A 115,343-nucleotide genomic window follows, 5' to 3' on the forward strand; every position below is an offset into this window, starting at 1 on the left:
ACTCTCGCATGAGATTTCGTTAAAAAGAGGGAAAAATAGTTATCAATTTGAGTTATCTGACACGGAAGTGATGGAACAACCATTAATACCTGTAGAAGATGGCTGGGCACAATTATATTTTGATCATTTTACACATGAGCTTGTTGGTGTTCGTTATATGGATGATGAAACATTATTACGCCAAAGACCGTATCAGCTTGTTTATTCAGGTGAATTACTACCTGAACAACCATTGACTCCAGATAAAATGAAACAAATAGAGAATGGGAATATGCAACAAATTTTCGATTTAACCAATATTATTCGAAGTCGCCATAAGTTACCGCTGTTAGCTTGGGATCAACAAACAGCAGATGTGGCTATAGGGCATAGTAAAGATATGAAGGATAATAATTACTTTTCACACGATTCACCTACACTAGGTACGTTAGGAGATCGTTTACAGCGCGGAAAAGTAGGGTTTCAACTTGCTGGTGAGAATATAGCGGCGCAACATAGTGATGGAATTGCGGCAGTGCAAGGTTGGTTAAATAGTGAAGGGCATAGAAAGAATGTATTAAATGAACAATTTACAGGATTAGGTGTTGGGGTATACGATAAGTTTTATACACAAAACTTTATTCGAAAATAAAGTGGAATTTTAAGTTGTGTAGGGGACACCTCACGTTAAAGTACTTCGTATTCACTGAATTGTAGGTGGAAATCTTACCGTATGCAAATAGCAGGATAAAAAGGTGCATGAATCGTCTAAAAATAGGCGAACCATGTGCCTTTTTTTTCTTACTATATAGTAGATATACATGAAGAGGTGAGGATTATGCCAACAACAAAAGGACCGTTACATCCATCGGTTCAACAGTTTAAAGAGTTTGTAAACCATCACCCTAAAATGGTTCATGAGGTTAGAAGTGGTCACAAAACTTGGCAACAGTTTTATGAAGAATGGTACTTACTTGGTGAAGAAGATCCGATATGGGCAACTTTTAGACCGGATGGAGCGCCAGCTTTTTCTTCGGTAAAAGAAAATAAACAAGAAAAAGATAATCGAACTGAAGAGGAAAAAACTGCTGATGTGATGGGACAAATGCTCTCTTTCTTTAAAAAGCTAGATGTGGAGCAGATGCAACACCATTTAGCTAATGTGACGAGTGCTATTGGTAGTGTGCAACAAGTTTTTCAACAATTTCAAGGGAAGCCCGCGCGGCAAGAAGAAAGTACTTCCGAAAATAATCCATTTTTCTTTCAGAAGGATTAGGGGGAAAGCGGATGAGAGCAGAAATTATAGAGTTTATAAAGGCGGATGAGGATTTATCTCGCTATATTAGGGAGCAACCGTACTGGTATAGAAAATTAACGCGAAACCCCGAAGAAAAAGAGGCATTTGAGTTAGCGGCTATGCAACATTTCAAAAAAACGATACCAGATAAAGTTGAGAAATTTCAAAATCAATTGGCAGTAGCCTCCATTATGATTGATATGTTTCAGTATATGAAGCAGCAAAATACAACATAATTGGAAGGGAAAACTATGTCCGTCATGCAGAACTTTTGATACAATAGAAGCGGATTATTTAAAAAGGAGTTGCAGCATGAGCATGACGGAAATTTGTTTAGTACGACATGGACAAACTGATTGGAATTTTCAAGAGATTATTCAGGGACGTGAAGATATTCCACTTAATGAAGTGGGAAAGAAGCAAGCAAGTCAAAGTGCAGCTGCTTTGCAAGCGGAAGCATGGGATATAATTATAAGTAGCCCATTAATTAGAGCGCACGAAACAGCTAAGGAAATTGCAGGGGCTACAGGATTGCAATCGATTTTATTGGATGATCGATTTGTTGAACGTAATTTTGGTGAAGCTTCTGGGAAGCCGGTTGCGACTGTTAGGGAGCTAATTGCAGAAGGTAAAGTAGAAGGTATGGAACAAGATGAAGAGATTGTAACTCGTTGCTTTGCTGCTGTAAAAGATGTTGCAGAAACTCATTCTGGCAAACGTATTATCATTGTAGCTCATTCACATGCGATAAAAGCAATTCTACATGCAATTGCACCCGAAGATATTTCGTTTAAGACACCGTTAAAAAATGCATGTATTAGTTATGTGAAAGAAAATAGTGGGAAATGGGATGTTCTGAAATATAATATTGCGGAACATATTAATGTATAAGTATGTGCTGGAATTATATAGAAAATAGTTAGAGTGATATCTTTCTGTTTAGTGAGGCACTTCAATTAGTAGTTCTATTCTAAATGTGGTATGATGAATACTCGGAGGTGTCTCTCATGATTGTAGCGACGCTGGAAAGCGTATTGATATTAGATAAGGCAGAGCAGCTTGCAAAAGCGATCATCTGTTCAGATATAGCAGAAGATTATCGTAAGTGTTATAAAGAATTGCATGAAGATATGGAAGTTCAGACGTTAATTCAGCAATTTACAGCGATGAAAGAACGATATGAAGAAGTGCAACGTTTCGGTAAATACCATCCTGATTATACTTTCGTTTCGACGAAAATGAGGGAGTTAAAGCGTTCTATAGACTTACACGATAAGATTGCAGCTTTTAAACGAGTAGAAACAGCTTTGCAAAAGTTGTTAGATGAAGTTAGTGTAGCAATCGGTTCGGAGGTGTCTTCTTCCATCAAAGTTCCAACAGGAAATCCATTTTTTGATGCTGGTGGCTGTGGTGGCGGTTGTGGTACTGGCGGAGGTTGTGGCTGTAAAACGGGGTAAATCACCCCGTTTTTTAGAAGGTAGAAGAAAACGTATACAGAGTTTGTCCTGTAATGTCATAAATTTCTGATTGGTTTTCATAAAATATAAAATATATGTTTTTAAAAGGAGAAGATGGAGAAGATTATGTTCGGGCAACGACAAAGTATGATTGTTTATTTACATTCATTGAAACATGCCAAGATTTTAAGGAAATATGGTAACATACATTACATATCAAAACGCTTAAAATACGCAGTAGTATATTGTGATATGGAGCAAATTGAGCATATGATGCAAAAGTTGAATAAACTTCCTTTTGTGAAAAAGATAGAACCGTCGTACCGCCCGTATTTAAAAACGGAATTTGAAAATTCACGTCCTGATCGGGCAAAAGAATACGATTATAGCTAATAAAAAAATCCCCTGCTAATTTTAGTGGGGGATTTTTTTATTTGAAATAAAGTGTTATTTCATTGGAGGAATGAAATTATTCATTCGTAAAATACCAATTAAATGATTGAAGAACAGTTCTTTTTCTGGGAAAGTTGTGGATGGTTTTACCGTAAAGGTAGTTACTTTTTTTCCCAGTTGTTCTGCTGTTTCTTCAAATAAAATGACGCGTTTACTTTTTTTATTTTCAAGTACAGGAATGCCTTCACGACATATGTATAATGGTTGGAAATCACCAGTAGTAGTTGGTTTTAATATTACAACAAGTGAGCACACTTTTTTTTCATTTTTAATCGTTTCAAATTGTAACATATGTGTTATACGTTCTTGATTTGATTTGGCAATTTCAAGTAATTCATATAAATCAGAGTAGCCTTCTCCGAGTTCTATAAAGCGTTGAATCATATTTTTTCCTCCTCTTTCTTTTACTTACTGTACCATCTCACTTTTTAAATGAAAAGTAGACAAAGAAAAAAAACCCTGCAAAGCAGGGCCCTTCTTATACTAGCTTGTACTAGTAAGAAGGCAAAGGGAGAGGAGAAACCGGAGGAAGAACTTATGGGGAAACGTAAGTCTTCTCCGCGGTTGGCAACAACATCGAAGGTGATGTTGTTATAATTATTTATGTCCAATCTAAATGAAGATATACATCATGAAATTAAATTTTATGTTTGGCTTTTTATTTTTCTTTTTTTTATTTTATGATAGGATAAAAAAGGTAAAGTGAAATGAATAGTTCGTGTTAGCGAATAGTGAGATGAATACATAAAAATGCTGAGTGGTTATTTTAAGCTAAGTTCTTCTAGTGTTCGTTGAAAGATGAATGGAATCGTATAGTTTGGTAGCGGTTACCGAATGGAGAAAGGCTTTCTATAATTGCTCGATAGATTGAAATAAAGGTAGTGACAACAGATGAGAGTAGTTTCAGGAAAATGTAAAGGGCATCCACTTAAAGCGGTGCCAGGTAATACAACACGTCCAACGACAGATAAAGTAAAAGAATCAATTTTTAATATGATAGGCCCTTATTTTGATGGCGGTACCGCCCTTGATTTATTTGGCGGTAGTGGTGGTCTTGGAATTGAGGCTATAAGTAGAGGAATTGATAAAGCGATCTTTGTTGATCGAGATAATAAAGCAATAAAGGTAATACATCAAAATTTAGAAAGTTGTCGCATACAGGAACAAGCTGAAGTATATCGAAATGATGCAGAACGTGCGGTAAAGGCTCTTATAAAACGTGAAATATCATTCGATCTTATATTAATTGATCCTCCATATAAAGATCAAAAAATTGTATCTTTAATTAGTGTGATGGATCAACATGGATTGTTACATAGAGATGGGTTAATTATGTCAGAGCATGGTAATGATGTGGTTTTACCTGAGTCTATAGGGAGACTTGTGAAAGTAAGAGCTGAAAATTATGGGATTACAGCAATATCGATTTATAAGTATGAAGGTGAGGGGACGGAATGACTAGTATAGCTATTTCTTCGGGAAGTTTTGATCCAATTACCCTTGGGCATCTGGATATTATTAAAAGGGGAGCAAAAGTATTTGATGAGGTATACGTAGTAGTTTTAAACAACTCGTCAAAAAAACCGTTCTTTTCAGTTGAAGAGCGTTTAGATTTAATTCGAGAAGCAACAAAGGATATTCCGAATGTAAAGGTAGATTCACATAGTGGACTATTAGTGGAGTATGCGAAAATGCGTAATGCAAACGCGATTTTACGTGGGCTACGAGCGGTTTCTGATTTTGAATATGAAATGCAAATTACTTCTATGAATCGAAAATTAGATGAAAATATTGAAACCTTTTTTATTATGACAAACAATCAATATTCATTTTTAAGCTCGAGCATTGTGAAAGAAGTTGCGAGATATGGCGGAAGTGTAGTAGATCTTGTACCTCCTGTTGTAGAACGTGCTTTAAAAGAAAAGTTTCAAACCCCGTTAAAGTGAACGGGGTTTTTCTTTGTTGCTACGAAAAAATAATAAGATAACATATACATATAAACAAAATAATGTAAATATCGGTCCATAGTGCATAAAAGATGTCCAAATTTCATGCAATATAGAAGAATGATTTGGTAAAAATACGGGAATATCTTTTTGCATAGGTGAAAAAGAGGTTACTTTTTCATAAAATGGTTTCCAAAATATAAAAGTGAAAATAGGAGCAAGAATACTTTGAATAATTCGCGCGAAAAAATAGGGCTTAAATCGGATGTCTGTTTCAGCTAATATGCTAGCAACTTGTGCCTGAATAGAAAGGCCGCTAAATGCTAAAATAAAGCTAGTTACCATAGCTTGCTGCAAGAGGGGTGTTTCATTTACTTGACTAATCATTTGGCTTCCGAGTGTCATTTCAAAAATACCTGATAATATCGGAATGCTAAATTCTGTAGTTAGTTGGAAGAATGATAAAATATGTTGCATAATAAAAGAAAGTGATGCTGTAATATGAAATACAGTAATCATTTTATTTAAAACAGAGAATAAAATAATAAATCCACCAATCATAAGTAAAGTTTGAATAGAAGAAACGATAGCGTCCCCGAGTAATTTTCCTATTGGTCTTTTTTCTTGCATGCGTGTCTCGTGTAGGATTGAAAAAGGGTTTTGAAAAGGACGTTTTTTAGTAGTATGTTTATCATTCGTGGAAATGTTGTTGCCGTAAAAACGCATTAATAACCCGACGGCAAAGTTACTTAAATAATGTGCAGCAGCTAATACGATTCCTAATTTCGGATTATTGAAAAAACCGATAGAAACAGCTCCGAAAATAAAGAGTGGATTAGATGAGTTTGTAAAAGATACGAGGCGCTCTGCTTCGATTTGTGTTAGCTGATTACTTTTACGCAGTCTAGCGCTTAATTTGGCGCCAGCAGGGAATCCTGAAGCCATTCCCATTGCCCAAACAAATCCGCCTATCCCTGGAACGCGAAAAAGTGGTCGCATGAGTGGTTCTAATATAACACCTATAAATTTTACAACACCAATACTAATTAGAAGTTCCGCAATGATGAAAAACGGTAAAAGTGAAGGGAATACAACTTCCCACCATATATTTAACCCTCGAATGGAAGCTTGCAAAGCAGCTTGGGGGTGGAGTACAAGAGAAAAGGTTAAAAACAATGTTGATATGGTAAGGAAAGCCGTTTTCCATTTTTCATACATGTAAGTAAATCCCCCTTTGTCCCAAAAAACGTTCATTTCAGTATACGTGGATACGTGGTGAATTTAGACCATAAGTATGAAAAAAGGAATGAAAAAAAATAAAGGGTGAGAAAAATGAAAGAACCGAAAATTGGTTTAGCTCTTGGGTCTGGGGGCGCAAAAGGATTTGCTCATATTGGTGTAATAAAAGTTTTAAGGGAAAATGGTATACCGATTCATATGATTGCAGGAAGTAGTATGGGGGCTTTAGTAGGTACATTTTATGCAGCTAGCTCAAACGTTGAAAGGCTGTATAAACTGGCAAATGTTTTTAAGAGGAAATATTATTTAGATTTTACGGTTCCGAAAATGGGATTTATTGCTGGAAAACGTGTTAAAGATATGATTAAAATGTTTACATATAATAAAAATTTAGAAGAGTTAGATATCCCAACAGCTGTTGTGGCTACTGACATCTTGAAGGGGGAAAAAGTAGTTTTTACAAGTGGTCCTGTTGCAGAGGCGGTGAGAGCTAGCATATCTGTACCTGGAGTGTTTGTACCAGAAAAAATAGATGGACGATTATTGGTGGATGGCGGAGTGATTGATCGTATTCCAGTATCGGTTGTGAAAGAGTTAGGTGCCGATATTGTTATTGCTGTTGATGTATCCCCAATTAAAGTGAATGGAGAGGTTACGTCTATTTATGATGTAATTATGCAGAGTATTGAAATTATGCAACATGAGCTTGTGATGAATCGGCAAATTGCATCGGATTTAATGATGCGACCAGCTGTAGAACAATTTAGTTCACGTGCTTTTACAAATATTGAAGACATTATTCGAGTTGGAGAAGTAGAAGCTGAAAAACATGTTGCAAATATTTTTTTATTAATTGAGCAATGGAAGGAGAAACATAATGTTTAAGCGTTTTCGGTTTATATATGCAATTTTAATAGGGGTTATATTGGCGATGTTACTTGTTTATGTGCGGTTACCATATTATGTAACAAAACCAGGAATGGCGGCCAAATTAGAGCCTTACGTTCAAGTTGAGGGTGGAACGAAAGAATCTGGTGATTTTATGCTTGTTACGGTTTCAATGGGACCAGCAAATGTGGTGAATTTAATAGCGGCACAGTTTAATAAATATACACATATTTCGAAAGCGGAAGAAATATTGCAAAAAGGTGAAAGTGATGAAGAATATCAATTTCGCCAAAATTATGCGATGAAAGATTCGCAAAATGCAGCAATCTATAATGCTTATAAACGTGCAAATCGTACGGTTTCTTTTGAGAATAAAGGTGTATTGGTTGCTGGTGTAGCGAAAGGGATGCCGTCAGAAGGAAAGCTTAAACTTGGAGATGTCATCGTAGCTGTCGACGGAAAAACATTTGAAAAGACGGAGCAATTTATTGAATATATGACAGGGAAAAAAGAAGGAGATACAGTAAATATTGAGTACAAGAGGAATGGAAAACAGTTAAAAGAAGATCTAAATGCAAAGACCATTCCAAATGGAAATGGACGCGTTGGTATAGGGGTTTCTATCGTTACGGAAAGAGAATTAGTGGTAGATCCGAAAGTGCAAATTGATTCTCATGAAATAGGCGGACCATCGGCGGGTCTAATGTTTACATTAGAAATATATAATCAACTTGTGGAAGATGATTTAACAAGAGGGCATGAAATAGCTGGAACAGGGACGATTAATGAAAAGGGAGAAATTGGCCCGATTGGTGGTATTCAGCAAAAAGTGGTCGCTGCAAGTGATGCTGGTGCTGAAGTGTTCTTTGCGCCAAATGAAAAAGGTGCGGAGAAATCAAATTATAAAGATGCACTTGAGGCTGCGAAAGATATTAAAACAAAAATGAAAGTTGTGCCAGTTGATACGCTGGATGATGCATTACTGTATTTGGAAAAAATGAGCGAGAAAAAATAAACCTCTCTGAAAAAGAGAGGTTTTTTTATAGAAATTTTGCAGTTGATTCATCATAACGAATTGGATGGTGTGTTGCATCTTGTTTTAGTAGTTGTGTTCGTAATGGTTCTTGCATGATGGAGAAATATACAGAATTGGCTTTTCGCTCTATATGTAAAGTGGGATGGTCAAATGTTTTTGTATGGGTAAGGATGGGCAGTTCTATTTTTTTCTTGTTTTTTGAAAGGTAAGTTTGTCCTTTTTGTGACATGCCTAGTAGACGAATGTACGGTGCATGCTGCTCTATATTTGCGCTATGTATTTCTTCTTTTGTTGTATTTGTTAAAATGTGTGTACAAGCTCTTTGTAATCTAGTCCACGTATAACGCTTCGTTTTTAATGCTTCCATGAATGAATGGAAGGAGGAACTGGTTTGTATTTTTGATAAAATACGATGCTCTAAACCTTCTTCTATTTCATATATATGTCGTAAGTCTTCTGGAGACATCGTCATGAGTTTGTATTTAAAAAATGAAAAGTATTGTTCCCAATTATGTAAAATCCCGTAGTTTTGTTTGTAACTTGCTAAAAGAGAAGCAGTCGCTTTTGGGATAAAAGGTTCAATTTCTGCAAAAGAACTATTTTCGCTAAAAAGTTGCTTGCGAATACTAGTTGCGCTTGCAATATGTTGATCGCTAAATGTTTCATCATGATAATGAGATGCGAATCTTTTTATCGTTTGTGCTTGCATAGAACTATTTTGTAAGAAAATTGATTTCATGTATTGGAATCCTAATATGTTATTCGGTTGTGACATGTCTATGTTTTTTTCGGATGGTAAAATGTGTAGGAAGGCGTCAGATGTAGCTTTTGCGTAACTGTTACCCGCATTCATAAATTGCTTTACAAGACGATTAAAAGTCTCTTCTTCATTTTTTTGCACAGAGATGGTGTTATGAAAATTTTCGATTTGTCCATCTTCACTACCGAAACAAATTTCAGAAACGTGTAGGGCGTTTAAAATGGAAATAGCACCATTTGCAAAGGTTTCAGCCTTTTGTGTTGAAAAGGCGTATGGAAGCTCTACAACAAGGTCTACACCGCATGATAAGGCCATTTTGGTACGATACCATTTGGATAGGAGCGCTGGCTCACCACGCTGTAAAAAAGGGCCACTCATAACAGCGATTGTAATATCAGCGTGTGTTAACTTTTTTGTTTGTTGCACATGATAATCATGACCGTTATGAAAAGGGTTATATTCAACAACAATACCACTGGCTTTTATGGTAATCTCTCCTTTCGATGTAGCATCTTTTTGAAAAACGTGATACTCTATATATTATTTACTATGATGACTTCATTATAGTGTAAAGAAAAAACATTGACAAATATAAAATGGCTAGCTATAATTTTGTTTGTTGCCTTGAGGTGATATGATATGAAATGGTCCATCCATCAATTGAATAAATTGAGAAATAAAGGATTGACATTGGATGAGATGGTAGATGTAAGTGAGCTACAAGAGGTCGAGAAAGATATTCGTGAAATTAATCCTGTTCATGTAACAGGAAGAGTTGATTTTGGCTCCGGTAAGTTTACGTTCCATCTACATATAACTGGAAGCATGGTTTTACCATGTTCTCGCTCTTTAGTAGATGTGACATTACCATTTGACATTAAAACAACTGAGGTGTTCCAAACTTCACAAGAAGAATTTGAAACTGAAGCTGAAATTCATTGTTTAGAAGGAGAAGTACTTGACTTACTGCCCGTAATCAAGGAAAATATACTTTTGGAGATTCCAATGCAAATTTTCAGTGATGATGTTTCTGGTGGAGCACCGATGCAAGGTCAAGACTGGCAAGTGATTTCGGAAGAAAACAAAGAAAAGACTGTTGATCCAAGATTAGCAGGACTTGCAAAGTTTTTTGACAAATAATCGGAAGACTGGTTTAGGCCTTCATATGAAAATAACTATTTCTTTTAAGGAGGTGGGAAGAATGGCTGTACCTTTTAGAAGAACTTCTAAAACAGTAAAAAGAAAGCGTCGTACGCATTTCAAATTATCAGTACCTGGTATGGTAGAGTGCCCAAGCTGTGGTGAAGCGAAATTAGCTCACCGTGTATGTAAAGCATGCGGTACTTACAAAGGTAAAGAAGTAATCAGCAAGTAATTGCGGGAAATAAACGTAGAAGATATCTTCTACGTTTATTTTTTTTGTCTTATTCTTCATTTGTTGTATTCTATCTTTTCTAGTAACTGCATATGTTTAATAAAAAATGCATAGGGAGGACTAGAGAAATGGCGACAACAAGACAAGATGCTTGGACTGATGATGAAGATTTGCTTCTGGCAGAAGTAGTACTCCGGCATATTCAAGAAGGTGGAACGCAATTATCTGCCTTTAAAGAAGTGGGAAGACATTTATCTCGTACACCAGCAGCATGTGGCTTTAGATGGAATTCTTACGTTAGAAAGCAATACAAAGAACGTATCGAAGAAGCAAAGCAACTACGTAAAGTAGAAAATTATGAAGTAAAAGAGACGAAGGTATTAGAGCCCACGTCAATTACGTTGAATGATGTTATTGATTTCTTGCAAAATTATAAAGATGAAAACTCCTTAATGGTGTTGCAACAGCAAATTGAATCGTTACAAACAGAGAGAGAGAGTCTTTTGGAGCAATTATCAGTATATGAGGAAGAATATAGAACTTTGCTTGATTATATCGATCAAAAAAGAAGTGTAATGGTAGCAGAGAGAAATAGTGCTCGTTCGAATGGGAAATTAGAAAAGTTAAAGAAATAAAAAAACAGCTGCTATGTAGCTGTTTTTTTATTTCTTATGCAGACTCTTCGTTTGTAACCGCATTCAAATTTGTTTCTGGGTTCCAAACATAAAAATCACCATCAGGTACTGATACAGGCTGGAAATTTAATTTATCCCAAAAACCAGCTGAATGGATACGTGCGATCGTTTTAATTGGGAACTGTAGCCCCTTCGCATAATTTACAAGCATTTCTCCGAATCCTTGTTTTTGGAAAGTTGGTAACACTTCAAGTTTATAGAGTTCTAGGTAAGTACCTGTAATTTCGAAGGGTTCCCCACCGTTCCTTTTCATATATAGACTCATACGTGCAATTAGTGATCCACCATAATAAATACCGTAAAATGGAGATTCGCTATCGTTTTCAATAATATTTGCCTGTAATTCTTCTAACATGGATAGTTCTTGAGCTCCGCAACCTTTAAATTTTTTAAATTCGTCTAATGTTTTATAATTGATGAGCAAGCGCTCAACTTTCGGGAATCCCATAACATCACATCCTTTTCTTATCTTGTTGAATGCAGAAAAGTAAAAATATTTATAATAATATTATAACTCATTTTTTTATTTTTATGAAGATTATAGTATATTTCTTTTATTATTTTTTTGAGGATTTGCTAAACTAAGAGTAGGAGCATATTAATAGGTAGTATATACATATTGAAAGAAGAGGTTGCATTTGTTTGTCAAAGAGCAATGAAATTGTAAGCTGTATTCATGTAATTGAGGAAGATGAAGTGAAACTGTAATCGGTGGGGTTTGTTCACCTGTAGTTAATTATGATTCCGCACCAATCAGGTTTTTGCGGGATGAAAAGGGGGAGGGAAAGGGACTTATGTATTGTGTTCATATGAGTTCCTTGTATGAAAATGAAAATCGGAGTTGTAGGACCCGGAGCTATCGGTCTGTTGTATGCATTTTATTTACAAAAAAGTAGGCAAGATGTTACGTTGTTCACAAGGACAGCTAAACAGGCTGAGGAATTGAATGTAACGGGTGTAACTTGTATGAGGAAGGGAAAACGCGAAACGGAATTCCCGCCTGTTTTACCAATAGAAAGTATGCTAGACCAGAAGCTAGACTATATATTTATTGCTGTTAAGCAATATCATATAACTGACATACTGCCTTTTGTGCGAGGGGAATCCTCATTAATCTTTTTGCAAAATGGAATGTCGCACCTTCATGTTATGCAGAAAATCGGGAATGAAAATATTGCAGTTGGGATTGTAGAGCATGGTGCGAAAAAAGAAGAAAGACATACCGTTTATCATACGGGGATAGGTGTAACAAAGTTTGGAATCGTGCACGGCCAGTCTATACATTTTGAAAAAATATTAAATTGCTTTCCTTTTCCTCATTTTCCGATTCAAATAGAAGATGATTGGAAGGATGTCATGCACAAAAAATTAGTAGTTAATGTATGTATCAATCCATTGACAGCATTATTACAAGTCCAGAACGGAGAGTTGATTACGAATCCGTTTTTTTATCGATTGATGGAGCAAGTATTTCAGGAAGTCGTTTTTCTTGTTAAAGAAGAAAAAGAAATGGTGTGGGAAATGGTACGTCGTGTATGTGAAAGAACGTCTCATAATACATCATCTATGCTGGCAGATGTGAGGGCAAGTAGACAAACGGAAATCGGTGCGATTGTTGGATATGTGATAGAAGAAGCTAAGAAACAGCAACGATCCGTTCCGACACTTCAATTTTTGTTCGATGCAATAAAAGGATTAGAAGTAAAAGAATAAGTGTAATTCTTTGCTTTTACGTGCAACATTGACTACAATGTGGATTGGTGAGAGAACAGGATACGAAAGGAAGAATTATATGGAGATAAAAGAAATCTCTGTTCCGCAACAAGGTGTTGTAGCGGACTATATGAACGGTAAACAAGAGATACAGTCGTGTTTTGACTATATGTTAACAGAAGATGCTTTTAAACAGCGTGTACATGATTTGCGTGAGAGGGAGTTTTTCCGCCAAGATTTAGTAGCGCATTTATTAGAATATAATACAAAATTACAAGCGGGAGAAGCTACGATTCAAAATGTAAAAGCGCTTGGAGATGAAAATACATATGTCGTTATAGCTGGACAACAAGCTGGGTTATTAACTGGACCACTTTATACAATTCATAAAATCATTTCAGTTTTACAGCTTGCGAGGGAAAAGGAAGAAAGTTTAGGTGTTAAAGTTGTTCCTGTTTTCTGGATTGCTGGTGAAGACCATGATATGGATGAAATTAATCATACTTTTGTAACGAAGAATAAAAAAATAAAAAAGACTATTTTTCATGATCGTAATCCGAAAAAGGCGAGTGCTTCAGAGTCTGAGCTTTCTTTGGAAGACTGTAGAAAGTGGATTGAAGAAATTTTCAAAACATACCCTGAAACGAATTTTACAAAGGATGTACTGCAATTTATTGATGATTCTTTGGGGAAATCGAATACGTATGTAGATTTCTTTGGCCGTCTTATTATGAAAATGTTCGTGAATTCTGGTTTAATTCTTGTTGATTCGCATCATCCTGAATTAAGAAAATTAGAAGTGCCGTTTTTCAAACGAATTATAGGTAAGTATAAAGAAGTGCAAGAGGGGCTTCATAACCAACAGGAAGTAATTAAAGAATTAGGATATAAACCGATTATTGAAACAAAGTATAATGCAGTACATATTTTCATGGAAATTGACAATGAGCGAGTATTACTTGAAGACGATCAAGGGAAGTTTGTTGGGAAGGATGGAGCGTATTCCTTTTCGTATGAGGAATTGATTGAAGAGATGGAGAGAAGCCCGGAACGCTTTAGTAATAATGTTGTAACACGCCCTCTTATGCAAGAGTATGTATTTCCTACGCTCGCGTTTATTGGAGGGCCAGGAGAATTAGCTTATTGGAGTGAATTACAACAAGTCTTCCATACTATCGGTTTCCGAATGCCACCTGTCGTTCCGCGTATTACAATCACGTATATAGAGAGGGATATAGCGACAGATTTACACGATTTGCAATTGCGAGACAGTGATCCGTTTTTAAATAACGTAGATACGCTGCGTGAAAACTGGTTATCTAATCAAATAGAGGAACCGATAGATGATCGATTTGTAGAGGCGAAAAAAGAAATAATTGATATCCATACGTCATTACAACAGTTTGTGAAGAAAATAGATCCTGGATTAAGTACGTTTGCAGGGAAAAATGAATTCAAAATTAATGAACAAATTGAACTGTTGGAAAGAATGTTGAAAAGAAATGTTGAGAAAAAACATGAAGTGCAGCTAAATAAATTCCGTCGCATACAATTTGCGCTTCGTCCATTAGGGGCGCCGCAAGAGCGTGTGTGGAATGTGTGTTACTATTTAAACCAGTTCGGTTTGGATTTCGTTGATCGTGTAATGGAAAATCCGTTTTCTTGGGACGGAAAACATCATGTTATAAAACTATAGAATCTTGCTCTTAGGAGCAGGATTTTATTTTTGTTCCGTTGAATTTACTGTGAAGTGAAATTTTTCTGAATTATTAATTTAAAAACAGTAGATATCGTAATTATGCAGGATACTTAAATATATGACAAAATAGCACAAAATGTAAACGTATTATCATCTTTTTCGACAGTTTTTTATTTAAATTCCCGCAAAAGATGATAAAATTTAGTATATAATAAAAGAAAATAGCGATTTGTATAGTATGCTGCCTTTGTAGGCAAGTTAAATGAGTCGTTCTTTCATAGTATTTCGTTCTCTAATCGTGAAATGTGCGTTTAGGGGAGGAGATGCATTCAACATAATTAATTGGAAAAAGAGTAGGTGCAACAATGTTTAAACACGTAACAGTGCTTTTAAAGGAAACAGTAGACGGCTTAGATATAAAGCCAGGTGGTACATATGTAGATTGTACACTGGGGGGAGGAGGACATAGTTCTTATTTATTATCCCAATTAACTGAAGGCGGAAAGTTAATCGCATTTGATCAAGATGAGATAGCGATTCAAAATGCGAAAGAAAAGTTCTCTTCATACGGTGAACAGTTCATAACAGTAAAAAGTAATTTCCGTTATTTATCTGAAAAACTACAGGAATTAGGTATAACAGAAGTAGACGGCATTTTATTTGATTTAGGTGTTTCATCCCCGCAATTAGATACACCAGAGCGTGGCTTTAGTTATCATCATGATGCACCGTTAGATATGCGAATGGATCAAGATGCCCCCTTAACAGCATATGATGTTGTAAATAGCTGGTCATATGAGCAACTTGTAAGGATTTTCTTCCAGTATGGTGAAGAGAAATTTTCAAAACAAATAGCTAGGAAAATTGAAGCGTATCGTGAGAATAAAGCTATTGAAACGACAGCAGAATTAGTAGAACTAATTAAAGAGGGTATTCCAGCTCCTGCTCGTAGAACGGGTGGACATCCTGCGAAGCGAGTGTTCCAAGCAATCCGTATTGCCGTAAATGATGAATTGAAAGTATTTGAAGAAGCGTTGGAATCTGCAATTGAGATGGTCAAGCCAGGCGGAAGAGTTAGTGTTATAACATTCCATTCTTTAGAAGATCGTATTTGTAAAACGACGTTTAAGCGAAATAGTACAACGCCACAATTGCCGCCAGGATTACCAATTATTCCTGATGAATTTAAGCCGAAATTAAAGCTTATTACAAGAAAACCGATTTTACCTTCTGATATAGAGTTAGAAGAAAATAATCGAGCGCGTTCTGCGAAATTGAGAATCGCTGAAAAACGATAAAAAGGGGAGAGAGGTATGAGTAACTTAGCTGTAAAGTACAAACAACAAGCGCAAGAAGAGGTACAGATTCAAACGCCCCCACAGCAGATGGTTCAGCCAAAAGCTAAAGCGAAGATTACAAGAATCGAAAAACTGTTGTATGTAGCATTTATTGGCTTTTTATTGTATGCCTGTGTAGCGTTTATTGGAAATAAAGCAGGCCTTTATCAAGTTAATGTAGAAGCAGCGACGATAGAACAAAAAATTGTACAGCAACAAAAAGAAAATCAAGAGTTACAGGCTGAAGTAGAGAAGTTGAGTCGCTATGAACGAATCGCTGAAGTGGCAAAAAAACACGGGCTAGAAATTAATGCGAATAATGTGAAGGGCCTCAAATAAGGCAATAGGTGTGAAGGGAAAATGAAGAGAAATATGACTAAATTTCATACCAATAAGGGAGCAGGGTATTTTATGATTTTATTCCTCCTGCTCTTTTTGCTATTATTAGGCCGATTTTTTTACATACAAGCAACAGGAACAGTGCATAATCAGGATTTAGATAAACTCGCTCAGCAAAAACATAGTAAAAAAGGAGTTCTCGAAGCAAATCGAGGAACGATTTATGACCAAAATGGTCATGTGTTAGCGCAAGACGCAAACTCGTATAAACTTGTAGCGGAATTAAAAGGTGCGAATCAGGTTGAGAATAAAGAGGATACGGCAAAAAAAATTGCGGGAGTACTCGGAAAAGACGAAAAGAAGATTTTAGCCACGTTAAATAAAGAAGGTAGAAGTCAAGTCGAATTTGGAACGCTAGGTAAAGATTTGACGAAAGAACAGAAGGAACAAATAGAAGCATTAAAATTGCCAGGCATATCTTTTATTACTGAAAATGCAAGAGTGTATCCGAACGGTGATTTTGCATCTTACGTTATAGGTCATGCTAAACCGAATGAAGAGGGGATTTCGGTAGGGCAATTTGGTTTAGAAAAAAGTTTGGATAAGTATTTAAGTGCTTCTAACGGAAAAGTAGCTTATACAGGTGATCGTAAAGGTGTGTCTCTTGACGGCGGGAAAGTGAACGTAGAGGCACCTAAAAACGGAGATAACGCGTATTTAACGATAGATCAACGCATTCAAAGTTATTTAGAAGACGCAATGAAAGAAGCGAGTAAACATTATGAACCAGAAAGTTTAATAGGGATTGTTGCGGATCCAAAAACAGGGAAAATATTAGCAACGTCTAGTAAACCTAGTTATGATCCAAATGATCGTCAAATTAAATATTTCTTCAATGACGCAATTGCAAATGCATTTGAACCTGGATCAACAATGAAAATTTTCACGTTAGCAGCAGCCATTAATGAAGGTGTGTATAAGGGACAAGATTATTATCAGTCTGGTACATATCAAGTTGGAAACCGAAAAATAAAAGATCATAACGGCGGCGCTGGATGGGGATCTATCACATTTGATGAAGGGGTAGAGCGCTCTTCAAACGTAGCGTTTGCGATTTTAGGGGATCAAAAACTTGGTCCAGAACGTTTCCGAAAGTATATTCATAGCTTTGGATTAGATGAAAAAACGAAGATTGATTTACCTGGTGAAGGTTCAAATACAATTATATTCGATCAGCAAATACAGCAAGTAACAACAGCATTTGGACAAGGTTCTACTGTAACACCAATTCAGCTTGTGCAAGCTGCAACTGCTATTGCAAATGATGGAAAAATGATGAAACCTTATACAGTTGATAAAATTGTAAATCCAATAACAGGGGAAGTAAAATTAGAACATAAGCCAGAAGAAGTGGGAAAACCTGTTACAAAAGAAACAGCAGCGCAAGTAAGACAGTTATTAGAACGTGTTGTTACATCGCCGAAAGGAACAGGAACTGCTTATAAAGTCGATGGTTATTCAGTTGGTGGTAAAACAGGAACAGCACAAATTCCGGATGGAAAAGGTGGCTATATGACAGGAAGAGAGAATTATATATTCTCGTTCTTAGGTATGGCACCTATGGATGATCCGCAGCTTGTTGTTTATGTAGCTGTTAAACAACCAAAATTGAAAGATGATGAGAGTGGTGCACAACCTTTAGCTGATATTTTTAAATATGTAACGAAGAATAGTTTAGAGTATTTAAAGATTAAGCCTAATGAAGTGAAAGATCCGAAGAAATATGTGAAAGAGCAGCAAACTGCTGTTCCAGATGTAGCCGGAAAAACGATGGAAGAAGCGAAAAAAGCTATTGATAAAGCAAAACTTCGTCCAATCGTATTAGGTGAAGGGAAAGTGCAGCAGCAAGTGCCGAAAGCGACTGAGCAAACATTGAAGGGTGACCGAGTCTTCTTAGTAGGAGATAAACCTACAATGCCAAATATACAAGGCTGGGCACTGCGTGATGTTATGAATTTAGCAAAAACATTAAAGCTTAATCTAAAACCTACTGGTACCGGATACGTAACTGAACAAAGTGTGGCAGAAGGAACATTGTTGCAACCTGGTACAGAGTTAGGTGTAACACTTGTACCGCCACTTGAACCACAACAAGAAGCAGAAAAACCGTAATGGTAAAAGAGAAGAAGTTCTAATTAAATAAGTACAAGCATATATTGGAACAAGCTAGGCGTAAGGGAGGCTTGTTCCAATATGCGTGTATCAAATGTAACGGTTAGAAAACGACTTATTTTTATACTCATATCAGGTATACTTATTTTCACTATCATCGATATTCGTCTTGGATATGTGCAATTTTTTCTTGGAAATATGTTAACGGATCGTGCGAAGGATTCATGGAGTCGTAATATTACTTTTGAACCTGAACGTGGGAAAATTTTAGACCGAAATGGTGTGGAACTTGCTACGAATAAAAGTGCCCCAACTGTCTTTGTTGTACCGAGGCAAATTGAAAAACCAGCAGAGACTGCAGAGAAGTTAGCTGCAGTATTAGGTGTGGAAAAAGATGAGATTTATAAGAGAATTACAAAAAAAGAATCAATTGTAAGGTTAGATAAAGGCGGAAGGAAAATATCACATGATAAAGCGAAAGAGGTACGAGGATTAAGTTTGAAAGGTGTTTATATCGCAGAGGACTCTATCCGGTACTATCCATTTGGCAACTTTTTATCACACGTATTAGGGTTTGCAGGTAGTGATAACCAAGGTCTTATGGGACTAGAAAAATATTATGATAAAGAGCTAAATGGTGATGACGGTCATGTGCGTTTTTTTGCAGATGCAAAAGGACAAAGGATGCCTAATGTTGGTGATGATTTCAAAAAACCAGAAGCTGGCTTGAATTTAGGCTTAACAATTGATGCACGTATTAATAGAATTATGGAAAGAGAAATGAATATTGCAGAGTCGACATATAATCCAGATGGTATGATTGCGATTGCAATGAATCCGAAAAATGGTGAAATTTTAGGTATGTCGAGTCGACCGAGCTTTGATCCAGCAGATTTTCAAAGTGTTTCTCCAGAAGTGTATAATAGAAATTTACCAGTATGGAGTACGTATGAGCCTGGTTCAACATTTAAGATCATTACGTTAGCAGCAGCCTTGAATGAAAATTTAGTAGACTTAGAGAAAGATACGTTTTATGATGATGGAGCAGCTGAAGTGGGTGGAGCTAGATTGAAATGCTGGAAAGCAGGAGGTCATGGTAGCCAAACGTTTTTAGAAGTAGTTCAAAACTCATGTAACCCAGGATTTATTGAACTTGGTGACCGTCTTGGTAAAGACCGATTGTTTAAATATATTCGTAATTTCGGCTTTGGACAGAAAACCGGAATTGATTTGCAAGGTGAAGGTAGTGGGATTTTATTTAATTTAGATAAAGTCGGTCCAGTCGAGCAAGCAACAACTTCATTCGGTCAGGGTGTTTCTGTTACGCCAATCCAACAAGTAGCGGCAGTAGCAGCGGCTGTAAATGGTGGAACATTGTATCAACCATATATAGCTAAGGAATTTATTGACCCGAAGAACAATCAAGTTGTAAGTAAAAAGACACCTGTGGAAAAAAGAAAAGTTATTTCCAAGGAAACTTCAGAAAAAGTTCGGTATGCACTAGAGAATGTTGTAGCAAAGGGATCTGGTAAAGGTGCTTTCATTGATGGGTATCGTGTAGGTGGAAAAACAGGTACGGCTCAAAAGGTGAAAGATGGTAAATATTTAGAGAATAATTATATAGTATCTTTTATCGGCTTTGCTCCAGCAGACGATCCGGAAATTGTTGTCTATGTTGCGGTTGATAATCCGAAAGGTGTAACTCAATTTGGTGGAGTGGTAGCAGCGCCAATTGTTGGGAACATTCTTCGTGATGCACTTCCTGCTATGGGCGTGAAACCGAGAACAGAACAAGTTGAGAGAGAATATAAATGGGGCGATATACCAACTGTGGAAGTTCCGAATTTAATTGGTATGAAAAAGAAAGATTTACAGACGCAACTCGTCGATTTGAAGCTTGATATAAGCGGAGACGGAGAGAAAGTTATTAAACAATCCCCAGAAGCAGGAGCTAAAGTGAAAGAGGGCTCAAAAATTAGAATTTACTTCGGGAATTAAAGGTAACCTAGTACGTTTTATGGTACAATTGGTGGAAGTGAGTTCTTTATAGAAGAGTTACTTAATTTGAGACCATAAGAGTTTCAATTATAAATAAGTCTATTTATTAGACACAGTAGCACTTACCTCCTATTTTACATATTTAGGAGGTAACGTGTTGCTTATTAAAAAAGAGATAAATACACAATGTAGAGAGGGTTTAGTGAAATGAAGTTGCATACACTTGTATCATGTTTGCATGATTTTCCAGTTGTTCCAAAAGAAAATCCAGAAATCACATCTATAGAAGCTGATTCACGTAAAGTGAAAGAGGGAAGCTTATTTGTATGTATGAAAGGATATACGGTTGATAGCCATGATTTTGCTAAGCAAGCAGCGGCACAAGGAGCGGCTGCTATTGTTGCGGAAAGACCAATTGATGTTGACGTTCCAGTTGTACTTGTGAAAAACACTTTTCGTTCGTTAGCGGTTTTAGCTGATTATTTTTATGGTCAACCAACACACAAGTTACATTTAATCGGAATTACAGGTACAAATGGAAAGACAACAACATCGCATATTATGGATGAGATTATGCGCGCACATGGTCATAAAACGGGGCTAATTGGAACGATTAATATGAAAATCGGTGATGAAACATTTGAGGTGAAAAATACAACACCAGATGCACTAACACTTCAACAGACATTTTTAAAAATGGTTGAGCACGGTGTAGATAGTACAGTAATGGAAGTTTCGTCACATGCTTTAGATCTTGGTCGTGTACACGGATGTGATTACGATGTAGCAGTGTTTACAAATTTAACACAAGATCATTTAGACTATCATAAAACGATGGAAGAATATAAACATGCAAAAGGGTTGCTATTTGCACAACTGGGCAATAGTTATAATCATGATCGTGAAAAGTACGCGGTACTGAATAACGATGATGCTGTAACTCCGGAATATATGAGAAGTACTGCGGCGACTGTTGTAACGTATGGAATTGATACAACTAGTGATATTATGGCCAAAGATATTGTTATGACGAGTGGTGGAACTACATTTACGCTTGTAACACCGTATGAAAGTGTAAATGTTACGATGAAATTGATTGGGAAATTTAATGTATATAACGTACTAGCAGCAACAGCGGCAGGACTTGTTTCTGGTGTAAGTTTAGAAACGGTTATTGATGTAATAAAGCAACTAGCTGGAGTTCCAGGACGTTTTGAAGTAGTTGATGGTGGACAAAATTATACAGTTATTGTTGATTACGCACATACACCAGATAGCTTAGAGAATGTATTAAAAACAGCAAAACAGTTTGCAAAAGGCGATGTATATTGTATCGTCGGTTGTGGCGGAGATAGAGATCGAACAAAGAGACCAATCATGGCAAGTGTTGCAACAAAATATGCAACTCACGCAATTTACACTTCAGATAACCCAAGAAGTGAAGAGCCAAGGGCTATTTTAGATGATATGGTGCAGGGTGCAAATGGGAATAATTATGAAGTAATTATTGATAGAAAAGAAGCGATATGCTATGCAATTGCTAACGCGAAAGCTGAAGATATCATCATTATTGCTGGTAAGGGTCATGAAACGTATCAAATTATTGGTAAAGACGTTCATCATTTTGACGATCGTGAAGTCGCTAAAGAAGCAATTAAAGAGCGTTTAAACAACGAAGAGTAACAACGTGAGAGGAGGACTACATGTGCTTGAGCAAGGTTTATTAGTAACGGCTGGGGTAGCATTCTTAATTTCGGTTGCCCTTTCGCCATTGTTTATTCCATTTTTAAGGAAATTAAAGTTCGGACAGAGTATTCGTGATGAGGGACCAAAGTCACATCAAAAAAAATCAGGGACACCGACAATGGGTGGTATTGTCATATATGTATCTATGATGGTAACTTCACTTATTATGGCAATTAAATTTAATTATTTAGGTGCAGAGGTTTCGTTATTATTATTAGTGACATTTGGCTACGGATTAATTGGATTTTTAGATGACTACATAAAGGTAGTTAAGAAGAGAAATCTTGGTTTAACATCAAAACAAAAATTAGTAGGTCAGCTTGTTATTGCTATTGCGTTCTTTTTAATTGGAAAAGGGCAAGCGTTCCACACATACATCATGATTCCGGGAACAGATGTTAAGTTCGAACTAGGTTGGGCGTATTTTGTACTTGTATTATTTATGCTTATTGGTGGATCAAATGCAGTTAACTTAACTGACGGTTTAGATGGTTTATTATCAGGAACAGCTGCTATTGCATTTGGGGCGTTTAGTATTATTGCAGTCGCACAAGAGCAATTTGGAGTAGCGATATTCTGTATGGCAGTTGTAGGAGCTGTACTTGGATTTTTAGTATTCAATGCAAATCCAGCGAAAGTGTTTATGGGAGATACAGGTTCTTTAGCTTTAGGTGGAGCAATTGCAGCTGTAGCGATTTTATTAAAACAAGAATTACTACTTGTAATCATTGGTGGAGTATTCGTAATGGAAACTTTATCTGTTATTATTCAGGTCATTTCTTTTAAAACAACAGGAAAACGTGTCTTTAAAATGAGTCCATTACACCATCATTATGAATTATGTGGTTGGTCAGAGTGGCGTGTTGTTGTGACGTTTTGGTCTGTAGGATTTTTATTAGCTGTGTTAGGAATTTATATCGGGGTGTGGATGTAATTGAAAACTGTAACTGAATTTCAAAATAAAAATATTCTTGTATTAGGCATTGCAAAAAGTGGTTATGCAGCAGCTACGCTGTTACAAAAATTAGGGGCAAATGTTATTGTCAATGACGGAAAGCCTTTAGCGGATAATGTACTTGCTGCAGAATTACAAGCAAAAGGAATGGACGTTGTATGCGGTGGTCATCCTTTAGAATTGTTAGAGAGAAGTATTTCTCTTGTGGTAAAAAATCCAGGAATCCCGTATTCTAATCCAATATTAGTAGCTGCGAAAGAAAAGCAAATTCCGATTGTTACGGAAGTTGAATTAGCATATCGTATTTCAGAAGCTCCATTTGTTGGGATTACGGGGTCTAACGGTAAAACGACGACGACAATGCTTACATTTGAAATGCTAAAAGAAGGACAAAAGCATCCTGTAATTGCTGGGAACATTGGAACTGTAGCGTGTGAAGTAGCACAGGATGCAAAAGAAAATGAAGTTGTAGTTACAGAACTTTCATCTTTCCAATTGATGGGGGTAGAATTGTTCCAACCTAAAATTGCTGCGTTTTTAAATTTATTTGAGGCCCACTTAGATTATCACGGGACGAAGAAGGAATATGGTTTAGCAAAAGCAAATATTTTTAAAAACCAAACAGAAAATGATTATAGTGTAATAAATGCAGACGATGCAGATGTGATGGCTTTATCTGCTTATAGTAAAGGGCAAAAAGTACTATTCTCGACAACGAAAGAAATTGAAGATGGTGCGTGTATAAAAGAGAATGCTCTTTGTTTTAAAGGTGAAAGAGTTGTTGAAGTAGGCGATATCGTTTTACCTGGTCAACATAATTTAGAAAATATTTTAGCAGCGATGAGTATCGCAAAATTATTGGGTGTTTCTAATGAAGCGATTACGGTGGTGTTAAAACGTTTTACAGGTGTAAAACATCGTTTAGAATATGTAACAACTATTAACAATCGTAAGGTTTATAATGACTCAAAAGCAACGAATATGTTAGCGACTGAGAAAGCTTTATCTGCGTTTACACAACCGATTGTGTTATTAGCAGGTGGGCTTGATCGTGGAAATGAATTCGATGATTTAATTCCGTATTTCAAAAATGTAAAAGCGATTGTTACATTTGGACAAACAGCTCCAAAATTAGTAAGAGCTGCAGAAAAAGCGGGATTAGATACAATTGAAAGTGTCGATACTTTAGATGAAGCTGTAGTGAAAGCTTATGCCCATTCTACAGATGGCGATGTAATTCTTCTTTCTCCAGCATGTGCAAGCTGGGATCAATTTAAAACATTTGAAGAAAGAGGAGACATTTTTATACAAGCTGTGCATAAACTTATATAAAGTAAATCAAAACATCAGTAGGCTAACACCTACTGATGTTTTGTTACATAGGGCAAAAGTTTCTGCCTAAAGAGGTGGTGTTTATGGGTAATGAAGAAAACGCCTGATTTTATTCTCATCATCGTTACACTTGCGTTGTTAACAATCGGAATGATTATGGTGTATAGTGCGAGTGCTGTTTGGGCCTCTTATAAAATGGGGGACTCATTCTTTTTTGCAAAAAGGCAATTGCTATTTGCAAGTCTAGGTGTAGTGGCTATGTTTTTTATTATGAAAATTGATTATTGGGTGTGGCGTACGTATTCAAAAGTAATTTTGCTAGTTTGCTTCATTCTTCTTATACTTGTTCTTATTCCTGGAGTAGGACTTGTTCGAGGAGGAGCGCGAAGTTGGATTGGAATCGGGGCATTTTCCATTCAACCGTCAGAATTTATGAAGTTTGCGATGATTATTTTTTTAGCGAAATTTTTAGCGGAACGACAAAAATTAATTACCTCTTTTAAACGTGGTTTACTACCAGCACTAGGTTTTGTATTTCTTGCTTTTGGAATGATTATGTTACAGCCAGATCTTGGTACAGGAACGGTAATGGTTGGGACATGTATCATTATGATATTTGTCTCGGGAGCAAGGGTCTTTCACTTTGCGATGTTTGGTTTGCTTGGTGTAGCAGGATTTGTAGGGCTAATTGCATCAGCACCGTATCGAATGAAACGTATTACATCATATTTAGATCCGTGGTCAGATCCGCTTGGAAGTGGATTTCAAATTATTCAATCGTTACTCGCAATTGGACCTGGTGGATTATTCGGGCTCGGACTTGGACAAAGTAGACAAAAGTTTCTTTATTTACCTGAACCACAAACAGACTTTATATTTGCAATCTTATCTGAGGAATTAGGTTTTATTGGCGGTTCATTTGTGTTATTATTATTTAGTCTGTTATTATGGCGTGGGATTCGTATAGCTTTAGGAGCGCCAGATTTATATGGTACGTTTTTAGCAGTAGGTATTGTGGCGATGATTGCGATTCAAGTAATGATTAATGTTGGTGTTGTAACAGGATTGATGCCTGTTACGGGTATTACTTTGCCGTTTTTAAGTTATGGTGGATCAAGTTTGACATTAATGTTAATGGCAGTAGGTGTATTATTAAATATAAGTCGCCATTCTCGCTACTAAACCCTGTTTTATAAGACAGGGTTTTTCGTATGTGCGCGAAAAAACATGATGTATATAGAAATAAATACGACTGAAATCAGAAAAGAGAAGCGGAGGAGTTAGTAGTGCGTGTATTAGTAAGTGGTGGGGGCACTGGAGGTCATATTTATCCGGCTCTTGCTTTAATAAGAGAAATAAAAAAATTAAATCCGGAAGCAAGGTTTTTATATATTGGTACGGAGAGTGGATTAGAGAGCACAATCGTTCCAAAAGCAGGTATACCGTTTCAATCTATTGTTATAAGTGGATTTAAGCGTAAAATATCGCTAGATAATGTGAAAACGGTGATGCGTTTCCTAAAGGGTGTACAAGATAGTAAACGATATATTCGTCGTTTTAATCCGGATATTGTGATTGGAACGGGTGGATATGTATGTGGACCAGTTGTATATGCTGCGGCAAAATTAGGTATTCCAACTATTGTACATGAACAAAATAGTGTACCTGGTGTAACGAATAAATTTTTAAGCCGCTATGTTGATAAAGTTGCAGTTTGTTTTGAAGCGGCTGCAGAACATTTTCCACAGTCAAAAGTAGTAATGACAGGAAATCCACGAGCATCAGAAGTAATGGATCAGAATGGAATGAAAGGAAAACGTTCCGTAGGCTTATCTCTTCCTAAAAAGTCCGTACTTATTTTTGGTGGAAGCCGTGGGGCTAGACCGATTAACGATGCTTTCGTAGAGGCAATTGAACAGTTTGGAAATAAAAGTTACGAAATATTGTATGTAACCGGTGAAGTTCATTATGACAAAGTGATGGAAGCTGTGAAGCAAAAAGGGAATCCGAATAATGTTATTATTAAACCTTTCATTCATAATATGCCAGAGGTACTTACAGGTGTAGATCTTGTCGTTTCAAGGGCGGGGGCAACAACACTTGCAGAATTAACAGCGTTAGGTAAGCCAAGTGTGTTAATTCCGAGTCCTTACGTAACAAATAACCATCAGGAAAAAAATGCGCGTTCTGTTGTCGATAAAGGAGCAGCAAAAATGTTGCTTGAAAAAGATTTAACAGCAGAAACGCTTATTCGTGATATTGATGAAATTTTATTAGATGCACAAACATTACAAAATATGAAGCTGGCTGCTGAACAATTAGGTATTCCAGATGCAGCAAATAAGCTGTATGAAGTAATGAATAAGCTTGTAAAAAAATAACGTTAGGTGAACGCCCTGCATACTACTGTAATAAGGATAATTAGTATGGGGGAGATTGTTTATGGAGCAATTAGTAAATGAGCTTATAGAAGCAAATGTTGGTCGCGTGTTAGTGGATGAAGCGTTAGCACGTTATACGACTATGAAAATAGGTGGACCAGCTGATATTTTAATTGTGCCAAAGCATGTTGCCGGTATTGAAAAAACGTTGCAGTTAGTAAAAAAATATAAAACAAAGTGGACTGTAATTGGTCGTGGTTCGAACCTTCTTGTATCTGATCTAGGTATAGAAGGTGTCGTTATTCGTTTAGGAGAAGGATTAGACCACTTAGAAGTCGAAAAACATAGAGTAAGAGTTGGTGGTGGGTATCCCCTTATTAAATTATCAACTTTACTTAGTCGTCAAGGGTTATCTGGCCTGGAATTTGCCAGTGGTATTCCGGGAAGTGTTGGTGGTGCGGTGTATATGAATGCAGGAGCACATCAATCGGATATATCAAACATATTATCAAAAGCTCTTATCTTGTTTGAAAACGGAACAATTGATTGGTTAACACATGAAGAAATGGAGTTTTCCTATCGTACTTCTGTATTGCAAACGAAACATCCTGGTATTGTTTTGGAAGCTGAGTTTCAATTGCAGGTAGGAGAGCGTGAGGGAATCGTAAGCGTCATGCAAAAGAATAAAGACTACCGCCGTGAAACACAGCCGTGGAATCATCCTTGTGCAGGAAGTATATTTCGGAATCCAATCCCATATTTTGCAGGAAACTTAATAGAAAAGGCGGGGCTTCGTGGTTATCAAATAGGCGGAGCTCAAATTTCTGAAATGCATGGGAATTTTATTATTAATACTGGGGGAGCCAGTGCGCAAGATGTCTTATCTTTAATTGCATTCATAAAACAAACAATCAAGGATAAATTTGGCGTAGAAATGCATACAGAAGTAGAAATCATTGGAAGATAACGGTTATTCGTTCCGCTCATTATCATTTATGTTATAATAAGAAGATAAGAACGGCATGAGGAACATGCCGTTCTTTATGTTACGTAGGGGGATCGTACATGAAAAATAGTAAAGTGATTAAACTACAGGATCGTGTACCAAAGTTAAAAAATCAACAGAAGAAAAACAAGAAAAATGTTAATCATCGGTTGATTTTATACATATCAATTTTATTTTTATTAGTGCTCTTTTTAATTTACTTTCGGTCTCCACTAAGCAATATCAAAAAGATAAGTGTGTTTGGAAATCATTATATGACAGATGAACAAGTGATGAAGGAATCAGGTGTGACGTATGATACAAGTTATTTCCGGGTGACAGCACATAAAGCAGAAGAAAACCTAACGAAACGAAAAGAAATTAAAGCGGTAAATGTAAAAAAACGTTTTCCAAATAAAATTGATGTTCATATTGAAGAATATTTAACGATTGGTTATATAAACAAAGATGGGAAATTACAACCGTTATTAGAGAACGGGAAAACACTCGATGTACTTCCGAACGGAAAACTCCCTGTTGCAGCGCCAATTTTTGAACCTTTTAAAGAGGAGAAAATGAAGGAGTTAATTGCTGAGCTTGAAAAATTAACACCAACTATTTTAAGGTCTATTTCTGAGATTCGTTATTCACCGACGAATGCGAATGAAGATCATCTTACTTTATATATGAACGAAGGATACGAAGTGAGCACTACGATTCCAAATTTCGCAAAGCGTATGGAGGCTTATCCGCTTATCTTAAAAACAATTGAGCCAGGTAAAAAGGTATTGATTGACTTAGAAGTAGGGGCATATACGAAAGAAATAGGAGCGGAAGAAAAAAAAGAATAGAAAGATAGTTTTCACTACGTCATGGTAGAAAAAACGAAACGAATGTTCTGCTTGATGCATCTGAATTTACAAGAATGGTTCATTTGATGAAAAAGATGTAAAAATTCTTAGATTCATACTAGGATTGGTACAAGTTTCACTTTTCTATGAGTACATCTTAGTGTAGACTTATACTTGGCGGTAATCTTTACACTTGAAATAGAATTATTTCAAGATAAGCAGTTATTCACAGTTTACTGCGATATTCTTAAATGAATGTTAAATAAAAATAAGAAAAATATAGGGTTAAAAAAGGGAAACGTATAAAGACGTTGAATATTTTTCTTATAAATAGTAAAGTTGCGATTGTTGTTCCATATATTGAGTTGTATGGTATAAATAAAGAAGGAGGTGCCAAAGAATGAACAGCAATGAAATATATGTTAGTCTTGACATCGGTACATCCAATGTTAAAGTCATCATTGGTGAAATGGTTAATGACAGCTTAAACATTATTGGTGTTGGAAATGTAAAATCAAATGGTTTAAAGAAGGGATCGATAGTTGATATAGACGAGACTGTTCGATCAATTAAAAAAGCAATTGAACAAGCTGAGCGCATGGTGGGAATCCACATTGAGCAAGTTGTAGTAGGTGTCAATGCAAACCAGGTACAGCTACTTCCTTGTCACGGAGTAGTCGCTGTTTCAAATGAAGATCGTGAAATCGGGAATGAAGATGTCTTACGCGTTCTAGATGCAGCACAAGTTGTGTCAATTGCTCCAGAACGTGAGTTTATTGATGTGGTACCTCGACAGTTCATTGTAGACGGTCTTGACGAGATTAACGATCCACGCGGGATGATCGGTGTAAGATTAGAAATGGAAGGTACACTTATAACAGGCTCGAGAACTTTACTACATAACCTACTTCGTTGTGTAGAAAAAGCAGGTCTTGAAATAGTTGATATTTGTCTTCAACCTTTAGCGGCTGCAACAGTTGCTATATCTTCAGATGAAAAACATAGAGGAGTAGCCCTTGTTGATATGGGGGGAGGATCTACAACTTTATCTATTTTTAAAGATGGAGAGTTACAAGCGACGAGCGTATTACCGTTAGGTGGAGACCATATAACAAAGGATATTGCGATTGGGTTGAAAACTTCAACAGAAAATGCAGATCAAATTAAGTTGAAATATGGACATGCTTTTTATGATACAGCATCTGAAGAAGAGATGTTTACGGTTCCTATTATGGGAAGCGATCAAACAGAACAATATTCTCAGTTGGAATTATCGGATATAATAGAGGCTCGTGTAGAGGAAATTTTAATGTTTGTTCAAGATGAAGTGCGTAAGTTAGGAGTAAAGCAAGTAGCTTCTGGTTATGTACTAACTGGTGGAATTGCTTCTATGCCGGGTGTTCTTGATCTTGCATATGATATTTTACATGAAAATGTTCGTATAGCGACTCCTGATTATATTGGTGTGCGTGAGCCCCAATATACAAGTGGAGTAGGATTAATTAAACATTCTTATCAAAAAGCTAAATTACGTGGGAAAAATGTGCAGGAAAAGCAAGAACATTTTGAACCAGTACCAGCACCAGCACCAACGCCGGTACAACAGCAACCTGCGAAACAAAAAACTCGTAATCAAAACAATAATAATCAAAATGATGACCGTATGATGTCAAAAGTAAAACGTGTATTCCGTTATTTATGGGATTAAAATTGGACACGAAAAATGAGGTTCTAGGGGGATTTCGACATGTTAGAGTTTGATACTACTCAAGATCAATTAGCGAATATAAAAGTTATCGGTGTCGGCGGTGGCGGAAACAATGCTGTAAACCGTATGATTGAACACGGTGTACAAGGTGTAGACTTTATCGCTGTGAACACTGATGCACAAGCATTAAATCTATCAAAAGCTGAAACAAAAATGCAAATTGGTGGAAAATTAACACGTGGACTTGGTGCAGGTGCAAACCCTGAAGTAGGGAAAAAAGCTGCAGAAGAAAGTAAAGAACAGATCCAAGAAGCACTTCGTGGTGCAGATATGGTCTTCGTAACTGCTGGTATGGGCGGCGGAACTGGAACTGGTGCAGCTCCAGTTGTTGCTCAAGTTGCAAAAGAATTAGGTGCATTAACAGTTGGTGTTGTAACACGTCCATTTACATTTGAAGGACGCAAGCGTGCAACACAAGCAGCATCTGGTATTGCGGCATTTAAAGAAAATGTAGATACACTTATTGTAATTCCAAATGATCGCTTATTAGAGATTGTTGATAAAAATACGCCGATGTTAGAAGCATTCCGTGAAGCAGATAACGTATTACGTCAAGGTGTTCAAGGTATTTCTGATTTAATTGCAACACCAGGTTTAATTAACTTAGACTTCGCAGACGTAAAGACAATTATGTCTAATAGAGGTTCTGCTTTAATGGGTATTGGTTCTGGAAATGGAGAGAATCGTGCTGCTGAAGCTGCGAAAAAAGCGATTTCTAGTCCATTATTAGAAACATCTATTGATGGAGCTCAAGGTGTTATCATGAACATTACGGGTGGAGCTAACTTAAGCTTATATGAAGTACAAGAAGCGGCAGACATTGTAGCTTCAGCTTCAGATCCAGAAGTAAATATGATCTTCGGTTCTGTTATTAATGAAGGATTAAAAGATGATATCGTTGTAACGGTAATTGCAACTGGTTTTGATGATAGTGCTGCGACACAGCCACCAAAACCAATTATTCGTCCGACTGCGAATCACACGCAACAACAACAACAGCAAGTAGCTCAACCTTCAAAACAACGTGAAGTTAAGCGTGAAATGAAACGTGAAGAGCCGGTTGTGCATGAGCGTCATACAGATTCAGATGACATCGATATTCCAGCATTCTTACGTAACCGTCGTAGACGATAAAAGAAAAGGAGCTTTTATGCTCCTTTTTTGTTTTATACAGGAAAAAGATCTGCTAAGCAGGTCTTTTTTTATTTTATATATTTTGATTTATCCGGCTGCTTGTAAAAGCCCGATTGGTGAGACCGGATTAAAATTCCACTTTATATGTAAGCAAACAAGTATAGTATTCTATGAAACGTATACTTTTATTTTTTACCGACAGATTCTGTCTAGAAAGCACAAAATAACAAAAAAACACCTCCGCAAATTGACACACTTTCCTATTGGATATGCATTATACTAGTCTCAACTCAAAAAAAGAGGTGAATTGTTTGGTTGTTTACGCCGACGTTGTTTGGTTGTTAAACGCCTGCATTGATTTTCTTTTACTTTTATTAACAGCTACCGTGTTAAAAAAGAAGATCAAAAGATGGAGGCTTGTGTTAGGGGCATTTATAGGTTCAACTATTGTTATTTTTGCCTTTACTCCTTTTGCTTCTATGATGACACATCCAATTATGAAACTACTGTACTCGTTACTAATTGTGTATACAGCATTTGGGTTTACAACGTTTAGAAATTATGCACAAACTGTTTTTACTTTTTACTTTGTAACCTTTATGGTTGGCGGAGGGTTAATTGGCACTCATTTCTTTTTGCAAACGAATGAAATGGTAAATGGATTGGTTCAATCTCAATCCATTTCTTATGGTGACCCAATTAGCTGGTTGTTTGTTGTTGTTGGTTTTCCAGTAATTTATTATTTTTCTAAAAAGCGTATTGAAAGCGTAGAGGTTACAAAAATACACTATGATCAAATTGTGAAATTGAAAATTCAATTAGCTGAAGAGGAACTAGAACTCGCAGGTTTAATTGATAGTGGGAACCAACTTTATGACCCGTTAACAAAAACACCCGTTATGATTATGCATATTTCATCATTAGAACATTGCTTGCCAGCGTGGTTAACAGAACAAATTTATTCGAAAACAGAGATTCCTCAAATACCAGAGAATGATTCTGGGTGGGCGACAAAATTACGATTAATTCCTTTCCGAGCAGTAGGAGTAGAGAGTCAATTTTTATGGGCCGTTAAGCCAGACAGTGTGCAAATTGATTATGAAGGTAGTTCTATTGTAGTCAGCAAAGTATTGATTGGATTAAATACACAACAGTTGTCAACCAATGGAGAGTATCAATGTATTGTGCATCCGAAAATGTTAATTTCGCAAAAAGTAGTAATTGCTTAATAATGGGAGGCGGGATAATATGATGAAATTAAAATTTTATTTAGTATACCTTTGGTATAAAGTATTGTTGAAATTAGGAATTAAGACCGATGAAATTTATTATATTGGTGGAAGTGAAGCGTTGCCACCACCGTTAACGAAAGAAGAAGAGGAAGTTCTATTGAATAAATTGCCAAAAGGAGATCAGGCAGCAAGATCGTTACTGATTGAACGTAACTTACGGCTAGTTGTATATATAGCAAGAAAGTTTGAAAATACAGGGATAAATATTGAAGATTTGATTAGTATTGGAACAATCGGCCTTATTAAAGCGGTTAATACATTTAATCCAGAAAAGAAAATAAAGTTAGCAACATATGCCTCACGTTGTATAGAAAATGAAATTTTAATGCATTTGCGCCGGAATAATAAAAACCGATCAGAAGTTTCTTTTGATGAACCGCTTAACATCGATTGGGATGGGAATGAACTTTTATTATCGGATGTATTAGGTACAGACGATGATATTATTACAAAAGATTTAGAAGCTACTGTAGATCGTCATCTTCTAATGAAAGCATTGCATCAATTAAATGATCGTGAAAAACAAATTATGGAACTCCGGTTTGGGCTTGCTGGAGAAGAGGAAAAGACGCAAAAAGATGTGGCGGATATGCTTGGGATTTCACAGTCATACATTTCACGTTTAGAAAAAAGAATCATAAAAAGATTACGAAAAGAATTTAATAAAATGGTGTAAAGAAGAAGACCAGCCGTTATCTAGGCTGGTCTTCTTCTCTTTCGTTGTATGAGAAGAGACAACGAAAATGAAAAATGAAGAGAAAACCGCATGCATAAAATCCCCTTCAAAGGAAATACTTTACACTGTACAGCAACTCCCGATAGGAGGGAACACTTTGACGAGAAACAAAGTAGAAATTTGCGGTGTTGATACAGCTAAACTTCCCGTACTAAAAAATGATGAAATGCGTAAATTATTTCGTGAAATGCAAAGTGGAGAGATAAGCGCAAGAGAGAAATTAGTGAATGGAAACTTACGTCTTGTACTGAGCGTCATCCAAAGATTTAATAACAGAGGAGAATATGTTGACGATTTATTTCAAGTTGGTTGCATCGGACTTATGAAATCCATTGATAATTTTGATTTAGGCCAAAATGTAAAATTTTCAACGTATGCTGTGCCGATGATTATTGGGGAAATACGCAGATATTTGCGTGATAACAATCCAATTCGCGTATCTCGATCATTACGAGATATTGCGTATAAAGCGTTACAAGTAAGAGAGAAATTGATTGCAGAAAATTCGAAAGAACCAACAGCAATGGATATTGCAAAAGTACTTGAAGTGACTCATGAAGAAATTGTTTTTGCTTTAGATGCGATTCAAGATCCAGTTTCATTATTTGAGCCGATTTATAACGATGGGGGAGATCCTATTTTTGTTATGGATCAGTTAAGTGATGAAAAACAAAAGGACGAGCAGTGGGTTGAAGAGTTAGCATTGAAAGAAGGAATGAAGCGTTTAAATGATCGTGAGAAAATGATTATTCGAAAACGTTTCTTCCAAGGAAAAACACAAATGGAAGTTGCAGAAGAAATTGGGATTTCTCAAGCGCAAGTGTCACGTTTAGAGAAATCAGCTATTAAACAAATGAATAAGACGATTCAAGGATAAGGTTTCACCATTTATGGTGAGACCTTTTTATATGCAATATAGTTTGTCTTCGCTCATAGTAGGGAAGCTGTGTTCATATAATGAAAATCATATGGGGTTAGTCGAGGGTGCTTCCTGTAAATTTGAGAAACAATGTTTTTTCAATTCGTCATATATAAGGGAGAGGAAGAAAATGATAAGAATTTCGGAGTTGCAGATGAAAGAGATAATAAATGTTTCAGATGGAAAAAGGCTTGGGAATATTGGAGATATCGAAATCGATATGAACACAGGGAAGATCGGGTCTATTATTATTTCCAAACAGGCACGCATGTTAGGGATTTTTGGGAAAGATGTAGAAATTGTAATTCCTTGGAAGGAAATTGTGAAAATTGGGGAAGATGTCATACTTGTTAGAGTAAATCCTGTTAATTCTGTAACAGAATCAATACAAACACCGACAATTTCATAAAGAATATTACAAATTCCTCTTTTTTTTCTGTTGGGATTATGAAAAAATAAAAGTATGGTAAAATAGACAGGAAGTACCATGCTTTTTTATGTTATTTTAATTAAAAGGAGCCGCTTTATGAGAGAACCATTTAAATATGTGGACGGTATACTGTATTTACAAGCGTGGAAAGAACTTGGAAACATTACTGCTGGATTTACGACAAAAGATGGTGGGATAAGTACGGGCTCCTTTCATGCGATGAATTTAGGATTACATGTGAATGATATCGTGGAGAACGTTCATGAAAACAGACGCATTTTAGCAAATAAGTTACAAAAACCATTAGAAAACTGGATTTGCTCTGAACAAGTTCATGATCATCAGGTTGAAAAAGTAGGACAACAGGAAAAAGGAAGTGGCGTCTATTCATATGAAGACGGTATTTCAAAAACAGATGGCATTTATACGACTGATAATGATGTTCTTTTAACATCATGTTACGCGGATTGTGTTCCACTCTATTTTTATGCGCCATCACATGGTATGATAGGACTTGCGCATGCTGGATGGAAAGGGACTGTAAAAGAGATTGCAAAGGAAATGATTCAAAAATGGAATGCAGAAGGGATTTCAAGTGATGAAATTCATGTTGCAATTGGACCAGCAATTGGATCTTGTTGTTACGTTGTTGATGATAGAGTGTTAACAGCAGCAAAGCAAGTAGTAAACGGTTCTGTCCCTTATAAAAAAATTTCTGATGGGCAGTACGCAATTAATTTAAAAGAAATTAATCGTATATTATGTGTACAAGTAGGCATAAAAGAAGAGAATATTGTAATGTCATCTCTTTGTACAAGCTGTGAAGAGCAACTATTTTTCTCTCATCGTCGTGATCAAGGTAAGACAGGGAGAATGTTGAGTTTCATAGGTTTTAAGGAGGAAGAAAGCAAGTGACAGTACAAAAAAAATTAACAACTGTAAACGAAGCGATTAAACAATCTTGCGTACGAGCGGGACGTTCGTTGCAAGATATTAAACTCGTTGCAGTTACAAAAACGGTAGGAATTGAAAAGACAAACGAAGTAATTGAAGCTGGAATTATTGATTTAGGTGAAAATAGAAATGAAGGTTTCTTACAGAAGTACGAACATTTCGGTTCAAAAGTGAATTGGCATTTTATTGGATCATTACAAACGAGAAAAGTAAAAGAAATCATTAATGAAATTGATTATTTACATTCGTTAGATCGTCTTTCACTTGCAAAAGAAATTCAAAAACGTGCTGATAAAAAAGTGAAATGTTTTATTCAAGTGAAAACATCATCTGAAGAATCAAAGCAAGGATTGGCAATAGAAGAAACGATTTCTTTTATTCAAAGTTTGCAAGAACTGGATAAGATTGAAGTGGTTGGACTAATGACAATGGCTCCGTTTACAGAAGAAGAGGAAGAAATCAGACGCTGTTTTAAGGAGTTACGTAAGCTACAAACAGAGGTGCAGGAGCTAGAATTATTACATGCGCCATGCAGAGAGTTATCAATGGGAATGTCTAATGATTACACGATTGCAATTGAAGAAGGTGCTACATATATTCGTTTGGGGACGATCTTAGTAGGAAAAGCGTAAAAGGAAGGAGAATCTTATTATGAGTTGGTCAAAAGTAAAATACTTCTTTTTTGATACACCAGAAGAAAAAGAAGCAGCTCAATATAGTTATGAAAAGGAGCAAACAGACATGAAGAAGCAGCAAGATCCGCCAGAACAACAAGATGTTACGTTTCCAAAAGCGCAACCGAAACAAAATGTTGTGAGCATTGAAACGGCAAAGCAATCTTCAAAAGTTGTTTTATTAGAACCACGCACATATTCAGAAGCGCAAGGGATTGCGGACCATTTAAAAGGTAGACGAGCTGTTGTAATTAATTTACAACGAATGTCTACTGATCAAGCTGTACGTATCGTTGACTTTTTAAGTGGTACTGTATACGCTATAGGCGGGGACATTCAAAAAATAGGACCGAAAACATTTATGTGTACGCCTGAAAATGTAGATATTGTTGGTGCAATTTCAGAGTTGTTCGGTGAAGAGGAAGACACAAATATAAAGAGGTGGTAATACGCCATGGTAACAGTTTTAAACATTTTAATTACTGCTATCGAGATTTACTCGTGGGCACTTATTATTTACATTCTTCTATCGTGGTTCCCTGGTGCAAAGGAATCAGCTTTTGGAGAAATTCTTGCTCGTATTTGTGAACCGTATTTAGAACCATTTCGCAGATTTATTCCACCGCTTGGTATGATTGATATCTCTCCACTCGTTGCGATTTTTGCGTTAAAGCTTGCTACGAATGGTTTAGTAAGTATATTCCGCTATTTCTTATAGTAAGAGGTTAAATACATGAGCATCTACGAACATTTCAGACCTGATGAAGAGGTCTTTGTGGATAAAGTGTTAGAGTGGAAGCGAGCAGCGGAGTACCATCAAGTGAAATTAACAGATTTCCTTGATCCAAGACAACAACAAATTGTCACTATGGTAGTAGGGCAAGGAGATGTTGCTGTACAATTTGATGGTGCAACGCCTCATGCAGAGCGTAAAAGAGCACTCATTTATCCAGATTATCTAGAAGTGAATGAAGAGGAATTTCAAGTAGAAGTATTGGAAATTGACTATCCTTCCAAGTTTTATACGCTAGAGCATAGGCAAATATTAGGTACATTTATGTCTCTCGGTTTAACGAGAGAAAAATGTGGTGATATTTTGCTTCAAGAAGATCGTGCCCAAATTGTAGTCGCAAAAGAAGTTGTATCTTATATTGAGATGAACTTACAATCTATAGGGAAAGCAAAAGTTTCCTTATCGCCAGTGCAAGGAGAAAAAATTCTACAGATGCAAGAAACGTGGGGAGAGAAATCTGGAACGGTTTCTTCACTTCGTTTAGATGTTATATTAGCTGAAATGTTACATATATCCAGACAAAAAGTACAACCTTTCATAAAAAATGGTTTAGTAAAAGTGAATTGGAAAACAGTGGAGCAAACTTCTTATGAATGTTATCCAGGAGATGTTTTTTCAGTGAGAGGATATGGGCGAAGTAAATTGTTTTCTGTAGAAGGTAGAACAAAGCGCGACAAATGGAGAATTTTGTATGGTATACTAAAATGATTGGTTTTTTAGAAGGAAATCCTCCTATTTTGTCGAAGAAAAGATATAATTGAAAGAGGAAATTTAGATAATTACTTGGAGGTGGCGTTGTGCCGTTAACACCATTAGATATTCATAACAAAGAATTTGGTCGCGGATTCCGTGGCTATGATGAAGATCAAGTAAATGAGTTTCTTGATCAAATTATCAAAGATTATGAATTAGTCATTCGTGAGAAAAAAGCTTTAGAAGAAAAAGTTGCGCAATTAGAAGGAAAGTTAGATCATTTCTCTAATATTGAAGATACGTTAAATAAATCGATCGTTGTTGCACAAGAAGCAGCGGAAGAAGTAAAACGTAATGCGCAAAAAGAAGCGAAATTAATCGTACGTGAAGCTGAAAAGAATGCAGACCGTATTATTAACGAAGCGTTAGTAAAATCAAGAAAAGTTGCTTTTGATATTGAAGAGCTAAAGAAACAAGCGAAAGTATTCCGCACTCGTTTCCGTATGTTACTAGAAACACAGCTTGAAATGTTAAACAACGATGATTGGGATAAACTAATTGAGTTAGAAGACGAAGTAGATGAACTGTTAAAAAAAGAAGAAACAGTGTAAGCTTGACGTTTTTCTCATTATTACATATAATTTTAAACAACATATTTATTAAGAAAAACGAAGATAGGGATAAGTACCTTTTTTATACCTTATATAGCGAACTGAGGATGGTGTAAGCTCAGGATAAGGAGATAATGGGAATATCACCCTGGAGTTCCGCGCTGAACAAATAGAGTAAGCGTAGGCGTATATTCGCGTTAAGAATATAAAGAGGATTGTATACATATGTATAGGATCTACTAGGGTGGTACCGCGGGAGACTTTCTCGTCCCTTTTTGGGATGAGAAGGTCTCTTTTTTATTCCGTTTTTTAAGTGTTTCTTTTATACATGTAAGGAGGAATTGAGCATGGAGTACAAAAATACATTACTAATGCCAAAAACAGAGTTCCCAATGCGTGGGAATTTACCAAAACGTGAGCCTGCAATGCAAGAACAGTGGGCTGAAATGAATATTTATGAAAAGGTACAAGAACATACGAAAGGTCGTCCTTTATTTGTATTGCATGATGGACCTCCATATGCGAATGGTGACATTCATATGGGACATGCATTAAATAAAGTGTTAAAAGACTTTATTGTTCGTTATAAATCAATGACTGGTTACTGTGCACCATATGTACCAGGTTGGGATACACATGGTTTACCAATTGAGCAAGCTTTAACAAATAAAGGTGTAAAGCGTAAAGAAATGACAGTTGCTGAGTTCCGTAAGTTATGTGCAGAGTATGCATATGAGCAAGTAGAACGTCAACGTGAACAATTTAAGCGTTTAGGTGTACGTGCTGATTGGGATAACCCATACATTACTTTAGAGCCAGCTTATGAAGCACAACAAATTAAAGTGTTTGGTGATATGGCGAAAAAAGGTTATATCTATAAAGGGCAAAAACCAGTTTACTGGTCTCCAACGAGTGAATCAGCTTTAGCAGAAGCTGAAATTGAATATCAAGATAAAAAATCAGCATCTATTTACGTAGCATTCCCTGTAAAAGACGGAAAGAACGTATTAGAAGGTGATGAGAAATTCATTATCTGGACAACAACACCTTGGACGTTACCTGCAAACTTAGGTATTTCTGTTCACCCAGAACTTGAATACGCTATTGTAAAAGTAAATGATGAAAAATATATTATTGCTTCTGAACTATTTGAGACAGTTGCAAAAACGTTAGAGTGGGAAAATACTGAAGTTGTGAAAACGGTAAAAGGTAGCGAACTTGAGTATACAGTTGCAAAACATCCATTCTACGATCGTGATTCATTAGTTATGCTAGGAGATCACGTAACAACAGATGCAGGTACAGGTTGTGTTCATACAGCACCAGGGCACGGGGAAGATGACTTCGTTGTTGGTAAAAAGTATGGATTAGAAGTACTTTGTCCAGTTGATGATAAAGGTGTATTAACAAATGAAGCACCTGGATTTGAAGGCTTATTCTATGATAAAGCTAACAAGCCAATTACAGAGAAATTAGAAGAAGTAGGCGCGTTACTAAAACTGACATTCATTACGCATTCATACCCACATGATTGGAGAACGAAAAAACCAATTATTTTCCGTGCGACAGCACAGTGGTTTGCATCTATTGAAGCGTTCCGTAAAGAATTATTAGAAGCCGTTGCGGAAACAAAGTGGGTACCAGCATGGGGAGAAACTCGTCTTCATAATATGGTTCGTGACCGTGGTGACTGGTGTATTTCTCGTCAGCGTGCATGGGGTGTGCCAATCCCTGTATTCTATGCAGAGAATGGCGATCCAATTATTACAGATGAAACAATTAACCATGTAGCAGATTTATTCCGTGAGCACGGTTCTAACGTATGGTTTGAGCGTGAAGCGAAGGATCTATTACCAGAAGGATTTACACATACAGGTAGCCCGAATGGTGAATTCCGTAAAGAAACAGACATCATGGATGTATGGTTCGATTCAGGTTCTTCTCACCAAGCGGTATTAGAAGAGCGCGATGACTTACAACGTCCAGCTGATTTATATTTAGAAGGATCTGACCAGTATCGTGGTTGGTTTAACTCTTCATTATCAACAGCAGTTGCTGTAACAGGTAAAGCTCCATATAAAGGCGTACTAAGCCATGGTTTCGTATTAGATGGTGAAGGACGTAAAATGAGTAAGTCGATTGGAAACATCGTCGTACCGAAGAAAATTATGGATCAATTAGGCGGAGACATTTTACGCTTATGGGTATCTTCTGTTGACTATCAATCTGATGTACGTATTTCAGATGATATTTTAAAACAAGTAGCAGAAGTGTATCGTAAAATCCGTAACACATTCCGTTTCTTATTAGGAAACTTAGATGACTTTAAGCCAAGTGAAAATACAGTAGCTGTAGCTGAACTTCGTGAAGTAGATCGTTACATGTTAGTGAAATTAAATGACTTAATTACAAAAGTAAAAGAAGCATATGAAACATACGACTTCGCTGCTGTATATCATGCAATTCATAACTTCTGTACAATTGATTTAAGTTCATTCTACTTAGACTTTGCAAAAGACATTTTATACATTGAAGGTGCAAACCATGAAGATCGTCGTGCAATTCAAACTGTATTATATGATGTTCTTGTTGCGTTGACGAAACTTGTAACACCAATCTTACCGCATACGGCTGATGAAGTATGGCCATATGTTCCAGGTGTAACAGAAGAAAGTGTACAATTAACTGATATGCCAGAAGCTGTACAATTAGATGGTGCGGAAGAATTAAAAACAAAATGGGATGCATTTATGACATTACGTGATGACGTATTAAAAGCGTTAGAAGTAGCTCGTAATGAAAAAGTAATCGGTAAGTCATTAAATGCAAGCATTACGTTATATCCAACCGCAGAAATGAAAGCTATGTTAGAGTCTATTAGCGAAGACTTAAAGCAATTATTCATCGTCTCTGAGTATAAACTTGGTGGCATGATGGAAGAAGCGCCAGCAGATGCGCCGAAGTATGAGCATACAGCGGTTGTTGTTGCTCAAGCAACTGGTGAAACGTGTGAACGTTGTTGGGTAGTTTCAGAAACAATTGGTAAAGATGCTGAACATGAAACATTATGTGAGCGTTGCGCAACAGTTGTTAAAGAAAACTATGTAAAGTAATAAAAAACTGACTGTGCCTAAGTGCAGTCAGTTTTTTTATTGAAGATATATTGAAATTACTTTCACTCTCTTTCCTATGAAGGAAAAATGTGTGTGAGGTAAGCATAGAAATTTCGGACACACTAATCGTACATTGCAGCTGGGAGGAATGTACACGTGAATGAAATGTATATGGAAATCAAAGAAGAATTGCAATTGATGCGAAAAGAGTTACAAGAGAGGCTAGCTAAAGAGGTAATGCACAAATATGATACAGAGTTTAGCGAAGAGCTTGGATATGAAATTAAGGAAGAGATAAAGAAAAAACTCCTATTACATGATATAAAAGAGGACTTAAAAGATGTAGAACGTGCATTATTTAAAATGGAAATAGATATGTATGGTATTTGTGAAGAGACAGGGAGAGTAATTTCGGTAAAACAAATGAAGACTATGCCGACTGCCCGTACCATTCATGAATTTTTCTATGAAAAAGTAAATGTATGAATGCGCACAACGATATTATATTACCTTTTTTTAATTTATTTTATTCTTCTATAAAGGTTCATTGTGAAAAGGTTGCAGCTATGCTAAAATTTTGAGGTACACTGTCTTTGTGGGGGAAATGAAAATGATATATTATGTAATAGCGTTATTTGTCATTGCCATCGATCAAATATCGAAATGGCTAATTGTAAAGAACATGGAATTGGGTACGAGCATTCCGATTATCGATAATGTATTATACATAACATCACATCGAAATAGAGGAGCTGCCTGGGGGATTTTAGAAAATAAAATGTGGTTTTTCTACATTATTACAGTCGTTTTTGTAGCATTTATCGTAATTTATATGAAAAGATATGCGAAAACAGACAAACTTCTAGGAATTTCATTAGGTCTAATATTAGGCGGAGCAATTGGTAATTTCATTGATCGTGTATTTAGACAAGAAGTAGTGGATTTCATTCACGTGTATATTTTCTCGTACAACTATCCAGTATTCAATATAGCTGATTCAGCATTATGTATTGGTGTTGTATTAATTATTATTCAAACATTATTAGAAGGCAAGAAAACGAAGGAGTAATTGAATGAGTGAAGTAGTACAAGTAACAGTTGCAGAAGAACAAAAAAGCGAGCGAATTGATAAATTCGTTGCAGAAATAAACAGTGAATGGTCACGTTCACAAGTACAACAATGGATTAAAGATGATGTTGTTACAGTTAATGGAAAGTCGGTAAAAGTGAATTATAAGGTTAGAGAAAACGATGAAATTACAGTAACGATTCCTGATCCAGAAGAGTTAGATATTCAAGCAGAAGATATGAACTTAGAAATTTATTATGAAGATGCAGATGTACTCGTTGTTAATAAGCCGCGTGGTATGGTTGTACATCCAGCACCAGGTCATACAAGTGGTACGCTTGTGAACGGTCTTATGCACCACTGTACAGACTTATCAGGCATTAACGGTGTAATGCGTCCAGGTATCGTGCATCGTATTGATAAAGATACATCAGGCCTATTAATGGTTGCTAAAAATGATATGGCACACGAATCACTTGTAAATCAACTTGTAGCAAAAACAGTAACAAGACGTTATAAAGCAATCGTACACGGTGTGATTCCGCATGATAAAGGAACTATCGATGCGCCAATTGCTCGCGATAAGAAAGAACGTCAAAGCATGACAGTTGATGAAAATGGTAAGCATGCTGTTACGCACTTCCAAGTGTTAGAACGCTTTAAAGATTTCACACTTGTAGAATGTCGCTTAGAAACAGGACGTACACACCAAATTCGTGTTCATATGAAATACATTGGCTATCCACTTGCAGGAGATCCAAAATATGGTCCGAAGAAAACATTAGACATGAATGGGCAAGCACTTCACGCAGGTATTTTAGGATTCGACCATCCTCGTACTGGTGAGTATATTCAGTTTGAGGCACCGATTCCAGAAGTGTTTGAAGATGCATTAAATATTTTACGAAAATAGTATTGACAAATCATAAGAAAACTGAGATACTGACAACAGTTAAATAATGATCCTTTAACACAGCCCCGTGAGGTTGAGAAGGTAACGGTTTGAAATACATAGGGTATGTTGTACCCTTTTTTCAAAAGTCCTCTCGCACACGCTGAGAGGACTTTTTTTATACCATTACTCTCACGCAAGAAAAAAAGCTTGGAGGTGTAGAGCATGCAAGAGAAAGCAGTCGTTTTAGATGACCAAATGATTCGCCGCGCTTTAACACGAATTAGTCATGAAATCGTGGAACGAAATAAAGGTGTCGATAATTGTGTTCTTGTCGGAATTAAAACTCGTGGAATTTTTATTGCACAACGTTTGGCAGAACGAATTGGTCAAATTGAAGGAAAAGAAATGGAAGTTGGAGAGCTAGATATTACGTTATATCGTGATGATCTAACACTACAATCCAAAAATGAAGAACCACTTGTAAAAGGTTCTGATATCCCTGTAGATATTACGAAGAAAAAAGTTATCCTTGTAGATGATGTATTATATACAGGAAGAACAGTTCGAGCAGCAATGGATGCTCTTATGGATTTAGGTAGACCATCACAAATCCAACTGGCGGTTCTTGTTGATAGAGGTCATCGTGAACTACCAATTCGCGCTGATTATGTAGGAAAGAACATTCCAACATCAAGTGAAGAGCGTATCGAAGTTGATTTGCAAGAGACAGATCAACAAGATCGAGTAAGCATATACGATAAGTAAAGCCCTTTTAAATGTAGTCCTGTGAGGCTGCCAAAGGGTCTTGGCTTTCATATGTCAAATTTGGCATACGAAAGTGTAGGACTCTTTGTGCACAGGCACAAAGAGTTTTTTTATTGCAAAGAATTAAACTGAAGGAGGATGTAACAATGGAACAAAAGCCAGTGTTAGACGTTAATGAAGTACCGAAACCGGGAAAATGGTTATTTTTAAGTATACAACATTTGTTCGCGATGTTTGGATCAACAGTGCTGGTTCCGTTTTTAACAGGATTGAATCCGTCAGTAGCATTAATATCAAGTGGATTAGGAACGCTAGCGTTTCTTCTTATAACGAAAGGTCAAGTACCTGCCTATCTAGGATCATCATTCGCCTTTATCGCACCGATAATAACAGCGAAAACAGCAGGTGGACCTGGAGCAGCAATGCTCGGTGGTTTGTTAGCAGGACTTGTGTACATCTTAATTTCACTCGGAATTAAGAAGTCAGGATCAGAGTGGATTATGAAATTACTTCCGCCAATCGTAGTTGGTCCAGTAGTAATGGTAATCGGTCTAGCTTTAGCACATACAGCAGTTAACATGGCGATGAACGGTGCGGATGGAAAATATAGCTTTACACACTTTTCAGTAGCATTAGTAACGTTAGCAATTACAATTATCTGCTCTATATTCGGAAGAGGATTTTTCAGTATCATACCAGTGTTACTTGGCATTATCGGCGGATATATCTTCGCTTACTTCCAAGGGCTAGTAGACTTAAAGCCGGTAGCTGAGGCAAAATGGTTTGTTGTACCAGATTTCACAGTACCATTTGTAACATATACTCCGGAATTTTCGTGGAAGATTGTACTCTTGATGGTACCAGTTGCACTAGTAACAATTTCAGAACATATCGGACATCAAATTGTACTTGGAAATGTTATTAAAAGAGATTTAATTGAAAAACCAGGTTTACACCGTTCAATCTTCGGTGATGGAGTAGCAACATTAATCGCATCACTGATCGGTGGACCACCGAATACAACGTATGGTGAAAACATCGGTGTGCTAGCAATTACGAGAGCATACAGTGTATACTTATTCATCGGTTCAGCAGTGTTCGCAATCGTGTTCGGGTTTATCGGTAAGATTTCTGCACTGATTCATTCAATCCCAACACCGGTTATGGGTGGCGTATCAATCTTACTATTCGGTGTAATCGCATCAAGTGGATTACGCATGATGGTAGATGATAAAACAGACCTAAGTGACAAACGAAACTTAATGATTGCATCAGTAATACTAGTAATCGGTATTGGTGGAGCGGTACTTCACGTAGGAGAATCGTTCCAAGTAGAAGGAATGGCACTAGCAGCAATTGTAGGTGTCCTGTTAAATCTACTACTACCAGAAACGAAACAAATAAAACAATCTAAGCAGATTGCTTCATAATAATAACCTTTTAATTCAGTCCTGTGAGACCGGAAAGGGTGGCTTCTTCCTTGCACCCTAGTCTCACATGACTAGGGTATTTTTATACGAAGGTTGTTATAAATATACAAAAGTGGTAACATAAAAATCAGAAAGATGAGGGATGACGATGAGCCATTTGTTAACGATGAGTGAATTATCGGAAGTAGAAATTTCAGAAATCCTAAAAGACGCAGAAGATTTCGCGAATGGAAAAGAGAGCAAAACGACAGAGCAAACTTTTGTTGCGAACTTGTTCTTTGAGAATAGTACGAGAACGAGATTTAGCTTTGAAGTTGCTGAGAAGCGATTAGGACTTGAAGTTTTAAACTTTTCAGCTGATGCATCTAGCGTACAAAAAGGAGAAACTTTATACGATACGATAAGAACACTAGAATCAATCGGAACAAAAGCGGTAATCGTCCGCCATGAGCAAGATCGCTACTTCGATGAACTAAAAGATCAGGTAAATATCCCAATCTTAAACGCTGGAGATGGATGTGGAAACCACCCAACACAGTGCCTACTCGATCTTCTTACAATTAAACAAGAGTTTGGAAGATTTGAAGGATTAAAGATTGCGATAGTAGGAGATGTTCGTCATAGCCGAGTAGCACGTTCTAATGCAGAAGCATTAACGAAACTGGGTGCAACAATTTACTTTGCAAGTCCAGAAGAGTGGAAAGATAAAGACAGCACATTTGGAACATACAAACCATTAGATGAACTTGTTCCAGAAGTGGATGTAATGATGTTACTTCGTGTACAACATGAGCGTCATGATCATTATGAAACAGACATTATGAAAGAGTATCATGAGAAACACGGATTAACAGTGGAAAGAGAAAAGCGTATGAAAGAAGGAAGCATTATTATGCATCCAGCTCCTGTAAACCGTGATGTTGAAATTGCAAGTGAACTTGTTGAGTGTGAGCGTTCACGCATATTTAAACAAATGGAAAATGGAGTTTACGTAAGAATGGCTGTACTAAAACGCGCCTTACCAAATGTATTAGGAGGAATGAAACATGAATTACTTGTTTAAAAATGGTCGTTATATGAATGAAGAAGGAAAAATCGTAGCAACAGATCTTCTCGTACAAGACGGTAAAATCGCTAAGGTAGCAGAAAATATTACGGCAGATAATGCTGAAGTAATCGATGTGAACGGAAAGTTAATCGCACCTGGATTAGTAGATGTACACGTACATCTTCGTGAACCAGGTGGTGAACATAAAGAAACAATTGAAACAGGTACGCTAGCAGCCGCAAAAGGTGGATTCACTACAATTTGTGCAATGCCAAATACACGCCCAGTACCAGATTGCAGAGAACATATGGAAGACTTGCAAAATCGTATTAAAGAAAAAGCGCATGTCAACGTACTACCATACGGAGCAATTACAGTACGCCAAGCAGGTTCTGAAATGACAGATTTCGAGACGTTAAAAGAACTTGGAGCATTTGCTTTCACTGATGACGGTGTAGGCGTACAAGATGCTAGCATGATGTTAGCTGCAATGAAGCGTGCAGCGAAATTAAATATGGCAGTGGTTGCGCACTGTGAAGAGAATACTCTTATTAATAAAGGTTGTGTACATGAAGGGAAGTTTTCTGAGAAACATGGATTAAACGGTATCCCATCAGTATGTGAATCTGTACATATTGCAAGGGATATACTGCTAGCTGAAGCGGCAGATTGTCACTATCACGTATGTCACGTAAGTACGAAAGGATCTGTACGTGTAATCCGTGATGCGAAACGCGCTGGAATTAAAGTAACAGCAGAAGTAACACCTCACCATCTAGTGTTATGTGAAGATGATATCCCATCAGCTGACCCGAACTTTAAAATGAACCCACCGCTTCGTGGAAAAGAAGATCACGCAGCACTAATTGAAGGTTTACTAGATGGAACAATCGATATGATCGCAACTGATCATGCACCGCATACAGCGGAAGAAAAAGCGCAAGGAATGGAAAGAGCACCATTCGGAATTACTGGTTTTGAAACAGCATTCCCACTGCTATACACAAACCTTGTGAAAAAAGGAATTATTACATTAGAACAGTTAATTCAATTCTTAACAGAAAAACCAGCTGATACATTCGGCTTAGAAGCAGGTCGCCTGAAAGAAGGTAGAACAGCTGATATTACAATCATTGATTTAGAACAAGAAGAAGAGATTGACCCAACAACATTTTTATCAAAAGGAAAAAATACACCATTCGCAGGTTGGAAATGCCAAGGATGGCCGGTAATGACAATCGTTGGTGGTAAGATCGCATGGCAAAAGGAGAGTGCATTAGTATGAAAAGACAACTTATCTTAGAAGATGGAACAGTATTAATTGGAAAAGGTTTCGGAGGAGAAATCGAAAAGTCAGGTGAGGTTGTATTTACAACAGGAATGACTGGATATCAAGAAACATTATCTGATCCATCATATTGCGGTCAAATCGTAACATTCACGTACCCATTAATCGGAAACTACGGCATCAACCGTGACGATTTTGAATCGATTCATCCATCTGTAAATGGTTTAATCGTAAACGAAATTTGTGATCACCCATCAAACTTCCGTAATGAAATTTCGTTAAATGATTACTTAAAAGAAAGAAATATCCCAGGCTTAGCAGGAATTGATACGAGAAAATTAACGAGAAAAATTCGTCAATACGGTACATTACGTGGACGTCTATGTAACATGGATGCAGATGTAGAATACATCGTGAGCCAATTAAAAGCGACAGTATTTACAGATCACGTGAAACGCGTATCAACGAAAGATCCATACCCAAGCCCAGGTCGTGGACACCGAGTTGTACTTGTAGACTTCGGAATGAAACATGGTATTTTAAGAGAATTAAATAAACGTGATTGTGATGTAATTGTTGTACCTTACAATACAACAGCAGAAGAGATTTTACGCCTTAGCCCAGATGGAATTATGTTAAGTAACGGACCTGGGGATCCAAAAGATGTACCAGAAGCAATTGAAATGTTAAAAGACATTATCGGTAAAGTTCCTTTATTCGGAATTTGCCTAGGACATCAATTGTTCGCTCTAGCATCTGGTGCGAATACAAGTAAGTTAAAATTCGGTCACCGCGGTTTAAATCATCCAGTAAAACATCTTGCAACTGGAAAAGTAGCAATTACATCTCAAAACCATGGTTACGCAGTAGAAGAAGAATCAGTTAAAAATACAGAACTTGAAATTACACATGTAGCTTTAAATGACGGAACAGTAGAAGGTCTTCGTCATACGAAGTTCCCAGCATTTACAGTACAATATCATCCAGAAGCTTCAGCAGGACCAGAAGATGCAAATGATTTATTCGAAGATTTCTTAGCAATGATTGAAAACTTCAAGAAAGAAGGGGAAGAGTTATGCCAAAACGCCTAGACATTAACACAATTTTAGTAATCGGATCAGGACCAATTGTAATTGGGCAAGCAGCAGAGTTTGACTACTCTGGTACACAAGCTTGTCAATCTCTTAGAGAAGAAGGTTACAAAGTAATCCTTGTTAACTCTAACCCAGCAACAATTATGACAGATACTGCAACAGCAGATAAAGTATACATTGAGCCTTTAACATTAGAATTCGTAAGCCGAATCATTCGTAAAGAGCGTCCAGATGCAATCTTACCAACATTAGGTGGTCAAACAGGCCTGAATATGGCTGTTGAACTTGCAAAATCAGGCATACTGGAAGAGTGTGGAGTTGAAATTTTAGGAACAAAATTATCAGCAATCGAGCAAGCGGAGGATCGTGATTTATTCCGTACATTAATGCAGGAATTAAATGAACCAATTCCATCTAGTACCATTATTCATACGCTAGAAGAAGCACATGAATTTGTAAAAGAAATTGGATATCCAGTTATTGTTCGCCCAGCATTTACAATGGGCGGAACAGGTGGCGGAATCTGTAGTAATGAAGAAGAACTAATTGAAATCGTATCAGGTGGATTAAAACATAGTCCAGTAACACAATGTTTATTAGAAAAGAGCATTGCTGGTTGTAAGGAAATTGAATATGAAGTAATGCGTGATTCGAATGATAACGCGATTGTAGTATGTAACATGGAAAATATCGATCCAGTTGGAGTTCACACAGGTGATTCTATCGTTGTAGCACCGAGCCAAACATTAAGTGACCGTGAATACCAAATGTTACGAAATACTTCATTACGAATTATTCGTGCATTAGGAATTGAAGGTGGATGTAACGTTCAGCTTGCACTTGATCCACATAGCTTCCAATACTATGTAATCGAAGTAAACCCACGTGTAAGTCGTTCATCTGCACTAGCATCTAAAGCGACTGGATATCCAATTGCGAAGCTAGCGGCAAAAATTGCAGTCGGTTTAACATTAGATGAAATTATAAATCCAGTAACACAAAAAACATACGCTTGTTTCGAACCAGCATTAGACTATGTTGTTTCAAAAATTCCGCGCTGGCCATTTGATAAGTTTGAATCGGCAAACAGAACGCTTGGAACGCAGATGAAAGCAACTGGTGAAGTTATGTCAATCGGACGTAACCTAGAGCAGTCATTATTAAAAGCGATTCGTTCTTTAGAACTTGGCGTTTATCACTTAGAGTTAGCGCATTTAAAAGAGCTTGATAAAGAGACAATGAAAAAACGCATTATAAAAGCTGATGATGAGCGACTGTTTATTGTAGCAGAAGCAATTCGTCAAGGTGTAACGAAAGAAGAAATTAACGAATGGTGTGAAATGGACTTCTTCTTCTTACAAAAAGTTGAAAACATCGTAAATATGGAACGCGAAGTAAAGGCGAATGTAGGAAATATGGAAGTACTACAATCTGCGAAAGAAATGGGCTTCAGTGATCACTACATTGCAGCAGCTTGGAACAAAACAGAGCGTGAAATTTACGATATGCGTAAAGAAAGCAATATAACTCCTATTTATAAAATGGTAGATACTTGTGCGGCAGAGTTTGAATCTGCAACACCATACTACTACAGCACATATGGTGACGAGAATGAATCGGTTAGAACAGATCGTAAGAGTGTTGTCGTACTAGGGTCTGGTCCAATCCGTATCGGTCAAGGTGTTGAGTTTGACTATGCAACGGTTCACTCTGTATGGGCAATTAAAGAAGCTGGATATGAGGCAATCATTGTTAATAACAATCCGGAAACAGTTTCAACAGACTTCAGTATTTCTGACAAATTATACTTTGAACCATTAACAATCGAAGATGTAATGCACATTATCGATTTAGAAAAGCCAGAAGGTGTTATCGTCCAATTCGGTGGACAAACGGCAATTAACTTAGCTGCTAAATTAGAAGCTCACGGTGTGAAAATCTTAGGAACATCACTTGAAGATTTAGATCGTGCAGAAGATCGTGATAAGTTTGAAGCAGCTCTAACACAGCTTGGTATCCCGCAACCAGTTGGTAAAACAGCAACGACTGTAGAGCAAGCGGTAGCAATCGCTGACAAAATTGGTTACCCAGTATTAGTAAGACCATCTTACGTACTAGGTGGACGCGCGATGGAAATCGTATATCGTCAAGAAGAACTGCTACACTACATGAAAAATGCGGTTAAAGTTCACGCAGATCACCCAGTATTAATCGATCGTTACATGGTTGGTAAAGAGATTGAAGTAGATGCAATTTCAGACGGTGAGAATGTATTCATTCCAGGTATTATGGAACATATTGAACGCGCTGGAGTTCACTCTGGTGACTCAATCGGAGTATATCCACCACAAAGCTTATCTGCAAAACTGAAAGAACAAATTATTGAACATACAATTGCACTTGGAAAAGGTTTAAATATTGTTGGATTACTAAATATCCAGTTTGTAGTATTTGAAGATCAAGTGTATGTAATTGAAGTAAACCCACGTGCGAGCCGTACAGTACCATTCTTAAGTAAAATTACAGGTGTACCGATGGCGAATGTTGCAACGAAAGTTATTTTAGGTCAAAACCTTGTAGAGCAAGGATACGGAACTGGTTACCACCCAGAAGAGAAAGAAGTGTATGTAAAAGCACCGGTATTTTCATTTGCGAAACTACGTTCAGTTGATACAACATTAGGACCTGAAATGAAGTCAACAGGGGAAGTAATGGGGAAAGACTTAACACTTGAAAAAGCATTATACAAAGGGTTAGTTGCTTCTGGAATTAACATTCCAACGCACGGATCAGTAATCATTACTGTAGCGGATAAAGATAAAGAAGAGGCAATGGAAATTGCAAAACGTTTCCATGAAATCGGCTATAACTTATTAGCAACAGCTGGAACAGCACAATCGTTAGCAGAGCAAAACATTCCAGTACAAGTTGTAAACAAAATTGATTCTGAAGACTACAACTTATTAGACATTATCCGTCAAGGAAAAGCGCAGTTTGTAATCAATACATTAACAAAAGGCAAACAACCAGCGCGTGATGGTTTCCGCATTCGCCGTGAATCAGTAGAAAATGGTGTGGCTTGCTTAACATCACTTGATACAACGAGAGCAATTTTACGAGTACTAGAATCTATGACATTCTCAGCTCATTCAATGAAAGAAATTACGCAAACAAAGCGTCACGAGGTGGTACATGCATGATGCAAAAGCAAAATATGATCGTCGTTAATCAAAAAGAAATCGCAAAAAACATTTACGAATTAGTGCTTCAAGGAACGTTAGTACAGCAAATGAACGAACCAGGGCAGTTTGTACACATTAAGGTAGCAGAGGGCATTGCGCCCCTTCTGCGCCGCCCGATTAGTATTTGTAATGTAGATCAAGAGAAGAACGAATTTACAATGCTATATCGTGCAGAAGGACAAGGGACAAAAACATTAGCAACTAGAAAACAAGGTGAAATGGTAGACGTACTAGGACCACTAGGACATGGTTTTCCTGTAGAAGAAGCAGAAGCTGGTCAAACAGCTTTACTAGTCGGCGGGGGGATTGGCGTACCACCACTTTATGAATTATCACAGCGCCTTGTTGCAAAAGGTGTACGCGTAATTCACATCTTAGGTTTTCAAACGAAAGATGTCGTTTTCTATGAAGAGAAATTTGCAGAACTTGGTGATACGTACGTTGCGACAGTAGACGGTACACACGGCACAAAAGGATTTGTCACAGATGTAATTGATAATTACGGAATTGACTTTGATATTCTTTATTCATGTGGTCCGTTAGCGATGCTTCGTGCATTAGAAGGACGTTACAAAGAGAAAAAAGCTTATATTTCTTTAGAAGAACGTATGGGCTGTGGTATTGGAGCTTGTTTCGCATGTGTATGCCACTTACAAGAAGATCCAAGTGGACATTCTTACAAGAAGGTGTGTAGCGACGGACCAGTATTTCCAATCGGGGAGGTTGTACTATGAACAGATTGCAAGTTGAATTACCGGGATTATCATTAAAAAATCCAATTATACCGGCATCTGGATGCTTTGGATTTGGTCGTGAATATGCACAGTTTTACGATTTAAGTGTACTAGGATCAATCATGATCAAAGCGACGACAGAACAACCACGTTATGGAAATCCGACGCCTCGTGTTGCTGAAACACCGGGCGGCATGTTAAATGCAATCGGACTTCAAAACCCAGGGTTAGAAAAAGTAATGAATTCTGAATTACCATGGTTAGAACAATTTGATCTTCCAATCATTGCGAACGTTGCAGGCTCACAAGCTGAGGATTATGTAGCGGTTGCAAAGGAAATTTCTAAAGCGCCTAATGTCCACGCACTAGAATTAAATATTTCTTGTCCGAACGTAAAAACAGGTGGTATCGCCTTTGGTACAAATCCTGAAATTGCTGCTGATTTAACGAAGCGAGTAAAAGAGGTTTCTGAAGTACCTGTATACGTGAAGTTGTCACCGAACGTGGCAAACATTGTGGAAATTGCAAAAGCGATTGAAAATGCAGGTGCAGATGGTTTAACGATGATTAATACATTGCTTGGTATGCGTCTAGATTTAAAAACAGCTAAACCAATTTTAGCAAACCGTACAGGCGGATTATCAGGTCCTGCGATTAAGCCAGTAGCGATTCGTATGGTACATGAAGTAAGCCAAGCGGTTAACATTCCAATTATCGGAATGGGTGGTATTGAAACAGCGGAAGATGTGATTGAATTCTTCTACGCTGGTGCAAGCGCAGTTGCAGTAGGTACAGCGAACTTTATCGATCCGTTCGTATGTCCGACAATTATTGAAGAGTTACCAGCACTATTAGATGAATTAGGATTTGATCACATTTCGGAATGTCAAGGAAGGAGCTGGAAGCAAACATGTCACAGTCGTTAATCGTTGCACTAGATTTTCCAGGGAAACAAGATGTAGAACAATTCTTGCGCCACTTTGAAGGGGAAGAGTTATTTGTCAAAGTTGGTATGGAGTTATTTTATAAAGAAGGCCCTGCAATTATTACGTACTTAAAAGAAACAGGACATAAGATCTTTCTAGATTTAAAACTTCATGATATTCCGAACACAGTAAAAAGCGCTATGCGTAGCCTAGCTAGTCTAGATGTTGATATGGTAAATGTTCATGCTGCTGGGGGAAGCAGTATGATGAAAGCTGCGATTGAGGGATTAGAGGAAGGTAAGCAAGAAGGAAAAGAGAGACCGATTTGTATTGCAGTTACACAACTAACAAGCACTTCGGAAGCGATGATGAAAAAAGAGATCGGCATTGAGAAAACGTTAGAAGAAGCGGTTGCTCATTATGCAAAACTAACGAAAGAAAGTGGACTTGATGGCGTTGTTTGTTCAACACTTGAAGTTCCAAAATTACGTGAAGTATGCGGAAATGAATTTGTAACAGTAACACCGGGGATTCGTCTTGCAAGCGATGATGTAAATGACCAAGTGCGCGTAGCAACACCGAAACGTGCGAGGGAACTTGGCTCAAGTTACATCGTAGTTGGACGTAGTATTACAAAAGCAGAAAATCCGCTTGAAGCGTATAAAACAGTAAAACAACAGTGGGAAGGTGTAACAGTATGAAAAAAGAAATCGCATCGCATTTATTAGAAATTGGAGCAGTATTTTTACAACCGAATGATCCATTCACTTGGTCTTCAGGTATGAAATCACCAATTTATTGTGATAACCGTTTAACTTTATCTTATCCAAAAGTACGTCAAGCAATTGCAGCTGGATTAGAAGCGTTAATTAAAGAGCACTTCCCAACTGTAGAAGTTATTGCAGGAACAGCAACTGCTGGTATTGCACACGCTGCATGGGTAAGCGATCGTATGGATTTACCAATGTGCTACGTACGTAGTAAAGCAAAAGGTCACGGTAAAGGGAACCAAATTGAAGGAAAAGCTGAAAAGGGTCAAAAAGTAGTAGTAGTAGAGGACCTAATTTCAACTGGCGGTAGTGCAATTACATGTGTAGAAGCACTTCGCGAAGCTGGCTGTGAAGTATTAGGAATCGTATCAATCTTCACATACGAGCTAGAAGCAGGAAAAGAAAAACTAGAATCAGCTAACGTAGCATCATACTCTTTAAGCGACTACAGTGCATTAACTGAAGTAGCAGCAGAAAAAGGTATGATCGGACAAGCTGAAACGAAAAAATTACAAGAGTGGCGTAAAAATCCAGCAAACGAAGCTTGGATCACAGCGTAACACGAAAAAAGACGACCGCGGGGGAACGCGGTCGTTTTTTATATTATTGTTAAAACTTCATGTAAAGTCCTATCGATATCAAAAAAATCATATTATAATCTCTTTACTAAATACTACTTAGTGCTTTCTGCAATCTCATATCCTCTTACAAACAATAGCGTCATATAAGAAACAACAAATGAGAAGATGCTGTACATGCCAACCCAAAAGAAAAATTTTGGAGTAAAGGCGATAACACCTATTATTAAAAAACTAGCAAACGTTACAATCGGCATTACGTAATACGTTTTCGTCTTACGTGTTCCAATAACAGAAACGATAAAGATAAGTAATGGACAAATTAATAAGACGAAAATCAATTCATTCATAGTTATGTCCCCTTTTCGAATGGAAGTAATCTGTTTCTCGTAAACGTTTTGAAATAAATACTCTCCTAATATAACTTCGCTAACATATACATAATCCCTTTTGAAAGCCAGTAATTCATGATGAATTTTACAATAAAAAAACATAAGCAAGAGAACACTTGCTTATGTTATAGGATAAACATCGCAACGATGGTGGTGACAATTAAGCCAATCACAACTGGTAAAAAGTTTCGGCGTGCAAGTTCAAACGGATCCACTTTACAAATGGCAGCGGCAGGAATAAGCGCCCAAGGAATTAAAGTCCCGCCTCCGGTCCAGATTGCAGCAATTTGCCCAAGTGCTGTTAATGTAGCTGTTCCATGCCCAAGTGCTGTTCCGAAAAGATTGGCAATTGAACCAGCAAGTGATATACCGGAAAAGCCAGATCCATCTAACCCTGTTATGACACCAACGATTGTTAATGTTCCCGCTGATACATATTGGTTTAAAGGAACAGTTTGAGATAAGGCGATTCCTAAGTCGTTAATGATTCCGTGTGAACCTTTCGGTAAATAATCCCCGATAATTTTTACAAAGCCGCTATCTCCTAAATAAAAGAGTGCAGCAATTGGGATAACTGGACCAAAGATTTTAAATCCAAATTGGAGCCCTTCTATAAAATAATCGGTCGTTTTATTTAGTCCATTACCTTTGTAGGCTATAAGGGAAATGATGATAATCATAATAACAGTCGTCCCGCCGATAAGTGCAGTTGCGTCGCTGCCTTGTAGTTTAAATTGAATCATGCAAAGGATATCGATGGCATATACGATCGGAATGCAAATAGCGAGCCATTTTTTTGTCCGAGAAGATAATGAAGTGAGCGTTTTAGAAGACTCAGTTGATGGAATAGATTCTTGCGTCGATAAGCCTGTATGAAATTCTTTTCGTAAGAAGAAAAATGCGACGGAAGTTGTCACAATGCCCATAACGATAACGAGCGGAACACTGGCAGAAACAACGCTGGAAACAGGAAGACCACCAGCATCTGCTGTTAATTTCGGTGCACCTTGAATAACGAAGTCACCAGATAAGGCGATGCCGTGCCCGAATAAGTTCATAGCAATGGCAACGCCAATTGGGGGAAGACCGACGCGTACAGCGACGGGTAATAAAATAGCTCCCATTAAGGCGACAGCCGGAGAAGGCCAAAAGAAGAAAGAAATAGTCATCATTAAAAGGCCGATAATCCAGTAGGCGAGGGTAGGGGTACGAATCATCTTTGTAAATGGTGAAATCATCGTATCATTTATGCCGGTATGAACGAGTAGATTGCTCATTGATACGATAATGGAGATGATTAATATAGTTGGTAATAGCTCAATAATAGCGTAAATGAAACTTTGAAAAATACTGCTAATAGCAAGAGGGATAGAGCTTGTAGCGGTTAATGCTAATAAAAAGATAAAAACGATACAAATAATCGTCGTATCTTTCCGGAGAATAAAAAAGGCGATAATAGTGAGTAAACAAAGAATATAGAGAGCATGCAACAGCGTTAATTCAACTCCCATAACATTCACATCCTTTAGGCATTCGTGTAGTTTATTGTATGAAGGCAGTGAAAGTATGTGAGTATAGGAAAAAGAAAAAAGTGAAATTTCATGTACTGTAATGATAAGAACGATGAATGGATGTTAAAATACAATTAATCATAAAAATGGAATTCAAGGAGGGCTTATGCGCAAAATAATTGGATTTTGGGGATTCGTTATATCTTGTAGTCTATTAATCATTTTAAACTTGTTTACAAACAATGAATGGATCAGTATCATACCTGTTTTCGGGTTTGTTTTTGTACTGCTATATAACTGGGATGATATGAAACAATATAGTAAGAAAAGTATCGGAATTATGATAGGTATCATTGTTGTTTGCTCATTTTTCGTAGGGTTTATTTTAATAGAAGGGCAGAAGCAAATGGAGAAAATGTCTATTTTTCAACAATGGATGTCGTCTGCAAAAGGACTTTATATTGTAATTGTAGTAGTTGTTTTTCTGAAAATTGTTATAAGTATAGTAGGTTACATATTAAAGAAGAAGTAGAATTGGGGCGTACGAATGAGAGAGAAAATAGGATATTATGGTGTGCTCGTTTGTTTACTATTATCAGTTGTTTCAGGGCAATTTCTTAAAAGTGAATGGGTGCCAGTTATATTATGTATAGGAGTATTGATTTTTGCACCTATGTATCGCTGGAAAGAATGGAAGGCATATAGCCGAAAAAAGAAAATTGTTTTCAGCATCGAGTTTGTCATTGTAATTAGCACGATTCCATTTTTGTTATTGAAAGGAAATGAGATAATAGATGGAATTGTAATGTTTCAAGGCTGGTTATTTATTGCGAAATTGATATATTTAATATGTATTTTAATGTTGGTAGCGGCAGTCGCCAAAAAAGTAAATAAAAAGCTATTCGCTAATGAATAAAAGAAAATGCCACCCTTATTCGGTGGCATCTTCTCATTTTATTGAATGAGCTTTTTGCATCTTTTTAACTAAACGAATTTGTCCGCGATGATTGATTTCATCTTCAAATACGTGAAACCACTTAAAGTAGTTATTTGCTGGCTTGTCATACCAAAAGTCTGTCGTTTTAAATAGCCATTCATCAGGTAACGATTGAAAAGTCTCGATCGTGTTGGAACGTACTTCTTGTAATGTGTTTATGTAAAATTCTATAGAGTTTCCTTTTATTTTCTCGCGGCCAAGATCTCCTAACTCGATAGCAGGTAACCAACGTTCTAATTCAGCTTCCGTTGGTTCACGGTCTTCAAAAGTATGAATCTGGTAGTAAAATTCAATAGCGACCATATGGTACAATAACATGCCGATTGAATTTGCTTCTTCATCATACAAATAATCAAGTTCTTCAATTGTTAAACCTTCCACCGCTTGCATTGTTGTATAGCGAGCATAATTCATCATGGAAACAAGTTTGGAAAATTAAGGCTGTAAACCATCTATTTTATCAATTACAAAGTTCAATTAAAATTCCCCCTCTTTAAACGATGACTCCAGAGAAAGAATTCTATGTGCAGCGAAAAACTCCTTTAAAAAAGGCTATGATTTTAACAAGGGATAACAATTAGTTCCCGATTTGATTTTGTAATAACTTCATATCCGTCTTTTGTGATGACAATATCATCTTCAATTCTACAACCGCCCCAGTCTGGTATATAAATGCCTGGTTCCACTGTAACAACCATACCTTCTTCTAAAGTAGCTTTACTTTCTTGGGATAGGCGAAGAGGTTCATGTATTTCTAACCCAAGACCATGACCAGTAGAGTGTCCAAAATATTGACCGTATCCATGTTCTGTAATGTAATCTCTCGTTATATCATCGATACTTTTCGCAGTTTCCCCAGGTTTAATTGCTTCCGTCCCACGTTTTAACGCTTCTCGTACAATATTGTATATCTTTTTGAATTTTTCTGATGGTTCCCCAATTGCTACAGTACGTGTTATATCGGAACAATATCCATCGTAAAGTGCACCGAAATCTAATGTAACGACGTCGCCTCGTTCGATTATTTTATTTGATGCAACTCCATGAGGAAGTGAAGAACGGACGCCAGAAGCTACAATGATTTGGAAGGAAGAGGATGTAGCCCCTTTTTTTCGCATAAAAAATTCTAACTCATCTCGTACATCATTTTCACTTATTCCTGGTTTTAGAAACGTAAGGATGTGGTGAAATGCTTCGTCAGCAATATTAGCTGCAATTTTCATTGTTTCTATTTCAGGCGTGTCTTTAATAATACGAATATTTTCGATGATTTCGCACACTTGAACCATTTCCACATGTACGTATTTTTGTAAGTTTTTATATTGTTGCAATGTCATGTTATTTTCTTCAATTCCAAGTTTTTGGATGTTTAATTTTGATACTTGATGTGCAATTTCTTTTTCTAAATTTCCTTTATGCATAATAATTTCAGCATCTTTTATTTGTGATTTTGCTTGATCTACATAGCGGAAATCTGTTATAAAAACAGCTGTATCCGCAGAGATTAAGACGACGCCAGCACTACCTGTAAAGCCTGTTGCATATTGGCGATTTTCTTTTTTTGTAATCAGTAATCCGTCAATTTCATAGTTTTGTAGTTGATTTTGGATTTTATTAATTTTCAAAGTCATGTTAATTCCCCCTATTCACAGTATTGAATAAAGCAAATAGCGTGCCAAAAAAATATTTTTAGAGAAAAGATAACAGAAATTTTGTGGGTGGTGGGCTGCTCGTGAAATACAGATTATTTTAATTATCAGTGGGAGAATGAGAAAATATCGACCAAAATTTCACTTTCTTTACAAGGTGTCAAAAAACTTATACAAATTCGAAAGAGCACTGTCAATTTTTTTGACAATATGGAAGAGAAGGATAAGAGATTTTTAGTATATATTTTGAAAGTATGTCCTTTGTTTTGTTCTAATGTAAAATTTAATATATAAATAAATAATTGTTATTGATATAATAGGTAATTGTTGGATTTCTCAAGGAGATAGGGAAACGTAACGAATATGAAGGAATAAGGATTGTGAGTATATGAAGAAATTTAGTAAAGTAATGTCATTTTGCTTGGCGGCTAGTATGCTAGTTGTAACAGGGTGTGAAAAAGGTGAAAACAAAGTTCAAGTAAATGAAACGATTGAACAGCTTGATGAAGCGCCAGAAGTGACAGAAAAAGAAGCGGAAAAGATTGTAAGAAAGAGTGTAGATGCAATAGCAAATGAATTTAGTGAGATGGAAAAAGAAAATGGATGGAGCCGAAATAATCCTGGAGATTTAGCTACAGCTAAAAAAGGCGTTAAGGGATTAGTTTCAGATAAGTTTGTGGAGAAGGAGCTTCCAGGATTGCTTGATACATTTAATAGGTCAAGGGAAACAGATATGTTACCATTTCCGATTCATATTGAGCCGGACGTGAGGACAACTTATTCACAGAAAAATGATGTTTTAAAGATCGAGACGCTTACTCTTGCAAATGATATGGGGAATGAAGCGGAGATGTGGGAATTTGTCTTAGTGTATACCGATGGAGAATGGTTAATGGATAGATGGTCATCAAATACGTCAGTAGATTTAAAGTTAACTAAAGAAGAAGCTAAAGAACTTCTTAGAGTACAAGGTTTCAAGAATGTCTCTTTCGTTAGAGAAGAGAATAGTGGAAATAAGAAATATATTTTTAAAGAAAGTAACGGAGTAGTTGCTGTCGACGCAAAAAACTCGGTTATTACTCACAATGTAGATGATGAAGAGCAAGAAAAGGTAACGAAAAAAGATTTTGTTCAAGAGCAAGAAACAGTTAAGGGGAATGATTCTAGTACGTCTACTAGTTCAAAAAAAGAAACTTCGTCAGCAGTGGGGAAAACTAAGGTTTTAAATGAGTTAGCAGCTCTAGAAAACCAAGAAAAACATACAAATGTTATGTTAACAAATGACATAGTAAATGAAATAGAAGGAAATTATCAACTGTGGGATAATAAACTAAATGAGATTTACAGTACGTTAAAAAATACGATGTCAGCTGATGCGTTTCAGTCGGTGAAAACGAAACAAATTGCATGGGTTAAAGAAAAGGAAAGTAAGGTTAAAGCCATTGCTACGGATGAAAATAATGGAACGATGAAATATATTGAAGCTGCAGATGAAAAATATAAGATGACAAAAGAAAGATGTTATGAATTAGTGAATGGGTACATGAACTAGTGTGAACGAATATAAAAAATGCGTTGCTTATAAGCAACGCATTTTTTATATTTACGCTTTTAATTTCATTACAGTATCAGCATCAGGTGTTACATATACGGTTTGCTGATTGTCGTACGTAACAAAACCAAGTTTTGCACCACTCGGTTTTTTGACATGGCGTATTTTAGTGAAATCTACAGGAACAGAACTAGAATCCTTTGCTTTACTAAAATAGGCAGCGATTTTAGCAGCTTCTAACACAGTTTCTTCGGTAGGTTCAAGAGAACGAATGACAACATGAGACCCAGGGATATCTTTCGTATGTAACCAAATTTCATCACGACGGGCAAACTTCGTTGTTAAATAATCATTTTGTTTATTGTTTTTACCAACGAAAATCTCTGTACCATCACTTGCAAAATATTTATCTAATACTGGTTTGGTAGGCTTTTTCTTTGCGTTTTTCGTTTTACGATTGCGCATATAACCTTCTTCAGCCAATTCCTCACGAATTTCTTCAATATCTTTTGAAGATGCAGCTTCCATTTGTTGAAGTAAGCTATCAAAATAAAGAATTTCTTCATTTGTTTTTTCGATTTGTTCTTCTACAACAACAACTGAATTTTTCGCTTTTTGGTACTTTTGGAAATAGCGTTGTGCATTGTCAGATGGTGTTTTTAAAGGATCTAATGTAATTTTTACAGTTCCGCCATTTTCATCATAATAGTTAACGACTTCAATATCTTTATCACCTTTTTTCAAAGCATACATATTGGCTGTAAGTAGTTCTCCAAATAGTTGATATTTATCTGCTTTTCCGGCATCTTGTAATGTTTTTTCTAGTTTAATGAGCTTCTTCTCATTTTTATTTTTTTCGTTTTGCATAAAGCGCTCTAAATCATAAGCTTGTTGTTTTACACGGTCGCGCTCTGCTTTTCCGAAAAAGAAACGGTCTAGCAATTCACTAACAGATGAGAATGTCTTGTCTTCTCCTTGCAAGTGTGCAAGAGGGAAAAGATAAAAGAATTCTTTCCCATTTGAAGTAGTCATTGTTGGTGAATATGTATGAGTTAGTAATGGTTTTTGTATGGAGAAAAATGCGTCCGCTAATGCTTTTTCATTTACCATACCTGCTTTTTTCACTACTTCTTTTGCGAATAACGGCGATATGCCCGTAAAGGTGCCGACAAGCTGTTTATCCATGTTCCCAGATAGAAAGTCTAGCGGTCTAATAAATTCATCATTTGTTTCAATCTGAAGTGGATTAATTTTATGTTGTGCTGGTGGTGCAACATATTCCGCTCCAGCATATACAGTTCGATGTCGGTTTACTGCTAAAGAAACGTGTTTTAAGCTATCTAAAATGTTGTTTGTTTTTGTGTCTACTAAAATGATGTTACTATGTCGTCCCATTATTTCAATTACTAATGTTTTTAGTGATTCGTCACCAATTTCATTTCTACTGCGAACTGTAATTTGAATAATGCGCTCTAAATCAATTTGTTCAATTTTTTCAATGAATCCACCTTCTAAATGCTTACGAAGAAGCATACAAAACATTGGTGGAAGTGCAGGTGAATCGTAATTTTGATTTGTTAAGTGTAAACGTGCATATGTCGGATGAGCGGAAAGAATCAGTTTTTGATTTTTTCCGTTTGCTCGAATATGTAATAAAATCTCGTATTTTGAAGGTTGGTATATCTTAGAAATTCTTCCTGTGTAAAGAGAATTTGCAATTTCATGTGTAATTGCTCTTGTAAATAATCCATCGAATGCCATAAATGAACACTCCTTTCTAACTAAAAGTTAATTATAGCATTTTTTTGGACGAGGCTGAATAAGCTTTCAATAGAGTATGTCTGGAATCAGGAGGTCGATAGTGGGATGAACTGGTATGGAATGCGCGCACATGAAGTGGAAGAAAGAACGAATACGAATGTGAAGGTTGGACTTACAGAGAAAGAAGCAGAGGGCCGAATAAAAAAATTTGGTACAAATGAATTGGATGAAGCAAAAAGGCCTTCTGCACTGATGGTATTTTTGGCGCAATTTAAAGATTTTATGGTACTTGTTTTATTTGGGGCAACAATAGTTTCGGCTTTTTTAGGTGAATACATTGATTCTATTGCGATTGTGGCAATTGTTATTATCAATGGTATTCTTGGCTTTTTTCAAGAAAGAAAGGCTGAAAAGTCACTGGAAGCTTTAAAAGAGCTAGCCGCCCCGCAAGTTACTGTACTGCGGAATGGAAAGTGGGTAAAGGCACCGTCTAAAGCACTCGTTTTAGGTGATGTTATTAAATTTTCTAGTGGTGATCGTATTGGGGCGGATGTACGTCTTGTTGAGGCATCGAGTTTATATATCGAAGAATCAGCTTTGACAGGAGAGTCAGTACCGGTGCAGAAGAAGGTGGAAGCTCTGCAAGGGCAAGATGTTTCAATTGGTGATCAAAAAAATATGGCTTTTATGGGTACGATGATTACACGAGGAGCTGGAACAGGGGTCGTTGTAGCAACTGGTATGAATACAGCGATGGGTCAAATTGCAAATATGTTACAAAATGCAGAGCAAATGGAAACACCACTACAAAGAAGATTAGAGCAACTCGGAAAAATATTAATTATTGTGGCTCTTATTTTGACAGCGCTTGTCGTATTAGCGGGTGTGTATCAAGGGAATGAAGTATATCATATGTTTTTAGCAGGCGTGTCGCTAGCTGTTGCTGCGATTCCTGAAGGATTACCAGCGATCGTTACAGTAGCTTTATCGCTTGGTGTACAGCGTATGATTAAAAAGAGAGCAATTGTAAGGAAGTTACCAGCGGTAGAAACGTTAGGATGCGCTTCCGTTATATGTTCTGATAAAACAGGAACAATGACGCAAAACAAGATGATGGTAACACATATGTGGTCAGGTGGAGAGTTATGGAAAGTGACGGGGCAAGGATATGAACCTAATGGCTCTTTTTTGAAAGGTGAAAAGGAATTCGATCCAGCTAAAACAAAAGCGCTGTATCAACTACTCACATTCGGTTCACTATGTAATAACGCAAATATTATCCAAAAGAAAAAGGCATATGTATTAGATGGAGATCCAACAGAGGGCGCACTTGTAGCTGCAGCAATGAAAGCGGGGATAACGCGTGAGGCACTGAAAGGGAAATTTGAAATTATTCGTGAATTTCCATTCGATTCAACTCGAAAAATGATGAGTGTTATTGTGCGAGATAGAGAGGGGAAAAAATTTCTTGTTACGAAGGGAGCACCAGATGTCCTCCTGCAAATGAGTCAAACGATTTTGTGGGGGGATAAGCAACAACCGTTAAGTGAGTTGTATAGAAAAGAAGTACAGGCGGCTATTCATAGTTTAGGTAGTCAAGCGCTTCGAACAATTGCAGTTGCATTTAAGCCATTAAAAGTAACTGATTCTATTGAACATGAAAGAGACGTTGAAAAAGATTTTATGTTGGTCGGGATACAGGGAATGATTGATCCGCCAAGACCAGAGGTAGAACAGGCTGTAAAAGAGTGCAGAGAAGCTGGTATTCGAACAGTGATGATTACAGGAGATCATAAAGTGACAGCAATGGCAATTGCGGAACAATTAGGGGTTTTACCACCTGGTGGACGTGTTGTTGAAGGAGTAGAACTCGCGAATATGGATGTAGAGGAACTAGAAAGTGTTGTAGAAGATACGTATGTATTTGCTCGAGTATCACCTGAACATAAATTGAAAATTGTTAAGGCGTTGCAAAATAAAGGGCATATAGTAGCGATGACAGGTGATGGAGTAAACGATGCTCCGGCTATAAAAACAGCGGATATTGGGATAGCGATGGGAATTACAGGAACAGACGTTGCGAAAGAAGCTTCTTCACTTGTTTTGCTAGATGATAATTTTGCTACGATTAAATCAGCAATTAAAGAAGGTAGAAATATATACGAGAATATACGTAAGTTTATTCGTTATTTATTAGCATCAAACGTAGGAGAAATTTTAGTCATGTTATTTGCAATGTTACTTGCATTACCGCTGCCGATGGTTCCCATTCAAATTTTATGGGTGAACTTAGTTACTGACGGTTTACCGGCGATGGCATTAGGATTGGATAAGGCGGAAGGGGACGTGATGAAGAGAACGCCGCGTCATCCGAAAGAAGGGGTATTTGCTAGAGGGCTTGCATGGAAAATTATAAGCCGTGGTTTTCTAATTGGAGCAGTGACGTTAGTGGCGTTTATTATTGCATATAATCAACACCCAAATGAGCTGAAATATGCACAAACTGTGGCGTTTGCGACGTTGGTACTTGCACAACTTATTCATGTATTTGATTGCCGAAGTGAACATTCTATCTTCCACCGTAATCCGTTTGGGAACGTGTATTTAGTAGGAGCGGTTATCATTTCTTTACTGTTAATGTTAGTGGTTATATATTATCCACCGCTACAACCGATCTTTAGTACAATGCCAATACAAGCGAGAGATTGGTTGTTAATTGGAGGTTTGTCATCAATTCCGACCTTCTTATTAGTAGGTTCTTTATTAACAGGGAAAAAGGGGAAGAAGGAAAAGCCAGTATTATATAAGAAGGGATTAAACTTGAAATAGTCAATGATATGAAAATGTGATATAATTTACAGAAGGTAGTAGAGCCTTGTCTCTATTACCTTTTTCATTGAGTTATTTCATGGCTTGGATGTGATAAAAAATGATTTGTAGTATGACAGGATTTGGAAGATCGAAAGTAGAAAATGATACTTTTCAAATTACAGTAGAAATGAAATCGGTGAATCACCGTTTTCTAGAGATGAGTATTCGACTTCCGAAGCAAATGATGGTATTTGAAGACAAAATTCGTAAAATAATTGCAGAACAAGTTCGACGTGGACGCATTGAAGTGTCTATTAGTATAACGGGTGAAGGGCTTGTTGAAAGAAAATTAAGTGTGAATTGGTCGCTTCTTGAGCAGTACCAATCGATTATGGAAGATATAAAAGGAAAATTTCAATTACAAGATTCTATTACACTTCAGCAATTAATGGCAATGCCAGAAGTAACAGCGATTGAAGAAGTAGAAAATGTAAATGAACAATTTGAGAACAGTTTATATGAGGCTGTTCGCCAAGCTGCTCATATGTTAAAAACGATGAGAGATGGCGAAGGAGAACGATTACATAAAGATATAGCGTATCGTTTACAAGAGATTCACAATTGTGTAAATGCAATTATTCCGCATGCACCGATTGTTACACAAAAATATCGTGAACGATTAGAAAATCGCTTAAAAGAATTACATAATCAAGAACTAGATGAACAAAGATTGTTAACAGAAGTCGCAATCTTTGCAGAGCGTTGTGATATTCACGAAGAGGTAGTTCGTTTGCAAAGTCATTTAGAGCAATTTCGTGAAACACTGCAGATTGAAGAGCCTGTTGGAAGGAAAATGGATTTCATCGTGCAAGAGATGCATAGAGAAATTAATACGATTGGTTCTAAGGCAAATGACTTAACAATTTCAAAATATGTTGTAGAAATGAAAAATAACCTTGAAAAAATTCGTGAACAAGTACAAAATATTGAGTAGCTTTCAAAAAATATATAAAGTTATACGTGGTGGAGAAATCGGATAGACTTACTAGGAGGCGCAAACTATGGCCATGCGGTTTTTAAATATTGGATACGGAAATATTGTATCTGCTCATCGAATTATTGCTATTGTAAGTCCGGAGTCAGCTCCTATTAAACGAACAGTACAGGAAGCACGCGAACATAATGCTTTGCTTGATGCTACGTATGGGAGAAAAACAAGGGCGGTTATTGTTATGGATGATGGGCATGTGGTATTAAGTCCAATTCAGCCAGAGACGATTGCACATCGTTTGAATAATAAAGAAGATTTAAGTGAGGAAGGGTAGGTTTTACATATTTATGAGAAGTAGAAGAGGATTGCTCATCGTTCTTTCAGGACCTTCTGGGGTTGGTAAAGGAACGGTTCGAAAAGAGCTGTTTAGTCATGAGGATACACGTTTTCAGTACTCCATTTCAGTAACGACACGTAAGCCACGTGAAGGTGAAGTAGATGGTGTGGATTATTTCTTTAAAGAGAGAGAAGAATTTGAGGAAATGATTCGTAATGAAAAATTACTTGAGTGGGCTGAGTTCGTAGGTAATTATTACGGAACACCGATTGACTATGTTGAAAAAACATTACAAGAAGGAAAAGATGTATTCTTAGAAATTGAAGTGCAAGGAGCAATTCAAGTTAAGAAAGCATTCCCAGAAGGTGTATTTATTTTCTTAGCACCTCCAAGTTTATCTGAACTAAAGAACCGCATTGTCGGCCGTGGTACAGAAACTGAAGATGTTATTGAAAATCGTTTAACGGTAGCGAAAGAAGAAATCGAAATGATGGACGCTTACGACTATGTTGTAGAAAACGATCAAGTTGAACTAGCTTGTGAAAGAATTAAAGCAATTGTGGTTGGTGAACATTGCCGCCGCGAAAGAGTAGCAAAATATTATAAAGAAATGACGGAGGGTCTATAATTATGTTAAATCCATCAATTGATTCATTATTAACAAAAATCGATTCTAAATATACACTTGTAACAGTAGCTGCAAAACGTGCGCGTGAAATGCAACTTGCTGATAACTGTGTTATCGAGCAACCTGTTTCTCATAAATGTGTAGGTAAATCACTAGAAGAAATCGATGCAGAAGTATTAAAATATGTACCAAGCGAAGGCAAAATCATCGATTAAGACATTCTTTTCGACAAATTAAAACATAGACTTTATAATTTTCTATGTAACGGTAACAACCTATTTACAAGTAGGTTGTTATTTTTTTACGATAGGGAAGAAATATTGGTACTGAAGAGCTGGGAATTCTGTTTCAGTATTATAAGTTTGAAAAAGAAAGAGGACGAGCCATATGCTAAAAGGGAAAAAGATACTTCTATGTGTAACAGGAGGCATTGCGGTCTTTAAAGCGGCTGCGTTAACTAGTAAATTGACACAAGCTGGTGCTATTGTAAAAGTAATGATGAGTGAGTCGGCAATGAAGTTTGTTACGCCCCTTACATTTCAAGCACTTTCTCGCCATGACGTATATACAGATACATTCGATGAGAAAGACTCAGCTGTTATTGCACATATCGATTTAGCAGATTGGGCAGATGTAGTACTTGTTGCACCTGCTACTGCCAATTGTATTGGGAAGTTAGCTGGTGGTATTGCAGACGATATGATTACAACTACTTTGTTAGCTACTACAGCCCCAGTGTGGATTGCACCTGCTATGAATGTGCATATGTATGAAAATAAAATTGTACAAAAAAATATGATGACGTTAAAAACGTTAGGATATACATTTATTGAGCCTGGAGAAGGTTTTTTAGCGTGTGGTTATGTAGCGAAGGGAAGACTAGAAGAACCGGAAGCAATTATTGCACGGTTAGAAGAGGTTTTTTCAGAACAAAAACCATTGCAAGGGAAAAAAATATTAATAACTGCTGGACCAACTCGTGAAAAGATTGATCCAGTGCGTTTTATGACCAATTTTTCTTCTGGAAAAATGGGATATGCAATTGCGGAAGTGGCAGCGAACTTAGGTGCTGATGTCATACTTGTTTCGGGACCGACAGCATTAAACCCACCATTACATGTAAATACGGTACAAGTGGAATCTGCACAAGATATGTTAGAAGTAGTTCTGCAACAGTATCAAAACGTAGATGTTGTCATTAAAACAGCAGCAGTTGCAGATTATCGCCCGAAATATGTTCATGATAATAAAATGAAAAAGAAAAATGGTGATGCTGTAATCGAACTCGAGAGAACAGTAGATATTTTAAAAACGTTAGGTGAAATGAAGGACAAACAGTTACTTATCGGTTTTGCGGCTGAAACGACAAACGTAGAGGAATACGCAACAAAAAAATTACGTGAGAAAAATGCGAATATGATTGTTGCGAACGATGTAAAGGCGCAAGGAGCTGGATTTGGTACAGATACGAACATTGTAACAATGTATAGAAAAGATGGAGAAGTTATAGAGTTGCCACTTTTAACAAAGAAAGAGGTTGCTCGTGAAATATTAAAGCAAATTGAAATGATGTTAGAAGATGATCGTCTATGAAATTTGCAAGTGTAATTGTTGATGTACCTGCACGTCAGACAGATCGACCATTTGATTATATTATCCCTAAAAAGTGGGAAGATATTGTCCAGACAGGCATGCGTGTAGTAGTTCCGTTTGGCCCAAGGAAATTGCAAGGATTTATTATTGGGATCAAAGATTCGGTTGAAGTAGAAAGTAAGAAGTTAAAGACAATCCATGAAATATTAGATGTAACACCAGTTTTAAACGAGGAATTATTAAAGCTTGGATATTGGCTTACAAGTGAAACGTTATGTTATATGATTTCAGCCTTTCAAGTCATGCTTCCAACGGCGATAAAAGCGACGTATAAAAAGCGTCTACAGCTTCGTAAACAAGAAGAAGTAGCACCTGAACTACTGTTTTTATTTCAGGACAAAGAAGCGATAGATTGGGAAGTTATTGAGACGCAGCCACATCTATACCGCACGATTCAACAAGAAATAAAAAATGGCACGATTGAAGTTGTTTATCAAGTAAAAGATAAAGTGCAAAAGAAGAAACAAAGAGTCGTCCAACCGGAGTTGCCAGAAGATAAATTAGAATTAGCAGCATTTGAACTGAAAAGTAAAAAACAACAAGATGTACTCTATTATTTTGTGGAAAATTATAAAAGTGTGCCGTTGAAAGTGATAACAGAAGAGTTGCAAATAACAGATGCTCCGATTAAAGCACTTGTTAAAAAAGGGCACATCTCAGAAAAGTATGTGGAAGTATATCGGAATCCGTATGACGATGATGATTTTGAACAAACGAAACCATTCCCGCTTACGGAGGAACAAAAGCAAGTTATTACACCAATTTTATCATCAATTACAAATGAAACTTACAATCCATTTTTACTATATGGTGTTACAGGAAGCGGAAAAACAGAAGTATATTTACAATCTATAGCAGCGGTGCTTGCGAAAGGGAAAGAAGCTATTGTGCTTGTTCCTGAAATTGCACTAACGCCTCAAATGGTAGATCGTTTTAAAGGTAGATTTGGCTCGCAAGTTGCGGTTCTTCATAGTGCGCTGTCTGTTGGAGAAAAATATGATGAATGGCGTAAGATTTTAAGAAAAGAAGTGAAAGTTGTAGTTGGTGCACGTTCAGCCGTATTTGCACCTTTTGAAAATTTAGGGATTATTATTATTGATGAGGAGCACGAATCGAGCTATAAGCAAGAAGATAATCCGAGGTATCATGCAAGGGATGTAGCTGTGTGGAGGGGACAATATCATAAATGTCCTATCGTTCTTGGTAGTGCAACACCGACACTTGAATCGTTTGCAAGAGCGAAAAAAAGTGTGTATGAATTACTAACGATGGAAAAACGTATGAACGAACAAGCTTTACCAACAGTAGAGATTGTCGATATGCGTGAGGAACTTCGTGATGGGAATCGTTCAATGTTTTCGAAGGCATTGCATGAAAAAATAGCAGATCGATTAGAAAAGAAAGAACAGATGGTGCTCTTTTTAAATAGAAGGGGTCATTCTACATTTGTTATGTGCCGTGATTGCGGGTATGTTGTACAATGTCCGCATTGTGATATATCGCTGACATATCATAAAATGAACCATCGTTTAAAATGTCATTATTGCAGTTATGAAGAGAATATGCCAACTGCGTGTCCTGCTTGTCAAAGTACATATATTCGTTTCTTTGGTACAGGTACACAAAAGGTAGAAGAAGAAATTACAAAACTATTTCCAGAGGCACGAGTCATTCGAATGGATGTAGATACGACAAGTCGCAAAGGGATGCATGAAAAATTATTAAAGGCGTTCGGAGAAGAAAAAGCAGATATACTACTTGGAACACAAATGATTGCGAAAGGATTAGATTTTCCTAAAGTAACGCTAGTTGGGGTTTTAACTGCAGATACGATGCTTCACTTACCTGATTTTCGAGCGAGTGAAAAGACGTATCAGTTATTGACGCAAGTAAGTGGACGAGCAGGCAGACATGAATTGCCAGGGGAAGTTATAATTCAAACGTATACGCCAGAACATTACAGTATAGAGTTAGCAAAGAACCAACATTATGATGTGTTTTTTGACCAAGAAATGCAAATGAGACGAACAAGACAATATCCACCTTATTACTATGTTGTACTTGTAACAGTATCTCATCCAGAATTATTAAAGGCAGTGCAAGTGACGGAAAAAATTGTCGGTCATTTACGGGCGCACTGCACGCAGCAAACGATGGTGTTAGGACCGGTTGCTTCAGCAATTCCAAGGATAAAAGATAGATATCGTTATCAATGCATGATAAAATACAAACGGGAACCAAACTTAAAGAACGTGCTCAAAATGGTAAATGAACATTATCAAGCAGAAATGCAAAAAGAGCTACAAATCTCAATTGATTTTAATCCAACAATGTTAATGTAGCGGAGGGAATTATGGCAGTTTTAGAAATAGTAAAGCATCCAAATGAAGTGTTAGAAACACCATGCGAAAGAGTAATTAACTTTGATAAAAAGTTAGTGAAATTGTTGAAAGATATGCATGAAACAATGTTAATTGCGGACGGAGTCGGTTTAGCTGCGCCTCAAGTAGGTGTAAGCTTGCAAGTAGCGGTAGTTGATATCGATGATGATACAGGGAAAATCGAGTTAATCAATCCATCGATACTAGAAAAACGTGGTGAACAAGTAGGTCCCGAAGGTTGTCTAAGCTTCCCGGGACTTTATGGTGAAGTGGAACGTGCGGATTATATTAAAGTACGTGCGCAAAATCGCCGAGGTAAAGTATTTTTACTAGAAGCAGAAGGATTTTTAGCACGTGCCATTCAACATGAAATCGATCATTTACACGGTGTGTTATTTACATCGAAAGTGACAAGATATTATGAGGAAAACGAATTAGAATAGGTATTAAAAGGAGCGGTTTTTTAATGATAAAAGTAGTATTTATGGGAACACCGGACTTTTCAGTGCCGGTGCTTCGTCGTCTTATCGAAGATGGCTATGATGTAATAGGTGTTGTGACGCAGCCTGATCGTCCGGTAGGTAGAAAAAAAGTATTAACACCTACACCTGTTAAAGTTGAAGCAGAAAAACATGGTATTCCGGTGTTACAACCGTTAAGAATTCGTGAAAAAGACGAATATGAACAAGTCTTGGCATTAGAGCCAGATTTGATTGTAACAGCTGCTTTCGGTCAGATTGTACCAAATGAAATTTTAGAAGCACCGAAGTATGGATGTATTAACGTCCACGCGTCTTTACTACCTGAACTTCGTGGTGGTGCACCAATCCATTATGCAATTATGGAAGGTAAAGAAAAAACGGGTATTACAATTATGTATATGGTAGAGAAATTGGATGCTGGTGATATCTTAACGCAAGTAGAAGTGGAGATTGAAGAGCGTGAAACGACAGGCTCTTTATTCGATAAGTTAAGTGAAGCAGGGGCACACCTACTATCTAAAACAGTACCTTTATTAATTCAAGGTAAATTAGAACCAATTAAACAAAACGAAGAAGAAGTAACGTTTGCATATAATATAAAACGTGAGCAAGAGAAAATTGATTGGACAAAAACAGGTGAAGAAGTATACAATCACATTCGCGGATTGAATCCATGGCCAGTTGCTTATACGACTTTGGCAGGACAAGTTATTAAAGTATGGTGGGGAGAGAAGGTCTCTATTACAGAGAAAGCTGAACCAGGTACAATAGTAGCTCTTGAAGAAGATGGATTTGTTGTTGCAACAGGGAATGAGATAGGTATTAAAATCACTGAATTGCAACCTTCTGGTAAAAAACGTATGAGTTGTTCGCAATTTTTACGTGGCACAAAACCTGAAATTGGAACGAAGTTAGGAGAAAATGCATGAGACAAAATGTTCGTGAGTTAGCTCTTGATGGCTTAATTCAAGTAGAAAAAAGTGGTGCATACAGTAACTTACTTTTAAATAATCTAATTGAAAAAAATGCAATTGATAGAAAAGATATTGGTTTGTTAACTGAAATTGTATATGGAACGATTCAACGTCGTGACACATTAGATTATTATTTACAGCCTTTTTTAAAAAAGAAGGTTGAGGCGTGGGTAAGAGTATTACTTCGCTTATCTTTATATCAAATGATTTATTTAGATCGAGTGCCCGAAAGAGCGGCTATCCATGAAGCAGTTGAGATTGCAAAGCGTCGCGGACATAAAGGGATTGCCGGTATGGTAAACGGAGTATTACGTTCGATTCAGAGAGAAGGGGTACCTTCTGTAGATGAAATCAAGGATCCAGTAGAACGTTTGGCAATTGCAACAAGTCATCCAATGTGGCTTGTTCAAGACTGGGCTTCTGAATATGGTTTAGAGACAGCGGAGAAAATGTGTGAAGTGAATATGTTACCCCCAGTACCGACAGCGCGTGTAAATGTTGATAAAATAACAGTAGACGAAGCAATTGAGTTGTTGGCTAGTGAAGGTATAGAAGCGAAGCACGGCGATTTATCAGAGGATGCAATTCAAATTGAAAGAGGGAATGTAGCGCATACAGATGCGTTCAAAAAAGGTTTTCTTTCTATTCAAGATGAAAGTTCTATGCTTGTAGCACGAGCTTTAGAACCGAATGCGGGAGATGTAGTTCTTGATAGTTGTGCTGCTCCGGGCGGAAAAACAACGCACATTGCAGAGCGATTAAAAGGAACAGGTCAAGTTATGTCTCTTGATTTACATGCACACAAAGTACGTTTAATTAAACAACAAGCAGAGCGACTTGGTCTAGAAAATGTCGAAACAAAAGCACTAGATGCTAGAAAAGTGCAAGAACACTTTGCGAATGAAACATTTGATAAAATATTAGTAGATGCACCGTGTTCTGGATTTGGTGTGATTAGACGTAAACCTGATATTAAGTTAGGTAAAAATAAAGGCGATAGTGAAAGATTATCGACGATTCAACTTGCAATACTAGAAAAAATAGCACCATTGTTAAAACAAGGTGGTCGCCTTGTTTATAGTACGTGCACAATAGAAAAAATAGAAAATGAACAAGTAATAAAGCAATTTTTACAAGAGCATCCTGAATTTGAATGGGATACTACGATAAAAGATCGCATGCCAGAAAAGTTAAATCCGTATATTGATGAAGGTCAAGTACGAATTTTACCGCATTATTTTGCAACAGATGGCTTTTATATTGCTTGTTTAAGGAAGAAGGTGTAGCATCGTGGAAACGACTGTGAGAAAACAAAAGAAAAATCTAGAAACGAAGAAACCATCAATTTATTCTTTACAACTTCATGAAATGCAAGATTGGTTAAAGGAACAAGGAGAACCAAAGTTCCGTGCAGGACAAATCTTTGATTGGCTATATAAAAAACGTGTAAAAAATTATGACGACATGTCGAATCTTTCTAAAGGATTACGCGATAAATTGTCGAATTCCTTTGATATTACTACTTTAAATACATTGGTAAAACAAACGTCTTCTGATGGAACAATTAAATTCTTATTCCAATTATATGATGGTTATTCTATTGAAACAGTGTTAATGCGACATGAATATGGAAATTCTATTTGTGTAACAACACAGGTCGGATGCCGTATTGGTTGTACGTTCTGTGCATCTACACTTGGTGGGTTAAAACGAAACTTAGAGGCTGGAGAGATTGTAGCGCAAGTAGTAGAAGTACAACGTGCACTTGATGAAACAGAAGAACGTGTAAGTTCGCTTGTTGTTATGGGAATTGGAGAGCCGTTTGATAATTACGACAACTTAATGTCATTCTTACGCATTATAAACCATGAAAAAGGAATTCATATTGGCGCAAGACATATGACAGTTTCAACAAGTGGAATTGTTCCAAAAATTTATAAGTTCGCTGAAGAAGATATGCAAATTAATTTTGCGATTTCATTGCATTCTGCAAATACAGAGTTACGTTCAAAATTAATGCCGATTAACCGTGCTTATAAGCTACCAGACTTAATGGAAGCTGTTAAATACTATGTAAATAAAACAGGGCGTCGTATTACGTTTGAATATGGCTTATTTGGAGGAGAAAATGACCAAGTTGAGCAAGCTGAAGAACTTGCTGCGCTTTTAAAAGGTGTAAAATGTCATGTAAACTTAATTCCGGTAAACTACGTACCTGAACGTGATTATGTACGTACACCACGTGAACAAATTTTCTTATTTGAAAAAACGTTAAAAGATCGTGGAGTGAATGTAACAATTCGCCGTGAACAAGGTCATGATATTGATGCAGCCTGCGGTCAGTTACGTGCGAAGGAGCGTAAAGAAGAGACGAGGTGACGAGATGAAAGCCGTGTTTCTATCGGATAAAGGAAAAGTTCGTCAACATAATGAAGATAGTGCAGGAGTTTTTCACAATTTAGATGGAAATGTTTTAGCGGTAGTAGCAGATGGAATGGGAGGTCATCGAGCTGGTGATGTAGCTAGCTCGATGACCATTCAATTATTCCATGATTATTGGAAGCAAACGCATAATATGAATGAACCAAAAAAAGTAGAAGAGTGGTTACATACGAGTGTTGGGATTATTAATGAGCGTATATATGAGTACTCTAAACAACATGTAGAATGTAATGGTATGGGAACAACACTTATAATAGCGATTTGTACGCAAAACTTTGTGACAATAGGTCATATAGGAGATAGTCGTTGTTATATGGTATCAGAGGGGGAAATCTCGCTTGTAACAGAAGATCATTCCCTTGTAAATGAACTTGTGAGACATGGTGAAATTTCAAAAGAAGACGCAGAATATCACCCGAAAAAGAATGTTTTGTTAAGGGCATTAGGAACAGAAGAAAAAGTCGGATTAGATGTGAAAACATTGGTGCTTGAGGAAGATGATCAGTTACTTCTTTGCTCTGATGGATTATCTAACAAAGTTTCCATTGCTGATATGCAACAAATTTTACAGCTAAATGAACAGCTTGAAACGAAGGGACAACGTCTCATTCAATTGGCGAATGATCGTGGCGGGGAAGATAATATCACCCTTGTTCTTATTGATTATGCGGGTTCGACAAACGAAAGTAGGTGAAGTGCAACGTGCTGATTGGAAAACGCTTAAATGACCGTTATAAGCTACTGAAAATGATTGGTGGCGGTGGAATGGCCAATGTGTATTTAGCTCATGATGATATACTTGGCCGAGATGTAGCGGTAAAAATATTAAGACTCGACTATTCAAATAACGAAGAGTTTATTAAACGTTTCCATCGAGAAGCGCAGTCTGTTACAACGTTGTCGCATCCAAATATTGTGAATATGTATGATGTCGGAGAAGAAGATGGTATATATTATCTTGTAATGGAGTATGTACCAGGACAAACATTGAAGCAATACATAATTGAGCGAGGGATGTTACCTATAGGAGAAGCTCTTGATATTATGGAGCAGTTAACATCCGCCATGGCACACGCCCATCATTTTGAAATTGTGCACCGTGATATTAAACCGCACAATATTTTAATTCGAGCTGATGGAGTAATAAAAGTAACAGATTTTGGAATTGCGACAGCTACAAGTGCAACAACAATTACACATACAAATTCGGTACTCGGTTCGGTGCATTACTTATCACCAGAACAAGCACGCGGCGGGATAGCAAATAAACAATCAGATATTTATTCTCTAGGAATCGTTATGTTTGAGTTGTTAACAGGAAGACAACCGTTTTCTGGCGAATCTGCTGTTGCTATAGCTTTAAAACATTTACAAAGTGAAATTCCGTCTCCAAAGAGATGGAATGAAAATATTCCGCAAAGTGTCGAAAATATTATATTAAAGGCAACTGCGAAAGATCCGTTTCACCGATATCAATCTGCCAATGCGATGAAACGAGATATTGAAACTGCACTATATCCAGAGAGGATAAATGAGCAGCCATTTTACATACCGGAAGATATGGAAGCGACAAAAGCGATTCCTATTATTCAACAAGAACAATTATTCGAAAATGTAACTGATGAAACAATTGTTTTAAAAGGAAGTAAAGTGGATGAACAGAAAAGAAAAGAAGAAACGGAATTAAATAAGAAGAAAAAACGAAGTAATAAATGGATCAAAGTTTTAATAACGACATTTTTACTTTTAGCAATTGCAATAACGTTAGCGCTTACTGTTATTCCAGGATTCTTTATTCCGAAAGATGTAAAAGTCCCTGATGTGGCTGGCATGAAGTATGCGACAGCAGTAAATAAATTAGTTGAAAAGGGTTTTGAGGTTACGGAACCTAATATTGTATATACAGATGATGTTGAAGCCGGTGATGTGATAAAAACAGACCCTGTGGCAGGAAGAGTCGTGAAAGAAAACTCTAAAATTACTATCTATCAATCAGGCGGAAAAAAGAAAAGTAAGATGAGTGATCTCACAGGAAAAGATTTTGAGAGTATAAGGGCTGAATTAGAAGAAAAATATAAGCAAGTTACAATAAATTATATTGAAAATGATAGGCCAAAAGGTGAAATCGTAGAGCAAATTCCTACGCCGGATCAAATGGTAGTAGAAGCGGAACAAGAACTGAAAATTTGGGTAAGTAAAGGTCCGTATCAAATTAGACCAGGTGATTTTTCAGGATGGACTGAAAATAGCGTAAATGGTTATTTGAATGAGAGAAAACTAACTCCAGATATAAAACGAGAGTATTCCGATACTGTTGATAAAGGACTTGTAATTTCGCAATCTCCAAAACCAGGAACGCCGTTAAAAGAAGGAGATAAAGTCACGATTGTCATCTCAGAGGGTCCTAAGCCGAAAGTAACGAAAACAGTGAAAGTGGATAATATTTCTATTCCGTATGAGTCTTCTATAATAGGTGAGAAAAAACCGCAAACAATAGAAATTTATAAAGAAGATATGCAACAAAAAATGGATAGACCAATTGAAACTAGAACAATTTCAGAGTCGGTAACTATTTCTTTAGAATTCGTAATTCAAGAAGGTACAAAAGGACATTATAAAATTGTACGAGATGGTGTAACGATTATCGACAAAGAAGTACCATACCCAACTCAATAATAATAACTTCCATTTTCTTTCTAGAGGGGATGGAATGTATTACTCTTGCCTGTTATGCTGTCCACTTATAGTGGACTGTATAACAGGCAAAAATATATGATTCAAAAAGTTATAAAAGTGATACTGTTATAAATAATATGTTGAATTTGATGGTAGATTAAATATATTAACTTGTATATATGACGGGTTTTGAAATAAGTATTTAAAGAATTCTAATCCATTCAATATGAATTACAGCTTCACTTTATACAAAATAAAGGAGAATTATATGCCAGAAGGAAAAATTGTAAAAGCTCTAAGTGGGTTTTATTATGTGCAGCATGAAGAAGGGATTACACAATGCCGCGGGCGTGGTGTGTTCAGAAAAAATAAAATTACACCACTGGTAGGAGACCAAGTTGTTTTTCAAGCAGATAATCCAAGTGAAGGATACGTGCTTGAAGTATTTGATCGAAAAAATGAACTTGTTAGGCCTCCTATTGCTAATGTTGATCAAGCAATTCTCGTTTTCTCAGCAGTAGAACCAGATTTTAATCCGGGATTGTTAGATCGATTTTTAGTGCTGATTGAATATCATAATATTAAGCCGATTATTTGCATTAGTAAGATGGATTTAGTGGATGAAAGAATGAGAGAGACTGTTGAATCTTATGCGAATGACTATCGTGAGATGGGATATGATGTATTATTTACTTCTATAAATACATCGGAAAGTATTGATATTTTAAAACCATTCTTAGAAGGCTGTGTTTCTGTTGTAGCAGGGCAATCTGGTGTTGGGAAATCTTCTATGCTTAACGTTTTACGCCCAGATTTAGAACTGAAAACGAATGATATTTCCTCGCATTTAGGACGCGGGAAACATACGACAAGACACGTGGAATTAATTGCGGTTGGAAGCGGACTAGTTGCAGATACACCTGGTTTTAGTTCACTTGATTTCATAGATATAGAGGTAGAAGATCTTACATATTGTTTTCCAGAGTTGAAAGAAGCGAGCCAATACTGTAAATTTAGAGGGTGTACACATCTTTCCGAACCGAAATGTGCTGTGAAGGCTGCGGTTGAAGAAGGAAAAATTACAGAATATCGTTATAAGAATTACAAACAATTCGTAGAAGAAATTAGAGAGAGAAAGCCGAGGTATTAGTTATGATTAAAATTGCACCATCAATCCTATCAGCAGATTTTTCAAAATTAGGGGAAGAGATTAAAGATGTAGAAAAAGGCGGAGCGGATTACATTCACGTCGATGTAATGGATGGACATTTCGTACCAAATATTACGATTGGACCATTAATTGTAGAAGCTATCCGTCCGATTACATCGTTACCATTAGATGTACATTTAATGATTGAAAATCCTGATAACTATATCCCGACTTTCGCAAAAGCGGGAGCGGATATTATTACTGTTCATGTAGAGGCGTGCCCTCATCTGCATCGTACAATTCAGTTAATTAAATCTCATGGCATTAAAGCGGGAGTTGTATTAAATCCACATACGCCAGTTTCAACGATTGAGCATGTATTAGAAGATATAGATATGGTATTACTTATGACAGTAAACCCAGGATTCGGTGGACAGAAATTTATCCATTCTGTATTACCGAAAATTAAACAAGTTGCAGGAATGGTTAAAGAGCGCAATCTAGAAGTAGAAATTGAAGTTGATGGTGGTGTAAATGCTGAAACAGCAAGACTTTGTATTGAAGCAGGAGCAAATGTACTTGTAGCTGGATCAGCAGTATACAATCAAAAAGACCGCGGTGAAGCAATTCGTATCATTCGTGGATAATGAATGAACGAGTCTTTATCCTAGTGAAACTTCTAGTGTAGTAAGTTTTCACTATTTATAAAGGATAGAGGAAAAAATATGTAAAAAGGCAATCTACCGAATGGCAGATTGCCTTTTTACAATAGAAGGGGAAGGAAACATGATTATTCATATTTTAGCGGGCGGACCTGCGGAATATTGTGCAGATTTTTCTCGATATGAAAGTGAGAAAGTAGTGTGGGCGGCAGTTGATAGAGGCGTATATCGTTTATTAAAAGGAGGAATTACTCCAGCTGTTGCGTTTGGAGATTACGATTCAGTTACTGAAGAAGAATTAGTATGGATGGGCCAGCAAACAAATGACTTACATATTGTTCCTCGTGAAAAAGATCAAACAGATTTAGAAATTGCGATTAACTGGGCGTTAGAACAGAATCCGACATTGATTCGTATTTTTGGTGCCACTGGCGGCAGGCTGGATCACGGCTTAGCAAATATACAGATGCTTTTAAGAGGGTTAGAAGTAGGGATAGAAATGTGTATTGTAGACAATAAAAATGAAATAAGCGTGAAAAAAGTGGGTACACATATAATTGAAGACAATAAAATTTTCCCTTATGTATCTTTTGTGCCGGTTACTGAAATAGTGGAAGGGATTACGTTGCTTGGATTTAAGTATCCTCTAATTAATAAAACAATAGAATGGGGATCAACACTTTGTATTAGTAATGAACTCGTTGAGGAAAAAGGTACTTTTTCATTTACTTCTGGCATATTAATGGTGATAAGAAGCACTGATTAAAGAAACAATTTTGCTTCTTACATCATATAGTGAACAAGTGGAGTAATGGGGATTAGGAGGGAAACCATGAGATTTTATACAATTAAGTTACCTAAATTTCTTGGTGGAATTGTTCGTGCCATGTTAAATACCTTCAAAAAAGATTAAAAAAGCACCTATTATCGGTGCTTTTTCCATTGTCATAGTAAAAAAAGAGCCTATCGGCTCTTTTTTTTATTATTAAACACGTTCGATTTTGCCAGATTTTAATGCTCTAGCAGAAACGTAAACACGTTGAACTTTTCCGTCGATGCGTACGCGAACTTTTTGAAGGTTAGCGCCCCATTTACGTTTTGTAGCGTTCATTGCGTGAGAACGAGAGTTACCAGAACGAGCTTTTCTTCCAGTGATAGCACAAACACGAGCCATTTATATTTCCCTCCCTTGATACCTTACCATACGTAATTTTTCAATGTTAGTCTTTTTTGCGATGCTAAAAACACTACTATAATTTAACACAACTAAAAAGAGAATGCAACACCGTAGAAAAAAGAAATCAAGAAAAATTACTTGACACTATATGTCGATGATGAAAAGTTGAAATCAAGAAAAATTGCTTGACATATTATAGTAGTACATGTTGTATAATAACAATGGACTATTTTGCTCATCATAAAAAATGTGATTTAAAACATAAAATATGAGAGTGAAAAGAAAGAACGATGGAATTTTCTTTAAAAAGATTATATGATAGTAACTAAAGTAGTCTAGCTCACTTTCACCATTTATGAAGGGGGAAACGAGATGTCAATTGAAATTAAAACTAAGTATGGTCAAATTGATATTAGTACAGATGTAATTGCAACAATTGCTGGAGGTGCCGCAGTAGATTGCTACGGTATCGTAGGTATGGCATCAAAAAATCAGTTAAAAGATGGTTTGACAGACATTTTACGAAAAGAAAACTTCACTAGAGGCGTTATTGTTCGTAAAGATGAAGATGAAGTACATATTGATATGTATATTATTGTGAGCTATGGTACGAAAATTTCAGAAGTAGCACATAACGTGCAGACGAAAGTGAAATATACATTAGATCAAACTGTAGGACTAGCAGTAGATTCTGTAAACATCTACGTACAAGGAGTTAAAGTAATAAACTTGTAATGTGCATTAAGGAGGAAAATCTGTGTCAATTCAAAAAATTGATGGGAAACGTTTATCACAAATGATCATGCAAGGAGCGAATAATTTAACAAATAATGTTCAGCTTGTTGATGCATTAAACGTATTTCCAGTTCCAGATGGCGATACCGGTACAAACATGAACTTATCAATGACTTCAGGCGCACGTGAAGTGAAAGCAAATCCTTCACAGCACGCTGGTAAAGTCGGTGTAAGTTTAGCCAAAGGATTATTAATGGGAGCTCGTGGTAACTCTGGTGTTATTTTATCTCAGTTATTCCGTGGTTTCTCTAAATCCATTGAACAAAAAGAAGAATTAACAACAGTTGATTTTGCTGCAGCTTTAGATGCTGGGGTAGAAGCGGCTTACAAAGCGGTTATGAAACCGATTGAAGGAACGATTTTAACGGTTGCAAGAGAAACGGGTAAATATGCAGTGACAGTTGCGAAAAAACAGCGCGACTTTGTTTTGTTTATGGAAGACGTTGTGAAAGAAGCGAATGCATCGTTAAATCGTACGCCAGATTTATTACCTGTATTAAAACAAGTTGGCGTTGTAGATAGCGGTGGTAAAGGTCTTGTTGTTGTATATGAAGGATTTTTAGCAGACTTAAAAGGAGAAACGATTTCTTCTAATGTGTCTGCCCAGCCATCTATGAATGACATGGTGCGCGCAGAACATCACCGTAGTGTACAAAGCCAATTGAGTACAGAAGATATAAAGTATGGATATTGTACGGAATTCATGGTGAAATTAGAACCTGAAAAAATGAAAGAACATAATTTCTCTGAACAAAAATTCCGTGAAGATATTAGTGTATACGGAGATTCACTACTTGTTGTATCAGATGATGAGGTTGTTAAGGTTCATATTCATGCGGAACATCCTGGAGATCCTATGAATTATGGACAACGCTATGGTAGTTTAATTAAGATTAAAGTAGAAAATATGCGTGAACAGCATACTGCTTTATTAGATGAGCCTACTATGATACCTGAGCCGACTAACCAGTCTAAAGAGAAACAACCGTACGGTATCGTAACTGTAGCTATGGGATCTGGTATCAAAACTTTATTTGAGAGCATTGGCGCGACGAAAGTGATCGAAGGTGGCCAAACGATGAATCCAAGTACGGAGGATATTGTGAAGGCGATTGAAGAAGCGAACGCTGAAAAAATCATTATTTTACCGAACAACGGAAATATCGTGATGGCAGCAGAACAAGCAGCGTCAGTTGTTGATCAAGAAGTGATTGTGATTCGTTCAAAAACAGTTCCTCAAGGTATGGCTGCAATGTTAGCATTTAATCCAGTTGGAACGTTAGAAGAGAATGAAGAAAACATGAAAGAAGCTTTATCTCATGTGAAAACCGGTCAAATTACGTATGCGGTACGTGATACGGAAATTGATGGTGTAGCAATTCAAAAAGATGATTTCATGTGTATCGCAGATGGAAAAATCGTATCAACAAATGCTGCAAAAGTAGGAGCTGCAAAGCAATTACTAGAAGCACTTATTGATGAAGATTCTGAAATCGTAACGATTCTACAAGGTGAAGATGCAACTGACGAAGAAGTAGCTGAGTTAGTTGAATTTGTAGAAGAGAATTTTGAAGATGCAGAAGTAGAGGTACATGCTGGAAACCAACCAGTGTATTCTTTCATCTTCTCTGTAGAATAAGAAAAAATTCGTTTTGAAAATAAATGGATTACTTACTTGCTGATGGATAAGAAGTAGTAATATGAAGTTTATTACTAGTTTTTATTCAAAAGGCTAGCATATTGAAGATAAAAAAAGAGCCTTGCTGCTAATAGTGAGGCTCTTTTCTTTCGTGTTGCTTATGATGGATTTGAGTAGTTTCTCTTAGAATGCCTATGATAGAATATATAAGGTGAAATAGAGCAATTGCAGATGTCAATCGCGTTAATGAATAATGAATCAAAGAAAATAATGTGACGGAGCGTGAGAATCTTGAATGAAGTTGTACAAGTTCCTGTTACGGATGTAAAGGGAATCGGAGGAGAAACATCTGAATTACTACACGAGATGGGAATTTATACAGTTTCTCATCTATTAGAACATTTTCCGTACCGTTATGAAGATTATGCGATGAAAGATCTTGCTGAAGTAAAGCATGATGAACGGGTAACAGTTGAGGGGAAAGTTCATAGTGCTCCTTTACTGCAATATTATGGGAAGAAGAAGTCGCGTCTTACGGTTCGTGTCCTCGTCGGTCGTTATTTAATTACAGCTGTATGTTTTAATAGGCCGTACTATAAGCAGAAGTTAAATTTAGATGAAACGGTAACGATTACTGGTAAATGGGATCAGCATCGTCAAACGATTGCGGTATCAGAGCTTCATTTTGGACCAGTTGCACGTCAACAAGAAGTAGAGCCTGTATACTCAGTGAAAGGGAAACTTACAGTAAAACAGATGCGCCGTTTTATTGCCCAAGCATTCAAGGAGTATGGAGAATCTATAGTTGAAGTGTTGCCTGATGGATTGCTAAGTCGATATAAATTATTGCCGCGTTATGAAGCGCTGCGGGCGTTGCATTTTCCAGCAGGGCAGGAAGATTTAAAACAAGCCCGTCGCCGTTTTGTATATGAGGAGTTTTTCTTATTTCAGCTGAAAATGCAAACATTACGAAAAATGGAGAGGGAAAATTCGAAAGGGACGAAAAAAGAAATTCCTTCAGAAGAATTGCAAGAATTTATCGATGCACTTCCATTTCCGTTAACTGGTGCACAGAGCCGGGTAGTAGATGAAATTATGAAAGATATGACATCTCCTTATCGGATGAATCGTCTGTTGCAAGGTGATGTAGGTTCTGGGAAAACAGTCGTTGCAGCGATTGGCCTTTATGCAGCGAAATTAGCGCATTATCAAGGTGCTTTAATGGTTCCTACAGAAATTTTAGCAGAGCAACATTATCAATCGCTTGCAGAGACGTTCTCGCACTTTGGTATGAATGTTGAATTGTTAACCAGTTCTGTTAAAGGTGTAAGGCGTCGAGAGATTTTGGCGAAATTAGAACAAGGAGAAATAGATATCCTTGTTGGAACACATGCTTTAATTCAAGATGAGGTTATCTTTCATAGGTTAGGTCTCGTTATTACTGATGAACAACATCGATTTGGTGTAGCGCAGCGACGAGTTTTAAGGGAGAAAGGTGAAAGTCCGGATGTTTTATTTATGACGGCGACGCCAATTCCGCGTACGTTAGCAATTACTGCATTTGGAGAGATGGATGTTTCTATAATCGATGAGATGCCAGCTGGTAGAAAGGTAATTGAAACATACTGGGCAAAACATGATATGTTAGATCGAGTTCTCGGTTTTGTGGAGAAGGAGATAAAAAAAGGAAGACAAGCATATGTTATTTGTCCCCTTATTGAAGAATCTGAGAAACTTGATGTACAAAATGCGATTGACTTACATAGTATGCTGACTCATCATTATCAAGGGAAATGTCAAGTCGGATTAATGCATGGCAGACTCTCGTCTCAAGAAAAAGAAGAGATAATGGGACAATTTAGTGAAAATAAAGTGCAAATTCTTGTGTCGACAACAGTTGTTGAAGTAGGTGTGAACGTACCGAATGCGACTGTAATGGTTATTTATGATGCAGAGCGTTTCGGTTTATCGCAGCTCCATCAGCTCAGGGGACGTGTTGGGCGTGGTAGTGAACAATCATATTGTTTATTAATCGCGGATCCAAAATCGGAAACGGGAAAAGAGCGAATGCGTATTATGACCGAAACGAATGATGGATTTGTATTGTCAGAAAAAGATTTAGAGTTAAGAGGTCCTGGAGATTTCTTTGGAAGTAAGCAAAGTGGTTTACCAGAATTCAAGGTTGCTGATATGGTACATGATTATCGAGCGTTAGAAACTGCGAGACAAGATGCGGCGTTATTAGTAGATTCCGAAGCGTTTTGGCATAATGATCAATATGCTTCGCTGCGTACTTATCTTGACGGGGCAGGTGTGTTCCAAGGAGAGAAGCTCGATTAAAGGGAGGCGACAAAAGTTTTTGTTGCATTCTACTTTTAATGATTATATACTACTGTTAGTACCTAGTCATAAAAATGGATGGTGCGGTATGAAAAAAAGAAGAAGTAAAAAAGAAAGACAAGAATTATTACAACAAACAATAGAAACGAATCCTTTTATTACGGATGAAGATTTAGCAGAAAAATTTCAAGTGAGTATACAAACCGTACGTCTTGACCGTATGGAATTATCTATTCCTGAATTAAGAGAAAGAATTAAACATGTAGCTACAAAGCAACATGAAGAAGATGTGAAATCTTTACCGTTAGAAGAGGTTGTCGGAGAAATTATCGATATAGAATTAGATAGACATGCGATTTCTATCTTTGAAGTGAAGGTAGAACACGTATTTAAAAGAAATCAGATTGCCCGTGGGCATCATTTGTTTGCACAAGCAAACTCACTAGCTGTTGCAGTTATTGATGAAGAATTAGCTTTAACTGCAAAGTCTACCATTCGATACATTCGTCCTGTAAAATTAGGAGAGCGTGTTGTTGCAAAAGTGCGCGTTGAAGATGTAGAGAATGATAAAGGACGGACCGTTGTCAAAGTGCGTAGCTTTGTTGGAGAAGAACTTGTTTTTACAGGCACTTTTGAAATGTATCGATCTAGTAATTATAGTGAGGAAGGTAACAACTTATGAAAATCGCAATAGATGCAATGGGCGGCGATCATGCTCCAAAGGCTGTCGTATTAGGAGCAATGAAAGCTATTAAGGAATATTCTGATTTACATATTACGTTAGTAGGGAAAGAAGAGGAAATTCGTCAATACTTAACGAGTGAAGAACGAATTACTATACTTCATACAGATGAAAAAATCGAATCGACAGATGAACCAGTAAGAGCGGTTCGTCGAAAAAAACAAGCCTCAATGGTACTAGCAGCGCAACAAGTGAAAGACGGCGTAGCGGATGCTTGTATATCAGCTGGTAGTACAGGAGCTTTAATGGCGGCTGGATTGTTCGTTGTAGGTCGTATGGAAGGAATTGAGCGACCAGCTTTATCCCCTACAATGCCAACTGTTGATGGAGAAGGTTTTGTTATGTTAGATGTTGGAGCGAACGTTGATGCAAAACCAATTCATTTATATCAATATGCGGTAATGGGATCTGTATACGCTGAGAAAGTAAGAGGAATTAAAAATCCTCGCGTTGGACTTTTGAACGTTGGAACAGAGGATGGCAAAGGGAACGAGCTTTCAAAACAAGTCTTTGCAATGCTTAAGGATGCCCCAATTAATTTCGTTGGGAACGTTGAATCAAGAGATTTATTGCAAGGTGTAGCAGATGTTGTTGTATGTGATGGTTTTACAGGGAATGTAGCACTAAAATCATTAGAAGGAACGGCACTTGCATTATTCTCTATGTTAAAAGAGCAGTTAATGAGTTCGTTTACGAGTAAATTAGCAGCAGCGGTATTAAAGCCAAAACTTATGGTATTAAAAGATAAAATGGATTATTCGGAGTATGGAGGAGCGGCATTATTTGGATTGAAAGCTCCTGTCATTAAGGCTCACGGTTCTTCCAATGACCAATCAATATTTAGTGCGATTCGTCAAACGAGGGAAATGGTAGCGAAAGAAGTGATTCCTACTATTTCAAGCGTAATGGAGAAAGAGCCACTCCAATAAGAGGAGGATTTGAAATGGGAAAACTAGCATTTCTTTTTCCGGGCCAAGGTTCACAGGCAGTTGGAATGGGTAAACAGTTAGCGGAGAATAATAAAGAGGTTGCAAATGTGTTTGCAAAAGCAGATGAGGTGTTGCAAGATTCACTTTCAGAAGTGATTTTTGAAGGGCCCCAGGAAAAGCTTACGTTAACGACAAATGCGCAACCTGCCTTATTAACAACGAGTTTTGCTATTTTGACAGCTTTGAAAGAGTATGATATTACGCCAGACTTTGTTGCAGGCCATAGTTTAGGTGAATATAGCGCTCTTGTAGCAGCGGGTGCAATAACTTTTGAAGACGCTGTATATGCTGTAAGGAAACGTGGGGAATATATGGAAGAAGCTGTTCCTGGCGGAGAAGGTGCAATGGCGGCTATTTTAGGTGCTGATCCACATATGCTGAAACAAGTTACAGAAGAAGTAACAAGTGAAGGATATGCAGTACAAATCGCTAATATGAATAGTACGAAGCAAATTGTGATTTCTGGAACAAAGCAAGGAGTCGAGATTGCTTCTCAAAGAGCGAAAGAAAATGGTGCAAAGAGAGCAATTCCGCTTAAGGTAAGTGGACCGTTCCACTCTTCGCTTATGAAGCCGGCAGCGGAGAAGTTCCAAAGTGTCCTAAATGAAATTACAATTCAAGATACGAATATTCCTGTTATCGCAAATGTAACAGCAGACGTTATTACAAGTGGTGCACATATTCAAGAAAAGCTAATTGAACAGCTCTATTCGCCTGTCTTATGGTACCCGTCCATTGAAAATATGGTGAATCAAGGTGTAGATACATTTATTGAGATTGGACCTGGGAAAGTACTTGCTGGACTTATGAAGTCAATTGATTCATCAGTGAAAGCATATGCGATATATGATGAAGAGACATTAAAAGATACCATTTCAAATTTGAGAGGAGAAAACTGATGTTAAAAGGGAAAGTAGCATTAGTAACTGGCGCTTCACGTGGAATTGGTCGTGCGATTGCGATTGATTTAGCGAAACAAGGGGCAAATGTTGTAGTAAATTATGCTGGTAATGAGCAAAAGGCAAATGAAGTAGTTGATGAAATAAAGAAATTAGGTTCGGATGCAATTGCTGTAAGAGCAGATGTTGCAAATGCTGAAGACGTTACAAATATGGTGAAACAAACTGTAGATACATTTGGACAAGTTGATATTCTTGTAAATAACGCAGGTGTAACAAAAGATAATTTATTAATGCGTATGAAAGAAGAAGAATGGGATACAGTTATTAATACAAACCTAAAAGGTGTATTCTTATGTACGAAGGCAGTATCTCGATATATGATGCGTCAACGTCATGGACGTATTATTAATATCGCTTCTGTTGTTGGAGTAACAGGTAATCCAGGACAAGCAAACTATGTTGCTGCTAAAGCGGGTGTAATTGGATTAACAAAAACATCCGCAAAAGAGTTAGCAAGCCGTAATATTACTGTAAATGCAATTGCTCCTGGGTTTATTGCCACAGATATGACAGACGTATTAGATGAAAATATAAAAGCTGAAATGTTAAAATTAATTCCTGTAGCTCAGTTTGGTGAAGCGGAGGATATCGCAAATGCTGTAACGTTCTTTGCTTCTGATCAAAGCAAATATGTTACAGGTCAAACGTTAAATGTTGATGGCGGCATGGTAATGTAATAAAAGAATTGATTTCAGCTAGTTTTTTTGGTCAATATTTAATATAATATTTGAGGGGAGGTGAATGGAATGGCAGATGTTTTAGAGCGTGTAACAAAAATCATCGTTGATCGTTTAGGTGTAGAAGAAACTGAAGTAGTACCAGCTGCGAGCTTTAAAGAAGATTTAGGCGCAGACTCCCTAGATGTAGTAGAACTTGTAATGCAATTGGAAGATGAATTCGAAATGGAAATTTCTGATGAAGATGCTGAAAAGATTGCTACTGTTGGCGATGCTGTGACTTACATAGAGAGTCATCTATAATGCTTAAGTGAAGTCCCGTTTTTTAGCGGGGCTTCTCGGCTTATATCTGGAGGGACTTATGCCGTACCGAAAACATAGAGAAAAAAAATACGAAACAAAATATCGTGAAGCGTTTAAAGTATTTCAAGAAGAGATAGGTATTACGTTTTCAGATGAAAAATTATTGATTCAAGCATTTACGCATTCATCGTATGTGAATGAGCATCGAAAAAAACCGCATGAGGACAATGAGCGTCTTGAATTTCTTGGTGATGCTGTATTGGAACTCACTGTATCGCAGTATCTGTTTCAAAAATATCCGACAATGAGCGAAGGAGAGTTAACAAAACTACGTGCAGCTATTGTATGTGAACCATCTCTTGTTCGTTTTGCAAACGAATTGTCATTTGGTAGCCTTGTTTTATTAGGGAAAGGTGAAGAAATGACGGGTGGACGTGAACGACCAGCTTTATTAGCGGATGTCTTTGAAGCGTTTATTGGTGCCCTTTATCTTGATCAAGGGCTTGAAACAGTTTGGGGATTTTTAAAAGAAGTTGTATATCCGAAAATTAATGAGGGTGCTTTTTCTCATGTGATGGATTATAAGAGTCAATTACAAGAGTTGATTCAGCGTGATGGTAGTGGCAATATTGAGTATCAAATTTTGCAAGAAAAAGGACCGGCTCATAACCGAGAATTTGTGTCACGTGTTACGTTAAATAACGTGGCTTTAGGTCTTGGTAGTGGCAAGTCGAAAAAAGAAGCAGAGCAACAAGCTGCTGCAGAAGCATTGAAAAAATTAAAAGAACAACTATAAGGAATCCCCCTTTGAATGAGGGGGATTCCTTATGCATAGAATGAAACTTTCTTTTTGTTTGTGAATAAAGGGAAGGGAAATCCGTATAATAGCTTGTTTTTGTATAGACAACAGTTATAACAACGGAGAATAGGAGGAAGGCCTTTCGTGTTTTTAAAAAGATTAGAGATAGCAGGATTTAAGTCGTTTGCTGAGCGCGTATCTGTTGATTTTGTCCCAGGTGTAACTTCTGTAGTAGGACCTAATGGAAGTGGGAAAAGTAATATTACTGATGCGATTCGCTGGGTACTTGGTGAACAATCTGCAAAATCATTACGTGGTGCAAAGATGGAGGATATTATTTTTGCGGGCAGTGATACGAGAAGAGCAGTTAATGTTGCTGAAGTAACATTAACTTTAAATAATGAAGATCAACGTTTACCGATTGAATATAATGAGGTGTGTGTAACACGTCGTGTATCTCGTTCTGGTGATAGTGATTTTTATATTAATAAACAATCATGTAGATTGAAAGATATTATTGATTTATTTATGGACTCTGGTATGGGAAGAGAAGCTTTTTCGATTATTAGCCAGGGGAAAGTTGAAGAGATTTTAAGTAGTAAATCAGAAGAACGTCGTGGTGTATTTGAAGAAGCTGCTGGAGTGCTGAAATACAAACTTCGTAAAAAGAAAGCTGAAGCAAAATTGGCAGATACACAAGAAAACTTAAATCGTGTACAAGATATCATTCACGAATTAAGTAGTCAAGTAGAACCTTTAGAAAGACAAGCTTCTATTGCGAAAGACTATCTTGAGAAAAAAGAAGAATTAGAGAAAGTAGAAGCGGCGCTTATTGTACATGAAATTGAAGAATTACATGAGAAATGGGAAGCGCTTCGAAATCAGTTTGGGCACAATAAAAATGAAGAAGCTAAAATGTCAACGCATTTACAAAAAGGTGAAAAAGAGCTAGAGGAATTACGAGGGCAATTACAAGCAGTAGATGAGTCTGTAGATTTCTTGCAAGAAGTACTTCTTCTTTCTAGTAAAGAGCTAGAAAAGTTAGAAGGACAGCGTGAGTTATTAAAAGAGAGAAAACAAAATGCAACGACGCATTGTGCGCAACTCGAACAGTTAATTGTTGAATTAACAGAGAAAGCTACAAGTTATGATGGTGAAATTGAATCCAGTACAGAAGTGTTGATGCAATTTGTAAATCAAGTAAAAGAGTTGGAGACGAAATTGCATGATAATGAGCTACTGCTTGCAACTTTTGCTGACAATTTAGAGGAACAAATTGAGAATTTAAAAGGTGACTATATTGAACTTTTAAATCAACAAGCTAGCCATCGCAATGAGTTATCTATGATTGAAGAACAATCTAAACAACAAAACTCTAAAAATGAACGCCTCGATGAAGAAAATGCGAAATACGTAGAAATGCGTATGGAAATTACCGCGAAAAAGACGAAGCTTGTGGAGAGTTATGAACAAGTGAAAGAAAAAGTAGCTGGTATCCTTTCGAATATACAAAAGACAGAAGCGGCAATTGGGAAATGCAAGACGCAATATAGTGAAAATGAAACAAAGTTGTATCAAGCGTATCAATTTGTACAACAGGCACGTTCTCGAAAAGAAATGCTAGAAGAGATGCAAGAAGATTACTCTGGTTTCTATCAAGGAGTACGTGAAGTATTAAAAGCTAGAGAAAATAGGTTGCAAGGTATCGAGGGTGCTGTTGCAGAACTGCTAACGGTACCGAAAGAATATGAAATTGCAATGGAAATTGCTCTAGGTGCAGCAATGCAGCATATTGTCGTACAAAAAGAAGAACATGCTCGTAATGCAATTGCGTTTTTAAAACAAAATAAACATGGGCGAGCAACGTTTTTACCGCAAGCTGTTATTAAAAGTAGATCGTTATCATTTGAACAATTACGTATTGTAAATCAACACCCATCGTTCGTAGGTGTGGCGGCAGAACTTGTGCAATATAACAATAAATATGAAAATGTAGTTTCGAATTTATTAGGGACAGTTATTGTTGCAAAAGATTTACGCGGGGCAAATGAGTTAGCGAAACAACTGCAATACCGTTATCGTATTGTAACAATCGAAGGTGATGTAGTGAACCCTGGTGGTTCTATGACAGGTGGAGCGGTAAAACAGGCGAAATCTTCTTTATTAGGACGTCAACGTGAACTAGAAGAGTGGACGGGCAAGTTAACTGATATGGAAGAGAAAACAACAAAGTTAGAAAACTTTGTTAAAGCAGTAAAGCAAGAAATTCAAGAAAGAGAAGTGCAACTACGCGAACTAAGGCAAAGTGTAGAAGTAGAGCGTGTAGATGAACAGAAATTAAGAGAAGAAATTAATCGCTTAGAATTAGAAGAACATCGTATTAATGATCGTTTATCTATTTACGATTTAGAGATTGAAGGATTCTTACAAGATCAAGTGAAGATACAAGGGCGTAAAGAAGAGCTAGAAAAGATTTTAGCGACTCTTCAAGCTGAGATTACAGGATTAGATAGCAAAATTGTCGCTTTAACAAAACAAAAAAGTGAGCAGCATTCTTCGAAAGAAAAAGTTCAAAAAGAAATGACTGAGTTGAAAGTGTTGGCAGCTGAAAAGCAACAACGTTTATCTAATCAAAAAGAAAAAGTTGAACGTTTGACGAAGGAAAAAGAAGAAACGGATGCAACGCTTGTCAAAACGAAAGAGGATTTAGCATTCTTAAAACAAGAAATGACATCGAATTCAAGTGGTGAAGAGCAAATTACGAATATGATTGAGAAGAAAGCATATGATCGTAATCAAACTTCAGAGTTAATTCGCTCTCGTCGCGAACAACGTATATCGTTACAAGAGAGAGTAGAACAGTTAGAGCGTAGTCTGAAAGAAACAACAGGTAAACATAAATACATTCTTGAGATGTTGAAAGATCAAGAAGTAAAAATAAACCGACTTGATGTAGAGTTAGAAAATAGATTACAACATTTACGTGAAACATATACAATTTCATTTGAAGCAGCAAAACTGAAGTATACAATGATAATGCCTGCAGAGGATGCGCGTAAAAAGGTGAAACTAATTAAACTATCCATCGAAGAGCTAGGCACAGTGAACTTAGGGGCGATTGAAGAGTATGAGCGTGTAGCAGAGCGTCATACATTCTTACTAGAGCAAAAAGATGACCTAGAAGAAGCGAAAGCGACATTGCACCAACTTATTACTGAAATGGATGAAGAAATGAAAAAACGTTTTTCTACTACGTTTGAAGGAATTCGAATGGAGTTTCAATCGGTATTCTCTGAACTATTTGGAGGCGGTAGAGCGGATTTAGTCATGACGAATCCAGAGGACTTGTTAAATACTGGTATTGATATTGTAGCGCAACCGCCAGGGAAGAAGCTGCAAAACTTAGGTTTACTTTCTGGTGGAGAGCGTGCTTTAACAGCAATTGCGCTTTTATTTGGTATTTTAAAAGTGCGCCCAGTTCCATTCTGTGTGCTAGATGAGGTAGAGGCGGCTCTTGATGAGGCGAATGTTGCCCGTTTTGCGCAGTATTTAAAGAAATTTAGTGATGAGACACAGTTTATTGTCATTACACATAGAAAAGGTACAATGGAAGAGTCTGACGTATTGTACGGTGTAACAATGCAAGAGTCAGGGGTATCTAAACTTGTTTCGGTTCGTTTAGATGATGGAGAAGAACTAGTTGCAAGTAATTAGGAAGGATGGGACAGTATGAGCTTTTTTAAAAAATTAAAAGAAAAAATTTCAAAACAAACAGATACGGTAACAGAGAAATTTAAACAAGGGTTAGAAAAGACGAGAAATTCGTTTGCAGATAAAGTAAATGATTTAGTTTATCGTTATCGTAAAGTAGATGAAGATTTCTTTGAGGAACTAGAAGAAATTTTAATTGGTGCAGATGTCGGAGTTTCGACGGTAATGGAATTAATTGATCAATTGAAAGAAGAAGTGCAACGTCGTAACATCCAAGATCCAAAAGAAGTACAAGCTGTTATTTCAGAAAAGTTAGTAGGAATTTACAAAGGCGACAGTGAATTTAGCAACGAAATTAATATGCAAGAGGATCAATTAACAGTTGTTTTATTTGTCGGTGTTAATGGCGTAGGAAAAACGACGACGATTGGTAAACTGGCACATAAATTCAAAACAGAAGGTAAGTCTGTCCTATTGGCTGCAGGAGATACATTCCGCGCGGGAGCGATTGAACAATTAGAAGTATGGGGCGATCGAGTTGGTGTAGAAGTGATTAAACAAGGATCAGGATCTGATCCAGCGGCGGTTATGTATGACGCTGTACAGGCCGCGAAAGCACGTAAAGTAGACGTATTACTATGTGACACAGCAGGGCGCTTACAAAATAAAGTAAACTTAATGAAAGAGTTAGAGAAAGTGAAGCGTGTAATTGAGCGTGAAGTACCGGGGGCTCCTCACGAAGTATTACTTGTTATTGATGCAACAACGGGACAAAATGGTTTAAGTCAAGCGAAAACATTCCGTGAAGCAACGAATGTTACTGGTATTGTTTTAACGAAGTTAGATGGAACTGCTAAAGGTGGTATTGTATTAGCGATTCGTAACGAAATGGATGTACCGGTGAAATTTGTTGGATTAGGGGAGCAAATGGATGACTTGCAGCAGTTTGATCCAGAACAATATGTGTATGGTTTATTTGCGAACCTAGTAGAAACAGAAGAAGTTTAAGTGAAAGAAGCGGTATTTTTCCGCTTCTTTTTCTATAAAAATATGTGATGTTAAGAAAAAAACTTGACACTCTTTTGTACTCCATGTAAACTAATTCATGTAAAGGGAAATCACTTAACAAAGGATGATCCAACATGCTCGAGAAAACAACGAGAATGAACTATTTATTTGATTTTTATCAATCGTTGTTAACGCAAAAACAAAGAAGTTATATGTCGCTTTATTATCTAGATGATTTATCTCTTGGTGAAATTGCGGAAGAATTTGATGTAAGTCGCCAAGCCGTGTATGATAACATTAAACGGACTGAAGCGATGCTTGAAGAATATGAAGATAAATTAGTATTACTTCAAAAGTTTCAAGAGCGACAGCGACTTGTTGCAAAGCTAAAACAGCTAATCAGCGAAGAAGAGCATGTGAATGAAGAAATGAAACAAGTTGTTGAAGCTATCGAAAAATTAGATTAGGAGGGCGGCAATATGGCATTTGAAGGATTAGCCGACCGACTTCAACAGACAATGCAAAAAATCCGCGGCAAAGGAAAAGTTTCTGAAGCCGATGTGAAAGAAATGATGAGAGAAGTTCGTCTAGCTCTTTTAGAAGCGGACGTTAACTTTAAAGTAGTAAAAGATTTTGTAAAGCGTGTGTCTGAACGTGCTGTCGGACAAGATGTAATGACAAGTTTGACACCTGGACAACAAGTAATTAAAGTCGTACAGGAAGAACTTACAGAACTTATGGGCGGAGAGCAAAGCAAAATTGCTGTTGCTAATAGGCCACCGACTGTTATAATGATGGTTGGTCTGCAAGGTGCGGGTAAAACAACGACGACAGGTAAGCTTGCGAATTTGCTTCGTAAAAAGCATAATCGTAAACCGATGCTTGTTGCAGCGGATATTTACCGTCCAGCAGCGATTAAACAGCTTGAAACATTAGGGAAGCAATTGGACATGCCTGTATTCTCTTTAGGAGATCAAGTAAGTCCTGTTGAAATTGCGAAACAAGCGATTGCAAAAGCAAAAGAAGATCATCACGATTATGTTTTAATCGATACAGCAGGTCGTCTGCATATTGATGAAGAACTAATGGATGAATTAGCGAAAGTGAAAGAAGTTGCGAAACCGGATGAAATTTTCCTTGTTGTCGATGCGATGACGGGTCAAGACGCGGTAAATGTTGCACAAAGTTTCCATGAACAGTTAGGTTTAACAGGTGTTGTATTAACGAAATTAGATGGTGATACGCGCGGTGGTGCGGCATTATCTATTAAGGCGGTAACAAATACACCGATTAAATTTGCTGGTATGGGTGAAAAACTAGATGCGATTGAAGCGTTCCATCCAGAGCGTATGGCATCCCGTATTTTAGGGATGGGAGACGTCTTAACATTAATTGAAAAAGCGCAAGCTACAGTTGATGAAGAGAAAGCAAAAGAACTTGAGCAAAAAATGCGTACGCTTTCGTTTACGCTTGACGATTTCCTAGAACAACTTGGACAAGTGCGTCAACTTGGACCGCTTGATGAATTGTTAGGAATGCTTCCTGGTGCAAATAAAATTAAAGGGCTGAAAAATGCGCAAGTTGATGAAAAACAAATTGGGCATATTGAGGCAATTATTCGTTCTATGACTAAATTAGAGCGAGAACAACCGGAAATAATCAATGCTAGTCGCAAAAAGCGCATTGCCAAAGGTAGCGGTACAACGGTACAAGAGATCAATCGTTTAATCAAGCAATTTGATGATATGAAAAAGATGATGAAAACGATGACTGGAATGCAAAAAGGTAAGAAAAAAGGACTAGGTGGATTGAAGTTTCCATTCATGTAAGGAAAAAAGATGGCTCTGTTAAGAAAAAACACTTTACAAAGCAATAGTCTTTTTGCTAATATAATTATCTGTGTGAAATAAATTCGGAGGTGCTTTATAAATGGCAGTTAAAATTCGTTTAAAACGTATGGGAGCTAAAAAAACTCCTTTCTATCGTGTAGTTGTTGCAGATTCTCGTTCTCCTCGTGACGGACGTTTCATTGAGGAAATCGGTACTTACAATCCGGTTGCTCAACCAGCTGAAGTTAAGATCAACGAAGAAGCAGCATTAAAATGGTTAGGAAATGGTGCTAAACCATCTGATACAGTTCGTAACTTATTCTCTAACCAAGGTATCATGGAGAAATTCCACTTATCTAAACAAGGTAAGTAATTGAGGCAATGACTATGAAGAAGTTAGTCGAGACGATTGTCAAGCCTCTTGTCGATCATCCTGAAGATGTAAAAGTTACACAGGAACTTTACAACGGAGAGATAAAGTATCGATTAACTGTACATCCTGAGGATGTTGGAAAAGTCATTGGAAAGCAAGGGAGAGTTGCGAAAGCAATTCGAATGCTCTTGTATTCAGTGGGACATCATAATGATGAAAAAGTAACACTGGAAATTCAATAAACGTAAAAAGGGCGAGGAGTTATTTCCTCTCCCTTTTTTAACATTTAAAGAGAAGTTGCATGTTCCATATATGAAATGGAAATGCTTAATTTATATAGAAACCAGGGGTGACATATTATTTATGACAAAGTGGTTTAACGTAGGGAAAATTGTAAATACTCATGGCGTAAGAGGAGAAATTCGTGTTATTTCTCGTACTGATTTTCCAGAAGAGCGATATAAAGTAGGAAACACATTATACATAAGTAATGAGAAAAGTACAGACTACCTTCCAGTGAAAGTAACTTCTCATCGTCAACATAAGACATTTGATTTATTAACATTTGAAGGATGCAACAATGTAGATGAGGCAGAGAAGTTTAAAGGTTCTTTAATAAAAGTACCAGAAGAGCAGTTAGGCGAACTAGCTGAAGGCGAATACTACTACCATGAAATTATTGGTTGCAGTGTTGTAACGGAAGAAGGAGAAGCGTTAGGAACAATAAAAGAAATTTTATCTCCTGGTGCAAATGATGTTTGGGTAATTAAACGTCCAAAAGGTCAAGATCTATTAATTCCTTATATTGATGATGTTGTACTTCAAGTTAACATTGAGAATAAATTAGTAACCATTCATGTAATGGAAGGATTGCTATAATGAAAATTGACATTTTAACATTGTTTCCAGATATGTTTACGGGTGTGTTTGGATCTTCAATTTTAAAGAAAGCACAAGAAAAAGAAGCGGTAGAGCTTCGTGTTGTCAATTTCCGCGATTATACAACGAGTAAGCATAATAGTGTAGATGATTATCCGTATGGTGGTGGAGCTGGGATGGTATTAACCCCCCAGCCTATCTTTGATGCAGTGGAAGAGTTAACGAAGGAAACAGACCGTAAACCGAGAGTTGTTTTAATGTGTCCACAAGGAGAGCGCTTTACGCAGAAGAAGGCAGAAGAGCTTGCTGAAGAAGAGCATGTTATTTTTGTGTGTGGTCATTATGAAGGGTACGATGAACGAATTCGTGAGCATCTCGTAACAGATGAGATTTCTATCGGTGACTATGTATTAACCGGCGGAGAGTTAGCCTCTATGGTTATTACTGATAGTGTCGTGCGTCTCCTGCCGGGAGTGCTAGGAAATCATGCTTCACAAGTTGAGGATTCGTTTAGTACAGGTTTATTAGAACACCCTCATTATACACGTCCAGCTGATTTTCGTGGTATGAAGGTACCGAATGTATTAATGTCAGGAAATCATAAAAATATTGATGAATGGCGACACAAAGAATCACTACGTCGTACGTACACGCGTAGGCCGGATTTACTGGAAGAGCGAGAATTATCTAAGCAAGAAAAGAAATGGCTAGAACAGATTAAAGAAGACAAGTAAGGGCTAGATATATTTTCTATTGCAACAGTCCTAGCAATATGCTATTATAACACTTGTGCTACTGAAATCAGTGGCCGTATTAACGATGTTCCGCTGTAATTTATTAAGACTTTATAAGAGCATCTGTTTAAAGGAGAGAATTTAATATGCAACAATTAATCGCAGAAATTACTCAAGGCCAATTAAAAACTGACCTTCCTTCATTCCGTCCTGGAGACACTTTACGTGTACACGTAAAAGTAGTTGAGGGAACTCGTGAAAGAATTCAGCTTTTCGAAGGTGTTGTAATTAAACGTCGTGGTGGCGGAATCAGTGAAACATTCACAGTTCGTAAGATTTCTTACGGTGTAGGTGTTGAGCGTACATTCCCAGTTCACACGCCAAGAATCGCGAAACTTGAAGTACTTCGTCGTGGTAAAGTACGTCGTGCTAAGTTATACTACTTACGTAACCTTCGCGGTAAAAAAGCACGTATTAAAGAAATTCGATAAGACATGTATGGGAGCTTGTAAATGCACAAGCTCCCTTTTTCCAATCTATATAAAATTTTGATATAATACGAGCAGCTTACATAATCGTGGAGGGGAAATGCATGAAGAAAGAAAAGAGTTCACTTTGGGAATGGATCAAGGCAATTTTGATTGCTGTTGTATTAGCGGGTGTTATTAGACAGTTTTTCTTTGCGCCAATTCTCGTAGATGGAGTGTCGATGGCCTCTACTTTACATGATCGCGATCGAATGATTGTCAATAAAATTGGTTATCACATAGGAGATCCAAAACGATTTGATATTATCGTATTCCGAGCAACGGAAGATAAGGATTATATTAAGCGCATTATCGGCCTGCCAGGCGATGAAATAGAGTATCGTAATGATAAACTATATGTTAACGGAAAGGCTTATGAAGAGCCGTATTTAGACAAGCAGAAAAAACAAATTGCTGACGGACCGCTTACATATGATTTTACTCTTGAAGAAATGACAGGGAAGAAAACTGTTCCAGAAGGTCAATTATTTGTTTTAGGCGATAATCGTCGTTTTAGTAAAGATAGTCGTTCAATTGGTACAATTTCAATGGACCAAGTGATTGGAAAAGCAAATATACTATATTGGCCGTTAAAAGATGCTCGTATTGTGAAATAAAAGAAAAAGAAGGTGGCAACATGGTAATTCAATGGTTCCCGGGACATATGGCAAAGGCTAGACGCCAAGTAACAGAAAAATTAAAGTTAATTGATGTTGTAATTGAGCTTGTAGATGCTCGATTACCTTTATCTTCTCGAAATCCAATGATTGATGAGATTATTACACATAAACCGAGGCTTGTTGTTTTAAATAAAGCGGATATGGCAGATGATCGATTAACAAAGCAATGGATCGCATATTTTAAAGAAAAAGGTCAAATGGCAATTTCAATTAACGCGCAAGCTGGACAAGGTATGAAGGAAATTGCAGCGGCTTGTAAAGTGTTGGTGAAAGAAAAATTTGATAAAATGGTTGCGAAAGGTATTAGACCGAGAGCGATTCGTGCATTAATTGTAGGTATACCGAATGTTGGTAAATCTACGTTAATTAATAAGTTAGCAAAGAAAAATATTGCTAAAACAGGAGATCGCCCTGGTGTGACAACAGCTCAACAATGGATTAAAGTTGGGAAGGAAATGGAACTGTTAGATACACCTGGTATTTTATGGCCTAAATTTGAAGATCAACTAGTGGGTCTTCGTTTAGCGACAACGGGCGCAATTAAAGATTCAATTTTAAATTTACAAGATGTTGCTGTTTACGCACTACGTTTTATGGAGAAACATTATCCAGAACGTTTGAAAGAGCGATATAATTTAAATGAAATTCCAGAAGATATTGTGGAGTTATTCGATGCAGTTGGAAAAAATAGAGGCTGTTTAATGGGCGGCGGAATGATTGATTATGATAAAACATCTGAGCTTGTACTTCGTGAACTTCGTGGTGGAAAACTTGGAAAGATGACGTTTGAAACACCAGAAGAGTTTACGGAGCAGACAGAAGATGCAGAAAAAGTAGAAGAAGTATAAGACGTGCGTTTGTACGTCTTTTCTTTTTTGTATATAAAGGGAGTGGCATGAATGCAAAAAGTGACTATTCAAGAAGCGGAACGTTTACTGCATGAAATAATGAGTGAAGAAGATGACCGCTTCCAAATATTAATGAAAGACGAGCGAAAAGGAATACAAAAGCTCATTTTGAAGTGGCATAAACAAAAAGAGTTAGCGCAGAAAGAAAAAGAAAAGTTTTTCGAAATGTCCAAGTACGAGATTGCATTACGTGAAAAAGGGCTCACACTTATCGCGGGTATAGATGAAGTAGGGCGTGGGCCACTAGCTGGGCCTGTCGTGACGGCAGCTGTTGTCCTTCCGGAAGATTTTTATATCCCAGGGTTAAATGACTCGAAAAAGCTGAGTGAGGCGAAGCGAGAGCGTTTTTATGATGAAATTAAAGCGCAAGCAATTGCAATTGGAGTTGGAATTGTATCACCACAAATAATTGATGAGATAAATGTTTATCAAGCGACGAAACAAGCGATGTTAGATGCTGTTGCGAATTTATCTTGTGCACCAGAATATTTATTAATTGATGCGATGAAACTTCCTACACCAATTCCGCAAACATCCATTATTAAAGGTGATGCGAAAAGTATTTCTATTTCAGCTGCATCCATTATTGCGAAAGTAACGAGAGATCGTATGATGAAAGAGCTTGGAGAAAAGTATCCTGCATATGGGTTTGAACAACATATGGGATATGGAACAAAACAACATTTAGAAGCGATTGAAGCGCATGGAGTATTAGAAGAACATCGGAAATCGTTTGCACCAATTAAAGATATGATTCAAAAATAAGCTGCGAATATGCAGCTTATTTTTTTATTTTGGTATATGAACATTATTATTTTCAAAAAAGAATAAAGCGATTTCAGTTTTCTGACACTTTATTGTAGACAGCGTGCCAATCATCTTATACAATGGCAATGTAATGTTTTTTAAACATTAAAAAACTTTTCGAGTAAAACAGGAAAACAGGGGAGGATGGGACCATGAATATCCATGAGTACCAAGGTAAGGCAGTCCTTAGAAGCTATGGGGTTAGCGTTCCGAACGGGAAGGTTGCATTTACAGTAGAAGAAGCTGTAGAAGCAGCGAAAGAATTAGGAACGGATGTATGTGTAGTAAAAGCACAAATTCACGCTGGTGGACGCGGCAAAGCTGGCGGAGTAAAAGTTGCAAAAAATTTAGATGAAGTTCGTACATATGCAGAGAGCATTTTAGGAACTACACTTGTGACACATCAAACAGGTCCTGAAGGTAAGGAAGTAAAACGCTTACTTATCGAAGAAGGTTGCGATATTAAAAAAGAATATTATGTTGGTCTAGTTTTAGATCGTGCAACTTCTCAAGTTGTTTTAATGGCATCTGAAGAAGGTGGAACAGAAATTGAAGAAGTAGCAGAACAAACACCTGAAAAGATCTTTAAAGAATATATTGATCCAGCAGTAGGCTTACAAGGATTCCAAGCGCGCCGAATCGCATTTAACATCAATATTCCAAAAGAGCTTGTAGGACAAGCTGTGAAGTTTATGATGGGCTTATACCGTGCGTTTATCGAAAAAGATTGCTCTATCGCGGAGATCAATCCACTTGTTACAACAGGTGACGGTAAAGTTATGGCATTAGATGCGAAATTAAACTTTGATTCTAATGCTTTATATCGCAATAAAGACATTTTAGAACTTCGTGATCTTGATGAAGAAGATTCAAAAGAAATTGAAGCTTCTAAATATGACTTAAACTACATTCCTTTAGATGGAAATATCGGTTGTATGGTTAATGGTGCAGGTTTAGCGATGGCTACAATGGATATCATTAAACATTACCATGGCGATCCAGCTAACTTCTTAGATGTTGGTGGCGGTGCAACAGCTGAAAAAGTTACAGAAGCATTCAAAATTATCCTTTCTGACAAAAATGTAAAAGGTATCTTCGTTAACATTTTTGGTGGCATTATGAAGTGTGATGTTATCGCAGAAGGTGTTATTGAAGCGACGAAACAAGTAGGTCTTGAATTGCCTTTAGTTGTACGTCTTGAAGGTACAAACGTAGAGTTAGGTAAGAAGATTTTAAATGAGTCTGGCTTAAATATTGTTGCAGCAGAATCTATGGCAGACGGTGCACAAAAAATTGTTTCACTAGTGGGCTAATAGAAAGCGGGGGAGAAAAATGAGCGTATTAGTTAATAAAGATACAAAAGTTATTGTTCAAGGTATTACAGGTTCTCAAGGATTATTCCACACAAAACAAATGATTGAATACGGTACGAAAATTGTCGGTGGTGTAACGCCAGGTAAAGGTGGCACTGATATTGAAGGTGTACCAGTATTTGATACTGTAGAAGATGCAGTGAAAGCAACAGGCGCAAACGCTTCAGTTGTATACGTTCCACCCGCTTTTGCGGCTGATGCAATTATGGAAGCAGTTGATGCAGAAATCGATTTAGTAGTATGTATTACTGAAGGAATTCCTGTATTAGATATGGTAAATGTAAAGAGATATATGGCGGGTAAACATACACGTTTACTTGGACCAAACTGTCCTGGTGTTATTACGCCTGATGAATGTAAAATTGGTATTATGCCAGGATACATTCATAAAAAAGGCCATGTAGGTATCGTATCTCGCTCTGGTACATTAACGTATGAGGCTGTACATCAGTTAACACAAGAAGGTATTGGCCAATCTACTGCTGTAGGTATCGGTGGGGACCCAGTTAACGGTACGGACTTTATTGATGCGTTAAAAGCATTTAATGAAGATGAAGAAACGCATGCTGTAATTATGATTGGTGAAATCGGTGGTACAGCGGAAGAAGAGGCAGCTGAATGGGTGAAAGCTAATATGACAAAACCTGTTGTAGGCTTCATTGGTGGCCAAACAGCGCCTGCTGGCAAACGTATGGGCCATGCTGGTGCAATCATTTCTGGTGGTAAAGGAACTGCTGCAGAAAAGATTAAAACGATGGAAGCTTGTGGTATTAAAGTAGCGGAAACTCCAGCGGTTATGGGCGAAACGCTAATCTCTGTCTTAAAAGAAAAAGGTTTATTTGAGACTTGTAAAAACTACTAATCTGTTGAAAGACACCTTCTTGCTTGAAGGTGTCTTTTTACGAAATTCTTGTTTACATAATAAAAATTATGGGTAAGGAGAATTAAGATGAAAAGAGAACGATTATTACATCTTCATTATTTTTTAGCAGATCATTGGAAGGCGATGGAAAGACTACTATATGTCGATCCTGAATTGAAGGGAATATACACTTTTAATGCAAAACAAATGGAATACTACACTGGAATATCCTCGAAAAAATCTTCAGAATTAGTACATTTTCTTCAAAGTTCAAATCTCCCGCAATATATATCTTATTTAGAAAAAAATCGAATCTTTTATATGACTATCTGGGATGAAGATTATCCACAACTATTACATGAAATACAAGATCCACCCTTTGTGTTATATGGAAAAGGCGAGAAGGATTTTCTCAATAAAGCGAATAAATTAGCGGTTATTGGAACGAGAGAACCGACTTTATATGGACATGAGAGTTTAAAATTTATTTTACAACCATTATTAGAAAGAGAATGGCTTATTGTCAGTGGGTTTGCAAGAGGGATAGATACAATGTCTCATGAAATTACAGTAAGACGGCATTGTCCGACTATTGCAATACTAGGGCATGGATTATCGTATATGTATCCAAAAGAGAATAGACATTTATATGAAACGTGGAATGAATATATATTGTTATTAACGGAGTATCCACCGCACTATGCACCGAAAAAATGGTATTTTCCAAAAAGGAACCGGATTATTAGTGGTATAAGTAAGGGTGTTTTAGTTGTAGAAGCGAAATCAAGAAGTGGAACACTTATTACTGCGGACCTTGCTTTAGAGCAAAATAGAGAGGTATTTGCACTTCCTGGACCTATATTTATAGATAGTGCATCAGGAACGAATCATCTGATTCAACAGGGAGCAAAACTAGTAAGAAATGCAGAAGATATCTTGGAAGAGATTTTAAATTAACCTTATATTTTCATGTTTTTATTAAACAATTATTGACAAATGGTAGAAAGGCACTGTATGGTATATTCATTCTTGATTGACAAAAACAAGAGAAATCAATAAGATTGATGAAGACTTGAATCCACCTCTTAAGGAGGCACTAGCATGTCAGATTACCTCGTAATCGTGGAGTCGCCTTCTAAGGCGAAGACCATTGAGAAATATTTAGGCAAAAAATACAAAGTTGTCGCGTCTATGGGACACGTTCGCGATTTACCTAAAAGTCAAATGGGGATAGAAGTAAAGAACAACTTCACCCCGAAGTATATTACCATTCGTGGTAAAGGTCCCGTCTTAAAAGATTTAAAATCAGCGGCCAAAAAAGCAAAGAAAGTCTATCTCGCGGCCGATCCAGACCGCGAAGGGGAAGCAATTGCTTGGCATTTAGCCAATACGTTAAATGTGGACGTGGAATCAGATTGCCGAGTTGTGTTTAATGAGATTACAAAAGATGCAATAAAAGAATCATTTAAACATCCTCGTGCGATTAATATGGATTTAGTAGATGCACAACAAGCAAGGCGTATACTAGATCGTCTTGTAGGTTACAATATTAGTCCTTTATTATGGAAGAAAGTAAAAAAAGGATTAAGTGCAGGACGCGTACAATCTGTAGCAGTTCGTTTAATTATCGAACGTGAAAAAGAAATTCAAATCTTTGAGCCTGAAGAATTCTGGACAATTAAGACAGAATTTGTGAAGGGAAAAGACACATTTGAAGCGAGTTTTTACGGTGTAGATGGTGAAAAAGTTCAATTAACGAATGAAACGCAAGTGAATGAAATAATTGAACAGATGAAAGATAATGCGTTTTCAGTTGAAAATGTAACGCGAAAAGAGCGAAAACGTAATCCTGCATTACCGTTTACAACATCTTCCTTGCAACAAGAGGCAGCTCGTAAGTTAAACATGCGAGCAAAGAAAACAATGATGCTCGCGCAGCAATTGTATGAAGGGATAGATCTTGGAAAGCAAGGGACTGTAGGTCTTATTACGTATATGAGAACTGACTCAACACGTATCTCAGAAACAGCTCAAACAGAGGCACGTACTTACATTACTGAGGCGTTTGGTGCGGAATACATAGGAACAGAAAAGAAGAAAGAAACGAAAAAGTCGAACGCACAAGATGCGCATGAGGCAATTCGTCCTACTTCGGTAATGAGAAGGCCAGAGGAACTAAAGAGTTTCTTAAGTCGTGATCAACTTCGGTTGTATAAACTGATTTGGGAGCGATTTGTTGCAAGTCAAATGGCGTCTGCTATAATGGATACTGTGACAGCTAGACTCATTAATAACAATGTTCAGTTCCGTGCAAGTGGATCGGTTGTAAAGTTTCCAGGATTTATGAAAGTGTATGTAGAGTCGAAAGATGACGGGGCTGAAGAAAAGGATAAAATGTTGCCACCTTTAGAAGTAGGGGAAACGGTATTTTCGAAGGATTTAGAACCGAAGCAACACTTTACACAACCTCCGCCGCGCTATACAGAGGCTCGTCTAGTAAGAACACTTGAAGAGCTTGGAATTGGAAGGCCGTCGACTTACGTACCGACACTTGAAACGATTCAAAAACGTGGATACGTAGGCTTGGATAATAAACGCTTCGTTCCAACTGAACTTGGTGAAATAGTAATTGAACTTATTTTAGAGTTTTTCCCAGAAATTATTAACATTGAATTTACTGCTAACATGGAGCAAAGTCTTGATGAAGTAGAAGAAGGAAATGCGAATTGGGTAAAAATTGTTGATGATTTCTACGTAGGCTTTGAACCGCGTTTAGAAAAAGCGGAAAAAGAAATGCGTGAAGTGGAAATTAAAGATGAACCAGCTGGGGAAGACTGTGAATTGTGTAATCACCCAATGGTCTTTAAAATGGGTAAATACGGGAAATTTATGGCTTGTTCGAATTTCCCAGATTGTCGTAATACAAAACCGATTGTGAAAGAAATTGGTGTTACTTGTCCGAAGTGTGATAAAGGTCAAATTATTGAACGCCGTAGTAATAAAAAGAAACGTCTTTTCTATGGATGCGGTACGTATCCAGAGTGTGACTTTGTATCATGGGATAAACCAATTGGTCGTAAATGTCCGAAGTGCGAAGGTATGCTTGTAGAGAAGAAGTTGAAAAAAGGCGTGCAAGTACAATGTATTTCGTGTGATTATGAAGAAGAACAACAAATGTGAGCGTAACTGCTCACATTTTTTTCGGGAAGAAAAGGAAAGGTGATTAATATGACAACACAAGTAGTAAACGTCATTGGCGCAGGTCTTGCAGGAAGTGAAGCAGCTTACCAAATTGCAAAACGTGGTGTCCAAGTAAAATTATATGAAATGAGACCAGTAAGGCAAACACCAGCTCATCACACAGATAAATTTGCAGAGTTAGTATGCAGTAACTCGCTTCGCGCAAACACATTAACAAACGCTGTTGGTGTTATTAAAGAAGAAATGCGTCTAATGGACTCTGTTATTATTCGTGCAGCTGATGAGTGCTCTGTACCAGCAGGAGGGGCTTTAGCTGTAGATCGTCATGAATTTGCGGCAAAGGTAACGGAGTATGTGAAAAACCATCCGAACGTAACTGTGATGAATGAAGAAATTACTGAAATTCCAGAAGGGCCTACTGTTATCGCGACAGGTCCACTTACGTCTCCTGATCTTGCTGCACAATTAAAAGAATTAACAGGTGAAGATTATTTTTATTTCTATGATGCTGCAGCACCGATTGTTGAGAAAGACAGCATTGATATGAATAAAGTATATTTAAAATCTCGTTACGATAAAGGTGAAGCTGCATATTTAAACTGCCCAATGACGGAAGAGGAATTTGACCGTTTTTACGAGGCTTTAATTGCTGCTGAAACAGTACCTTTAAAAGAATTTGAAAAAGAAATTTTCTTTGAAGGTTGTATGCCAGTAGAAGTTATGGCAAGTAGAGGAAGACAGACGCTAGTATTTGGGCCGATGAAACCTGTTGGATTAGAAGATCCGAAAACAGGGAAAACGCCATATGCTGTTGTTCAGTTACGTCAAGATGATGCAGCAGGAACGTTATACAATATCGTAGGTTTCCAAACACATTTAAAGTGGGGACCACAAAAAGAAGTGTTACAGTTGATTCCAGGACTGGAAAACGCAGAGATTGTACGTTATGGTGTAATGCATCGTAATACGTTTATTAATTCACCTAACTTGCTTCGTCCAACATATCAATATAAACAACGTGATGATTTATTCTTCGCTGGCCAAATGACTGGAGTAGAGGGATATGTTGAATCGGCAGCATCAGGATTACTAGCAGGTATTAACGCTGCTCGACTTGTGAAAGGTGAAGAGCCAGTTGTATTACCATCTGTAACTGCAATGGGAAGTATGGCGAATTATATTACTGCGACAAATGCAAAAAACTTCCAACCAATGAATGCAAACTTCGGTCTGTTTGCACCGTTAGAGAAGAAAATTAAGAAAAAAGCAGAACGAAATGAAGCCTATGCAACACGCGCTTTAGAAACAATTCAAAATTTTGTAAATATTTAGTTAAATTTCTTGCAAAGGCTACTAAGTTGTGATACGATTTAGTAGCCTTTATTGAGGTGAATTGTGTGAATGTGAAGAAATTGTTACAATTATTCGTTGGATATTTACAAATTGAAAGAAATTATTCAAAATATACAATTGCAAGTTATCAAAATGATTTAGAACATTTTGTGCAATTTATGGAGCGAGAAGGCATATCCTCTTTTTTAGATGTTACATACGCAGATGTTCGTTTGTACTTAACGACGTTACACGATGAAAAGTTAGCCCGTAAATCTGTCGCAAGAAAAGTATCAAGTTTACGAAGTTTATATCGTTTTTTGATGCGTGAAGGTTATCGGAAAGATAATCCGTTTGCACTTGCGTCACTCCCCAAAAAAGAATTGTCAATCCCAAAGTTTTTATATGCTGAAGAATTAGAGGAATTATTTGAAGTTTCTGATACGGAAACACCGCTAGGTCAAAGGAATCAAGCTTTATTAGAATTGATGTATGCGACTGGAATCCGTGTGAGTGAATGTGTCAATTTACAACTTACCGATATTGACTTCGCGGTGGGAACAATTTTAGTAATGGGAAAAGGAAAAAAACAAAGGTATATTCCGTTCGGAAGCTATGCGCAAGATGCTTTAATTACTTATATAGAGAACGGGAGAAAACAGTTAGCTCACAAAACTGAAGAACACTCTCATATGGTATTTTTAAATGCGAAAGGCACGCCGCTAACAAGTCGAGGGGTACGCTATGTATTAAACGAACTCATTAAGAAAGCTTCGCTGACAATGCGGATAAGTCCCCATATGTTAAGGCATACATTTGCTACACACATGTTAGATGAAGGGGCAGATTTACGTACTGTACAGGAGCTACTTGGTCATGAGAATTTGTCGACGACACAAATTTATACGCATGTCTCTAAAGAAAGATTGCGTTCGGTCTACATGAAGCATCACCCACGGGCATAAATTGCTTTTAAAGCTATAAAAACATATAAAGGAGTTTTTTCTATGGGAAATTTCCACGCTACAACGATATTTGCAGTTCATCATAATGGAGAATGTGCAATGGCTGGAGATGGCCAGGTGACGATGGGAAATGCAGTTGTAATGAAACATACAGCTCGTAAAGTCCGTAAACTTTTCCAGGGAAAAGTTTTAGCTGGTTTTGCAGGTTCCGTTGCTGACGCATTTACTCTTTTTGAAATGTTTGAAGGGAAATTAGAAGAGTACAATGGAAACTTGCAGCGTGCTGCAGTTGAGATGGCAAAACAATGGCGTGGCGACAAAATGTTACGTCAACTAGAAGCGATGCTCATTGTCATGGATAAAACAACTATGCTTCTTGTTTCGGGTACAGGAGAAGTAATCGAACCGGATGATGGTATTTTAGCGATTGGATCTGGTGGGAATTATGCGCTTTCTGCAGGTCGTGCTTTAAAGCAATATGCAAGTGAACATTTAACAGCGAAGCAAATTGCGAAAGCGAGTTTAGACATTGCTGGCGATATTTGTGTTTATACAAACCACAATATAATTGTGGAAGAATTGTAGAATCGTAAGGGAGGCATTTTATATGCATTTACATTTTACTCCGCGTCAAATTGTGGAAAAATTAGATCAATACATTATCGGTCAAAAAGATGCGAAGAAAGCGGTTGCTGTAGCTTTAAGAAATCGATATCGTCGAAGTAAATTAGCTGAAAATCTACGTGATGAAATTGCGCCTAAAAATATTTTAATGATTGGACCAACAGGTGTTGGTAAAACAGAGGTAGCACGACGAATGGCGAAACTCGTTGGAGCACCTTTTATTAAGGTTGAAGCTACCAAATTTACAGAAGTTGGATATGTAGGTAGAGATGTAGAATCGATGGTACGTGACCTTGTGGAAACGTCAGTTCGTATCGTGAAAGAAGAAATGGTAATTAAAGTACAAGACAAAGCGGAAGAACAAGCGAATCAACGTCTTGTTGAAATTTTAGTGCCGAGTCCGGAGAAACAATCTGGATTTAAAAACCCGTTAGAAATGCTATTTGGCGGTGCTCAAAATTCGAATCAAACATCTGATGAACATGAAGATGTTGAAATCGAAAAGAAACGTCAAGATGTGGAAAGAAAGCTTGCTGCAGGACTTCTTGAAGATGAAATTGTATCGATTGAAGTGACTGAGCAACAGTCTTCCATGTTCGATATGCTACAAGGAACTGGCATGGAACAAATGGGGATGAATTTCCAAGATGCGTTAGGAAGTTTTATGCCGAAAAAAACAAAAAAACGTAAACTTTCTGTGAAAGAAGCAAGAAAACTCTTGACAAATGAGGAAGCACAGCGCTTAATTGATATGGATGAAGTTACACAAGAGGCTGTTTATCGTGCTGAACAGCTCGGGATTATTTTTATCGATGAAATTGACAAAATTGCTGGTAAGCAGTCGAATAGCGTAGATGTATCACGTGAAGGTGTGCAACGTGACATTTTACCAATTGTAGAAGGATCGAATGTTGCGACAAAATACGGATCAGTAAAAACGGATTATATTTTATTCGTTGCAGCTGGAGCGTTTCATATGTCTAAACCGTCGGATTTAATTCCGGAACTGCAAGGGAGATTTCCGATTCGAGTAGAATTAACAAAATTATCTACAGATGATTTTGTTAAAATATTAATCGAGCCTGACAATGCGTTAATTAAACAATATATGGCTTTATTAGCGACTGAAGGTATAGAAATTGAATTTTCAGACGAAGCTATTCGTAAGATTGCTGAGATTGCTTATCAAGTTAATCAGGATACAGATAATATTGGAGCAAGAAGACTTCATACGATTATGGAGAAACTCCTTGAAGATTTATCGTTTGAAGCATCTGAAATTACGTTAGAGAAAATAACGATAACACCTCAGTACGTTGAGGAGAAATTAGCAACGATTGCTAAAAATAAAGATGTGAGCCAGTTTATTTTGTAATAGTGTCATCAGGTGACTCGCCCTAGTTTCCAAGTGATGAAAAAATATGTGAGTAACATGTAGGAGGAACTTTTGAAATGGAATTATTAGCAAAAACAAGAAAATTAAATGCGTTATTACAGAGCGCAGCAGGAAAGCCTGTAAACTTTAGAGAAATGTCTGACACAATGTGTGAAGTAATCGAAGCGAACGTATTCGTAGTAAGTCGTCGTGGTAAATTACTAGGTTATGCAATTCACCAACAAATTGAGAATGAGCGTATGAAACAAATGCTTGCAGAGCGTCAATTCCCGGAAGAATACACGCAAAGCTTATTCAACATTACAGAAACATCTTCAAACTTAGATGTAAACAGTGCTTACACAGCGTTCCCAGTAGAAAATAGAGAATTATTCGGTCAAGGTTTAACTACAATCGTACCAATCGTTGGTGGCGGTGAGCGTCTAGGTACATTAGTATTAGCTCGTCTTGGTCAAGAGTTCTTAGACGATGATTTAATCCTTGCTGAATACAGTTCAACTGTAGTAGGTATGGAAATCTTACGTGAAAAAGCGGAAGAAATCGAAGAGGAAGCACGTAGTAAAGCTGTTGTTCAAATGGCGATTAGCTCATTATCTTACAGTGAGTTAGAAGCAATTGAGCATATCTTCGAAGAATTAAATGGAACAGAAGGTTTACTAGTTGCAAGTAAAATTGCTGATCGCGTAGGAATTACTCGTTCTGTAATCGTAAATGCACTACGTAAATTAGAAAGTGCTGGTGTTATTGAGTCTCGCTCTTTAGGTATGAAAGGAACATACATTAAAGTGCTAAACGACAAGTTTCTACAGGAACTTGCTAAATTAAAAACAAACTAATTTATAAAACTCTCCTCATTTTTTGAGGAGAGTTTTTTGTGTATAAAAGATTGATGTTGTTTGCAAATAGCGTCATAATCGTGCTTTTCGGAAAAGCTATGAATTGAATTTCATTTTTTCGCTTAAAAGAAATACAGGTTGGTAATACTAGAATTCGAGTGTGAACAAAGAAAGTTTTACATTCTTCGCATTTTCGACTTGATTGTAATATTTCAGTATGATATAGTAAGCAGTGGTGTCAGTACAAAGTACACACGTTTACTGATTTAAGTGTTGGTGCTACGTTTGTAGTTTCGCTTAGAGATGAAGTAAACGGAGGATATCAAAAACCATTTAGGAGGAACTATATTATGTCAGTAATTTCTATGAAGCAATTGCTTGAAGCTGGTGTTCATTTCGGACATCAAACTCGTCGTTGGAACCCAAAAATGAAGCGTTACATTTTCACAGAGCGTAACGGTATCTACATCATCGACTTACAAAAAACTGTGAAAAAAGTTGAGGAAGCTTACAGAACGATGCGCGACATCGCTGCTGAAGGCGGAGACATCTTATTCGTAGGTACTAAAAAACAAGCACAAGAAGCTATTAAAGAAGAAGCAACTCGTGCTGGTATGTACTTCGTTAACCAACGTTGGTTAGGTGGAACTTTAACAAACTTCCAAACAATCCAAAAACGTATCAAGCGTCTTAAAGACATCGAAAGAATGCAAGAAGATGGTACTTTCGAAGTACTTCCTAAGAAAGAAGTTGTTCAACTTAAAAAAGAGTTAGAGCGTCTTGAGAAATTCTTAGGCGGTATTAAAGATATGAAAGGTCTTCCAAGTGCATTATTCGTAGTAGACCCTCGTAAAGAGCGTATTGCAGTTGCTGAAGCACGCAAATTACACATTCCAATCATCGGTATCGTTGATACAAACTGTGATCCAGACGAAATCGATCACGTTATCCCAGCAAACGATGATGCAATTCGTGCTGTAAAACTTCTTACATCTAAAATGGCAGACGCGATCCTTGAAGCAAAACAAGGTGAAGAAACTGTTACTGCGTAACAAAGTTGGAAAGGTGATAAGGGGTTCGGCCTTTTATCACCTTTTTTAAGGTATAAACACCTTTATAAAAGGTATAAATACATATTTTAGGAGGATGAATAGTATGGCAATCACTGCACAAATGGTAAAAGAATTACGTGAAAAAACTGGCGCAGGTATGATGGACTGCAAAAAAGCTTTAACAGAAACTAATGGCGACATGGAGAAGGCAATTGACTTCTTACGTGAAAAAGGTATTGCGAAAGCTGCTAAAAAAGCAGACCGCATCGCTGCTGAAGGTTTAACTTTCATCGAAACAAACGGTAACGAAGGTTTAATCTTAGAATTAAACTCTGAAACTGATTTCGTTGCGAAAAACGAAGGTTTCCAAGCATTAATTAAAGAATTAGCTGCTCACTTATTAGCTAACAAACCAGCTAACATTGAAGAAGCTATGGCTCAAACAATCGAAGGCGGCAAAACAGTAGAAGAGCACATCAACGAAGCAATCGCTAAAATTGGTGAAAAACTTACACTTCGTCGTTTCGAAATCGTAACAAAAACTGATGCTGATGCATTCGGCGCTTACCTACACATGGGTGGACGTATTGGTGTATTAACAGTTCTTGAAGGTTCTACTGACGAAGCTGCTGCTAAAGATGTAGCAATGCACATCGCAGCAGTTAATCCTAAATACATCGACCGCGATGCTGTAACAGCTGAAGAAGTTGAGCATGAGCGTCAAGTATTAACACAACAAGCTTTAAACGAAGGCAAGCCTGAAAAAATCGTTGCAAAAATGGTTGAAGGCCGTCTAGGCAAATTCTTCGAAGAAATTTGCTTACTTGACCAAGCATTCGTTAAAAACCCTGATATGAAAGTTCGTCAGTTCGTTGAGTCTAAAGGCGGAACATTAAAAGGATTCGTTCGCTACGCTGTTGGTGAAGGTATCGAAAAGCGCGAAGACAACTTTGCTGAAGAAGTAATGAACCAAGTAAAAGGTAGCAACTAATAAAGATTAGGGAACACATTGTGTTCCCTTTTTTAAAATAAAGATGTAAGCAATTGGAGGTTCATTATGAGTAAACCGAAATATAATCGTGTCGTATTAAAGCTAAGCGGAGAAGCGTTAGCTGGCGAACAAGGATTTGGAATTAACCCATCTGTAATTAAATCAGTTGCGGAACAAGTGAAAGAAATTGCAGA

The 115,343-nt window shown here is 37.1% G+C and carries 115 protein-coding genes and 1 other annotated feature (2 of these 116 cut by a window edge); of the genes, 105 read left to right on the forward strand and 10 right to left on the reverse strand.

Translation table 11 applies throughout. The features are described from left to right. From ACXVYO_RS22705 to ACXVYO_RS22730, 6 genes are all read left to right on the forward strand, one after another. On the forward strand, positions 1 to 631 hold the 3' portion of the coding sequence (locus ACXVYO_RS22705) for a CAP domain-containing protein (protein ID WP_458468540.1). 404 nt of this gene lie to the left of the window's left edge; the window shows 631 of its 1,035 coding nt (coding positions 405–1,035); its start codon lies off the left edge, out of view; its stop codon occupies positions 629 to 631. A gap of 186 nt (positions 632 to 817) precedes the next feature. Beyond that, positions 818 to 1,255, forward strand: coding sequence for a YlbD family protein (locus tag ACXVYO_RS22710; protein WP_061678261.1), 438 nt, complete (start codon positions 818 to 820; stop codon positions 1,253 to 1,255). Between the two features lie 11 nt (positions 1,256 to 1,266). Continuing rightward, positions 1,267 to 1,512 carry a YlbE-like family protein gene (locus ACXVYO_RS22715; RefSeq protein ID WP_140970578.1) on the forward strand — a complete coding sequence of 82 codons (246 nt, stop codon included), beginning with the start codon at positions 1,267 to 1,269 and terminating at the stop codon, positions 1,510 to 1,512. A gap of 82 nt (positions 1,513 to 1,594) precedes the next feature. Next, complete coding sequence (locus tag ACXVYO_RS22720) at positions 1,595 to 2,167, forward strand: histidine phosphatase family protein (RefSeq protein WP_073516934.1); 573 nt, start codon at positions 1,595 to 1,597, stop codon at positions 2,165 to 2,167. A 116-nt stretch (positions 2,168 to 2,283) separates the two neighbouring features. Next, positions 2,284 to 2,733 carry a YlbF family regulator gene (locus tag ACXVYO_RS22725; protein WP_097816891.1) on the forward strand — a complete coding sequence of 150 codons (450 nt, stop codon included), beginning with the start codon at positions 2,284 to 2,286 and terminating at the stop codon, positions 2,731 to 2,733. 126 nt (positions 2,734 to 2,859) lie between these two features. Beyond that, positions 2,860 to 3,126, forward strand: a complete 267-nt coding sequence (locus ACXVYO_RS22730) for a YlbG family protein (RefSeq protein ID WP_061678315.1) — start codon at positions 2,860 to 2,862, stop codon at positions 3,124 to 3,126. Positions 3,127 to 3,180: 54 nt separating this feature from the next. On the opposite strand, the gene ACXVYO_RS22735 is transcribed toward ACXVYO_RS22730, so the two are convergent. Further along, positions 3,181 to 3,570: a DUF7147 family protein gene (locus ACXVYO_RS22735; RefSeq protein WP_000616014.1), complete on the reverse strand. Its 390-nt coding sequence runs from the start codon at positions 3,568 to 3,570 to the stop codon at positions 3,181 to 3,183. Between the two features lie 507 nt (positions 3,571 to 4,077). Here ACXVYO_RS22735 and rsmD point away from each other — a divergent pair. Together rsmD and coaD are read left to right on the forward strand one after the other, a co-directional pair. Then, positions 4,078 to 4,644 carry a 16S rRNA (guanine(966)-N(2))-methyltransferase RsmD gene (gene rsmD, locus ACXVYO_RS22740; RefSeq protein WP_001266982.1) on the forward strand — a complete coding sequence of 189 codons (567 nt, stop codon included), beginning with the start codon at positions 4,078 to 4,080 and terminating at the stop codon, positions 4,642 to 4,644. Further along, positions 4,641 to 5,132, forward strand: coding sequence for a pantetheine-phosphate adenylyltransferase (gene coaD / locus ACXVYO_RS22745; protein WP_000200598.1), 492 nt, complete (start codon positions 4,641 to 4,643; stop codon positions 5,130 to 5,132). Before rsmD ends, coaD begins: the two co-directional genes overlap by 4 nt. On the opposite strand, the gene ylbJ is transcribed toward coaD, so the two are convergent. Continuing rightward, complete coding sequence (gene ylbJ / locus ACXVYO_RS22750) at positions 5,124 to 6,350, reverse strand: sporulation integral membrane protein YlbJ (RefSeq protein WP_458468541.1); 1,227 nt, start codon at positions 6,348 to 6,350, stop codon at positions 5,124 to 5,126. The genes coaD and ylbJ overlap by 9 nt on opposite strands. 114 nt (positions 6,351 to 6,464) lie before the next feature. Here ylbJ and ACXVYO_RS22755 point away from each other — a divergent pair, with 114 nt between their 5' ends. Together ACXVYO_RS22755 and ACXVYO_RS22760 are read left to right on the forward strand one after the other, a co-directional pair. Next, a complete protein-coding gene (locus ACXVYO_RS22755; protein ID WP_061678258.1) occupies positions 6,465 to 7,256 on the forward strand; it encodes a patatin-like phospholipase family protein in 792 nt (263 codons plus the stop codon). Then, complete coding sequence (locus ACXVYO_RS22760) at positions 7,249 to 8,274, forward strand: SepM family pheromone-processing serine protease (protein WP_458468542.1); 1,026 nt, start codon at positions 7,249 to 7,251, stop codon at positions 8,272 to 8,274. Before ACXVYO_RS22755 ends, ACXVYO_RS22760 begins: the two co-directional genes overlap by 8 nt. Before the next feature lie 25 nt (positions 8,275 to 8,299). Here ACXVYO_RS22760 and ACXVYO_RS22765 read toward each other — a convergent pair whose 3' ends face one another. After that, entirely contained in the window at positions 8,300 to 9,541 is a 1,242-nt protein-coding gene (locus tag ACXVYO_RS22765; protein ID WP_458468635.1) for a nucleotidyltransferase, read from the reverse strand. A 153-nt stretch (positions 9,542 to 9,694) separates the two neighbouring features. On the opposite strand from ACXVYO_RS22765, the gene ACXVYO_RS22770 reads away from it, so the two are divergent. From ACXVYO_RS22770 to ACXVYO_RS22780, 3 genes are all read left to right on the forward strand, one after another. Beyond that, positions 9,695 to 10,195: a YceD family protein gene (locus ACXVYO_RS22770; RefSeq protein ID WP_061678255.1), complete on the forward strand. Its 501-nt coding sequence runs from the start codon at positions 9,695 to 9,697 to the stop codon at positions 10,193 to 10,195. A 61-nt stretch (positions 10,196 to 10,256) separates the two neighbouring features. Continuing rightward, positions 10,257 to 10,430 (forward strand): 50S ribosomal protein L32, encoded by a 174-nt coding sequence (gene rpmF / locus ACXVYO_RS22775; RefSeq protein ID WP_001984764.1) that lies wholly within the window; start codon positions 10,257 to 10,259, stop codon positions 10,428 to 10,430. Positions 10,431 to 10,558: 128 nt separating this feature from the next. After that, a complete protein-coding gene (locus ACXVYO_RS22780) occupies positions 10,559 to 11,065 on the forward strand; it encodes an RsfA family transcriptional regulator (protein WP_458468543.1) in 507 nt (168 codons plus the stop codon). A 34-nt stretch (positions 11,066 to 11,099) separates the two neighbouring features. Here the strand turns inward: ACXVYO_RS22780 and ACXVYO_RS22785 are convergent, their stop codons facing one another. Further along, positions 11,100 to 11,573, reverse strand: coding sequence for an N-acetyltransferase (locus ACXVYO_RS22785; protein WP_048563207.1), 474 nt, complete (start codon positions 11,571 to 11,573; stop codon positions 11,100 to 11,102). Positions 11,574 to 11,947: 374 nt separating this feature from the next. On the opposite strand from ACXVYO_RS22785, the gene panE reads away from it, so the two are divergent. From panE to pyrE, 39 genes are all read left to right on the forward strand, one after another. Then, positions 11,948 to 12,838: a 2-dehydropantoate 2-reductase gene (gene panE / locus ACXVYO_RS22790; protein ID WP_458468544.1), complete on the forward strand. Its 891-nt coding sequence runs from the start codon at positions 11,948 to 11,950 to the stop codon at positions 12,836 to 12,838. Positions 12,839 to 12,917: 79 nt separating this feature from the next. Further along, the gene (bshC, locus tag ACXVYO_RS22795) at positions 12,918 to 14,534 is read left to right on the forward strand and encodes a bacillithiol biosynthesis cysteine-adding enzyme BshC (RefSeq protein WP_458468545.1); all 1,617 of its coding nucleotides are present in this window, start codon (positions 12,918 to 12,920) and stop codon (positions 14,532 to 14,534) included. A gap of 368 nt (positions 14,535 to 14,902) precedes the next feature. After that, complete coding sequence (gene rsmH, locus ACXVYO_RS22800; RefSeq protein ID WP_061678251.1) at positions 14,903 to 15,835, forward strand: 16S rRNA (cytosine(1402)-N(4))-methyltransferase RsmH; 933 nt, start codon at positions 14,903 to 14,905, stop codon at positions 15,833 to 15,835. A 15-nt stretch (positions 15,836 to 15,850) separates the two neighbouring features. Beyond that, positions 15,851 to 16,213: a cell division protein FtsL gene (gene ftsL, locus ACXVYO_RS22805; RefSeq protein WP_000067081.1), complete on the forward strand. Its 363-nt coding sequence runs from the start codon at positions 15,851 to 15,853 to the stop codon at positions 16,211 to 16,213. A 21-nt stretch (positions 16,214 to 16,234) separates the two neighbouring features. Continuing rightward, positions 16,235 to 18,385, forward strand: a complete 2,151-nt coding sequence (locus ACXVYO_RS22810; RefSeq protein ID WP_458468546.1) for a penicillin-binding protein — start codon at positions 16,235 to 16,237, stop codon at positions 18,383 to 18,385. Positions 18,386 to 18,466: 81 nt separating this feature from the next. After that, the gene (locus tag ACXVYO_RS22815; protein WP_458468547.1) at positions 18,467 to 20,383 is read left to right on the forward strand and encodes a stage V sporulation protein D; all 1,917 of its coding nucleotides are present in this window, start codon (positions 18,467 to 18,469) and stop codon (positions 20,381 to 20,383) included. Between the two features lie 207 nt (positions 20,384 to 20,590). Next, complete coding sequence (gene murE, locus ACXVYO_RS22820; protein ID WP_458468548.1) at positions 20,591 to 22,066, forward strand: UDP-N-acetylmuramoyl-L-alanyl-D-glutamate--2,6-diaminopimelate ligase; 1,476 nt, start codon at positions 20,591 to 20,593, stop codon at positions 22,064 to 22,066. A 22-nt stretch (positions 22,067 to 22,088) separates the two neighbouring features. Next, entirely contained in the window at positions 22,089 to 23,063 is a 975-nt protein-coding gene (mraY, locus tag ACXVYO_RS22825; RefSeq protein ID WP_063675631.1) for a phospho-N-acetylmuramoyl-pentapeptide-transferase, read from the forward strand. Next, entirely contained in the window at positions 23,064 to 24,416 is a 1,353-nt protein-coding gene (murD, locus tag ACXVYO_RS22830; protein ID WP_458468549.1) for a UDP-N-acetylmuramoyl-L-alanine--D-glutamate ligase, read from the forward strand. It begins immediately after the preceding gene. 90 nt (positions 24,417 to 24,506) lie between these two features. Continuing rightward, positions 24,507 to 25,598 carry a stage V sporulation protein E gene (gene spoVE / locus ACXVYO_RS22835; RefSeq protein WP_000753515.1) on the forward strand — a complete coding sequence of 364 codons (1,092 nt, stop codon included), beginning with the start codon at positions 24,507 to 24,509 and terminating at the stop codon, positions 25,596 to 25,598. A 104-nt stretch (positions 25,599 to 25,702) separates the two neighbouring features. After that, positions 25,703 to 26,797, forward strand: coding sequence for an undecaprenyldiphospho-muramoylpentapeptide beta-N-acetylglucosaminyltransferase (gene murG, locus ACXVYO_RS22840; RefSeq protein WP_001265423.1), 1,095 nt, complete (start codon positions 25,703 to 25,705; stop codon positions 26,795 to 26,797). A gap of 61 nt (positions 26,798 to 26,858) precedes the next feature. Then, complete coding sequence (gene murB / locus ACXVYO_RS22845) at positions 26,859 to 27,764, forward strand: UDP-N-acetylmuramate dehydrogenase (RefSeq protein WP_097844193.1); 906 nt, start codon at positions 26,859 to 26,861, stop codon at positions 27,762 to 27,764. 98 nt (positions 27,765 to 27,862) lie between these two features. Beyond that, positions 27,863 to 28,633 carry a cell division protein DivIB gene (gene divIB, locus ACXVYO_RS22850; protein WP_458468550.1) on the forward strand — a complete coding sequence of 257 codons (771 nt, stop codon included), beginning with the start codon at positions 27,863 to 27,865 and terminating at the stop codon, positions 28,631 to 28,633. 400 nt (positions 28,634 to 29,033) lie between these two features. Next, positions 29,034 to 30,341 carry a cell division protein FtsA gene (gene ftsA, locus ACXVYO_RS22855; RefSeq protein ID WP_001087544.1) on the forward strand — a complete coding sequence of 436 codons (1,308 nt, stop codon included), beginning with the start codon at positions 29,034 to 29,036 and terminating at the stop codon, positions 30,339 to 30,341. A 39-nt stretch (positions 30,342 to 30,380) separates the two neighbouring features. Further along, positions 30,381 to 31,535 (forward strand): cell division protein FtsZ, encoded by a 1,155-nt coding sequence (gene ftsZ / locus ACXVYO_RS22860; RefSeq protein WP_000888981.1) that lies wholly within the window; start codon positions 30,381 to 30,383, stop codon positions 31,533 to 31,535. A gap of 311 nt (positions 31,536 to 31,846) precedes the next feature. After that, positions 31,847 to 32,764, forward strand: coding sequence for a sigma-E processing peptidase SpoIIGA (gene spoIIGA / locus ACXVYO_RS22865; RefSeq protein ID WP_458468551.1), 918 nt, complete (start codon positions 31,847 to 31,849; stop codon positions 32,762 to 32,764). A 19-nt stretch (positions 32,765 to 32,783) separates the two neighbouring features. Beyond that, the gene (gene sigE, locus ACXVYO_RS22870) at positions 32,784 to 33,503 is read left to right on the forward strand and encodes an RNA polymerase sporulation sigma factor SigE (protein WP_000976947.1); all 720 of its coding nucleotides are present in this window, start codon (positions 32,784 to 32,786) and stop codon (positions 33,501 to 33,503) included. Positions 33,504 to 33,660: 157 nt separating this feature from the next. Next, positions 33,661 to 34,440 (forward strand): RNA polymerase sporulation sigma factor SigG, encoded by a 780-nt coding sequence (gene sigG / locus ACXVYO_RS22875; RefSeq protein WP_000197753.1) that lies wholly within the window; start codon positions 33,661 to 33,663, stop codon positions 34,438 to 34,440. Between the two features lie 172 nt (positions 34,441 to 34,612). Continuing rightward, positions 34,613 to 34,891, forward strand: a complete 279-nt coding sequence (locus ACXVYO_RS22880; RefSeq protein ID WP_142285755.1) for a YlmC/YmxH family sporulation protein — start codon at positions 34,613 to 34,615, stop codon at positions 34,889 to 34,891. A gap of 117 nt (positions 34,892 to 35,008) precedes the next feature. Then, positions 35,009 to 35,827 (forward strand): peptidoglycan editing factor PgeF, encoded by an 819-nt coding sequence (gene pgeF / locus ACXVYO_RS22885; protein ID WP_458468552.1) that lies wholly within the window; start codon positions 35,009 to 35,011, stop codon positions 35,825 to 35,827. Further along, complete coding sequence (locus ACXVYO_RS22890) at positions 35,824 to 36,498, forward strand: YggS family pyridoxal phosphate-dependent enzyme (protein ID WP_458468553.1); 675 nt, start codon at positions 35,824 to 35,826, stop codon at positions 36,496 to 36,498. Before pgeF ends, ACXVYO_RS22890 begins: the two co-directional genes overlap by 4 nt. 19 nt (positions 36,499 to 36,517) lie before the next feature. Beyond that, entirely contained in the window at positions 36,518 to 36,988 is a 471-nt protein-coding gene (locus ACXVYO_RS22895; RefSeq protein ID WP_000119136.1) for a cell division protein SepF, read from the forward strand. 6 nt (positions 36,989 to 36,994) lie between these two features. Further along, positions 36,995 to 37,258, forward strand: coding sequence for a YggT family protein (locus tag ACXVYO_RS22900; protein WP_458468554.1), 264 nt, complete (start codon positions 36,995 to 36,997; stop codon positions 37,256 to 37,258). Between the two features lie 15 nt (positions 37,259 to 37,273). Further along, complete coding sequence (locus tag ACXVYO_RS22905) at positions 37,274 to 38,041, forward strand: YlmH family RNA-binding protein (RefSeq protein ID WP_458468555.1); 768 nt, start codon at positions 37,274 to 37,276, stop codon at positions 38,039 to 38,041. An 89-nt stretch (positions 38,042 to 38,130) separates the two neighbouring features. Next, positions 38,131 to 38,637, forward strand: a complete 507-nt coding sequence (divIVA, locus tag ACXVYO_RS22910) for a septum site-determining protein DivIVA (protein WP_001131611.1) — start codon at positions 38,131 to 38,133, stop codon at positions 38,635 to 38,637. 51 nt (positions 38,638 to 38,688) lie between these two features. Beyond that, positions 38,689 to 38,913: a binding site (T-box leader), on the forward strand. A 71-nt stretch (positions 38,914 to 38,984) separates the two neighbouring features. Next, positions 38,985 to 41,750, forward strand: coding sequence for an isoleucine--tRNA ligase (ileS2, locus tag ACXVYO_RS22915; protein ID WP_063260447.1), 2,766 nt, complete (start codon positions 38,985 to 38,987; stop codon positions 41,748 to 41,750). A 156-nt stretch (positions 41,751 to 41,906) separates the two neighbouring features. Beyond that, the gene (locus ACXVYO_RS22920) at positions 41,907 to 42,236 is read left to right on the forward strand and encodes a TraR/DksA C4-type zinc finger protein (protein ID WP_001004659.1); all 330 of its coding nucleotides are present in this window, start codon (positions 41,907 to 41,909) and stop codon (positions 42,234 to 42,236) included. A gap of 124 nt (positions 42,237 to 42,360) precedes the next feature. After that, a complete protein-coding gene (gene lspA / locus ACXVYO_RS22925) occupies positions 42,361 to 42,819 on the forward strand; it encodes a lipoprotein signal peptidase LspA (RefSeq protein ID WP_458468556.1) in 459 nt (152 codons plus the stop codon). 4 nt (positions 42,820 to 42,823) lie between these two features. Continuing rightward, positions 42,824 to 43,732 carry an RluA family pseudouridine synthase gene (locus tag ACXVYO_RS22930; RefSeq protein ID WP_458468557.1) on the forward strand — a complete coding sequence of 303 codons (909 nt, stop codon included), beginning with the start codon at positions 42,824 to 42,826 and terminating at the stop codon, positions 43,730 to 43,732. 204 nt (positions 43,733 to 43,936) lie between these two features. After that, complete coding sequence (gene pyrR / locus ACXVYO_RS22935) at positions 43,937 to 44,479, forward strand: bifunctional pyrimidine operon transcriptional regulator/uracil phosphoribosyltransferase (RefSeq protein WP_001156490.1); 543 nt, start codon at positions 43,937 to 43,939, stop codon at positions 44,477 to 44,479. Positions 44,480 to 44,625: 146 nt separating this feature from the next. Next, positions 44,626 to 45,909 carry a uracil permease gene (uraA, locus tag ACXVYO_RS22940; protein ID WP_458468558.1) on the forward strand — a complete coding sequence of 428 codons (1,284 nt, stop codon included), beginning with the start codon at positions 44,626 to 44,628 and terminating at the stop codon, positions 45,907 to 45,909. A 148-nt stretch (positions 45,910 to 46,057) separates the two neighbouring features. Then, entirely contained in the window at positions 46,058 to 46,972 is a 915-nt protein-coding gene (pyrB, locus tag ACXVYO_RS22945; protein WP_426830965.1) for an aspartate carbamoyltransferase, read from the forward strand. Further along, the gene (pyrC, locus tag ACXVYO_RS22950) at positions 46,956 to 48,242 is read left to right on the forward strand and encodes a dihydroorotase (RefSeq protein ID WP_458468559.1); all 1,287 of its coding nucleotides are present in this window, start codon (positions 46,956 to 46,958) and stop codon (positions 48,240 to 48,242) included. Before pyrB ends, pyrC begins: the two co-directional genes overlap by 17 nt. Further along, the gene (locus ACXVYO_RS22955) at positions 48,239 to 49,336 is read left to right on the forward strand and encodes a carbamoyl phosphate synthase small subunit (protein ID WP_000828668.1); all 1,098 of its coding nucleotides are present in this window, start codon (positions 48,239 to 48,241) and stop codon (positions 49,334 to 49,336) included. The genes pyrC and ACXVYO_RS22955 overlap by 4 nt, the downstream gene beginning before the upstream one ends. Next, positions 49,321 to 52,539 (forward strand): carbamoyl-phosphate synthase large subunit, encoded by a 3,219-nt coding sequence (carB, locus tag ACXVYO_RS22960; protein ID WP_458468560.1) that lies wholly within the window; start codon positions 49,321 to 49,323, stop codon positions 52,537 to 52,539. Before ACXVYO_RS22955 ends, carB begins: the two co-directional genes overlap by 16 nt. Beyond that, entirely contained in the window at positions 52,536 to 53,315 is a 780-nt protein-coding gene (gene pyrK / locus ACXVYO_RS22965) for a dihydroorotate oxidase B electron transfer subunit (protein ID WP_000983359.1), read from the forward strand. Before carB ends, pyrK begins: the two co-directional genes overlap by 4 nt. Further along, positions 53,312 to 54,241 carry a dihydroorotate oxidase B catalytic subunit gene (gene pyrD, locus ACXVYO_RS22970; protein WP_001081057.1) on the forward strand — a complete coding sequence of 310 codons (930 nt, stop codon included), beginning with the start codon at positions 53,312 to 53,314 and terminating at the stop codon, positions 54,239 to 54,241. The genes pyrK and pyrD overlap by 4 nt, the downstream gene beginning before the upstream one ends. After that, positions 54,226 to 54,942: an orotidine-5'-phosphate decarboxylase gene (pyrF, locus tag ACXVYO_RS22975; protein ID WP_458468561.1), complete on the forward strand. Its 717-nt coding sequence runs from the start codon at positions 54,226 to 54,228 to the stop codon at positions 54,940 to 54,942. The genes pyrD and pyrF overlap by 16 nt, the downstream gene beginning before the upstream one ends. Then, positions 54,939 to 55,571, forward strand: a complete 633-nt coding sequence (pyrE, locus tag ACXVYO_RS22980; protein WP_458468562.1) for an orotate phosphoribosyltransferase — start codon at positions 54,939 to 54,941, stop codon at positions 55,569 to 55,571. Before pyrF ends, pyrE begins: the two co-directional genes overlap by 4 nt. Positions 55,572 to 55,684: 113 nt before the next feature. Here the strand turns inward: pyrE and ACXVYO_RS22985 are convergent, their stop codons facing one another. Both ACXVYO_RS22985 and ACXVYO_RS22990 read right to left on the reverse strand, forming a co-directional pair. Beyond that, complete coding sequence (locus ACXVYO_RS22985; RefSeq protein ID WP_458468563.1) at positions 55,685 to 55,939, reverse strand: YbeF family protein; 255 nt, start codon at positions 55,937 to 55,939, stop codon at positions 55,685 to 55,687. Positions 55,940 to 56,106: 167 nt separating this feature from the next. Then, entirely contained in the window at positions 56,107 to 57,492 is a 1,386-nt protein-coding gene (locus ACXVYO_RS22990) for a hypothetical protein (protein WP_458468564.1), read from the reverse strand. A gap of 166 nt (positions 57,493 to 57,658) precedes the next feature. Here ACXVYO_RS22990 and ACXVYO_RS22995 point away from each other — a divergent pair, with 166 nt between their 5' ends. Together ACXVYO_RS22995 and ACXVYO_RS23000 are read left to right on the forward strand one after the other, a co-directional pair. Then, complete coding sequence (locus ACXVYO_RS22995; protein ID WP_458468565.1) at positions 57,659 to 58,024, forward strand: YoqO family protein; 366 nt, start codon at positions 57,659 to 57,661, stop codon at positions 58,022 to 58,024. A gap of 15 nt (positions 58,025 to 58,039) precedes the next feature. Next, on the forward strand, positions 58,040 to 58,408 hold the full coding sequence (locus ACXVYO_RS23000) for a YoqO family protein (protein WP_458468566.1): 369 nt from the start codon (positions 58,040 to 58,042) through the stop codon (positions 58,406 to 58,408). Between the two features lie 33 nt (positions 58,409 to 58,441). Here the strand turns inward: ACXVYO_RS23000 and ACXVYO_RS23005 are convergent, their stop codons facing one another. Then, positions 58,442 to 58,906, reverse strand: a complete 465-nt coding sequence (locus ACXVYO_RS23005; protein WP_458468567.1) for a DinB family protein — start codon at positions 58,904 to 58,906, stop codon at positions 58,442 to 58,444. A gap of 143 nt (positions 58,907 to 59,049) precedes the next feature. After that, positions 59,050 to 60,120 carry a M24 family metallopeptidase gene (locus ACXVYO_RS23010; RefSeq protein ID WP_458468568.1) on the reverse strand — a complete coding sequence of 357 codons (1,071 nt, stop codon included), beginning with the start codon at positions 60,118 to 60,120 and terminating at the stop codon, positions 59,050 to 59,052. A gap of 406 nt (positions 60,121 to 60,526) precedes the next feature. Between ACXVYO_RS23010 and ACXVYO_RS23015 the strand changes: the two genes are divergently transcribed. Further along, positions 60,527 to 61,690 (forward strand): lysozyme inhibitor LprI family protein, encoded by a 1,164-nt coding sequence (locus ACXVYO_RS23015; RefSeq protein ID WP_458468569.1) that lies wholly within the window; start codon positions 60,527 to 60,529, stop codon positions 61,688 to 61,690. A gap of 51 nt (positions 61,691 to 61,741) precedes the next feature. Here the strand turns inward: ACXVYO_RS23015 and ACXVYO_RS23020 are convergent, their stop codons facing one another. Beyond that, positions 61,742 to 63,451, reverse strand: a complete 1,710-nt coding sequence (locus tag ACXVYO_RS23020) for an Rqc2 family fibronectin-binding protein (protein WP_016086580.1) — start codon at positions 63,449 to 63,451, stop codon at positions 61,742 to 61,744. 105 nt (positions 63,452 to 63,556) lie between these two features. Here ACXVYO_RS23020 and ACXVYO_RS23025 point away from each other — a divergent pair, with 105 nt between their 5' ends. From ACXVYO_RS23025 to spoVM, 17 genes are all read left to right on the forward strand, one after another. Beyond that, entirely contained in the window at positions 63,557 to 66,280 is a 2,724-nt protein-coding gene (locus ACXVYO_RS23025) for a calcium-translocating P-type ATPase, SERCA-type (RefSeq protein WP_458468570.1), read from the forward strand. A gap of 100 nt (positions 66,281 to 66,380) precedes the next feature. Then, positions 66,381 to 67,256 carry a YicC/YloC family endoribonuclease gene (locus tag ACXVYO_RS23030; RefSeq protein WP_458468571.1) on the forward strand — a complete coding sequence of 292 codons (876 nt, stop codon included), beginning with the start codon at positions 66,381 to 66,383 and terminating at the stop codon, positions 67,254 to 67,256. Between the two features lie 67 nt (positions 67,257 to 67,323). Further along, positions 67,324 to 67,587 carry an extracellular matrix/biofilm regulator RemA gene (gene remA, locus ACXVYO_RS23035; protein ID WP_001251456.1) on the forward strand — a complete coding sequence of 88 codons (264 nt, stop codon included), beginning with the start codon at positions 67,324 to 67,326 and terminating at the stop codon, positions 67,585 to 67,587. A gap of 13 nt (positions 67,588 to 67,600) precedes the next feature. Continuing rightward, positions 67,601 to 68,218, forward strand: a complete 618-nt coding sequence (gene gmk / locus ACXVYO_RS23040; RefSeq protein WP_001257740.1) for a guanylate kinase — start codon at positions 67,601 to 67,603, stop codon at positions 68,216 to 68,218. A 2-nt stretch (positions 68,219 to 68,220) separates the two neighbouring features. Continuing rightward, entirely contained in the window at positions 68,221 to 68,433 is a 213-nt protein-coding gene (gene rpoZ / locus ACXVYO_RS23045) for a DNA-directed RNA polymerase subunit omega (RefSeq protein WP_000933965.1), read from the forward strand. Positions 68,434 to 68,605: 172 nt separating this feature from the next. Next, positions 68,606 to 69,811 carry a bifunctional phosphopantothenoylcysteine decarboxylase/phosphopantothenate--cysteine ligase CoaBC gene (gene coaBC, locus ACXVYO_RS23050; protein ID WP_071721379.1) on the forward strand — a complete coding sequence of 402 codons (1,206 nt, stop codon included), beginning with the start codon at positions 68,606 to 68,608 and terminating at the stop codon, positions 69,809 to 69,811. Further along, complete coding sequence (gene priA, locus ACXVYO_RS23055; protein ID WP_458468572.1) at positions 69,808 to 72,213, forward strand: primosomal protein N'; 2,406 nt, start codon at positions 69,808 to 69,810, stop codon at positions 72,211 to 72,213. The genes coaBC and priA overlap by 4 nt, the downstream gene beginning before the upstream one ends. Positions 72,214 to 72,224: 11 nt before the next feature. Next, positions 72,225 to 72,695 (forward strand): peptide deformylase, encoded by a 471-nt coding sequence (gene def, locus ACXVYO_RS23060; protein WP_061678221.1) that lies wholly within the window; start codon positions 72,225 to 72,227, stop codon positions 72,693 to 72,695. Between the two features lie 23 nt (positions 72,696 to 72,718). After that, on the forward strand, positions 72,719 to 73,663 hold the full coding sequence (gene fmt / locus ACXVYO_RS23065) for a methionyl-tRNA formyltransferase (protein WP_458468573.1): 945 nt from the start codon (positions 72,719 to 72,721) through the stop codon (positions 73,661 to 73,663). Next, positions 73,660 to 74,994, forward strand: coding sequence for a 16S rRNA (cytosine(967)-C(5))-methyltransferase RsmB (rsmB, locus tag ACXVYO_RS23070; protein ID WP_458468574.1), 1,335 nt, complete (start codon positions 73,660 to 73,662; stop codon positions 74,992 to 74,994). The genes fmt and rsmB overlap by 4 nt, the downstream gene beginning before the upstream one ends. 4 nt (positions 74,995 to 74,998) lie before the next feature. Then, the gene (rlmN, locus tag ACXVYO_RS23075) at positions 74,999 to 76,087 is read left to right on the forward strand and encodes a 23S rRNA (adenine(2503)-C(2))-methyltransferase RlmN (RefSeq protein ID WP_000450538.1); all 1,089 of its coding nucleotides are present in this window, start codon (positions 74,999 to 75,001) and stop codon (positions 76,085 to 76,087) included. Between the two features lie 4 nt (positions 76,088 to 76,091). After that, a complete protein-coding gene (locus ACXVYO_RS23080) occupies positions 76,092 to 76,844 on the forward strand; it encodes a Stp1/IreP family PP2C-type Ser/Thr phosphatase (protein WP_000648710.1) in 753 nt (250 codons plus the stop codon). Positions 76,845 to 76,852: 8 nt separating this feature from the next. Then, positions 76,853 to 78,826, forward strand: a complete 1,974-nt coding sequence (prkC, locus tag ACXVYO_RS23085) for a serine/threonine protein kinase PrkC (RefSeq protein WP_458468575.1) — start codon at positions 76,853 to 76,855, stop codon at positions 78,824 to 78,826. Between the two features lie 268 nt (positions 78,827 to 79,094). Further along, positions 79,095 to 79,976 carry a ribosome small subunit-dependent GTPase A gene (gene rsgA, locus ACXVYO_RS23090; protein WP_001113938.1) on the forward strand — a complete coding sequence of 294 codons (882 nt, stop codon included), beginning with the start codon at positions 79,095 to 79,097 and terminating at the stop codon, positions 79,974 to 79,976. Positions 79,977 to 79,978: 2 nt separating this feature from the next. Continuing rightward, on the forward strand, positions 79,979 to 80,623 hold the full coding sequence (gene rpe, locus ACXVYO_RS23095) for a ribulose-phosphate 3-epimerase (RefSeq protein ID WP_458468576.1): 645 nt from the start codon (positions 79,979 to 79,981) through the stop codon (positions 80,621 to 80,623). Between the two features lie 100 nt (positions 80,624 to 80,723). Then, positions 80,724 to 81,404 carry a thiamine diphosphokinase gene (locus tag ACXVYO_RS23100; protein ID WP_458468577.1) on the forward strand — a complete coding sequence of 227 codons (681 nt, stop codon included), beginning with the start codon at positions 80,724 to 80,726 and terminating at the stop codon, positions 81,402 to 81,404. Between the two features lie 66 nt (positions 81,405 to 81,470). After that, positions 81,471 to 81,551 (forward strand): stage V sporulation protein SpoVM, encoded by an 81-nt coding sequence (gene spoVM / locus ACXVYO_RS23105; RefSeq protein WP_001213599.1) that lies wholly within the window; start codon positions 81,471 to 81,473, stop codon positions 81,549 to 81,551. A 72-nt stretch (positions 81,552 to 81,623) separates the two neighbouring features. Here the strand turns inward: spoVM and rpmB are convergent, their stop codons facing one another. Next, entirely contained in the window at positions 81,624 to 81,812 is a 189-nt protein-coding gene (gene rpmB / locus ACXVYO_RS23110; protein ID WP_000124776.1) for a 50S ribosomal protein L28, read from the reverse strand. Positions 81,813 to 82,187: 375 nt separating this feature from the next. Here rpmB and ACXVYO_RS23115 point away from each other — a divergent pair, with 375 nt between their 5' ends. The 33 genes from ACXVYO_RS23115 to pyrH form a co-directional block, all read left to right on the forward strand. After that, positions 82,188 to 82,550, forward strand: a complete 363-nt coding sequence (locus ACXVYO_RS23115) for an Asp23/Gls24 family envelope stress response protein (protein WP_000021109.1) — start codon at positions 82,188 to 82,190, stop codon at positions 82,548 to 82,550. Between the two features lie 22 nt (positions 82,551 to 82,572). After that, positions 82,573 to 84,249 carry a DAK2 domain-containing protein gene (locus ACXVYO_RS23120; RefSeq protein ID WP_458468578.1) on the forward strand — a complete coding sequence of 559 codons (1,677 nt, stop codon included), beginning with the start codon at positions 82,573 to 82,575 and terminating at the stop codon, positions 84,247 to 84,249. A 291-nt stretch (positions 84,250 to 84,540) separates the two neighbouring features. Further along, positions 84,541 to 86,589 (forward strand): ATP-dependent DNA helicase RecG, encoded by a 2,049-nt coding sequence (gene recG, locus ACXVYO_RS23125; RefSeq protein ID WP_458468579.1) that lies wholly within the window; start codon positions 84,541 to 84,543, stop codon positions 86,587 to 86,589. A gap of 88 nt (positions 86,590 to 86,677) precedes the next feature. Continuing rightward, positions 86,678 to 87,271 carry a transcription factor FapR gene (gene fapR, locus ACXVYO_RS23130; RefSeq protein ID WP_000747354.1) on the forward strand — a complete coding sequence of 198 codons (594 nt, stop codon included), beginning with the start codon at positions 86,678 to 86,680 and terminating at the stop codon, positions 87,269 to 87,271. After that, positions 87,268 to 88,260, forward strand: a complete 993-nt coding sequence (gene plsX, locus ACXVYO_RS23135; RefSeq protein WP_000684108.1) for a phosphate acyltransferase PlsX — start codon at positions 87,268 to 87,270, stop codon at positions 88,258 to 88,260. The genes fapR and plsX overlap by 4 nt, the downstream gene beginning before the upstream one ends. A gap of 14 nt (positions 88,261 to 88,274) precedes the next feature. Further along, positions 88,275 to 89,219 (forward strand): ACP S-malonyltransferase, encoded by a 945-nt coding sequence (fabD, locus tag ACXVYO_RS23140; protein ID WP_000516945.1) that lies wholly within the window; start codon positions 88,275 to 88,277, stop codon positions 89,217 to 89,219. Further along, the gene (gene fabG / locus ACXVYO_RS23145; RefSeq protein ID WP_061678211.1) at positions 89,219 to 89,959 is read left to right on the forward strand and encodes a 3-oxoacyl-[acyl-carrier-protein] reductase; all 741 of its coding nucleotides are present in this window, start codon (positions 89,219 to 89,221) and stop codon (positions 89,957 to 89,959) included. The genes fabD and fabG overlap by 1 nt, the downstream gene beginning before the upstream one ends. A 69-nt stretch (positions 89,960 to 90,028) precedes the next feature. Beyond that, positions 90,029 to 90,262 carry an acyl carrier protein gene (gene acpP / locus ACXVYO_RS23150; RefSeq protein ID WP_000786062.1) on the forward strand — a complete coding sequence of 78 codons (234 nt, stop codon included), beginning with the start codon at positions 90,029 to 90,031 and terminating at the stop codon, positions 90,260 to 90,262. Positions 90,263 to 90,320: 58 nt separating this feature from the next. Further along, complete coding sequence (rncS, locus tag ACXVYO_RS23155; protein ID WP_001146868.1) at positions 90,321 to 91,058, forward strand: ribonuclease III; 738 nt, start codon at positions 90,321 to 90,323, stop codon at positions 91,056 to 91,058. Between the two features lie 147 nt (positions 91,059 to 91,205). After that, a complete protein-coding gene (gene smc, locus ACXVYO_RS23160) occupies positions 91,206 to 94,775 on the forward strand; it encodes a chromosome segregation protein SMC (protein ID WP_458468580.1) in 3,570 nt (1,189 codons plus the stop codon). 15 nt (positions 94,776 to 94,790) lie between these two features. Continuing rightward, complete coding sequence (gene ftsY / locus ACXVYO_RS23165; protein WP_000007660.1) at positions 94,791 to 95,780, forward strand: signal recognition particle-docking protein FtsY; 990 nt, start codon at positions 94,791 to 94,793, stop codon at positions 95,778 to 95,780. 134 nt (positions 95,781 to 95,914) lie between these two features. Then, positions 95,915 to 96,247, forward strand: coding sequence for a putative DNA-binding protein (locus ACXVYO_RS23170; protein ID WP_000891061.1), 333 nt, complete (start codon positions 95,915 to 95,917; stop codon positions 96,245 to 96,247). A gap of 12 nt (positions 96,248 to 96,259) precedes the next feature. Further along, a complete protein-coding gene (ffh, locus tag ACXVYO_RS23175) occupies positions 96,260 to 97,609 on the forward strand; it encodes a signal recognition particle protein (RefSeq protein WP_000863466.1) in 1,350 nt (449 codons plus the stop codon). Positions 97,610 to 97,709: 100 nt separating this feature from the next. After that, positions 97,710 to 97,982, forward strand: coding sequence for a 30S ribosomal protein S16 (rpsP, locus tag ACXVYO_RS23180; RefSeq protein WP_000268750.1), 273 nt, complete (start codon positions 97,710 to 97,712; stop codon positions 97,980 to 97,982). A 14-nt stretch (positions 97,983 to 97,996) separates the two neighbouring features. Next, a complete protein-coding gene (locus ACXVYO_RS23185) occupies positions 97,997 to 98,224 on the forward strand; it encodes a KH domain-containing protein (RefSeq protein ID WP_000737399.1) in 228 nt (75 codons plus the stop codon). A 121-nt stretch (positions 98,225 to 98,345) separates the two neighbouring features. Continuing rightward, a complete protein-coding gene (gene rimM / locus ACXVYO_RS23190; RefSeq protein WP_000170281.1) occupies positions 98,346 to 98,861 on the forward strand; it encodes a ribosome maturation factor RimM in 516 nt (171 codons plus the stop codon). Further along, positions 98,861 to 99,595, forward strand: coding sequence for a tRNA (guanosine(37)-N1)-methyltransferase TrmD (gene trmD, locus ACXVYO_RS23195; RefSeq protein WP_458468581.1), 735 nt, complete (start codon positions 98,861 to 98,863; stop codon positions 99,593 to 99,595). Before rimM ends, trmD begins: the two co-directional genes overlap by 1 nt. A 146-nt stretch (positions 99,596 to 99,741) precedes the next feature. Then, complete coding sequence (rplS, locus tag ACXVYO_RS23200) at positions 99,742 to 100,086, forward strand: 50S ribosomal protein L19 (protein WP_001186518.1); 345 nt, start codon at positions 99,742 to 99,744, stop codon at positions 100,084 to 100,086. Positions 100,087 to 100,187: 101 nt separating this feature from the next. Continuing rightward, positions 100,188 to 100,739, forward strand: a complete 552-nt coding sequence (gene lepB, locus ACXVYO_RS23205; RefSeq protein WP_000711857.1) for a signal peptidase I — start codon at positions 100,188 to 100,190, stop codon at positions 100,737 to 100,739. 20 nt (positions 100,740 to 100,759) lie between these two features. Beyond that, positions 100,760 to 101,650: a ribosome biogenesis GTPase YlqF gene (gene ylqF / locus ACXVYO_RS23210; RefSeq protein WP_458468582.1), complete on the forward strand. Its 891-nt coding sequence runs from the start codon at positions 100,760 to 100,762 to the stop codon at positions 101,648 to 101,650. A 51-nt stretch (positions 101,651 to 101,701) separates the two neighbouring features. Then, entirely contained in the window at positions 101,702 to 102,475 is a 774-nt protein-coding gene (locus ACXVYO_RS23215) for a ribonuclease HII (RefSeq protein ID WP_458468583.1), read from the forward strand. Positions 102,476 to 102,669: 194 nt separating this feature from the next. After that, the gene (sucC, locus tag ACXVYO_RS23220; protein ID WP_001020792.1) at positions 102,670 to 103,830 is read left to right on the forward strand and encodes an ADP-forming succinate--CoA ligase subunit beta; all 1,161 of its coding nucleotides are present in this window, start codon (positions 102,670 to 102,672) and stop codon (positions 103,828 to 103,830) included. Between the two features lie 19 nt (positions 103,831 to 103,849). Then, positions 103,850 to 104,752: a succinate--CoA ligase subunit alpha gene (gene sucD, locus ACXVYO_RS23225; RefSeq protein WP_000115178.1), complete on the forward strand. Its 903-nt coding sequence runs from the start codon at positions 103,850 to 103,852 to the stop codon at positions 104,750 to 104,752. Between the two features lie 87 nt (positions 104,753 to 104,839). Next, on the forward strand, positions 104,840 to 105,709 hold the full coding sequence (gene dprA / locus ACXVYO_RS23230; RefSeq protein ID WP_458468584.1) for a DNA-processing protein DprA: 870 nt from the start codon (positions 104,840 to 104,842) through the stop codon (positions 105,707 to 105,709). Between the two features lie 144 nt (positions 105,710 to 105,853). Beyond that, a complete protein-coding gene (gene topA, locus ACXVYO_RS23235; RefSeq protein ID WP_088097492.1) occupies positions 105,854 to 107,932 on the forward strand; it encodes a type I DNA topoisomerase in 2,079 nt (692 codons plus the stop codon). A gap of 48 nt (positions 107,933 to 107,980) precedes the next feature. Then, on the forward strand, positions 107,981 to 109,285 hold the full coding sequence (gene trmFO, locus ACXVYO_RS23240) for an FADH(2)-oxidizing methylenetetrahydrofolate--tRNA-(uracil(54)-C(5))-methyltransferase TrmFO (protein ID WP_000211998.1): 1,305 nt from the start codon (positions 107,981 to 107,983) through the stop codon (positions 109,283 to 109,285). Positions 109,286 to 109,350: 65 nt separating this feature from the next. Next, entirely contained in the window at positions 109,351 to 110,250 is a 900-nt protein-coding gene (gene xerC, locus ACXVYO_RS23245) for a tyrosine recombinase XerC (RefSeq protein WP_001101238.1), read from the forward strand. A gap of 42 nt (positions 110,251 to 110,292) precedes the next feature. Beyond that, positions 110,293 to 110,835, forward strand: a complete 543-nt coding sequence (gene hslV / locus ACXVYO_RS23250; protein ID WP_000526271.1) for an ATP-dependent protease proteolytic subunit HslV — start codon at positions 110,293 to 110,295, stop codon at positions 110,833 to 110,835. Positions 110,836 to 110,857: 22 nt separating this feature from the next. Next, positions 110,858 to 112,249, forward strand: coding sequence for an ATP-dependent protease ATPase subunit HslU (gene hslU, locus ACXVYO_RS23255; protein ID WP_458468585.1), 1,392 nt, complete (start codon positions 110,858 to 110,860; stop codon positions 112,247 to 112,249). Between the two features lie 77 nt (positions 112,250 to 112,326). Continuing rightward, complete coding sequence (codY, locus tag ACXVYO_RS23260) at positions 112,327 to 113,106, forward strand: GTP-sensing pleiotropic transcriptional regulator CodY (protein ID WP_000421290.1); 780 nt, start codon at positions 112,327 to 112,329, stop codon at positions 113,104 to 113,106. Between the two features lie 350 nt (positions 113,107 to 113,456). Then, positions 113,457 to 114,158 (forward strand): 30S ribosomal protein S2, encoded by a 702-nt coding sequence (rpsB, locus tag ACXVYO_RS23265; protein ID WP_000111485.1) that lies wholly within the window; start codon positions 113,457 to 113,459, stop codon positions 114,156 to 114,158. A 103-nt stretch (positions 114,159 to 114,261) separates the two neighbouring features. Then, positions 114,262 to 115,149, forward strand: coding sequence for a translation elongation factor Ts (tsf, locus tag ACXVYO_RS23270; RefSeq protein ID WP_001018585.1), 888 nt, complete (start codon positions 114,262 to 114,264; stop codon positions 115,147 to 115,149). Between the two features lie 66 nt (positions 115,150 to 115,215). Beyond that, a protein-coding gene (pyrH, locus tag ACXVYO_RS23275; protein WP_000042667.1) for a UMP kinase crosses the window boundary here: on the forward strand, positions 115,216 to 115,343 show its start. The gene runs 595 nt beyond the window's last position; the window shows 128 of its 723 coding nt (coding positions 1–128); the start codon lies at positions 115,216 to 115,218; its stop codon lies beyond the right edge, outside the window.

The organism is Bacillus sp. BC08, assembly GCF_054326875.1.

What these genes read in the sequence shown, in the direction of transcription:
- ACXVYO_RS22710 (WP_061678261.1), top strand. Translation starts at nt 818, where the DNA reads ATGCCAACAACAAAAGGACCGTTACATCCATCGGTTCAACAGTTTAAA.
- ACXVYO_RS22715 (WP_140970578.1), top strand. Translation starts at nt 1,267, where the DNA reads ATGAGAGCAGAAATTATAGAGTTTATAAAGGCGGATGAGGATTTATCT.
- ACXVYO_RS22720 (WP_073516934.1), top strand. Translation starts at nt 1,595, where the DNA reads ATGACGGAAATTTGTTTAGTACGACATGGACAAACTGATTGGAATTTT.
- ACXVYO_RS22725 (WP_097816891.1), top strand. Translation starts at nt 2,284, where the DNA reads ATGATTGTAGCGACGCTGGAAAGCGTATTGATATTAGATAAGGCAGAG.
- ACXVYO_RS22730 (WP_061678315.1), top strand. Translation starts at nt 2,860, where the DNA reads ATGTTCGGGCAACGACAAAGTATGATTGTTTATTTACATTCATTGAAA.
- ACXVYO_RS22735 (WP_000616014.1), bottom strand. Translation starts at nt 3,570, where the DNA reads ATGATTCAACGCTTTATAGAACTCGGAGAAGGCTACTCTGATTTATAT.
- rsmD (WP_001266982.1), top strand. Translation starts at nt 4,078, where the DNA reads ATGAGAGTAGTTTCAGGAAAATGTAAAGGGCATCCACTTAAAGCGGTG.
- coaD (WP_000200598.1), top strand. Translation starts at nt 4,641, where the DNA reads ATGACTAGTATAGCTATTTCTTCGGGAAGTTTTGATCCAATTACCCTT.
- ylbJ (WP_458468541.1), bottom strand. Translation starts at nt 6,350, where the DNA reads ATGTATGAAAAATGGAAAACGGCTTTCCTTACCATATCAACATTGTTT.
- ACXVYO_RS22755 (WP_061678258.1), top strand. Translation starts at nt 6,465, where the DNA reads ATGAAAGAACCGAAAATTGGTTTAGCTCTTGGGTCTGGGGGCGCAAAA.
- ACXVYO_RS22760 (WP_458468542.1), top strand. Translation starts at nt 7,249, where the DNA reads ATGTTTAAGCGTTTTCGGTTTATATATGCAATTTTAATAGGGGTTATA.
- ACXVYO_RS22770 (WP_061678255.1), top strand. Translation starts at nt 9,695, where the DNA reads ATGAAATGGTCCATCCATCAATTGAATAAATTGAGAAATAAAGGATTG.
- rpmF (WP_001984764.1), top strand. Translation starts at nt 10,257, where the DNA reads ATGGCTGTACCTTTTAGAAGAACTTCTAAAACAGTAAAAAGAAAGCGT.
- ACXVYO_RS22780 (WP_458468543.1), top strand. Translation starts at nt 10,559, where the DNA reads ATGGCGACAACAAGACAAGATGCTTGGACTGATGATGAAGATTTGCTT.
- ACXVYO_RS22785 (WP_048563207.1), bottom strand. Translation starts at nt 11,573, where the DNA reads ATGGGATTCCCGAAAGTTGAGCGCTTGCTCATCAATTATAAAACATTA.
- panE (WP_458468544.1), top strand. Translation starts at nt 11,948, where the DNA reads ATGAAAATGAAAATCGGAGTTGTAGGACCCGGAGCTATCGGTCTGTTG.
- bshC (WP_458468545.1), top strand. Translation starts at nt 12,918, where the DNA reads ATGGAGATAAAAGAAATCTCTGTTCCGCAACAAGGTGTTGTAGCGGAC.
- rsmH (WP_061678251.1), top strand. Translation starts at nt 14,903, where the DNA reads ATGTTTAAACACGTAACAGTGCTTTTAAAGGAAACAGTAGACGGCTTA.
- ftsL (WP_000067081.1), top strand. Translation starts at nt 15,851, where the DNA reads ATGAGTAACTTAGCTGTAAAGTACAAACAACAAGCGCAAGAAGAGGTA.
- ACXVYO_RS22810 (WP_458468546.1), top strand. Translation starts at nt 16,235, where the DNA reads ATGAAGAGAAATATGACTAAATTTCATACCAATAAGGGAGCAGGGTAT.
- ACXVYO_RS22815 (WP_458468547.1), top strand. Translation starts at nt 18,467, where the DNA reads ATGCGTGTATCAAATGTAACGGTTAGAAAACGACTTATTTTTATACTC.
- murE (WP_458468548.1), top strand. Translation starts at nt 20,591, where the DNA reads ATGAAGTTGCATACACTTGTATCATGTTTGCATGATTTTCCAGTTGTT.
- spoVE (WP_000753515.1), top strand. Translation starts at nt 24,507, where the DNA reads ATGAAGAAAACGCCTGATTTTATTCTCATCATCGTTACACTTGCGTTG.
- murB (WP_097844193.1), top strand. Translation starts at nt 26,859, where the DNA reads ATGGAGCAATTAGTAAATGAGCTTATAGAAGCAAATGTTGGTCGCGTG.
- divIB (WP_458468550.1), top strand. Translation starts at nt 27,863, where the DNA reads ATGAAAAATAGTAAAGTGATTAAACTACAGGATCGTGTACCAAAGTTA.
- ftsA (WP_001087544.1), top strand. Translation starts at nt 29,034, where the DNA reads ATGAACAGCAATGAAATATATGTTAGTCTTGACATCGGTACATCCAAT.
- ftsZ (WP_000888981.1), top strand. Translation starts at nt 30,381, where the DNA reads ATGTTAGAGTTTGATACTACTCAAGATCAATTAGCGAATATAAAAGTT.
- sigE (WP_000976947.1), top strand. Translation starts at nt 32,784, where the DNA reads ATGATGAAATTAAAATTTTATTTAGTATACCTTTGGTATAAAGTATTG.
- ACXVYO_RS22880 (WP_142285755.1), top strand. Translation starts at nt 34,613, where the DNA reads ATGATAAGAATTTCGGAGTTGCAGATGAAAGAGATAATAAATGTTTCA.
- pgeF (WP_458468552.1), top strand. Translation starts at nt 35,009, where the DNA reads ATGAGAGAACCATTTAAATATGTGGACGGTATACTGTATTTACAAGCG.
- ACXVYO_RS22895 (WP_000119136.1), top strand. Translation starts at nt 36,518, where the DNA reads ATGAGTTGGTCAAAAGTAAAATACTTCTTTTTTGATACACCAGAAGAA.
- ACXVYO_RS22900 (WP_458468554.1), top strand. Translation starts at nt 36,995, where the DNA reads ATGGTAACAGTTTTAAACATTTTAATTACTGCTATCGAGATTTACTCG.
- ACXVYO_RS22905 (WP_458468555.1), top strand. Translation starts at nt 37,274, where the DNA reads ATGAGCATCTACGAACATTTCAGACCTGATGAAGAGGTCTTTGTGGAT.
- ileS2 (WP_063260447.1), top strand. Translation starts at nt 38,985, where the DNA reads ATGGAGTACAAAAATACATTACTAATGCCAAAAACAGAGTTCCCAATG.
- lspA (WP_458468556.1), top strand. Translation starts at nt 42,361, where the DNA reads ATGATATATTATGTAATAGCGTTATTTGTCATTGCCATCGATCAAATA.
- ACXVYO_RS22930 (WP_458468557.1), top strand. Translation starts at nt 42,824, where the DNA reads ATGAGTGAAGTAGTACAAGTAACAGTTGCAGAAGAACAAAAAAGCGAG.
- pyrR (WP_001156490.1), top strand. Translation starts at nt 43,937, where the DNA reads ATGCAAGAGAAAGCAGTCGTTTTAGATGACCAAATGATTCGCCGCGCT.
- uraA (WP_458468558.1), top strand. Translation starts at nt 44,626, where the DNA reads ATGGAACAAAAGCCAGTGTTAGACGTTAATGAAGTACCGAAACCGGGA.
- pyrB (WP_426830965.1), top strand. Translation starts at nt 46,058, where the DNA reads ATGAGCCATTTGTTAACGATGAGTGAATTATCGGAAGTAGAAATTTCA.
- pyrC (WP_458468559.1), top strand. Translation starts at nt 46,956, where the DNA reads ATGAATTACTTGTTTAAAAATGGTCGTTATATGAATGAAGAAGGAAAA.
- ACXVYO_RS22955 (WP_000828668.1), top strand. Translation starts at nt 48,239, where the DNA reads ATGAAAAGACAACTTATCTTAGAAGATGGAACAGTATTAATTGGAAAA.
- carB (WP_458468560.1), top strand. Translation starts at nt 49,321, where the DNA reads ATGCCAAAACGCCTAGACATTAACACAATTTTAGTAATCGGATCAGGA.
- pyrK (WP_000983359.1), top strand. Translation starts at nt 52,536, where the DNA reads ATGATGCAAAAGCAAAATATGATCGTCGTTAATCAAAAAGAAATCGCA.
- pyrD (WP_001081057.1), top strand. Translation starts at nt 53,312, where the DNA reads ATGAACAGATTGCAAGTTGAATTACCGGGATTATCATTAAAAAATCCA.
- pyrF (WP_458468561.1), top strand. Translation starts at nt 54,226, where the DNA reads ATGTCACAGTCGTTAATCGTTGCACTAGATTTTCCAGGGAAACAAGAT.
- pyrE (WP_458468562.1), top strand. Translation starts at nt 54,939, where the DNA reads ATGAAAAAAGAAATCGCATCGCATTTATTAGAAATTGGAGCAGTATTT.
- ACXVYO_RS22985 (WP_458468563.1), bottom strand. Translation starts at nt 55,939, where the DNA reads ATGAATGAATTGATTTTCGTCTTATTAATTTGTCCATTACTTATCTTT.
- ACXVYO_RS22990 (WP_458468564.1), bottom strand. Translation starts at nt 57,492, where the DNA reads ATGGGAGTTGAATTAACGCTGTTGCATGCTCTCTATATTCTTTGTTTA.
- ACXVYO_RS22995 (WP_458468565.1), top strand. Translation starts at nt 57,659, where the DNA reads ATGCGCAAAATAATTGGATTTTGGGGATTCGTTATATCTTGTAGTCTA.
- ACXVYO_RS23000 (WP_458468566.1), top strand. Translation starts at nt 58,040, where the DNA reads ATGAGAGAGAAAATAGGATATTATGGTGTGCTCGTTTGTTTACTATTA.
- ACXVYO_RS23005 (WP_458468567.1), bottom strand. Translation starts at nt 58,906, where the DNA reads ATGATGAATTATGCTCGCTATACAACAATGCAAGCGGTGGAAGGTTTA.
- ACXVYO_RS23010 (WP_458468568.1), bottom strand. Translation starts at nt 60,120, where the DNA reads ATGACTTTGAAAATTAATAAAATCCAAAATCAACTACAAAACTATGAA.
- ACXVYO_RS23015 (WP_458468569.1), top strand. Translation starts at nt 60,527, where the DNA reads ATGAAGAAATTTAGTAAAGTAATGTCATTTTGCTTGGCGGCTAGTATG.
- ACXVYO_RS23020 (WP_016086580.1), bottom strand. Translation starts at nt 63,451, where the DNA reads ATGGCATTCGATGGATTATTTACAAGAGCAATTACACATGAAATTGCA.
- ACXVYO_RS23025 (WP_458468570.1), top strand. Translation starts at nt 63,557, where the DNA reads ATGAACTGGTATGGAATGCGCGCACATGAAGTGGAAGAAAGAACGAAT.
- ACXVYO_RS23030 (WP_458468571.1), top strand. Translation starts at nt 66,381, where the DNA reads ATGATTTGTAGTATGACAGGATTTGGAAGATCGAAAGTAGAAAATGAT.
- remA (WP_001251456.1), top strand. Translation starts at nt 67,324, where the DNA reads ATGGCCATGCGGTTTTTAAATATTGGATACGGAAATATTGTATCTGCT.
- gmk (WP_001257740.1), top strand. Translation starts at nt 67,601, where the DNA reads ATGAGAAGTAGAAGAGGATTGCTCATCGTTCTTTCAGGACCTTCTGGG.
- rpoZ (WP_000933965.1), top strand. Translation starts at nt 68,221, where the DNA reads ATGTTAAATCCATCAATTGATTCATTATTAACAAAAATCGATTCTAAA.
- coaBC (WP_071721379.1), top strand. Translation starts at nt 68,606, where the DNA reads ATGCTAAAAGGGAAAAAGATACTTCTATGTGTAACAGGAGGCATTGCG.
- priA (WP_458468572.1), top strand. Translation starts at nt 69,808, where the DNA reads ATGAAATTTGCAAGTGTAATTGTTGATGTACCTGCACGTCAGACAGAT.
- def (WP_061678221.1), top strand. Translation starts at nt 72,225, where the DNA reads ATGGCAGTTTTAGAAATAGTAAAGCATCCAAATGAAGTGTTAGAAACA.
- fmt (WP_458468573.1), top strand. Translation starts at nt 72,719, where the DNA reads ATGATAAAAGTAGTATTTATGGGAACACCGGACTTTTCAGTGCCGGTG.
- rsmB (WP_458468574.1), top strand. Translation starts at nt 73,660, where the DNA reads ATGAGACAAAATGTTCGTGAGTTAGCTCTTGATGGCTTAATTCAAGTA.
- ACXVYO_RS23080 (WP_000648710.1), top strand. Translation starts at nt 76,092, where the DNA reads ATGAAAGCCGTGTTTCTATCGGATAAAGGAAAAGTTCGTCAACATAAT.
- rsgA (WP_001113938.1), top strand. Translation starts at nt 79,095, where the DNA reads ATGCCAGAAGGAAAAATTGTAAAAGCTCTAAGTGGGTTTTATTATGTG.
- rpe (WP_458468576.1), top strand. Translation starts at nt 79,979, where the DNA reads ATGATTAAAATTGCACCATCAATCCTATCAGCAGATTTTTCAAAATTA.
- ACXVYO_RS23100 (WP_458468577.1), top strand. Translation starts at nt 80,724, where the DNA reads ATGGCAGATTGCCTTTTTACAATAGAAGGGGAAGGAAACATGATTATT.
- spoVM (WP_001213599.1), top strand. Translation starts at nt 81,471, where the DNA reads ATGAGATTTTATACAATTAAGTTACCTAAATTTCTTGGTGGAATTGTT.
- rpmB (WP_000124776.1), bottom strand. Translation starts at nt 81,812, where the DNA reads ATGGCTCGTGTTTGTGCTATCACTGGAAGAAAAGCTCGTTCTGGTAAC.
- ACXVYO_RS23115 (WP_000021109.1), top strand. Translation starts at nt 82,188, where the DNA reads ATGTCAATTGAAATTAAAACTAAGTATGGTCAAATTGATATTAGTACA.
- fapR (WP_000747354.1), top strand. Translation starts at nt 86,678, where the DNA reads ATGAAAAAAAGAAGAAGTAAAAAAGAAAGACAAGAATTATTACAACAA.
- plsX (WP_000684108.1), top strand. Translation starts at nt 87,268, where the DNA reads ATGAAAATCGCAATAGATGCAATGGGCGGCGATCATGCTCCAAAGGCT.
- fabD (WP_000516945.1), top strand. Translation starts at nt 88,275, where the DNA reads ATGGGAAAACTAGCATTTCTTTTTCCGGGCCAAGGTTCACAGGCAGTT.
- fabG (WP_061678211.1), top strand. Translation starts at nt 89,219, where the DNA reads ATGTTAAAAGGGAAAGTAGCATTAGTAACTGGCGCTTCACGTGGAATT.
- acpP (WP_000786062.1), top strand. Translation starts at nt 90,029, where the DNA reads ATGGCAGATGTTTTAGAGCGTGTAACAAAAATCATCGTTGATCGTTTA.
- rncS (WP_001146868.1), top strand. Translation starts at nt 90,321, where the DNA reads ATGCCGTACCGAAAACATAGAGAAAAAAAATACGAAACAAAATATCGT.
- ftsY (WP_000007660.1), top strand. Translation starts at nt 94,791, where the DNA reads ATGAGCTTTTTTAAAAAATTAAAAGAAAAAATTTCAAAACAAACAGAT.
- ACXVYO_RS23170 (WP_000891061.1), top strand. Translation starts at nt 95,915, where the DNA reads ATGCTCGAGAAAACAACGAGAATGAACTATTTATTTGATTTTTATCAA.
- ffh (WP_000863466.1), top strand. Translation starts at nt 96,260, where the DNA reads ATGGCATTTGAAGGATTAGCCGACCGACTTCAACAGACAATGCAAAAA.
- rpsP (WP_000268750.1), top strand. Translation starts at nt 97,710, where the DNA reads ATGGCAGTTAAAATTCGTTTAAAACGTATGGGAGCTAAAAAAACTCCT.
- ACXVYO_RS23185 (WP_000737399.1), top strand. Translation starts at nt 97,997, where the DNA reads ATGAAGAAGTTAGTCGAGACGATTGTCAAGCCTCTTGTCGATCATCCT.
- rimM (WP_000170281.1), top strand. Translation starts at nt 98,346, where the DNA reads ATGACAAAGTGGTTTAACGTAGGGAAAATTGTAAATACTCATGGCGTA.
- trmD (WP_458468581.1), top strand. Translation starts at nt 98,861, where the DNA reads ATGAAAATTGACATTTTAACATTGTTTCCAGATATGTTTACGGGTGTG.
- rplS (WP_001186518.1), top strand. Translation starts at nt 99,742, where the DNA reads ATGCAACAATTAATCGCAGAAATTACTCAAGGCCAATTAAAAACTGAC.
- lepB (WP_000711857.1), top strand. Translation starts at nt 100,188, where the DNA reads ATGAAGAAAGAAAAGAGTTCACTTTGGGAATGGATCAAGGCAATTTTG.
- ylqF (WP_458468582.1), top strand. Translation starts at nt 100,760, where the DNA reads ATGGTAATTCAATGGTTCCCGGGACATATGGCAAAGGCTAGACGCCAA.
- ACXVYO_RS23215 (WP_458468583.1), top strand. Translation starts at nt 101,702, where the DNA reads ATGCAAAAAGTGACTATTCAAGAAGCGGAACGTTTACTGCATGAAATA.
- sucC (WP_001020792.1), top strand. Translation starts at nt 102,670, where the DNA reads ATGAATATCCATGAGTACCAAGGTAAGGCAGTCCTTAGAAGCTATGGG.
- sucD (WP_000115178.1), top strand. Translation starts at nt 103,850, where the DNA reads ATGAGCGTATTAGTTAATAAAGATACAAAAGTTATTGTTCAAGGTATT.
- dprA (WP_458468584.1), top strand. Translation starts at nt 104,840, where the DNA reads ATGAAAAGAGAACGATTATTACATCTTCATTATTTTTTAGCAGATCAT.
- topA (WP_088097492.1), top strand. Translation starts at nt 105,854, where the DNA reads ATGTCAGATTACCTCGTAATCGTGGAGTCGCCTTCTAAGGCGAAGACC.
- trmFO (WP_000211998.1), top strand. Translation starts at nt 107,981, where the DNA reads ATGACAACACAAGTAGTAAACGTCATTGGCGCAGGTCTTGCAGGAAGT.
- hslV (WP_000526271.1), top strand. Translation starts at nt 110,293, where the DNA reads ATGGGAAATTTCCACGCTACAACGATATTTGCAGTTCATCATAATGGA.
- hslU (WP_458468585.1), top strand. Translation starts at nt 110,858, where the DNA reads ATGCATTTACATTTTACTCCGCGTCAAATTGTGGAAAAATTAGATCAA.
- codY (WP_000421290.1), top strand. Translation starts at nt 112,327, where the DNA reads ATGGAATTATTAGCAAAAACAAGAAAATTAAATGCGTTATTACAGAGC.
- rpsB (WP_000111485.1), top strand. Translation starts at nt 113,457, where the DNA reads ATGTCAGTAATTTCTATGAAGCAATTGCTTGAAGCTGGTGTTCATTTC.
- tsf (WP_001018585.1), top strand. Translation starts at nt 114,262, where the DNA reads ATGGCAATCACTGCACAAATGGTAAAAGAATTACGTGAAAAAACTGGC.